Annotated in this window: 118 protein-coding genes, 1 tRNA gene and 1 riboswitch (1 of these 120 running past the window's edge); of the genes, 42 read left to right on the plus strand and 77 right to left on the minus strand. The window is 67.1% G+C overall.

The window, feature by feature from the left end; genetic code table 11:
- Positions 1–386 precede the first annotated feature (386 nt).
- Together rpsI and rplM are read right to left on the minus strand one after the other, a co-directional pair.
- A complete protein-coding gene (gene rpsI, locus QN245_RS19790; protein WP_010341421.1) occupies positions 387–779 on the minus strand; it encodes a 30S ribosomal protein S9 in 393 nt (130 codons plus the stop codon).
- Between the two features lie 2 nt (positions 780–781).
- Entirely contained in the window at positions 782–1210 is a 429-nt protein-coding gene (gene rplM, locus QN245_RS19795) for a 50S ribosomal protein L13 (protein ID WP_010341420.1), read from the minus strand.
- A 215-nt stretch (positions 1211–1425) separates the two neighbouring features.
- Here rplM and coq7 point away from each other — a divergent pair, with 215 nt between their 5' ends.
- Together coq7 and QN245_RS19805 are read left to right on the plus strand one after the other, a co-directional pair.
- Entirely contained in the window at positions 1426–2070 is a 645-nt protein-coding gene (gene coq7, locus QN245_RS19800) for a 2-polyprenyl-3-methyl-6-methoxy-1,4-benzoquinone monooxygenase (RefSeq protein WP_048489304.1), read from the plus strand.
- A gap of 184 nt (positions 2071–2254) precedes the next feature.
- The gene (locus QN245_RS19805) at positions 2255–2770 is read left to right on the plus strand and encodes a hypothetical protein (protein ID WP_317844005.1); all 516 of its coding nucleotides are present in this window, start codon (positions 2255–2257) and stop codon (positions 2768–2770) included.
- An 18-nt stretch (positions 2771–2788) separates the two neighbouring features.
- On the opposite strand, the gene sugE is transcribed toward QN245_RS19805, so the two are convergent.
- Together sugE and speD are read right to left on the minus strand one after the other, a co-directional pair.
- Positions 2789–3106 carry a quaternary ammonium compound efflux SMR transporter SugE gene (gene sugE, locus QN245_RS19810; protein ID WP_184644971.1) on the minus strand — a complete coding sequence of 106 codons (318 nt, stop codon included), beginning with the start codon at positions 3104–3106 and terminating at the stop codon, positions 2789–2791.
- A 117-nt stretch (positions 3107–3223) separates the two neighbouring features.
- Positions 3224–4018 carry an adenosylmethionine decarboxylase gene (gene speD / locus QN245_RS19815; RefSeq protein WP_017910332.1) on the minus strand — a complete coding sequence of 265 codons (795 nt, stop codon included), beginning with the start codon at positions 4016–4018 and terminating at the stop codon, positions 3224–3226.
- Positions 4019–4165: 147 nt separating this feature from the next.
- Here speD and crp point away from each other — a divergent pair, with 147 nt between their 5' ends.
- The 3 genes from crp (at position 4166) to QN245_RS19830 (ending at position 6851) form a co-directional block, all read left to right on the plus strand.
- Positions 4166–4855, plus strand: coding sequence for a cAMP-activated global transcriptional regulator CRP (gene crp / locus QN245_RS19820; protein ID WP_160966431.1), 690 nt, complete (start codon positions 4166–4168; stop codon positions 4853–4855).
- A 27-nt stretch (positions 4856–4882) separates the two neighbouring features.
- Entirely contained in the window at positions 4883–5641 is a 759-nt protein-coding gene (locus tag QN245_RS19825; RefSeq protein WP_317844006.1) for a sulfite exporter TauE/SafE family protein, read from the plus strand.
- A gap of 193 nt (positions 5642–5834) precedes the next feature.
- Entirely contained in the window at positions 5835–6851 is a 1017-nt protein-coding gene (locus tag QN245_RS19830; RefSeq protein WP_167088052.1) for a glycoside hydrolase family 5 protein, read from the plus strand.
- Positions 6852–6936: 85 nt separating this feature from the next.
- On the opposite strand, the gene QN245_RS19835 is transcribed toward QN245_RS19830, so the two are convergent.
- The 8 genes from QN245_RS19835 to trpE all read right to left on the minus strand — a co-directional run bounded on the left by QN245_RS19835 (position 6937) and on the right by trpE (position 14386).
- Positions 6937–7674, minus strand: coding sequence for a haloacid dehalogenase-like hydrolase (locus QN245_RS19835; RefSeq protein WP_160966425.1), 738 nt, complete (start codon positions 7672–7674; stop codon positions 6937–6939).
- Positions 7671–8468, minus strand: coding sequence for an indole-3-glycerol phosphate synthase TrpC (gene trpC, locus QN245_RS19840; protein ID WP_254459474.1), 798 nt, complete (start codon positions 8466–8468; stop codon positions 7671–7673). Before trpC ends, QN245_RS19835 begins: the two co-directional genes overlap by 4 nt.
- Before the next feature lie 185 nt (positions 8469–8653).
- Positions 8654–9712, minus strand: coding sequence for an anthranilate phosphoribosyltransferase (gene trpD / locus QN245_RS19845; RefSeq protein WP_160966421.1), 1059 nt, complete (start codon positions 9710–9712; stop codon positions 8654–8656).
- Between the two features lie 53 nt (positions 9713–9765).
- Positions 9766–10404, minus strand: a complete 639-nt coding sequence (locus tag QN245_RS19850) for a flavin reductase family protein (RefSeq protein WP_184449632.1) — start codon at positions 10402–10404, stop codon at positions 9766–9768.
- A 49-nt stretch (positions 10405–10453) separates the two neighbouring features.
- On the minus strand, positions 10454–11032 hold the full coding sequence (locus QN245_RS19855) for an anthranilate synthase component II (RefSeq protein WP_017910185.1): 579 nt from the start codon (positions 11030–11032) through the stop codon (positions 10454–10456).
- 10 nt (positions 11033–11042) lie between these two features.
- A complete protein-coding gene (locus QN245_RS19860) occupies positions 11043–11819 on the minus strand; it encodes an SIMPL domain-containing protein (protein ID WP_317844007.1) in 777 nt (258 codons plus the stop codon).
- Between the two features lie 21 nt (positions 11820–11840).
- Positions 11841–12914, minus strand: coding sequence for a threonine aldolase family protein (locus QN245_RS19865; RefSeq protein ID WP_317844008.1), 1074 nt, complete (start codon positions 12912–12914; stop codon positions 11841–11843).
- The gene (trpE, locus tag QN245_RS19870; protein WP_317844009.1) at positions 12911–14386 is read right to left on the minus strand and encodes an anthranilate synthase component I; all 1476 of its coding nucleotides are present in this window, start codon (positions 14384–14386) and stop codon (positions 12911–12913) included. Before trpE ends, QN245_RS19865 begins: the two co-directional genes overlap by 4 nt.
- Before the next feature lie 557 nt (positions 14387–14943).
- Between trpE and QN245_RS19875 the strand changes: the two genes are divergently transcribed.
- On the plus strand, positions 14944–15915 hold the full coding sequence (locus QN245_RS19875) for an IS110 family RNA-guided transposase (protein ID WP_317843970.1): 972 nt from the start codon (positions 14944–14946) through the stop codon (positions 15913–15915).
- A 64-nt stretch (positions 15916–15979) separates the two neighbouring features.
- Here the strand turns inward: QN245_RS19875 and yegS are convergent, their stop codons facing one another.
- The 4 genes from yegS to QN245_RS19895 all read right to left on the minus strand — a co-directional run bounded on the left by yegS (position 15980) and on the right by QN245_RS19895 (position 18630).
- The gene (gene yegS / locus QN245_RS19880; RefSeq protein WP_184449641.1) at positions 15980–16918 is read right to left on the minus strand and encodes a lipid kinase YegS; all 939 of its coding nucleotides are present in this window, start codon (positions 16916–16918) and stop codon (positions 15980–15982) included.
- 217 nt (positions 16919–17135) lie between these two features.
- Positions 17136–17618 (minus strand): GNAT family N-acetyltransferase, encoded by a 483-nt coding sequence (locus tag QN245_RS19885; protein ID WP_017910180.1) that lies wholly within the window; start codon positions 17616–17618, stop codon positions 17136–17138.
- Between the two features lies 1 nt (position 17619).
- Positions 17620–18288 carry a ribulose-phosphate 3-epimerase gene (gene rpe / locus QN245_RS19890; RefSeq protein ID WP_184449645.1) on the minus strand — a complete coding sequence of 223 codons (669 nt, stop codon included), beginning with the start codon at positions 18286–18288 and terminating at the stop codon, positions 17620–17622.
- Between the two features lie 9 nt (positions 18289–18297).
- Entirely contained in the window at positions 18298–18630 is a 333-nt protein-coding gene (locus QN245_RS19895; RefSeq protein WP_010341396.1) for a J domain-containing protein, read from the minus strand.
- Between the two features lie 141 nt (positions 18631–18771).
- On the opposite strand from QN245_RS19895, the gene QN245_RS19900 reads away from it, so the two are divergent.
- From QN245_RS19900 to QN245_RS19925, 6 genes are all read left to right on the plus strand, one after another.
- Entirely contained in the window at positions 18772–19698 is a 927-nt protein-coding gene (locus QN245_RS19900; RefSeq protein WP_184449647.1) for a phosphoribosylaminoimidazolesuccinocarboxamide synthase, read from the plus strand.
- 167 nt (positions 19699–19865) lie between these two features.
- Entirely contained in the window at positions 19866–20546 is a 681-nt protein-coding gene (locus QN245_RS19905) for a hypothetical protein (RefSeq protein ID WP_317844010.1), read from the plus strand.
- 170 nt (positions 20547–20716) lie between these two features.
- Entirely contained in the window at positions 20717–21199 is a 483-nt protein-coding gene (locus QN245_RS19910; RefSeq protein WP_184644985.1) for a hypothetical protein, read from the plus strand.
- Positions 21200–21575: 376 nt separating this feature from the next.
- Complete coding sequence (locus QN245_RS19915; protein WP_202394632.1) at positions 21576–22076, plus strand: hypothetical protein; 501 nt, start codon at positions 21576–21578, stop codon at positions 22074–22076.
- 70 nt (positions 22077–22146) lie between these two features.
- Positions 22147–23928, plus strand: coding sequence for a peptidoglycan-binding protein (locus QN245_RS19920; RefSeq protein WP_317844011.1), 1782 nt, complete (start codon positions 22147–22149; stop codon positions 23926–23928).
- Positions 23929–24388: 460 nt separating this feature from the next.
- Positions 24389–24871: an Mpo1 family 2-hydroxy fatty acid dioxygenase gene (locus QN245_RS19925; RefSeq protein ID WP_152236627.1), complete on the plus strand. Its 483-nt coding sequence runs from the start codon at positions 24389–24391 to the stop codon at positions 24869–24871.
- A gap of 128 nt (positions 24872–24999) precedes the next feature.
- Here QN245_RS19925 and QN245_RS19930 read toward each other — a convergent pair whose 3' ends face one another.
- Positions 25000–25935 (minus strand): NAD-dependent epimerase/dehydratase family protein, encoded by a 936-nt coding sequence (locus QN245_RS19930; RefSeq protein ID WP_317844012.1) that lies wholly within the window; start codon positions 25933–25935, stop codon positions 25000–25002.
- Positions 25936–26351: 416 nt separating this feature from the next.
- On the opposite strand from QN245_RS19930, the gene QN245_RS19935 reads away from it, so the two are divergent.
- From QN245_RS19935 to QN245_RS19960, 6 genes are read left to right on the plus strand one after another with little or no spacing between them, the layout of a single operon-like run.
- On the plus strand, positions 26352–29183 hold the full coding sequence (locus QN245_RS19935) for a monovalent cation/H+ antiporter subunit A (protein ID WP_317844013.1): 2832 nt from the start codon (positions 26352–26354) through the stop codon (positions 29181–29183).
- Positions 29183–29542, plus strand: a complete 360-nt coding sequence (locus QN245_RS19940; protein WP_184449660.1) for a Na+/H+ antiporter subunit C — start codon at positions 29183–29185, stop codon at positions 29540–29542. Before QN245_RS19935 ends, QN245_RS19940 begins: the two co-directional genes overlap by 1 nt.
- Positions 29539–31101: a monovalent cation/H+ antiporter subunit D gene (locus tag QN245_RS19945; RefSeq protein WP_184644996.1), complete on the plus strand. Its 1563-nt coding sequence runs from the start codon at positions 29539–29541 to the stop codon at positions 31099–31101. Before QN245_RS19940 ends, QN245_RS19945 begins: the two co-directional genes overlap by 4 nt.
- Position 31102: 1 nt before the next feature.
- On the plus strand, positions 31103–31606 hold the full coding sequence (locus tag QN245_RS19950; RefSeq protein ID WP_160966393.1) for a Na+/H+ antiporter subunit E: 504 nt from the start codon (positions 31103–31105) through the stop codon (positions 31604–31606).
- A complete protein-coding gene (locus QN245_RS19955) occupies positions 31603–31887 on the plus strand; it encodes a K+/H+ antiporter subunit F (protein WP_017908201.1) in 285 nt (94 codons plus the stop codon). The genes QN245_RS19950 and QN245_RS19955 overlap by 4 nt, the downstream gene beginning before the upstream one ends.
- Complete coding sequence (locus tag QN245_RS19960) at positions 31884–32255, plus strand: Na+/H+ antiporter subunit G (protein WP_184644998.1); 372 nt, start codon at positions 31884–31886, stop codon at positions 32253–32255. The genes QN245_RS19955 and QN245_RS19960 overlap by 4 nt, the downstream gene beginning before the upstream one ends.
- Positions 32256–32390: 135 nt before the next feature.
- On the opposite strand, the gene QN245_RS19965 is transcribed toward QN245_RS19960, so the two are convergent.
- Positions 32391–33341, minus strand: a complete 951-nt coding sequence (locus QN245_RS19965; protein WP_160966387.1) for a calcium/sodium antiporter — start codon at positions 33339–33341, stop codon at positions 32391–32393.
- Positions 33342–33555: 214 nt separating this feature from the next.
- Here QN245_RS19965 and QN245_RS19970 point away from each other — a divergent pair, with 214 nt between their 5' ends.
- The 3 genes from QN245_RS19970 to fhuE all read left to right on the plus strand — a co-directional run bounded on the left by QN245_RS19970 (position 33556) and on the right by fhuE (position 37775).
- Positions 33556–34650 (plus strand): catalase family peroxidase, encoded by a 1095-nt coding sequence (locus QN245_RS19970; RefSeq protein ID WP_317844014.1) that lies wholly within the window; start codon positions 33556–33558, stop codon positions 34648–34650.
- Positions 34647–35216, plus strand: coding sequence for a cytochrome b (locus tag QN245_RS19975; RefSeq protein ID WP_317844015.1), 570 nt, complete (start codon positions 34647–34649; stop codon positions 35214–35216). Before QN245_RS19970 ends, QN245_RS19975 begins: the two co-directional genes overlap by 4 nt.
- Positions 35217–35609: 393 nt before the next feature.
- Positions 35610–37775: a ferric-rhodotorulic acid/ferric-coprogen receptor FhuE gene (gene fhuE / locus QN245_RS19980; RefSeq protein WP_317844016.1), complete on the plus strand. Its 2166-nt coding sequence runs from the start codon at positions 35610–35612 to the stop codon at positions 37773–37775.
- Between the two features lie 10 nt (positions 37776–37785).
- On the opposite strand, the gene QN245_RS19985 is transcribed toward fhuE, so the two are convergent.
- The 5 genes from QN245_RS19985 to QN245_RS20005 form a co-directional block, all read right to left on the minus strand.
- Positions 37786–39477, minus strand: coding sequence for a sensor domain-containing diguanylate cyclase (locus QN245_RS19985; protein ID WP_317844017.1), 1692 nt, complete (start codon positions 39475–39477; stop codon positions 37786–37788).
- Positions 39478–39581: 104 nt separating this feature from the next.
- Entirely contained in the window at positions 39582–40184 is a 603-nt protein-coding gene (locus QN245_RS19990) for a response regulator (protein WP_160966361.1), read from the minus strand.
- Positions 40185–40236: 52 nt separating this feature from the next.
- The gene (locus QN245_RS19995) at positions 40237–41436 is read right to left on the minus strand and encodes a sensor histidine kinase (protein ID WP_317844018.1); all 1200 of its coding nucleotides are present in this window, start codon (positions 41434–41436) and stop codon (positions 40237–40239) included.
- 106 nt (positions 41437–41542) lie between these two features.
- Positions 41543–42328 (minus strand): ABC transporter permease, encoded by a 786-nt coding sequence (locus tag QN245_RS20000; protein WP_317844019.1) that lies wholly within the window; start codon positions 42326–42328, stop codon positions 41543–41545.
- On the minus strand, positions 42325–43227 hold the full coding sequence (locus QN245_RS20005; protein WP_317844020.1) for an ABC transporter ATP-binding protein: 903 nt from the start codon (positions 43225–43227) through the stop codon (positions 42325–42327). Before QN245_RS20005 ends, QN245_RS20000 begins: the two co-directional genes overlap by 4 nt.
- A 251-nt stretch (positions 43228–43478) precedes the next feature.
- On the opposite strand from QN245_RS20005, the gene QN245_RS20010 reads away from it, so the two are divergent.
- The 5 genes from QN245_RS20010 (at position 43479) to QN245_RS20030 (ending at position 50119) form a co-directional block, all read left to right on the plus strand.
- On the plus strand, positions 43479–44726 hold the full coding sequence (locus QN245_RS20010) for an efflux RND transporter periplasmic adaptor subunit (RefSeq protein ID WP_317844021.1): 1248 nt from the start codon (positions 43479–43481) through the stop codon (positions 44724–44726).
- Positions 44727–45590: 864 nt separating this feature from the next.
- A complete protein-coding gene (locus QN245_RS20015) occupies positions 45591–46280 on the plus strand; it encodes an ABC transporter ATP-binding protein (protein ID WP_184449684.1) in 690 nt (229 codons plus the stop codon).
- A gap of 13 nt (positions 46281–46293) precedes the next feature.
- Complete coding sequence (locus QN245_RS20020; RefSeq protein WP_160966349.1) at positions 46294–47451, plus strand: ABC transporter permease; 1158 nt, start codon at positions 46294–46296, stop codon at positions 47449–47451.
- A gap of 64 nt (positions 47452–47515) precedes the next feature.
- Positions 47516–48826 carry an ABC transporter permease gene (locus QN245_RS20025; RefSeq protein WP_317844022.1) on the plus strand — a complete coding sequence of 437 codons (1311 nt, stop codon included), beginning with the start codon at positions 47516–47518 and terminating at the stop codon, positions 48824–48826.
- A 150-nt stretch (positions 48827–48976) separates the two neighbouring features.
- Positions 48977–50119, plus strand: coding sequence for an alpha/beta hydrolase (locus QN245_RS20030; protein ID WP_317844023.1), 1143 nt, complete (start codon positions 48977–48979; stop codon positions 50117–50119).
- 89 nt (positions 50120–50208) lie between these two features.
- Here QN245_RS20030 and rarD read toward each other — a convergent pair whose 3' ends face one another.
- Both rarD and yedA read right to left on the minus strand, forming a co-directional pair.
- Entirely contained in the window at positions 50209–51132 is a 924-nt protein-coding gene (gene rarD, locus QN245_RS20035; RefSeq protein ID WP_317844024.1) for an EamA family transporter RarD, read from the minus strand.
- Positions 51129–52031 (minus strand): drug/metabolite exporter YedA, encoded by a 903-nt coding sequence (yedA, locus tag QN245_RS20040; RefSeq protein ID WP_317844025.1) that lies wholly within the window; start codon positions 52029–52031, stop codon positions 51129–51131. The genes rarD and yedA overlap by 4 nt, the downstream gene beginning before the upstream one ends.
- A 392-nt stretch (positions 52032–52423) precedes the next feature.
- On the opposite strand from yedA, the gene QN245_RS20045 reads away from it, so the two are divergent.
- Positions 52424–53032, plus strand: a complete 609-nt coding sequence (locus QN245_RS20045; protein ID WP_184645026.1) for a hypothetical protein — start codon at positions 52424–52426, stop codon at positions 53030–53032.
- Between the two features lie 127 nt (positions 53033–53159).
- On the opposite strand, the gene QN245_RS20050 is transcribed toward QN245_RS20045, so the two are convergent.
- The 3 genes from QN245_RS20050 to QN245_RS20060 all read right to left on the minus strand — a co-directional run bounded on the left by QN245_RS20050 (position 53160) and on the right by QN245_RS20060 (position 55960).
- Complete coding sequence (locus QN245_RS20050) at positions 53160–53327, minus strand: peptidase (protein ID WP_184449825.1); 168 nt, start codon at positions 53325–53327, stop codon at positions 53160–53162.
- 108 nt (positions 53328–53435) lie between these two features.
- Positions 53436–54368: an MBL fold metallo-hydrolase gene (locus QN245_RS20055; protein ID WP_317844026.1), complete on the minus strand. Its 933-nt coding sequence runs from the start codon at positions 54366–54368 to the stop codon at positions 53436–53438.
- A 299-nt stretch (positions 54369–54667) separates the two neighbouring features.
- On the minus strand, positions 54668–55960 hold the full coding sequence (locus QN245_RS20060) for a tryptophan--tRNA ligase (RefSeq protein WP_317844027.1): 1293 nt from the start codon (positions 55958–55960) through the stop codon (positions 54668–54670).
- Positions 55961–56069: 109 nt separating this feature from the next.
- On the opposite strand from QN245_RS20060, the gene QN245_RS20065 reads away from it, so the two are divergent.
- Positions 56070–57020: a hypothetical protein gene (locus tag QN245_RS20065; RefSeq protein ID WP_317844028.1), complete on the plus strand. Its 951-nt coding sequence runs from the start codon at positions 56070–56072 to the stop codon at positions 57018–57020.
- A gap of 69 nt (positions 57021–57089) precedes the next feature.
- On the opposite strand, the gene QN245_RS20070 is transcribed toward QN245_RS20065, so the two are convergent.
- The 4 genes from QN245_RS20070 to rocF form a co-directional block, all read right to left on the minus strand.
- Positions 57090–57305: a CsbD family protein gene (locus QN245_RS20070; protein WP_010341025.1), complete on the minus strand. Its 216-nt coding sequence runs from the start codon at positions 57303–57305 to the stop codon at positions 57090–57092.
- A 183-nt stretch (positions 57306–57488) separates the two neighbouring features.
- Complete coding sequence (locus tag QN245_RS20075; protein WP_160966335.1) at positions 57489–57623, minus strand: entericidin A/B family lipoprotein; 135 nt, start codon at positions 57621–57623, stop codon at positions 57489–57491.
- Between the two features lie 103 nt (positions 57624–57726).
- Positions 57727–57879 carry an entericidin A/B family lipoprotein gene (locus tag QN245_RS20080; RefSeq protein WP_160966333.1) on the minus strand — a complete coding sequence of 51 codons (153 nt, stop codon included), beginning with the start codon at positions 57877–57879 and terminating at the stop codon, positions 57727–57729.
- Between the two features lie 160 nt (positions 57880–58039).
- Complete coding sequence (gene rocF / locus QN245_RS20085) at positions 58040–58963, minus strand: arginase (RefSeq protein ID WP_317844029.1); 924 nt, start codon at positions 58961–58963, stop codon at positions 58040–58042.
- 164 nt (positions 58964–59127) lie between these two features.
- Here rocF and QN245_RS20090 point away from each other — a divergent pair, with 164 nt between their 5' ends.
- Together QN245_RS20090 and QN245_RS20095 are read left to right on the plus strand one after the other, a co-directional pair.
- Positions 59128–59481: a hypothetical protein gene (locus QN245_RS20090; RefSeq protein ID WP_317844030.1), complete on the plus strand. Its 354-nt coding sequence runs from the start codon at positions 59128–59130 to the stop codon at positions 59479–59481.
- Between the two features lie 426 nt (positions 59482–59907).
- Positions 59908–60114, plus strand: a complete 207-nt coding sequence (locus QN245_RS20095; RefSeq protein ID WP_317844031.1) for a DUF4224 domain-containing protein — start codon at positions 59908–59910, stop codon at positions 60112–60114.
- 62 nt (positions 60115–60176) lie between these two features.
- Here the strand turns inward: QN245_RS20095 and QN245_RS20100 are convergent, their stop codons facing one another.
- The 34 genes from QN245_RS20100 to QN245_RS20265 form a co-directional block, all read right to left on the minus strand.
- Positions 60177–61214, minus strand: coding sequence for a P63C domain-containing protein (locus QN245_RS20100; protein ID WP_317844032.1), 1038 nt, complete (start codon positions 61212–61214; stop codon positions 60177–60179).
- A 522-nt stretch (positions 61215–61736) separates the two neighbouring features.
- Positions 61737–62225 (minus strand): hypothetical protein, encoded by a 489-nt coding sequence (locus tag QN245_RS20105; RefSeq protein WP_317844033.1) that lies wholly within the window; start codon positions 62223–62225, stop codon positions 61737–61739.
- Positions 62226–62497: 272 nt separating this feature from the next.
- The gene (locus QN245_RS20110) at positions 62498–64561 is read right to left on the minus strand and encodes a right-handed parallel beta-helix repeat-containing protein (RefSeq protein ID WP_317844034.1); all 2064 of its coding nucleotides are present in this window, start codon (positions 64559–64561) and stop codon (positions 62498–62500) included.
- Positions 64558–65049: a hypothetical protein gene (locus tag QN245_RS20115; protein ID WP_317844035.1), complete on the minus strand. Its 492-nt coding sequence runs from the start codon at positions 65047–65049 to the stop codon at positions 64558–64560. Before QN245_RS20115 ends, QN245_RS20110 begins: the two co-directional genes overlap by 4 nt.
- On the minus strand, positions 65046–65339 hold the full coding sequence (locus tag QN245_RS20120; protein ID WP_317844036.1) for a hypothetical protein: 294 nt from the start codon (positions 65337–65339) through the stop codon (positions 65046–65048). Before QN245_RS20120 ends, QN245_RS20115 begins: the two co-directional genes overlap by 4 nt.
- 50 nt (positions 65340–65389) lie before the next feature.
- Positions 65390–65674, minus strand: coding sequence for a hypothetical protein (locus tag QN245_RS20125; RefSeq protein ID WP_317844037.1), 285 nt, complete (start codon positions 65672–65674; stop codon positions 65390–65392).
- Entirely contained in the window at positions 65671–66009 is a 339-nt protein-coding gene (locus QN245_RS20130; RefSeq protein ID WP_317844038.1) for a hypothetical protein, read from the minus strand. Before QN245_RS20130 ends, QN245_RS20125 begins: the two co-directional genes overlap by 4 nt.
- Positions 66006–66260 (minus strand): hypothetical protein, encoded by a 255-nt coding sequence (locus tag QN245_RS20135; RefSeq protein ID WP_317844039.1) that lies wholly within the window; start codon positions 66258–66260, stop codon positions 66006–66008. The genes QN245_RS20130 and QN245_RS20135 overlap by 4 nt, the downstream gene beginning before the upstream one ends.
- Positions 66260–66763 (minus strand): hypothetical protein, encoded by a 504-nt coding sequence (locus QN245_RS20140; protein WP_317844040.1) that lies wholly within the window; start codon positions 66761–66763, stop codon positions 66260–66262. The genes QN245_RS20135 and QN245_RS20140 overlap by 1 nt, the downstream gene beginning before the upstream one ends.
- Before the next feature lie 26 nt (positions 66764–66789).
- Positions 66790–68448 carry a phage terminase large subunit gene (terL, locus tag QN245_RS20145; RefSeq protein ID WP_317844041.1) on the minus strand — a complete coding sequence of 553 codons (1659 nt, stop codon included), beginning with the start codon at positions 68446–68448 and terminating at the stop codon, positions 66790–66792.
- Between the two features lie 2 nt (positions 68449–68450).
- On the minus strand, positions 68451–68741 hold the full coding sequence (locus tag QN245_RS20150) for a hypothetical protein (RefSeq protein ID WP_317844042.1): 291 nt from the start codon (positions 68739–68741) through the stop codon (positions 68451–68453).
- A gap of 337 nt (positions 68742–69078) precedes the next feature.
- The gene (locus QN245_RS20155) at positions 69079–71535 is read right to left on the minus strand and encodes a hypothetical protein (protein ID WP_317844043.1); all 2457 of its coding nucleotides are present in this window, start codon (positions 71533–71535) and stop codon (positions 69079–69081) included.
- Positions 71525–74500 carry a zeta toxin family protein gene (locus QN245_RS20160; RefSeq protein WP_317844044.1) on the minus strand — a complete coding sequence of 992 codons (2976 nt, stop codon included), beginning with the start codon at positions 74498–74500 and terminating at the stop codon, positions 71525–71527. Before QN245_RS20160 ends, QN245_RS20155 begins: the two co-directional genes overlap by 11 nt.
- On the minus strand, positions 74497–76587 hold the full coding sequence (locus tag QN245_RS20165) for a hypothetical protein (RefSeq protein ID WP_317844045.1): 2091 nt from the start codon (positions 76585–76587) through the stop codon (positions 74497–74499). The genes QN245_RS20160 and QN245_RS20165 overlap by 4 nt, the downstream gene beginning before the upstream one ends.
- Position 76588: 1 nt before the next feature.
- The gene (locus QN245_RS20170; RefSeq protein ID WP_317844046.1) at positions 76589–77089 is read right to left on the minus strand and encodes a hypothetical protein; all 501 of its coding nucleotides are present in this window, start codon (positions 77087–77089) and stop codon (positions 76589–76591) included.
- Positions 77090–77092: 3 nt separating this feature from the next.
- Positions 77093–77545, minus strand: coding sequence for a GNAT family N-acetyltransferase (locus QN245_RS20175; protein ID WP_317844047.1), 453 nt, complete (start codon positions 77543–77545; stop codon positions 77093–77095).
- A complete protein-coding gene (locus tag QN245_RS20180; protein ID WP_317844048.1) occupies positions 77545–77991 on the minus strand; it encodes a GNAT family N-acetyltransferase in 447 nt (148 codons plus the stop codon). The genes QN245_RS20175 and QN245_RS20180 overlap by 1 nt, the downstream gene beginning before the upstream one ends.
- Entirely contained in the window at positions 77988–79598 is a 1611-nt protein-coding gene (locus tag QN245_RS20185; protein WP_317844049.1) for a phage tail protein, read from the minus strand. Before QN245_RS20185 ends, QN245_RS20180 begins: the two co-directional genes overlap by 4 nt.
- The gene (locus QN245_RS20190) at positions 79595–80761 is read right to left on the minus strand and encodes a fibronectin type III domain-containing protein (RefSeq protein WP_317844050.1); all 1167 of its coding nucleotides are present in this window, start codon (positions 80759–80761) and stop codon (positions 79595–79597) included. Before QN245_RS20190 ends, QN245_RS20185 begins: the two co-directional genes overlap by 4 nt.
- On the minus strand, positions 80761–81366 hold the full coding sequence (locus QN245_RS20195) for a phage connector family protein (RefSeq protein ID WP_317844051.1): 606 nt from the start codon (positions 81364–81366) through the stop codon (positions 80761–80763). Before QN245_RS20195 ends, QN245_RS20190 begins: the two co-directional genes overlap by 1 nt.
- A 77-nt stretch (positions 81367–81443) precedes the next feature.
- Positions 81444–81905 (minus strand): hypothetical protein, encoded by a 462-nt coding sequence (locus QN245_RS20200; RefSeq protein ID WP_317844052.1) that lies wholly within the window; start codon positions 81903–81905, stop codon positions 81444–81446.
- 57 nt (positions 81906–81962) lie between these two features.
- Positions 81963–82853 carry a phage capsid protein gene (locus QN245_RS20205; protein ID WP_317844053.1) on the minus strand — a complete coding sequence of 297 codons (891 nt, stop codon included), beginning with the start codon at positions 82851–82853 and terminating at the stop codon, positions 81963–81965.
- A gap of 245 nt (positions 82854–83098) precedes the next feature.
- Complete coding sequence (locus QN245_RS20210) at positions 83099–83983, minus strand: hypothetical protein (protein WP_317844054.1); 885 nt, start codon at positions 83981–83983, stop codon at positions 83099–83101.
- Positions 83964–84197 carry a Bbp19 family protein gene (locus QN245_RS20215; protein ID WP_317844055.1) on the minus strand — a complete coding sequence of 78 codons (234 nt, stop codon included), beginning with the start codon at positions 84195–84197 and terminating at the stop codon, positions 83964–83966. Before QN245_RS20215 ends, QN245_RS20210 begins: the two co-directional genes overlap by 20 nt.
- Positions 84197–84487: a hypothetical protein gene (locus tag QN245_RS20220; protein WP_317844056.1), complete on the minus strand. Its 291-nt coding sequence runs from the start codon at positions 84485–84487 to the stop codon at positions 84197–84199. Before QN245_RS20220 ends, QN245_RS20215 begins: the two co-directional genes overlap by 1 nt.
- Positions 84488–84497: 10 nt before the next feature.
- Entirely contained in the window at positions 84498–84974 is a 477-nt protein-coding gene (locus QN245_RS20225) for a carbohydrate binding domain-containing protein (RefSeq protein ID WP_317844057.1), read from the minus strand.
- Position 84975: 1 nt separating this feature from the next.
- Positions 84976–85281: a hypothetical protein gene (locus QN245_RS20230; protein ID WP_317844058.1), complete on the minus strand. Its 306-nt coding sequence runs from the start codon at positions 85279–85281 to the stop codon at positions 84976–84978.
- A 17-nt stretch (positions 85282–85298) separates the two neighbouring features.
- Positions 85299–86900: a portal protein gene (locus tag QN245_RS20235; protein WP_317844059.1), complete on the minus strand. Its 1602-nt coding sequence runs from the start codon at positions 86898–86900 to the stop codon at positions 85299–85301.
- 3 nt (positions 86901–86903) lie between these two features.
- Complete coding sequence (locus tag QN245_RS20240; protein WP_317844060.1) at positions 86904–87134, minus strand: hypothetical protein; 231 nt, start codon at positions 87132–87134, stop codon at positions 86904–86906.
- Between the two features lie 3 nt (positions 87135–87137).
- Entirely contained in the window at positions 87138–87533 is a 396-nt protein-coding gene (locus QN245_RS20245; protein ID WP_317844061.1) for a hypothetical protein, read from the minus strand.
- A gap of 412 nt (positions 87534–87945) precedes the next feature.
- Positions 87946–88359 carry a hypothetical protein gene (locus QN245_RS20250; protein ID WP_317844062.1) on the minus strand — a complete coding sequence of 138 codons (414 nt, stop codon included), beginning with the start codon at positions 88357–88359 and terminating at the stop codon, positions 87946–87948.
- Complete coding sequence (locus QN245_RS20255) at positions 88356–89291, minus strand: toprim domain-containing protein (RefSeq protein WP_317844063.1); 936 nt, start codon at positions 89289–89291, stop codon at positions 88356–88358. The genes QN245_RS20250 and QN245_RS20255 overlap by 4 nt, the downstream gene beginning before the upstream one ends.
- A complete protein-coding gene (locus QN245_RS20260; RefSeq protein ID WP_317844064.1) occupies positions 89288–90811 on the minus strand; it encodes a DEAD/DEAH box helicase in 1524 nt (507 codons plus the stop codon). Before QN245_RS20260 ends, QN245_RS20255 begins: the two co-directional genes overlap by 4 nt.
- Positions 90808–91644 carry a hypothetical protein gene (locus QN245_RS20265; RefSeq protein WP_317844065.1) on the minus strand — a complete coding sequence of 279 codons (837 nt, stop codon included), beginning with the start codon at positions 91642–91644 and terminating at the stop codon, positions 90808–90810. Before QN245_RS20265 ends, QN245_RS20260 begins: the two co-directional genes overlap by 4 nt.
- Before the next feature lie 231 nt (positions 91645–91875).
- Between QN245_RS20265 and QN245_RS20270 the strand changes: the two genes are divergently transcribed.
- The 9 genes from QN245_RS20270 to QN245_RS20310 all read left to right on the plus strand — a co-directional run bounded on the left by QN245_RS20270 (position 91876) and on the right by QN245_RS20310 (position 95819).
- On the plus strand, positions 91876–92361 hold the full coding sequence (locus tag QN245_RS20270) for a hypothetical protein (protein WP_317844066.1): 486 nt from the start codon (positions 91876–91878) through the stop codon (positions 92359–92361).
- A 56-nt stretch (positions 92362–92417) separates the two neighbouring features.
- On the plus strand, positions 92418–93098 hold the full coding sequence (locus tag QN245_RS20275) for a S24 family peptidase (RefSeq protein ID WP_317844067.1): 681 nt from the start codon (positions 92418–92420) through the stop codon (positions 93096–93098).
- A 123-nt stretch (positions 93099–93221) separates the two neighbouring features.
- Complete coding sequence (locus QN245_RS20280) at positions 93222–93440, plus strand: hypothetical protein (RefSeq protein WP_317844068.1); 219 nt, start codon at positions 93222–93224, stop codon at positions 93438–93440.
- Between the two features lie 172 nt (positions 93441–93612).
- Positions 93613–93789 (plus strand): hypothetical protein, encoded by a 177-nt coding sequence (locus tag QN245_RS20285; RefSeq protein ID WP_317844069.1) that lies wholly within the window; start codon positions 93613–93615, stop codon positions 93787–93789.
- Between the two features lie 24 nt (positions 93790–93813).
- On the plus strand, positions 93814–94053 hold the full coding sequence (locus QN245_RS20290) for a hypothetical protein (RefSeq protein ID WP_317844070.1): 240 nt from the start codon (positions 93814–93816) through the stop codon (positions 94051–94053).
- Positions 94050–94733: a hypothetical protein gene (locus QN245_RS20295; RefSeq protein WP_317844071.1), complete on the plus strand. Its 684-nt coding sequence runs from the start codon at positions 94050–94052 to the stop codon at positions 94731–94733. Before QN245_RS20290 ends, QN245_RS20295 begins: the two co-directional genes overlap by 4 nt.
- Positions 94733–95140: a S24 family peptidase gene (locus QN245_RS20300; protein ID WP_317844072.1), complete on the plus strand. Its 408-nt coding sequence runs from the start codon at positions 94733–94735 to the stop codon at positions 95138–95140. Before QN245_RS20295 ends, QN245_RS20300 begins: the two co-directional genes overlap by 1 nt.
- Positions 95137–95562: a hypothetical protein gene (locus tag QN245_RS20305; RefSeq protein ID WP_317844073.1), complete on the plus strand. Its 426-nt coding sequence runs from the start codon at positions 95137–95139 to the stop codon at positions 95560–95562. The genes QN245_RS20300 and QN245_RS20305 overlap by 4 nt, the downstream gene beginning before the upstream one ends.
- Complete coding sequence (locus tag QN245_RS20310) at positions 95559–95819, plus strand: hypothetical protein (RefSeq protein WP_317844074.1); 261 nt, start codon at positions 95559–95561, stop codon at positions 95817–95819. Before QN245_RS20305 ends, QN245_RS20310 begins: the two co-directional genes overlap by 4 nt.
- On the opposite strand, the gene QN245_RS20315 is transcribed toward QN245_RS20310, so the two are convergent.
- The 5 genes from QN245_RS20315 to birA form a co-directional block, all read right to left on the minus strand.
- A complete protein-coding gene (locus QN245_RS20315; protein ID WP_317844075.1) occupies positions 95803–96780 on the minus strand; it encodes a tyrosine-type recombinase/integrase in 978 nt (325 codons plus the stop codon). The two genes, QN245_RS20310 and QN245_RS20315, sit on opposite strands and share 17 nt — an antisense overlap.
- A 153-nt stretch (positions 96781–96933) precedes the next feature.
- Positions 96934–97009, minus strand: a tRNA-Thr gene (locus QN245_RS20320).
- Between the two features lie 102 nt (positions 97010–97111).
- Positions 97112–97948 carry an SPOR domain-containing protein gene (locus QN245_RS20325; protein ID WP_317844076.1) on the minus strand — a complete coding sequence of 279 codons (837 nt, stop codon included), beginning with the start codon at positions 97946–97948 and terminating at the stop codon, positions 97112–97114.
- A gap of 112 nt (positions 97949–98060) precedes the next feature.
- Entirely contained in the window at positions 98061–98798 is a 738-nt protein-coding gene (locus QN245_RS20330; protein ID WP_317844077.1) for a type III pantothenate kinase, read from the minus strand.
- Complete coding sequence (gene birA / locus QN245_RS20335) at positions 98795–99772, minus strand: bifunctional biotin--[acetyl-CoA-carboxylase] ligase/biotin operon repressor BirA (protein ID WP_317844078.1); 978 nt, start codon at positions 99770–99772, stop codon at positions 98795–98797. The genes QN245_RS20330 and birA overlap by 4 nt, the downstream gene beginning before the upstream one ends.
- Positions 99773–99915: 143 nt before the next feature.
- On the opposite strand from birA, the gene QN245_RS20340 reads away from it, so the two are divergent.
- Complete coding sequence (locus tag QN245_RS20340; RefSeq protein ID WP_160968473.1) at positions 99916–100194, plus strand: hypothetical protein; 279 nt, start codon at positions 99916–99918, stop codon at positions 100192–100194.
- Positions 100161–100952 carry a M90 family metallopeptidase gene (locus QN245_RS20345; protein ID WP_317844079.1) on the plus strand — a complete coding sequence of 264 codons (792 nt, stop codon included), beginning with the start codon at positions 100161–100163 and terminating at the stop codon, positions 100950–100952. The genes QN245_RS20340 and QN245_RS20345 overlap by 34 nt, the downstream gene beginning before the upstream one ends.
- 242 nt (positions 100953–101194) lie before the next feature.
- Here the strand turns inward: QN245_RS20345 and QN245_RS20350 are convergent, their stop codons facing one another.
- The 6 genes from QN245_RS20350 to dusA all read right to left on the minus strand — a co-directional run bounded on the left by QN245_RS20350 (position 101195) and on the right by dusA (position 108244).
- Positions 101195–102385 (minus strand): DUF1501 domain-containing protein, encoded by a 1191-nt coding sequence (locus QN245_RS20350; RefSeq protein ID WP_317844080.1) that lies wholly within the window; start codon positions 102383–102385, stop codon positions 101195–101197.
- A gap of 29 nt (positions 102386–102414) precedes the next feature.
- Complete coding sequence (locus tag QN245_RS20355; RefSeq protein ID WP_317844081.1) at positions 102415–103998, minus strand: DUF1800 domain-containing protein; 1584 nt, start codon at positions 103996–103998, stop codon at positions 102415–102417.
- Positions 103999–104210: 212 nt separating this feature from the next.
- Positions 104211–105581 (minus strand): ATP-binding protein, encoded by a 1371-nt coding sequence (locus QN245_RS20360; protein ID WP_184449833.1) that lies wholly within the window; start codon positions 105579–105581, stop codon positions 104211–104213.
- A gap of 82 nt (positions 105582–105663) precedes the next feature.
- Complete coding sequence (locus tag QN245_RS20365; protein ID WP_003469280.1) at positions 105664–106347, minus strand: response regulator transcription factor; 684 nt, start codon at positions 106345–106347, stop codon at positions 105664–105666.
- A gap of 73 nt (positions 106348–106420) precedes the next feature.
- The gene (locus QN245_RS20370) at positions 106421–106804 is read right to left on the minus strand and encodes a hypothetical protein (protein ID WP_167088048.1); all 384 of its coding nucleotides are present in this window, start codon (positions 106802–106804) and stop codon (positions 106421–106423) included.
- A 420-nt stretch (positions 106805–107224) separates the two neighbouring features.
- The gene (gene dusA, locus QN245_RS20375) at positions 107225–108244 is read right to left on the minus strand and encodes a tRNA dihydrouridine(20/20a) synthase DusA (RefSeq protein WP_317844082.1); all 1020 of its coding nucleotides are present in this window, start codon (positions 108242–108244) and stop codon (positions 107225–107227) included.
- 143 nt (positions 108245–108387) lie between these two features.
- A riboswitch (cobalamin riboswitch) is annotated at positions 108388–108641 on the plus strand.
- Positions 108642–108852: 211 nt separating this feature from the next.
- On the opposite strand from dusA, the gene metE reads away from it, so the two are divergent.
- Positions 108853–110030: the 5' portion of a 5-methyltetrahydropteroyltriglutamate--homocysteine S-methyltransferase gene (metE, locus tag QN245_RS20380; RefSeq protein WP_160968461.1), read on the plus strand. 1114 nt of this gene lie beyond the right edge of the window; the window shows 1178 of its 2292 coding nt (coding positions 1–1178); it begins with the start codon at positions 108853–108855; its stop codon lies beyond the right edge, outside the window.

The raw sequence follows: 110030 nt of genomic DNA on the forward strand, positions 1-110030 counted from the left end.
CTACGCAAGGCGCGGGCCCCAGCCCTTCCGCCTCCACATCCCCGCGCCTGTCGGCGCGCCCCCTTGGACTCCAAGGGGGCTACTCCACCAGATGGAACCCGATACACCGAGGAAGACCCCGACGGAGAAAGAGCTGTCATTCGGCTTGCAGCGGCAGGGCGTACGCACCCTAGCTCTGCAGGCGCGAATCTTTTGAGGCGACACGGATCTTCAGACCAGCCGGCAGTCGCCCAAATACTTAAAGCAGATCTATCGCATCCAGTCCGTGGCGGCATGACCATGCTTCCAGCACAAACCGCGGCCCAGAACGACAAAAGCCCGGCCGAAGCCGGGCTTTTGCTTGGTCCCAGCGGGCTCCCGAAGGAGCCCACGCCAGGCGCGATGGATCAGCGCTTGGAGAACTGGGTGGCGCGACGGGCCTTGTGCAGACCGACCTTCTTACGCTCGACTTCGCGGGCGTCGCGGGTCATGAAGCCGGCCTTGCGCAGCTCGGTCTTCAGGGTTTCGTCGTACTCGACCAGCGCACGGGCGATGCCCAGACGGATCGCACCGGCCTGGCCGGTGGTGCCGCCGCCGGTGGCGGTGACCAGGATGTCGAAGCTCTCGGTGTTCTTGGTCAGCTCCAGCGGCTGGCGCACGATCATGCGCGCGGTCTCGCGGCCGAAGAACTCGTCCAGCGGACGGCCGTTGACGGAGATGTTGCCGGTGCCCTTGCGCAGGAACACGCGGGCAGTGGAGGACTTGCGGCGGCCAGTGCCGTAGTTTTGCGAAATCGCCATGATTAGATATCCAGAACCTGCGGCTGCTGAGCGGCGTGCGGATGCTCCGCACCGGAATAGACCTTGAGCTTGCGGTACATCGCGCGACCCAGCGGGCCCTTGGGCAGCATGCCCTTGACGGCGATTTCGATCACGCGCTCCGGGTGGCGCTCCAGCGCCTGCTCCAGGCTCTCGGTCTTCAGGTTGCCGATGTAGCCGGTGAAGCGGTGGTACTTCTTGTCCTTGAGCTTGTTGCCGGTGACGACGATCTTCTCGGCGTTGATCACCACCAGGTAATCGCCGGTATCGACGTGCGGGGTGTAGACCGGCTTGTGCTTGCCGCGCAGGCGGCGGGCCAATTCGGTGGAAAGCCGGCCCAGCGTTTTGCCGGCGGCGTCGACGAGATACCAGTCGCGCTGGACGGTCTCGGACTTAGCAGTGAAGGTGCTCATGATCAGACTCGGTTGGTCGGGCGGATTCCTGCAGCGAACGGCCGGAACTTTGCCACGCGTTGTGAATTGCAAAAACGCAAGAGGCGGAATTCTACGTGGCCCGGCCGCAGCGCGCAAGTCCGCCCTGACCGGAGTCGGCAGGACCGGCGGCGCGCTTGGCAGTGCGCCGGCCGGCGGCGAAAATCGGGGTCCCCACCGCTTCCGGGCTTTTCCCCATGACGGCCAGCCGCCAGCATTCCCCGCTCGATCGCGCCCTGGTCGAGGCCCAGCGCGCGCTGGAAACCGTGTTCGGCGACCCGCCGGCGCAGCGCCCCTACCCCGCCGCGGCCACCGCCGATGTGGTGCTGGCGCCGGACGAGCGGCGCCATGCCGCCGGCCTGATGCGCATCAACCACGTCGGCGAGGTCTGCGCGCAGGGCCTGTACTTCGGCCAGGCCGCGGTCGCGCGCGATCCGGCCACGCGTGCGCACCTGCTGGAGGCGGCGCAGGAAGAAACCGACCACCTGGCCTGGTGCGCGGCGCGGCTGCGCGAACTGGACAGCCGCCCCAGCCTGTTCAATCCCCTGTGGTACGCCGGCAGCTACGCGATCGGCACCCTGGCCGGGCTGCGCGGCGACGGCTGGAACCTGGGCTTCGTGGTCGAGACCGAGCGTCAGGTCGAGGCGCACCTGGACGAACACCTGCAGACCCTGCCGCCGGCGGACCTGCGCAGCCGCGACGTGCTGAAGGTGATGAAGGCCGACGAGGCCCGCCACGCCGAGCATGCCGAACAGGCCGGGGCGCGGCGCCTGCCGCCGCCGATCCCCACGGTCATGGCCGCCGCCTCGCGCCTGATGAAGGCGGTCGCCTATCGGCTGTAGCCGCCCGCCGGTCGGGCTGCGACCGGGCCGACTGGCATTGTCGGCCCAATCGGGTTAAAGTGAACGAACGCTGACTGATCCACGTCGACGCACGCCGCTTCCGCCGCAGCATCTCCCCCGTGCCGCAGTCATCCGATGTACCCCCGCCGAGTCACGCCCGCGTGCGCTCCGCCTGCCGATTGCCATGCCCGCCTCTTCGCTCCACCTCCATCTGCCTTCGCCCCGCACCCGCTGGTTGTCGCGCCTGTTGTTCGCGACCCTGTTCGCGCTCGGCGGCGGCGCCCTGCTGCATCACCTGCTCGGCGACTATCGCCAGGCCAGCGCGATCCTGCGCGACCATTCGGTCGCCACCGTGCCGGTGATCGCCGACGGCGCCTTCGGCGTACAGACCGAGCCGCTGGTGCGCTACCGCTTCCATTACGTGTTCGAGAGCAAGGGCCGCCTGCACAGCGGCGCCTTCGAAGCCAGCGGTGCCGAAGCCGCGCCGCTGCTGCTGGACGGTGCCACCGTCGAGATCGCCTACGCCAACGCCGATCCCTCGCGCTTCGGGCGCCTGGACCAGCTGCAGCACGCCGGCAACCTCGGCAGCGTGTTCACCCGCGCGATGATCGTGCTGTCGATCGTCGCCCTGCTGGCGGTGATCGCGCACCGGATGCTGATCGGCCGGGTACTGACCCGGCGCCGCACCGTCGTCGCCTGAGCCCAGCGCTGGCCGCGCTCAGTGGCCGACCAGCTTCAGGCCGATCACCCCGACCACGATCAGGCCGATGCAGGCCAGCCGCGCCGGCGAGGCGCTGTCGCCGAACAGGACGATGCCGAGCGTGGCCGTGCCCAATGCGCCGATCCCGGTCCAGATCGCATAGGCGGTGCCCAGCGGGATGTGCTTGAGCGCCTGGGTCAGCAACCACAGGCTCAGGCCAGCACCGGCCAGGGTGGCCACGGTCGGCCAGAGCCGGGTGAAGCCTTCGCTGTACTTCAGGCCGAGGGCGAAGCCGATCTCGAACAGACCGGCGAGCAACAGGTAGATCCAAGGCATTGTCTTTCTCCGTAGACAAATCCAAATGAAAACGGCCCGATGTCTGCACATCGGGCCGCCGTCGGCAGGGGTCGCAGCGCAGGCTGCGGGCGGGCCGTCCCGCCGTGACGAGGTCGCTTACTCGGACAGGTTGCGCCCGTGGAACAGCTCCTCGATCTCGCGCTTGAGCAGCGCCTCGATGCGCATGCGCTCCTTGAACGAGAGGTTCTTGGCCTTTTCCTCGAACAGGTACTGGTCCAGGTCGAAGTCCTTCAGGTGCATCTTGGTGTGGAAGATGTTCTCCTGGTAGACGTTGACGTCGAACATCTCGTAGCGCGACTTGACGTTCTTGGCCAGGAAGTTCTGGATCGAGTTGATCTTGTGGTCGATGTAGTGCTTCTTGCCCTTCACGTCGCGGGTGAAGCCGCGCACGCGGTAGTCCATGATCACGATGTCCGATTCCAGGCTCTCGATCAGGTAATTGAGGGCCTTCAGCGGCGAAATGACACCGCAGGTGGCGACGTCGATGTCGGCGCGGAACGTGGCGATACCGTGCTGCGGATGGGTTTCCGGGTAGGTATGGACGGTGATGTGGCTCTTGTCCATGTGCGCGACCACGGCATCGGAAATGATCTCCTTGCCGGCCGCCTTCTTGTCGATGACCGGCTCTTCGGAGATCAGGATCGTCACCGAGGCGCCCTGCGGATCGTAGTCCTGGCGCGCGATGTTGAGGATGTTGGCGCCGATGATCTCGGCCACATCGGTGAGGATCTGGGTCAGGCGATCGGCGTCGTACTGCTCGTCGATGTACTCGATGTAGCGCTGGCGCTCCTCTTCGGAGATCGCGTAGCAGACGTCGTAGATGTTGAAGCTCAACGCCTTGGTGAGGTTGTTGAAACCTTGCAGCCTCAGGCGAGGCAACGGCTTGACCACGGCGTGGATCCTCTGGAAGTTGGTCGGGGGGAAAGCCAATCAATTATGAGCCAAATGGCCGCGTCGCGAAACGTGGCGTCCGTCTCTTGTTTGCCGCCGCGAACGCGTCCCGTTAAGCTTCAGGAATTACGCCGTAGCGAAGCCGCCATGAGCCCCGGAAACACATCCACTGCAGCACCTGTGCGCATCGCTCCAAGTCCTTTGACGTTGGACACCGCCACCATCGACCGCTTCCTGGCCCACAGCCACCGTCGCCGCTATCCGGCGCGGACGGATGTGTTCAGGCCTGGCGATCCGGCCGGCACCCTGTACTACGTGGTCAGCGGCTCGGTCAGCATCATCGCCGAGGAAGATGACGACCGCGAGTTGGTGCTGGGCTATTTCGGCAGCGGCGAGTTCGTCGGCGAGATGGGGCTGTTCATCGAGTCCGACCAACGCGAGGTGATCCTGCGCACCCGCACGCCCTGCGAGCTGGCCGAGATCAGCTACGAGCGCCTGCATCAGCTGTTCCTGGGCTCGCTGTCGTCCGATGCGCCGCGGGTGCTGTTCGCGATCGGCGTGCAGTTGTCCAAGCGTCTGCTGGACACCTCGCGCAAGGCCAGCCGCCTGGCGTTCCTGGACGTCACCGACCGCATCGTGCGCACCCTGCACGACCTGGCGCAGGAGCCGGAGGCGATGAGCCATCCGCAGGGCATGCAGTTGCGCGTGTCGCGGCAGGAACTCGCGCGGCTGGTCGGCTGCTCGCGCGAGATGGCCGGGCGGGTGCTGAAGAAACTGCAGGTCGACGGCATCCTGCATGCCCGCGGCAAGACCGTGGTGCTGTACGGCGCACGCTGACCGCCTTGGGTCGGTAGGCCCGGCGCGATGGTGCTGAGCGAGACCTTCTATTGGTTCGTGCTGGTCGGCCTGGCCGCGCAGCTGGTGGACGGCGCGCTGGGCATGGCCTTCGGCCTGGTCTCCTCGTCGGTCCTGCTGAGCCTGGGCCTGCCGCCGGCAGTGGTCAGCGCCAGCGTGCACAGTGCCGAGGTGTTCACCACCGGTGCCTCCGGGCTGTCGCACCTGGCGCTGGGCAACGTCGACAAGCGGCTGTTCCTGCGCCTGGCACTGCCCGGCATGGTCGGCGGCGTCGCCGGCGCCTACGTGCTGACGCAGTTGCCGGGCGAGTTGATCCGCCCCTTCGTCTATCTGTACCTGCTCGCGCTGGCGGTGCTGATCCTGCTGCGCGCGGCCGGACGGGCGCTGCCGCGCCGCGAGGTGCGGCGGGTGCCGCTGCTGGGCTTCGTCGCCGGCCTGCTCGACGCCAGCGGCGGTGGCGGCTGGGGGCCGGTGGCGACCTCGACCCTGCTCGCCCACGGCGGCCAGGCCCGCACCACCATCGGCACGGTCAACGCCGCCGAGTTCCTGGTGACGCTGTCGATCTCGCTGACCTTCCTGCTGACCATGGGCGTGCAGCACCTGGACATCGTGCTCGGCCTGCTGGTGGGCGGCATGCTCGCCGCGCCGCTGGCGGCGCTGCTGGTCAAGCGCGTGCGCGAGCGCTGGGTGCTGGTGTCGGTGGGCCTGCTGGTGCTGGGCATCAGCCTGTATCAGGTGGGCGGGGCGCTGTATCGCTGGCTGGGGTGAGGCTGGGATTGGGGATTGGGGATTGGGGATTCGCAACGGCGGTCTCCGCGGCGCCTGAAGCAGTCGCTCTTGTGGCCTGATCTGCGGTCAGGCCGCGTTCGCTTTTCCCGGGGCGGGCCGCGCGATGATCGCGGCCGGGACGCTGCCGCCGATGGCCGCACGTCTCGCCCCGCCCCTGCCCCGCGAGACCGCCATGCGCCGTGCCGTTCCGCTTTTCCTGGCCTTGCTGTGCCTGGCGCTGCCTGCGCCGCGCGCGCAGGCCGACGACGCCTTCGCCCGGCTCGGGCGCGGGGTCAACATCCTCGGCTACGACCCGCTGTGGACCGACCCGGCGAAGGCGCGCTTCCGCCCGCCGCTGTACCGCACGATCCGCGACGGCGGCTTCCGCACGGTCCGGGTCAACCTGCAGGCCTTCGCGCACATGGACGCGGCCAACCAGCTCGACCCGACCTGGCTGAAAACGCTGGACACGGTGGTCGACCAGGCCACCGCGGCAGGCTTGAACGTGATCCTGGACGAACACGACTTCCACCCCTGCGCCGCCGATGCGGCGGTGTGCCGGACCAAGCTGCTGGCGTTCTGGAGCCAGATCGCCCCGCGCTACCGCCATGCGCCGCCGTCGGTGCTGTTTGAGATCCTCAACGAGCCCAATGGCCAGATGACCAGCGCGGTGTGGAACGACCTGCTGCGCGATGCGCTGCAGATCATCCGCCGCGACAACCCGACCCGTACGGTGGTGGTGGGCCCGGGCAACAGCAATTCCTTCACCGCGCTCGACAGCCTGCGCCTGCCCGACGACGACACGCGCCTGCTGGTCACCGTGCACTACTACAACCCGTTCCGCTTCACCCACCAGGGCGCGCCGTGGGCACCTGCGGACATCCGCGACCACACCGGCGTGGCCTGGGGCAGCGCGGCCGACCGCACCAAGCTGTACGGCGAGTTCGACCGCATCGCGGCCTGGGCGAAGGCGCACCATCGGCAGGTGCTGCTGGGCGAGTTCGGCGCCTACGAGCAGGCACCGCCAGCCGATCGACTGGCCTGGACCGTGGCCGTGGTCAATGCCGCGGAGAAGCGCCACTTCGCCTGGGCGTACTGGGAGTTCGAGGGCAGCTTCGGCGCCTACGACATCGACCGCGGCCAGTGGGTCGCGCCGCTGCACCACGCGCTGGTGGGCAGCGACAGCACGTACGCCAAGTCCGGCGGCTGATCGCCGCAGGCAGCACCCGTACGAACGGCGCTGACGAGGCGCGGTCGTAGACGCTGCGTCGCCGAATGCGACGCGGCGCAGTGACTCACTCGGAGCCGACGGCCTCGCCGGCGCGGTCGCGGCAGCCCCAGTTGAGGATCGGCGTGCCGGACGGCAGCACGCGGCGGAACACCGCTACTGCGCTGTGCTTGGGATTGACCACCACCGCCGCGGCCGCGGCCTGCAGCAGCGGCAGATCGGCGGTGCTGTCGGAATAGGCCATGGCGATCTCGCCGTAGCCCAGTTCGCGCAGCATGCGCATCTTTTCCTCGTTGTGGCAGTGGCGCGTGGCGGTGACCGCGCCCAGGCGCGGGCCGATCAGGCTGCCGACCACCGGCACGTCCTGGTGCGCGACGAAGCCGAGGATGGCGCGCGCCAGTTCCGGCGGCGCGCCGGTGGCGACCACCACGCGGTCGCCGGCGGCGCGGTGCCGGGCGAACACGTCCAGCGCCTGCGGCAGCAGCCGCTGGCGGATCTGCGCCTGGTGCTGCAGCACGTACTGGTCGATGATGCGGTTGAACTCGCGCGCGCGGCGCAGGCCGAAACTGGCGATCCAGACGTAGCCGGAGATGCCGGTGCGCCGGGTCGGCAGCATCGCCACCAGCGGCCCCAGCAACGGCGTGGCCAGCACCGCGGCGGCCAGGCGCAGCGGATTGCGCTTGATCAGCCAGGCGAACAGGTGGCTGCCGGAGTCGCCGTCGTACAGGGTGTGGTCGAAATCGAACACCACCAGCGGCGCATCGGCACGCGGCAGCGGATACGCGCTCGGATCCTGCGCGCTCATGCCGCGAAGAACAGCTGCCGCAGCGCCTCGCCCGGCTCCTCGGCGCGCATGAACGCCTCGCCGACCAGGAACGCATGCACGCCGGCGCCGCGCATCAGCGCCACGTCGTCCGGGCCGAGGATGCCGCTTTCGGTGACCAGCAGGCGGTCGCGCGGCACCGCGTCCTGCATCGACAGGGTGGTCTGCAGCGACACCTCGAAGGTGCGCAGGTTGCGGTTGTTGATGCCGATCAGCGGCGCCGGCACCTGCAGTGCGCGCTCCAGTTCGTCGATGTCGTGCACTTCCACCAGCACGTCCATACCCAGTTGCAGCGCCAGCGACGACAGCTCGGCCAGTTGCAGGTCGTCCAGCGCCGCCACGATCAGCAGGATGCAGTCGGCGCCGAGCGTGCGCGCCTCGTAGACCTGGTACGGATCGATGGTGAAGTCCTTGCGCAGCACCGGCAGCGTGCAGGCGTCGCGCGCCTGCTGCAGATAGCGGTCGTGGCCCTGGAAGAAATCCTCGTCGGTCAGTACCGACAGGCAGGCGGCGCCGCCGAATTCGTAGCTGACCGCGATGTCGGCCGGGTGGAAGTCGGGCCGGATCACACCCTTGGACGGGCTGGCCTTCTTGACCTCGGCGATCACCGCCGGATCGCCGTTGGCGATGGCGGCCTGCAGCGCGCGGGCGAAGCCGCGGGTGGGCGGCATGGCCTCCGCGCGGGCGGCCAGCTCGGCCAGCGGCACGCGCGCGCTGCGCGCGGCGATCTCGTCGGCCTTGCGCGCGAGGATGGTGCGGAGAATGTCGCTGCTCATGCGGTTGGGATCCTGGGGGATGGCCGGATTATCGGCGATGTGGGGTAAAGAAGGGATCGGGACCCGGGACCCGGGACCCGGGACCCGGGACCCGGGACCCGCAACAGCCTAGGCCGCCATGCACGTGTTGCAACTGACGACTGGATGGCCGGACGCGAATCGCCGCAGATCGGCGAACTGCGCTCTTACCGGGTCCCGGGTCCCGGGTCCCGGGCCCCGACCAGACCCTGCGTACATGCCACATACGCCTCCAGCTTGGCCCGCGCACGCCCATCGGCGATGGCCGCGCGCGCCAGGGCGATACCGGCGCCGATGTCCTCGGCCAGGCCGGCCACGTACAGCGCCGCGCCGGCGTTGAAGGCGACGATGTCCAGCGCCGGGCCCGGCGCGTTGTCGAGCACGGCGCGCAGCATCGCCATCGATTCGGCGGCGTCGGCGACCTTGAGGTTGCGGCTGGCCGACATGGCGATGCCGAAGTCCTCCGGGTGCACCTCGTACTCGCGGACCTGGCCGTCGCGCAGTTCGCCGACCAGGGTGCCGGCGCCGAGCGAGAGTTCGTCCATGTCGTCGCGGCCCCACACCACCAGCGCGCGCTCGGCGCCCAGTTCCTGCAGCACGCGCGCCTGGATGCCGACCAGGTCGGGGTGGAACACGCCCATCAGGATGTTCGGCGCGCCGGCCGGATTGGTCAGCGGGCCGAGGATGTTGAAGATGGTGCGCACGCCCATCTCGCGCCGCACCGGTGCCACCACCTTCATCGCCGGGTGGTGCACCGGCGCGTACATGAAGCCGATGCCGGTGGCGTCCAGCGCCTGCGCCACCTGCTCGGGCTGCAGCTCGATCGCCGCGCCCAGCGCCTCCAGCGCGTCGGCGCTGCCGGACTTGGAGGAGACGCTGCGGTTGCCGTGCTTGGCGACCTTGGCGCCGGCGGCCGCGGCGACGAACATCGCGCAGGTGGAGATGTTGAAGGTATGCGAGCCGTCGCCGCCGGTGCCGACGATGTCGACCATGTGGGTGCGATCGACGACCGGCACGGTGCGCGAGAACTCGCGCATCACCACCGCGGCGCCGGCGATCTCGCCGACCGTCTCCTTCTTGACCCGCAGCCCGGTGAGGATGGCCGCGGTCATCATCGGCGACACCTCCCCGCGCATGATCTGCCGCATCAGCCCGACCATCTCGTCGTGGAAGATCTCGCGATGCTCGATGGTGCGTTGCAGGGCTTGCTGGGGGGTGATGGTCATGGGGGAGGATCTGCTCGTAGGGCTGGAAGTGGGAGGCACCGCGCCGGATGCGCTCAGCGCGCCTGCGTCGGCCGCGGCATGCGCAGGCGCCCTTGCGCCAGCACCTCGAAGTAGTCGGCCGGGCCGCCGGCGCGCAGCAGGGTGGCGACCGCGGCCGGGTCGTAGATCCCGTCCTGCAGCGCGTGCTCGGCGATGTGCACGCCGATCACTTCGCCCAGCACCAACCAGGTCTGGATCGGCTCGCCGCGCGCGCTCTGCAGCGGCAGCAGCTGGCTGAGCCGGCATTCGAAGCTCACCGGGCTGGCGGCGACCCGCGGCGCCGCGATCAGGCGCGAAGGCGCGGCAACGAGGCCGGCCAGGGCGAACTCGTCGACCTCCGGCGCCACCGCGGCGGAACTGGCGTTCATCGCCTCGGCCAGCGGCCGCGTGGCCAGGTTCCAGGTGAACTCGCCCGTGGCCTCGATGTTGCGCACGCTGTCCTTCCAGCCGATGCTGGCGAAGCCGACGATCGGCGGGACGTAGTTGAAGGCGTTGAAGAAGCTGTAGGGCGCCAGGTTGGCGACGCCGTCGGCACCGCGCGAGCCGATCCAGCCGATCGGCCGCGGCCCGACGATGGCGTTGAACGGATCGTGCGGTAGCCCGTGGCCATTGGCCGGTTCGTAGAAATGGAAGGCGTCGGTGCGATCGTGCATCGGCAGGGTCCGGCAATGACGGAAGGCGGGCGGCGTCGGCGCAGCGCGCTCAGCGCTCCAGGAAGTTCTTGAGCAAGGCGTGGCCGTGCTCGGTGAGGATGGACTCGGGATGGAACTGCACGCCCTCGACCGGGAACTGGCGATGGCGCAGGCCCATGATCTCCTCCACCGTGCCGTCGTCGTGTTCGGTCCAGGCCGTCACCTCCAGACAGTCGGGCAGCGTGGTCTTCTCCACCACCAGCGAGTGGTAGCGGGTGGCCTCGTAGCGGTCCGGCAGGCCGGCGAACACGCCGCGGCCCTCGTGGCGGATGCGCGAGGTCTTGCCATGCATGATGGTGCCGGCACGCACCACCTGCCCGCCGTAGACCTGGCCGATGCTCTGGTGGCCCAGGCACACGCCCAGGATCGGGATGCGTTGGCCCAGTCGCTCGATCAGTTGCAGCGACACCCCCGCCTCGTTCGGCGTGCACGGCCCCGGCGAGATGACGATGCGCTCGGGCGCCAGGCGCTCGATCTCGTCCACGCTGAGCGCGTCGTTGCGCACCACCTTGACCTCGGCACCCAGCGCCTGCAGGTACTGCACGAGGTTGTAGGTAAAGCTGTCGTAGTTGTCCAGCATCAGCAGCATGGCGAAGGACTCATTGCGCGATCAGGAAGACCGCATAGACGTTTTCGGAAAGGGTGAGGGTGCCGGCTTCGAGGGATTCGGCCATGCCATCGGCCGCACGCGCTGTGGAGAGGTCAGCTGCCGGCGCCGGTGGCGCACTCACCAACTGCACCGCGACCGACTCGGACGGCCACTGCCCGGCCTGGATGCCATAGGCGAAGTTCGGCGCCACCTCGGAGATGGTGTACAGGCCGCCCAGGCGCACGCCGTAGGCCTTGGCCAGGGACTGTGCGGAGCTTCGCGTCTGCTCGGCCGCCTGGCGCTTGAGCTCGGCGCGCAGCGCGGCTTCGCCGCTGTAGCGTGGCGCGATTCCCGACACCTGCACGTCCTCGCTGGTAGCCAACGCGCCCAGCAAGGCGCGCACATCGTCCAACGCGGCGAACTCGGCCGACAGTGTGCGCTGCACGCGAGTGCCTTCGAACAGTTGCTTGTCTCCTTGGTAGCGACGCTCGGGCGCGATCGACAGCGTCGTGGCCTGCACGCTGCCGGCCAGCGCATGGCGCTGTGCGAACGCGGCCAGCACCTTCTCGGCATTGGCCTGCACGCGCTTACGCGCCGCACCCGGGTCGGCGTCCACGGCGCTGAGGGTGATGGTCACACCGAAGCGATCCGGCACCACTTCGCGCTTGGCTTCGCCCTTGACCAACAGGTGCGGCTGCGACGGCAGGCTGTTGACCTGTGCGCTAGCGCACGCAGGCAGCGCCAGCACGGCGGCAAGAAACCAGGGACCGATCTTGCTGAGTTTCATCGTCCTCTCCTTGGTGGAAAATCAGCCGGCCGCATGTTGCGTGCCGGATTGGATCAGCGCCGCGAAATTCGCGATCAACGCATCGACCGCCGCGTCCTGCGTGGCCCACGAGGTCACGAAGCGGATCACCCAGCGGCCGTCGTCCAGCAGCTGCCAGCGCTCGAAGTCGTAGCGCTGCGCCAGGGCCTCGACCGCGGCGGCGGGCAGGATCACGAACAACTGGTTGGTCGGCGAGTCCGAGGCGAACTGCGCACCGGCCGCGGCCAGCCCGGCGCGCAGGCGCGCGGCCATGCGGTTGGCGTGCGCAGCTAGCTGATAGAACAACCCGTCCTCGAACAACGCGGCGAACTGTGTGCCCAGCACCATGCCCTTGGCCAGCAGCGCGCCGCGCTGCTTGAGCAGGTAGCGGAAATCCGCTTTCAGGGCCGAATCGAGGATCACCAGCGCCTCGCCGAGCAAGGCGCCGTTCTTGGTGCCGCCGATGTAGAACGCATCGGTCAGCGCGGCAACGTCGGCCAGCGTCAGGTCGTTGCCCTCGGCGGTGAGCGCGCTGCCGATGCGCGCACCGTCCAGGAACAACAGCAGGCCGTGTGCGTCGCAGAACGCGCGCAGTGCCTGCAGTTCGTGCCTGCGGTACAGCGTGCCGACTTCGGTGGTGTTGGATACGTAGACCAGCCGCGGCTGCACCATGTGCTCGTTGCCGTGCTCGGCGAGCAGCGGCGCGATCCGCTCCGGCGTGAGCCGGCCGTCGGCCGCGTCCACGGTGAGCACCTTGTGCCCGGTGGCTTCGATCGCACCGGTCTCGTGGGTGGCGATGTGGCCGCAGACCGCGGCGATCACCGCCTGGTGCGGGCGCAGGAACGCGGCGATGGCGGTGAGGTTGGTCTGGGTGCCGCCGACCAGCAGGTGCACGTCGGCATCGGCGCAGCCGATCTCGGCGCGGATCAGCTGCGCGGCGCGCGCGCTGTGCCGGTCCAGGCCATAGCCGGCGTTTTGCTCGGCACTGGCCGCGGCCAGGGCGGCGAGCAGGCGTGGATGCGCGCCTTCGCTGTAGTCGTTGCGGAAGCCGATCCGCGGCGATGCGGCGCCGCTCACAGCCCCTTCGCCGCTTCGGCGACCGCACGGAACAGCGCGCGGCCCTTGTTCATCGTCTCGTCCCATTCGGCCTGCGGGTCGGAGTCGTAGACGATGCCGGCGCCGGCCTGCACGTGCAGGCGGCCATGCTTGATCACCGCGGTACGGATGGCGATGGCGGTGTCGGCGTCGCCGTGCCAGCCCAGGTAGCCGATGCTGCCGGCATAGACGTTGCGCTTGATCGGCTCCAGCTCGCGGATCACTTCCAGCGCGCGGATCTTCGGCGCGCCGCTGACGGTACCGGCCGGGAAGGTGGCGCGCAGCACGTCGGCGTAGCTGAGGCCGGGCAGCAAGGTGCCGGTGACTTCGCTGACGATGTGCATGACGTGGCTATAGCGTTCGATCACGAAGCGCTCGCCGACCGCGACGCTACCGGCCTGCGAGACGCGGCCGGCGTCGTTGCGGCCCAGGTCGATCAGCATCAGGTGCTCGGCGCGCTCCTTCGGATCAGCCAGCAGCTCCGCTTCCAGCGCCTGGTCCTGTTCCGGCGTCTTGCCGCGCGGGCGGGTGCCGGCGATCGGGCGCACGGTGACCTGGCCGTTCTCCAGCCGCACCAGGATCTCCGGCGAGGAGCCGACCACCTGGGTGTCGCCGACGTCGAGGAAATACATGTACGGCGACGGATTCAGCGCGCGCAGCGCGCGATACACGTCCACCGGGCGCGCGGTGAACGGCACGCTCAGGCGCTGGCTCAGCACCACCTGGAAGATGTCGCCGGCGCGGATGTAGTCCTTGGATTTCTCCACCGCGGCGATGAAACCCTCGCGGGTGAAGCCGGAGACGAAGTCGCTTTCGTCCAGCACGTCGCGCGCCAGCGGCGCGGGGTAGCCGGCACCGGGCTGGCGCAGCGTGGTGGTGAGCGCATCCAGGCGCGCCTGCGCGCGTTCCCAGGCATCGACCTCGGTCGGGTCGGCATGCACGATCAGGTACAGGCGGCCCTTGAGGTTGTCGAAGACCGCCACGTCCTCGGACAGCATCAGCAGGATGTCCGGGGTGTCCAGCTCGTCGCGTGCGACGGCGCCGGCCAGGCGCGGCTCGATGTAGCCGATGCATTCGAAGCCGAACCAGCCGACCAGGCCGCCGGTGAAGCCGGGCACGCCAGCCAGCTTGGGCACCATATGCTGCGCACGCAGCGCCTCGACCTCGGCGAAGGGATCGGCGACCTCGCGGCGCTCGATCAGTTCGCCATGGTCGCGCACCTCGAGCGTGTGCCCGCGGAAGGTGTACACGCGGCGCACCGGCAGGCCGATGATCGAGTAGCGCCCGAAGCGTTCGCCGCCTTCGACCGATTCGAACAGGTAGGTGTGCGGGGCGTCGGCGAGCTTGAGATAGACCGACAGCGGCGTGTCCAGGTCGGACAGCACTTCGCGGACGACGGGGATGCGGGTGTGACCTTCAGCGGCGTAGCGCTGGAACTGCTCGCGGGTAATCAAGACGGCTTTCCTTCCGGGACTCGGTGACAGGGCGGACGACGGCTGCAGGCCACCATCGCCACGCACGGCGAGCGGAAGTGAAGGAAAGCGGGGTCGTCAGGCTGGACACGGCGGCTACTTTACCGCAACTGCGGCGACTGGCAACGGTTGCAGACGCCACCAATCGAGGGCGATGCGCAGGCGCTCGGCGAGGATGTCGCGTCGGGACTGAAGTCCCTCCCACAGGGGGTTGATTGCCTGGGTACATCTCCGTAGGAGCGGCTTCAGCCGCGACGGGCGTTACCGGGAATGCCCGTCGCGACTGAAGCCGCTCCTTGTATCTGGACCTGGCGCCCTTAAACAGGCGTCATGTCTTCCGACTGATCATCGGAGGAGGTGTGGGAAGTCCAGTCGCTCCTGAAGCTTAGAGCTTGCATCGTAGATCGGCTCCCCCTCCACATGCTGGCCCTTGGGTGTCCGAACGGTATCCAGAGTCCGCCCCCGGCGTGAACTCGCATCGACAAGGCAGGACCGGGCACAGCGCCGATCATGACCCTGACACGATGGAGGAATCGCGTATGTCTCCCGTCATCGGCATCGACGTCGCCAAACGCAGTTTCGATGTGGCCATCGAGCTGACCAATGGCAAGCACCGTACCAAGGCCAAGTTGTCCAACGATGCCAAGGGCTTCCAGGCCCTGCAGGCATGGCTGCAGACGCATGCGCAGCCCGAGAGCTGGATCGCCATGGAGGCCACTGGCACCTACCACCAGGCACTGGCCGAGTTCCTCCACGCACGAGGCTATCGGGTGTGCGTGCTCAACCCGGCGCAGACGGCCGCGTACGCACGCAGCCAGCTCAGCCGGGTCAAGACCGATCGCAGCGATGCCAAGCTGATCGCCAGCTATGCCCTGCGTCACCGCGAGCAGTTACGCCGTTGGCACCCTGATCCGCCGGCGCTCAAGCAGCTCAAGGCACTGGTGCGCCGGCGCCAGGACTTGCAACAGATGCTGCAGATGGAGCGCAACCGGCTGGACGTCGCTCCGGCCCAGGTGAAGGACTCGATCCAGGTCCATCTGGCCGATCTGCAACATCACATCGCCCAGATCGAGCAGGCCATCGATGACCATATCGACCAGGATCCGACCTTGCGGGGGCAGCGCGAGTTACTGGTGAGCATCCAGGGCATCGCCGACACCAGCGCGGCCTTGATGCTGGCCGAGCTTGGCGATGTGAGGCGCTTTGCCGATGCCTCGGCGGTGACCGCCTTCGCCGGCCTGAATCCGTGCCTGCAGGAGTCGGGCGACCGCAAAGGCCATGTCTGCATCTCGCGCACCGGCTCGCCCCGCCTGCGCGCGGGCCTGTTCATGCCGGCCCTGGTGGCCATGACCCACAACCCGGTCATCCGGGCGCTGAAACAGCGGCTAAGCGAACGCGGCAAAGCCGGCAAGCAGATCGTGTGCGCCGCTATGCGCAAGCTCCTGCACCTCGCCTATGGCGTCCTCAAATCGGGCACCGCGTTCGACCCGAAAAGGGGCCTTGCCTGCTAGGGGGTAAGACGGTATCTACGAGAGCAATACGCTGGCAGCACGCGAGCAGACGAATGCGTGGCCGCTAACGCCTGCGCGGCTGCAGCAACGGCGACTCCGGCGGCAGGTGCATGCGCAGGCGCCCGGGCACGCAATCGATGCGGAAGTGGCGCGAGGTTTCCGGCTCGCCGTCCAGGTTCAGGGTCAGCGGCTGCGCCGCCTCGATCTGCAGCCACGGCAGGCGCGCGCGCACCGCCACCCGCTCCAGCGCCGCCTGCTTGCCTGAGGTGACCAGGGTGCCCAGGGTCGCGGCGACCTCGCCGGTCAGTTCCGGCACCAGGGTCAGATCGAGCAGGCCGTCGTCGAGCAATGCGTCCGGGCACAGGACCTGGCCGCCGCCGGCCTGGCGGCCGTTGCCCAGGCCGAGCGCGATGAAATCGCCTTCCCAGGAAAAGTCCGGCCCCGCGAAGCGTGCCCGGATCGGATCGATCCGGCCCAGCCGGCTCATGCCGGTGACCAGGTAGGCCAGCCCGCCCAGCATCTTCTTCAGGCCTTCGTCGGTCTCCACCGTGACCTGGGTGCCGAAGCCGCCGCTGGCGACGTTGGCGCACCAGTGCGGGCCGTGCTCGGCCTCGATGCGCAGCAGGTCGATCGGCAACGCCGGGGTACGTGCGATCAGTTCCAGCGCCTCCAGCGGCGGCAGCGGAATGCCGGTCGCGGTGGCGAAATCGTTGGCCGTGCCCAGTGCGACCAGGCCCAAGGCCGGCAGCTCGGCGGCCGATTCCTGGCGATGCGCTAACGTCGTGGCGACCTCGCTCAGAGTGCCGTCGCCGCCGGCGGCGACGATGCAGGCCGCGCCATCGGCCACCGCCTCAGCCACGTAACGTTCGGCATCGCCCTGCTCCCAGGTGACCCGCACCTGCAGCGCCACGCCGCGGGTACGCATGGCCATGACCGCCTCGCGCAACGCCTCGTCGCCGGCCGACTTGCCGTTGAGGATCAGACGCCAGTGCGCTGCAGCCATGCGGACCTTCCCGGGGTGAGGCGCCCACGCTAACGGGCACGGCATGCGCGATGCGTGAATCCAGGCGCGCGCGTTGTCATACGCACGTCACCGAGCGTCCGGAACATGGAAGGCCATAGCAAGGAAGACGGATGGAGGCAGGATCAGCCTCCGATTTCTCTCCCAGGGGCCGCACCGGCGACGGTGCGGTTCTTTTCTTTTGGCCGCCCCGCGCCGCTCAGCCGGCGGCGAACCTGGCCAGCGCCTCGCCCTGCAGCCGGTACACGGTCCACTCGTCCTGCGCGCGGGCGCCGACCGCTTCGTAGAAGTCGATCGCCGGCTGGTTCCAGTCCAGCACCGACCATTCGAAGCGGCCGCAGCCCTCGGCCACCGCCTGCCGCGCCAGATGCTGCAGCAGCGCCTTGCCGGCGCCCACGCCGCGGTGCGCCGGGTCCACGTACAGGTCTTCCAGGTACAGGCCGTTGCGGCCGAGCCAGGTGGAGTAGTTGTAGAAGTACACCGCGTAGCCGATCGGCTGGCCGTCGGCCTCGCAGATCAGCGCCTGCGCGCGGGCGTCGGCGCCGAACAGGCTGGCGCGCAGGCCGGCCTCGTCGGTCTGCACCGCGTCCTCGGCGCGCTCGTAGCGCGCCAGGTCGCGGATCAGGCGCAGGATCAGCGCCGCGTCGTCGGCCACCGCCGGGCGGATGTGCAGGGCCGCCACCTCAGCGCGCCGCCACCGCGGCGCGCATCTGCGCGATCACCGCGGCGTAGTCGGGCGCATTGAAGATGGCCGAGCCGGCGACGAAGGTGTCGGCGCCGGCGGCGGCGATCGCGGCGATATTGTCCGGCTTGACCCCGCCGTCGATCTCCAGCCGGATCGGCTTGCCGCTGGCGTCGATGCGGGCGCGGATCGCGCGCAGCTTGTCCAGCGCCGAGGGAATGAAGGCCTGGCCGCCGAAACCCGGGTTGACCGACATCACCAGCACCAGGTCCAGGTCGTCCAGCACCCAGTCCAGGATGTCCACCGGCGTGGCCGGGTTGAGCACCAGGCCGGCCTTGCAGCCGTGCGACTTGATCAGCTGGATGCTGCGGTGCACGTGGCGGCTGGCCTCGGGGTGGAAGCTGATGATGCTGGCGCCGGCCTCGGCGAAATCCGGGATCAGCCGGTCCACCGGCTCGACCATCAGGTGCACGTCGATCGGCGCGGTGACGCCGTGCTTGCGCAGCGCCTGGCAGACCATCGGGCCGATGGTCAGGTTCGGCACGTAATGGTTGTCCATCACGTCGAAGTGGATCCAGTCGGCGCCGGCGCGCAGCACGGCATCCACTTCCTCGCCGAGGCGGGCGAAATCGGCGGACAGGATGGACGGGGAGATGATGCAGTCGGACATGGCGGGGTCTCAGCGCTTGCGCAGGGTGCGGATACGGTCGTAGGCGGTGTTGAGCTGGCTGGCCTTCTTCTCGGCGCGGGCGCGCAGCTCGGGGCTGGCGCTGGCGACCTTGTCGGGGTGGTACTGGGACATCAGCCGGCGATAGGCCAGTTCGATCTCGGCGTCGGTGGCGTCGCGGGTCAGGCCCAGTTCCCGATAGGGATCCTCGCGCTGGGACAGCTTGAACCAGTCGGCGTCGAAGGCATGCCCGATCAGCAGCCCGATCAGCGCGCCCAGCACCGGCGTGGGCCGCAGCAGCAGGGCCCCGGCGATGGCGCCGAGCAGTTTTCCGTACCAGGGCATGGGCGAGGGCGGGCGCGGCGTCAGGGCCGGCCATTTTACGGCACAGCGGGGCATTCCGGCCGTACACTACGCGGCCCGCCGTCCGCCGCGGGCCCGCCGGGTCCCGGGACGGTCGCCATTGCGAAGTCCGTAGGAGTGCCTGTGTCCACCACGCTGTTGCAATCCGATCTGCCCGGCCTGCCCTTGCGCCACCGCGGCAAAGTCCGCGACGTGTTCGATATTCCCCGCGAGCGCCTGCCGGCCGACGCGCCGCCCGGCGACTACCTGCTGATGGTCGCCACCGACCGCCTGTCCGCCTTCGACGTGGTGCTGCCCGACCCGATCCCCGGCAAGGGCGAGATGCTGTGCCAGGTCTCCAACTTCTGGTTCAAGAAGACCGACCACCTGATGCCCAACCACCTCACCGGCATCGACGTGGCCGCGGTGCTGCCCGAGGGCGTGGACAAGGCCCTGTACGCCAAGCGCGCGGTGGTGACCCGCAAGCTCAAGCCGGTGCCGGTGGAAGCCATCGCCCGCGGCTACCTGATCGGCAGCGGCTGGAAGGACTACCAGCGCACCGGCAAGGTCAGCGGCATCGAACTGCCCGACGGCCTGCGCCAGGCCGAGAAGCTGGCCGAACCGATCTTCACCCCCTCGACCAAGGCGGCGGTCGGCGACCACGACGAGAACATCGACTTCGACGCCATGGTCAAGACCGTGGGCGCCGAACTGGCCGAGCGCGTGCGCGACGCCACCCTGCGCATCTACCGCTTCGCCGCCGACTTCGCCGCCGAGCGCGGCATCCTGCTGGCCGACACCAAGTTCGAGTTCGGCACCGACGCCGACGGCCGGCTGTACATCATGGACGAGATGCTGACCCCGGATTCCTCGCGCTACTGGCCGGCCGACGAGTACGAAGTCGGGACCAGCCCGCCGAGCTACGACAAGCAGTTCGTGCGCGACTACCTGGAGACGCTGGACTGGGGCAAGACTGCGCCCGGCCCGCGCCTGCCGCAGGACGTGATCGACCGCACCCGCGCCAAGTACGCCGAGGCGCTGCAGCGGCTGGCGGGGATTTCGGTCGACTGAGCGCGGTGCTGCCATGCGCCGGTGTGCCGGCGCATGAGGGTGGTCGCGGAAGGCGGCCACCTTGCGGTCACGCGCCGCTCTGCCTGTTGCTTCACCAGCTGATAATCCTGGCCAACTAGACTCGGGCAACCGCGCGCTCGTGCGTCCGACCTGATCAGGAGGATCCGTTGGCCAGTTCGCCCCCGCTTTTTGCCGCCCTTGCGCTTTTCATGGCACTGGCAGCCTGCAACTCTAGGCAGGCCGACGCCTCAACGACTGCGAGCCCCGTCGCTGACGCAGCCGCTCGCACTGCATCTTCGGACAAGGCCACTTCCGGTCGCGCGCCCAGCACATCGCAGGCTGCACGCCAGGATGACGGCGTTGCAGCGCTGGCCGAGTCCTTGCACCTTCGCTGTGAAAATGCGGCCAAGGGCAGCGACTGCGTGGCGGGCAATATGGACGCCGGGGATTTCTACGATGTCGATGTGTCTCCAGGCTGTGGCGCAGACGGAAACTTCGCAGGCGTGGCCGAACGCGACGCGACACTTCTGGATGCCTTGCCAGTGACCGGCAGCAAGGTGCAGGTCGCCGCCAGGCTGTCGGACGGGCAATTCGTCTGCATCCTGGCCACCGCGCACGCGGGTCAACGGGCGGCCTACTACTACGTGGTCGCCATTCCCCCTGCCAGCGTAGGCGCGTGCAAGGGAAAGCCCATTTGCACTCAGTATGGCGAGCGTCCGATTGACTTCGTGACACAGCGCAAGCAGGGAAAGCGCTGCGCCGTTGCAGGCAAGGCGCGCCCTGAGGGCGACTGTGCGCAGGGGTGGATCGAACCGCAGAAGCTGGACGTATTTTCGGAAGGCCTGTGATCCGCCGTGAGGCGAAGGCGCTCGACAGGGGTTGATCACCGCGCTGGCGTTAGGCGCTGGTAGATTCCGCCGCAATGCCCCGCCGCGGCTTCACGACGTGATGATCCTGCTCGACTAAACTCAGCCGCCCGCAGGGCGATTGCCCCGCCCGACCCGATCAGGAGGATCCGTTGGCTATCGCACGCCCCATTCTGACGTCCCTCGCCTTGGCAGCGGCCCTGGTCGCGTGCAAGGCGCAACCGGCCGGCTCCACGGTGGCTGCGGCCACGGCCGCGCCCTCGCAGACCACAGGTGCCGCAGCCGCGCCGCGCTGCCAGGACGCCGATTTCGATGCCTTCCTCAAGCGCTTCAGCGCCGACATCGCGGTCCAGGAAAAGGCCACCGCCGACCCGTTGACGATGATCCATATCGATCCGGACGCGCAGCCGGAGCCGGCGCCAGTCACCCGCAACGTGCCGCTCGCCGAAGTCGAATGGCCGGTGATCCCGAACCTGGACGCGGCCCGCAAGGGTGGGCGCGAGGTCGTGGTGACGCAGAACGCCGAGGGCCGGCAGGTCTTGGTGCGTACCCCTGATACCGGCGACCAGCAGGTCTACCAGTTCGCGCAGAAACCGTGCTGGACGCTGGTGAAGGTCGACGACCAGGCGTTGTAGCGGCGCCCCCAAGGAGACACCGCATGGATGCTTTTCGCCAGCGCAACGCCATCTGCCACATCGCGCGACAAACGCTCATCTTCTACCCGACCCTCGCCCAGTAACGGCCAGGCAGCATGTATCTGCCCGCATCGCAGGGTGGCAATTGAAACTAGCAGAGGAAATTCACGTGCATTTCCTGAAACTCTCTTCTTCTTCGCTTCTCGCTCTGGCATTGGCAGCCTGTGGAGGCACAACCGCGGACGGAAAACCCGCCGACGCGCAACAGCCGTCCCCCGTTCCCAGTCAGCAAAACCAGGGGCAGCACGCTCCCACTACGCCCACTCAGCAAGGGAATGCCACCGTGCAAAACGTCGCTTCTTTCGTCCCTTCGGGCATGGAAACCGTGGACACGCTTCGGGGCGACCTCACCGGCATTGGTCGGTCAGATGCATTACTGGTCGTTTCCCCTCCATCGTCGGCTGGCGAGAAGTTGGGTCAGGGCGCACCAAGAACGGTGATCCTGCTGACCCAGGATGAAAGCGGAGAGCTGCACAAGGCCGCGGAGAATGCGCATATCGTCCCATGCGCGAACTGCGGCGGCATGGCCGGCGATCCATATGCGTTTTCGCGGATCGAGAAAGGGCAGTTCACCATCTCCATCTCGGGCGGCTCGCGCGAGCGCTGGGCTGATGACTTCACCTTCCGCTATGCGCCCGCCACTAAAAGCTGGCTGCTGGAGAAGGTGGTGCGCGAGCTCACCGATACGCAAACCGATCAGCACAAACAATTGGAGTTGACGGCCAAGGATTTTGGACAGGTGGCATTCGCGGATTTCGATCCTGCCAAGCTGCCCAAGGTCGCCCCACTGGAAGAGGGCGAGTCGAGCACGAATTAAAGGGAAGTAATGGTTTCCGCGGACATGGATGGTCCGTCCATCACGTTGCTGAGAAATGAGGAGCTACACCATGGCAACAGACAGAGAGAACCAGATGCTCCGCGCCGCATACGCGGCCGGCATCACACAGCCCAGGGAACTGGCGAATTTTATGGCGCAGGTGGGCCATGAATCCGGCGGCCTTTCCAGGCTTGAGGAAAGCTTCAATTACACCAAGGGAATCGGACAAATCACTGCCAACGTGCGTTCTGCTTTGCGCGAAGGTCCGGAGGCACTGGAAAGCGCGCGCATCGAGGCACTCAGGGGCCGGCCCGAACGGCTCGGCGAACTCATGTACGGCAATCGCCGGGATCTCGGCAATGATCAGCCGGGGGACGGCTATCTCTATCACGGCCGTGGCTACATGCAATTGACCGGCAAGGCACAGTACAGCGCGGCTGGCGAGGCGTTGGGTCTGGACCTGGTCAATCGACCAGAGTTGGCATCTCAGCCTGAGAACGCCTCGCGCATCGCCACCTGGTACTGGCAGCAGAAAGTACCCGAGGAGCAGCGCAACAGCGCCCGAGACGCGGGTGCCGCCATCAACGGAGCCAACCCGCCGAACGGGTTGGCAGACCGCGAGAGGCGCTTCGAGCACTGGCAACGAACGCTGACACCCGAATTGATGCAGAACCTGGCCACGGGACGGCTGGGTGAAGCCGTCGCTGCACCCACGCAGGGCCATCGGCCGGCTACCGCTAACGCCGGGGGGTCTCACAGCAACTTCCAGCAGACGATGGAGCGCATGCTGCCGAGCCAGGGCAAGGTCGATCCGCACATCACCGGGCACTATGGCGAACACCGCGCCCGCGGTCCGCACGGCGGCACCGACTTCAACTACGAAGGCGGCCAAACCGGCATCAACCGGCAGCATCCGACGGTGCACGCGCCGATCTCCGGCACGGTGACCTTCTCCGGCGGCCAGTACGGCACGGTGAAAATCCGCGACGCGCAGGGCAATTCGCACGAAATCCTGCACCTGGATTCGCGCTCGGTGAAAGAAGGCGATACCGTGCGCGCCGGCGATGCGATCGGCACCATGGGCGGACGTGGCCCGAACGGGGCGAACCAGTACGCGCAGCACGTGCATTACCAGATGCACGATGCGAACGGGAAGGCGGTCAGTCCGGAGACGTGGTGGAACCGCGGCCAGCAGGTCGACGCGCATGGCCGCGATCAGGCGCAGCATGGCAATGGCACGCTGCGCCAAGGCGACCACGGCCAGGAGGTGCGCGAGTTGCAGCAGCATCTCAACCGCCTCGGCATCCGCGACGCGCAAGGCCGTCCGCTGGCCGAGGACGGCCGCTTCGGGGACAACACCCACGAGGCGGTAACGGCTTTGCAGAAACAGCGCGGCCTCACCCAGGACGGCATCGTCGGCCGCGATACCCGGGCCGGGCTGGCGGCCGCCGAGCAGGCGCAGGCCAAGCCGGCGAAGGGTCCGCAGCTCGGCGAGCCGGGGCATCCGGATACGCCGCTGTACGACAAGATGCGCACGGAAGCCGATCGCGGTGCGGAGAAGGCCAATCCGCCGCACGCCAAGCTGTCGAACGAGGCAGTAGCCAACCTCACCCTGCAGGCCAAGCAGGCCGGGATCGATAGCCCCGACAAGCTGAAGGAGGTCAATGTCGCCAACGACAAGGCCTTCGTCGCCGGGACCACGCCGGGCTTCCGTGCGGTGGTGGACCTGCAGCAGCCGGCACCACCGCTGGAGCAGACCAGCGCGCAGTTGGCGCACCAGTCCGCACAGCAGCAGGAGTCGGGGCAGCGCGAGCAGCAGCAGGAGACGAACAGGAGCATGGCGCGCGCCTGAGCCGCCAGGCCGTGGCGGGGCGGTCGTGCCGACAGCGCGATCGCCCCTGCTCGGCGACTCCACCGCTTGCCTGCGACGACCGCTCAGGCGGCCGACGCATCGCAGACACCGTTCGTCGAAACGAAAAAAGCACCTCTCATCCCCTGCATCCGGCACGATCGAACCAGATGCAAGCTGCCTTATGTAAGCGACGGGGCGTCCCCGGTAAAGCCCGTCGCGGCTGACGCCGCTCACACAGGACATTGCCCGACGTTTTTGGAGGCCCCCGAAGGTCGCTCCGCTGGGACGGCTGCATGCGTGCTGTGCTGGGCGAGGACATGGACGGCATCGGGCGCGACCAGCAAACGGGCAAGGCGTCCGTGCTGCTGGCAACGGCTGCCGGCGTCGCCGGATGCGCGGCCCGGTGTCTCCGCATCGCACCGACGATGGCGCTATGCTGGGCCGGTTCCTGGGAGGGAAGATGGATACCACCGCCTACGCGCGCCCGATCGACCGCTATTTCGCCAGTTATTCCGACGATCACCGCAATGCCGCCAACCAGCGCATCCACGTGGTCGCCGTGCCGGCGATCCTGTGGTCTGTGGTGGCGCTGCTGTGGTGCATCCCGGTCGGCGGCACCTGGTTCCAGAGCGGGCTGTGGGCGGCGCTGGGCATGTTCGCGGCGTGGATGTACTACAACCGCCTGTCGCGTCCGCTGGGCTACGGCATGCTGGCGGCGTTCTTCTTCTGCGGCTGCCTGTGCCGGCTGCTGGAGGCGCACCTGGGCCTGCAGGGGCTGCTGTGGCTGGCGATCGGCGTGTTCGTGGTGGCCTGGATCGCGCAGTTCATCGGGCACGCACTGGAAGGCCACCGGCCCAGCTTCCTCACCGACCTGACCTATCTGCTGATCGGCCCGGCCTGGGTGCTGGCCAAGCTGTACCGGCGCATGCACTGGCGCTACTGAGCGCGGCCGCCCCACACCGCAGCACAGCCGCCGGGTACGCGCGGACGCTGCCCGGACCTTCCTCCCCTCGTTCGCCGCGGCGCCTGCGCGCCGTCCGCACCCAGCTGACGCGTGCGCGCGACGCGGCGTCAGCCCTGCTTCGCCGTGTCCCCAAGGTCCAGGCCCAACATCCCCGCATCCGGCGCGAAGGCGCACGGCGCGTAGCCGAAATCCCGCCGCGCCGGTTGCAGATCGAACGTCAGGTCCTCGCGCATGCGCTGCAGCGCGGCGCGGTTCATGCCCTGCAGGCGGCCGCAGGCGTGGGCCAGCGCCAGCGCCGACGCGAACAGCGCATGCGGCAGCGTCAGCAACCGCGCTGGCGGACGCAGTACGGCCAAGACCCGCCGCACCATCTCGCAATAGGTGAGCGTCTCGCCGCCACCGAGGGCGTAGCTGCGCCCGTGCGTGGCCGGATGCGCCAGCACCGCCAGCGCCGCGTCGGCCAGGTCCTGCACGTGCACCGGCTGGCGCAGGCCGCTGGCGCTGCGCGGCAGCACGAACCAGCCGGTGCGCCGCGCCAGTGCCGCGATCGCGCTGAGGGTGCGGTCGCGGCCGGCGCCGTAGACCAGGGTCGGCCGCAGCACCGTCGCCGCCGCGCCGCGCTCGGCCGCGACCGCGAACACGATGGCCTCGGCCTCGCGCAGGCGCCGGGCGACGTCGCGCTCGGCCGAATCCAGCGAGTCGCGCTTGACTTCCAGGCTGGTGGAGCCGAACGCGACCACGCGCGCCGCGGCGACCGGCGCGCGCCGGTACCAGTCGGCGAAGGCGTCCAGCGGCCCGCAACTGAACACCACGTCGGCCGCCACCGGCGGCGCCTGCAGCGCGCTGAGTTCACCGGCATGCCAGTGCAGGCCGGATTGCGGCGCGCGCGTCTGACGGGAGTAGGCATGCACCTCCCACCCGTCGGCCAGCAAGCGGTGCAGCAGGCGCTCGCCGATCTGGCCGCTGCCGCCGAACACCAGCGCGACGCGCGGGGAGGCGACGGACGGAGGGGAAGCGGACGCAGCGGCAGGCGAATCTGTCATCGACACAGAATAGTGCGTGCACGGCCGTTTGCGGCCGGGAGCATGCGGGATCGGGCCGCTGCACAGCACGCCACGGCGGATGGAGGCGCGCGATTACGCGGCGCTGGCATACGCAATCACCCACGATCGCCACGCTCACGGCGCCCTCGCCCTACGCCGCACGCGCCCGCATCGAGAGCGACAGGCACCTCCGCTGCAGAACATGCCCACCCACGGCAACGCTCGTGCCACACGCATGGCGCACGCCCTGCACAGTCGGCAGTCGACAGCCCCATGCAACGCGTACTCGCAGGCACATCACCTGCCTGCGGCTATGCTGTGCGCATGACCGTGCACGCCTTTCGTTTCCGCGCCGGCCAACGCCGTGACGCGCCTGTTACACTCGGGCTCCTGCTCGCGAATCTCGTATTCCCTGCATGATCCCAGCCCTCGACCTCCTGCTGGCCTTGCCGTTTCTGATGGCAGTGGCCGTGGTTGCCCTGCGCCACCGCTCGCGTGCCACCCTGGCCTGGGCCGCGGCGCTGGCGCCGTTGGCGGGCTTGGCAATACTGGGCGCGCTGACGCCGACCGTGCTCGAGGGCGGCATCGTCCGCGCCGACCACGCCTGGCTGCCGCAGATCGGCCTGCAGTTCTCGTTGCGCCTGGACGGCCTGGCCTGGATGTTCGCCGGTCTGGTGCTGGCGATCGGCGCGCTGGTGGTGATGTACGCGCACTACTACCTGAGCGCGCGCGAGAACGCGGCGCGCTTCTACGCCTATCTGCTGCTGTTCATGGGCGCGATGCTGGGCATGGTGATCGCCGGCAATCTGTTGCTGCTGATGGTGTTCTGGGAACTGACCAGCATCAGTTCGTTCCTGCTGATCGGTTTCTGGTCGCACCGCCAGGACGCGCGCGACGGCGCGCGCATGGCCCTGGTGATCACCGGCGGCGGCGGCCTGGCGCTGCTCGGCGGCGTGCTGCTGCTGGGGCGCATCGTCGGCAGCTACCAGCTCGACGCGGTGCTCGCCGCCGGCGACGTGATCCGCGCCAGCCCGCTGTATCCGTGGGCGCTGGGGCTGGTTTTGCTCGGCATCTTCACCAAGAGCGCGCAGTTCCCGTTCCATTTCTGGCTGCCGCATGCGATGGCCGCGCCCACCCCGGTGTCGGCCTACCTGCACTCGGCGACGATGGTGAAGGCCGGCGTGTTCCTGCTGGCGCGGCTGCATCCGGCGCTGGCCGGCAGCGACCTGTTCTTCTACACGGTCAGCGGCATCGGCGCGGTCACCCTGCTCACCGGCGCCTGGTTCGCGATCTTCCAGCACGACCTCAAGGGCCTGCTGGCGTATTCCACGATCTCGCACCTGGGCCTGATCACCATGCTGTTCGGGCTGTCCACGCCGATGGCGGTGGTGGCCGGCGTGTTCCACATCCTCAACCACGCGGTGTTCAAGGCCTCGTTGTTCATGGCCGCCGGCATCATCGACCACGAGACCCACACCCGCGACATGCGCCGGCTCGGCAACCTGCGCCGCTGGATGCCGATCACCAGCGCGCTGGCGATCACCGCCTCGCTGTCGATGGCCGGCATCCCGCTGCTCAACGGCTTCCTGTCCAAGGAGATGTTCTTCGCCGAGGCGCTGGGCGCCGACGGCCCGGCGGCGATGCGCCTGTTCACCGCGACCTCGGCACTGCTGGCCGGCGTGTTCGGCGTGGCCTACAGCCTGCGCTTCGTCTACGAGACGTTCTTCGGCAAGGGTCCGCGCGATCTTGAGACGATGCCGCACGAGCCGCCGCGCTGGATGAAGATCCCGGTGGAGATCCTGGTGCTGGTGTGCGTGGCGGTCGGCATCGTGCCGGCGCTGACCGTGGCGCCGGTGCTGCGCAGCGCCGCCGGCGCGATCCTCGGCAATGCACTGCCCGATTACAGCCTGGCCGTCTGGCACGGCTGGAACGCGCCGCTGGCGATGAGCATCGCCGGCGTGGTCGGCGGCGTGGCGCTGTATTTCGGCCTGCGCCGGTTGACCGCGCTGTACACCGAGGTGCGCCACTCGCTGGGCAAGCGCGTGTTCCACTGGCACGTGCAGACCCTGTTCGGCGTGGCCGCGCGCTTCACCCGCGTGCTCGCCAACGGCAGCCTGCAACGCAGCCTGCGCTGGCTGGTGCTGGCCGCGGTGGTGGTGGTGGCCGCGCCGCTGTTGAACGCGCCACCGTTGTGGCAGCAGTGGCCGGCGCCGCAGGGCATGCCGCTGCTGGGCTGGGGCCTGTGGCTGCTGATCCTCAGTTGCGCGCTGTCCACGCTGTTCCTGTACCACCAGCGCCTGCTGGCGGTGCTGGTGCTGGGCGGCAGCGGGCTGGGCGTGAGCCTGGTGTTCGTGTTCCTGTCGGCACCGGACCTGGCGCTGACCCAGTTGCTGGTGGAGATGGTGACCCTGGTGCTGATGCTGCTGGGCATGAACTACCTGCCCAAGGCCTCGCCGCCGGAACCGCGGCGCTGGCGCCGCTGGCGCGATGCGGCCTTGGCGATCGTCGCCGGCGGCGGCATGGCGCTGCTGGCGTACTCGGTGATGACCCGGCCGGCAACGACCATGGCCGGCGAGCTGCTGCAGCGCGCGCTGCCGGAAGCCTACGGCCGCAACGTGGTCAACGTGATCCTGGTGGACTTCCGCGGCTTCGATACCTTCGGCGAGATCACCGTGTTCGGCATCGCCGCGCTGGTGGTGCACGCGCTGCTGCGGCGCGCGCGGATGGCGCCGGAGAAGGTGATGCCCGGGCCGCCGATCAAGCTGCCGGTGCCGGCCGACCTGGCGCAGCTGATGTTCCCGCTGACCCTGACGGTGTCGATCTTCCTGTTCCTGCGCGGCCACAACGCGCCCGGCGGCGGCTTCATCGCCGGGCTGGTGCTGGCGGTGCCGCTGCTGATGCAGTACGTGATCCAGGGCGCGGCCTCGGTGGAGTCGCGCTTCGGCTTCGACTACATCCGCTGCATCGGCCTGGGCCTGCTGCTGGCCACGCTGGGCGGCATGGCCTCGATGCTGTTCGGGGTGCCGTTCCTGACCAGCGGCCATCTCGACCTGGCGCTGCCGCTGATCGGCAGCGTGCCGTTGGCCAGTGCGCTGATCTTCGATACCGGCGTGTATCTGGTGGTGTTCGGCGGGACCATGCTGTCGCTGTCGATGATGGGCACCATCAAGCCCTCGCGCACCCGCGACTCGCAGCGCGGGCAGATCGACCCGGCGCAGCGTTCGCCCATCACCGGAGAGATGCACTGATGGAACTGGCACTGGCGAGCGCGATCGGGGTGCTGACCGCGGTGGGCGTGTACCTGCTGCTGCGGGCGCGCAGCTTCGACGTGATCCTGGGCATGACCGTGCTGTCCTACGCCACCAACCTGCTGATCTTCGCCGGCGGCCGGCTGGTGCAGGGCAAGGCGCCGGTGCTGCGCGACGGCGTCGCCCCGACCCTGGCCGAGCACGCCGATCCGCTGCCGCAGGCGCTGGTACTGACCGCGATCGTGATCGCCTTCGCGATGACCGCGGTGAGCATCGTGCTGGCGATGCGCAGCCGCGGCGACAACCACAGCGACCACGTCGATGCGCACCAGGATCCGACCGAGGGCCAGGCGCCATGACCCATCTGCTGATCCTGCCGATCCTGATCCCGTTGCTCGGCGCGGCGCTGTCGCTGTTCGTGGAGCACCGCCGCTATGGCCGCAAGGTGCGCCGCGTGGTGGCCTGGACCGCGATGACGGCGCTGGCCGCGACGGTGCTGGCGCTGTGCGTGCAGGTAAGCGACGGCCAGGTCCACGCCTATCTGCTCGGCGACTGGCCCTCGCGGCTGGGCATCGTGCTGATGGCCGACCGCCTGTCGGCGTGGATGCTGGCGACCACCACCCTGCTCGCCGGCGCCTGCCTGCTGCACGCCTGCGCCGGCTGGGACCGGCGCGCGCCGCATTTCCACGCGCTGTTCCAATTCCAGCTGGTCGGCCTCAACGGCGCGTTCCTGACCGGCGACGTGTTCAACCTGTTCGTGTTCTTCGAGGTGATGCTGATCGCCTCCTACGGCCTGCTGCTCAGCGGCGGGCGCGGCCTGCGCCTGCGCGTTGGTTTCCACTACGTGGTGTTCAACGTCACCTCCTCCACCGTGTTCCTGATCGCGCTGGGCCTGCTGTACGCGCTACTCGGCTCGCTGAACATGGCCGAGCTGTCGCAGCGCGTGGCGCAGGCGCCGCCGCAGAACGTGGCGCTGATCAAGGCCGCGTTCGGCCTGTTGCTGCTGGTGTTCTGCGCCAAGGCCGCGCTGCTGCCGCTGTACCTGTGGCTGCCGGAAACCTATGCACGCGCGCCGGCGGCGGTGGCGGCGCTGTTCGTGATCATGACCAAGGTCGGCCTGTACGCGGTGCTGCGGGTGAGCACGCTGATCCTCGGCAACCAGGCGCAGGCGCTGGACGGCTATGGCCGCGACTGGCTGCTGTGGCTGGGCCTGGCGACGCTGCTGCTGGCCGCGCTGGGCGTGCTGGCGGCGGTGCGCCTGCGGGTGCTGATCGGCTACCTGGTGATCGTGTCGGCGGCAACGCTGTTCGTGGCCTTCGCCCTGGATGCGCCCGGCACGCTCGGCGCCGGCTTGTACTACCTGGCGCACAGCAGCTTCGTCGCCGCGGCGCTGTTCCTGATCGCCGACCTGATCCGGCGCCGCCGCGGCGGCGCCAGCGACCGCAAGGAGATCATCGCGCCGCTGCCCGGCAAGACCGTGCCCGGCGTGCTGTTCCTGATCGCGGCGATCTCGGTGGCCGGGCTGCCGCCGCTGTCCGGCTTCCTGGCCAAGGTGGCGATCCTCAGCGCGACGCCGGGCGGGCTGACCGGGCCGGTGTGGGCCGCGGTGCTGCTCAGCAGCCTGATGGTGATCATGGGCCTGACCCGCGGCGGCGTGCGCCTGTTCTGGCGCGTGCCCGGCGACCAGGAGACGGCCGAGGACGATACCGTGGAGCTGCCGCGCCCGGCCCCGCGCAAGGCGCCGGCGCGGCCGCTGGAAACCGCCGCCACCGTGCTGCTGCTCGGCTACGGCGTGGCGATGACCGTGGCCGCCGGGCCGCTGCTGCGCTACGGCGAGGCCGCCGCCGCGCAACTGCTGCGCCCGGCCGACTACACCACCCAGCTGCGCGGCACCGCGCCGATCCTGCGGGAGCCCTGACATGTCCGCCCGTCCCTGGTCGCGCCGCCTGTTCCCGTCCTGGCCGTTGAGCCTGACCGTCACCGCGTTCTGGCTGCTGATGAGCGACAGCTTCAGTCTCGGCCAGCTGCTGCTGGGCGCGATGCTGGGCGTGGCGGTGCCGCTGTTCGCCGCGCGCCTGGACCGCGAGTTCGCGCGCATCGGCTCGCTGCGCTCGGTGCCCAAGATGCTGTGCGTGGCCGCCTGGGACATCGTGCGCTCCAACGTGGTGGTGGCGCTGCAGGTGCTCGGCCCGGAGAAACGGATCCACCCCGGTTTCATCTGGGTGCCGCTCGACATCGCCAACATCCACGGCATCGCCGCGCTGACCAGCATGATCACCCTGACTCCGGGTACGGTGTCGGCGGCGCTGTCGGACGACCGCAAGTACCTGCTGGTGCACGTGCTGCACCTGGACGATGCCGAGACCGTGATCCGGCAGATCAAGACGCGCTACGAGGCGCCGTTGATGGAGATCTTCCCATGACCAGCCACATGTTCATCGAGACCACGATCGTCGTATGCATGCACGTGGTGGCGCTGGCGATGCTGCTGGCGCTGTGGCGGCTGCTGCGCGGGCCGACCGTGCCCGACCGCATCCTGGCGCTGGACACGCTGTCGGTGACCGCCATCGCCGAGCTGATGCTGTTCGGCATGTACCTGGATTCGCCGGTCTACTTCGAGGCGGCGCTGATCATCGCCATGCTCGGCTTCGGCAGCACCGTGGTGCTGAGCAAGTTCGTGCTGCGCCGGGACATCGTCGAATGATCGCCGCACTGCAGGTCGGGCTGTCGCTGCTGCTGATCGTCGGCTGCTTCTTCATCCTGGTCGGCGCGCTGGGGCTGGTGAAGCTGTCGGACTTCTTCAAGCGCCTGCACGCGCCGACCAAGGCCAGCACCCTGGGCGTGGGCTGCGTGCTGCTGGCCTCGGTCGGCTACCACCTGTTCCTGGGCCAGGACCCGCAGCCGCGCGAACTGTTGATCACCGCGTTCCTGTTCATCACCGCGCCGATCAGCGCGCACATGATGGCCAAGGCGGCGCTGTCGTTGATGCTGGAACAGCGCCCGCAGGTGCCGGGCAGCGACCACGCCGATCAGGAAGGGCTGCCGCCGCCGGAGCAGCCGGAGGAGCGCTGAGCGCGCAGGTCTGCGTAGGAGCGGCTTTAGCCGCGACAGGCTTTACCGGGAACGCCCGTCGCGGCTAAAGCCGCTCCTCCGACTGAAGCCAGCCGCTTTTTCCAATCCCCACTCCCGAATCCCCACTCTCGGCACTCAAGCCACCAACGCCAACTCCAGGCCCACCCAGGCCAGGAACGCCACCAGTAGCACCGCACCTTCGCCGCGGCTCAAGCGCATGTCGCCGCGCAGCATCGGGTACAGCACCACGGCCAGCGCGATCGCCGCCGGCAGCTCCAGCCGCACGAAGGAGGCCGGCAACGGCAGCGGCCGCAGCGCCGCCATGCCGCCGATCACCACCAGCAGGTTGAACAGGCTCGAACCCAGCACGTGGCCGACCACCATGTCGCCCTGGCCACGGCGTGCCGCGGCCACCGCGGCGGCCGCTTCCGGCAGCGCGGTGCCGATCGCCACCGGCAGCAGGCCGACCAGCAGCGGCGACAGGCCCCAGGCCGCACCCAGCTGCGGCGCATGCGTCACCACCAGGTTGGCGCCGGCGTTCAACAGCACGATGGCGATCAGCAAGCGCAGCAGGTTGAGCACCAGTCCGGTGCGGGTCACTGCGTAGCCGGACACGCCGAGCTGGCGCGCGGCCGGCTCGTGGCGCGCGCGCAGCAGCAGGAACGCGACCACGCCGACGAAGGCCAGCAGCAGCGCCACGCCTTCCACGCGCGAGATCGCCCCATCCAGGCCGAAGCCGATCAGCGCCAGCGTCGCCAGGGTCAGCAATACCAGCAGCGGTGGCAGCAGGCGGGTACGCAGCAGCAGCGGCGCCGCCAGCGCGGCCAGGCCCAGGGTCAGGCCGAGATTGGCCAGGTTGCTGCCGACCGCGTTGCCCAGCGCCAGATCCTGCGCGCCGGCCGCGTAGGCGCGCACATTGACCGCCAGTTCCGGCAGCGAAGTGCCGAAGGCCACCAGCAGCAACCCGGCCACGAACGGCGAGGCGCCGCAGCGCTGGGCCAGGCCGGAGGCCGCTTTCACGATCGAGTCCCCGCCCAGCGCCAGGAACGCCAGCCCCACCAGCACCCACCCGATCGCACCGGCCATCGCCGACTCCTGCCCGCAAGATGCGGCGATTCTATGCGCAGCGTCGATGATGCCGCCGTGGTCGTGCCACCCCGCCGCTCATGGCACGCTACGGCGGCCGACCGCGCGCAGCCGCCCGCCACGACTGCACCGCGTTCATGCCCGACCGTGTCTGCTAGCGCCTGCCACGCACCCGACCGCGTCCCTCCCTCGCCATCGCCACAGGAGCCGCCCCATGTCCCGTCCCGATCCCACACCACCGCGGCGGCCCTGGCTGGCGCTGGCGGGCATCGCCGCGATCGCCGCCGTGCTCGCCGCCGCCTTCGCCTGGAGCGCCGGCTGGCTGGGCGGTCCGCAACGGCTGACCGCGCAACGCATGACCGACGCCATCGAAGCCGGCGGCCCGCCGCATCCGGGCTTCCGCCGCGCGCACAGCAAGGGCGTGTGCGTCAGCGGCCATTTCGAGGGCAACGGCCAGGGCAGCGCGCTGTCCTCGGCGCGGGTGTTCGCGCAATCGTCGGTGCCGGTGCTGGGCCGCCTGTCGATCGGCGGCGGCGACCCGCACGGCGCAGACGGTGCGGCGCGCGTGCGCAGCATGGCCCTGCAGTTGCGCAGCGACGACGGCCAGGAATGGCGCACGGCGATGAACAGCTTCCCGTTCTTCGTGGTCGCCAGTCCCGAGGGTTTCATGGCGCAGACCCTGGCCGCACAACCCGACCCGGCCACCGGCAAGCCGGACCCGGCGAAGATGGCGGCGTTCGTGCAGCGCTACCCGGAGGCGAAGAAGTTCCAGGAATGGGCCAAGACCGCGCCGTGGTCGAACAGCTGGGCCAACACCCAGTACAACGGCGTCAACGCGTTCCGCTTCACCGCCGCCGACGGCAGCACGCATGCGGTGCGCTGGTCGATGCGCCCGCAGACCCCGTTCGCGCCGTTGTCGGCCGAGCAACGCGCCAAGGCCGACGCCGACTTCCTCAGCGAGGACCTGCAGGCGCGGCTGGCACGCGGGCCGCTGCGCTGGGACCTGGTGCTGACCGTGGCCGCGCCCGGCGACCCGGTCGACGACCCGTCGCAGCCGTGGCCGCAGGACCGCCAGCAGGTGGTCGCCGGCACCCTGGTGCTGGACCATGCCGAGCCGCAGGCCACCGGGCCGTGCCGCGACCTCAACTACGATCCGCTGATCCTGCCGCGCGGCATCGCCGGCTCGGACGATCCGATCCTGGCCGCGCGCTCGGCGGTGTACTCGCAGTCCTTCAACCGCCGCGAGCGCGAGATCGCCCACGGCCAGGCCCCCGATGCCACCGGCGCGCCGCACGGAGGTGCGCAATGAACCGCGACGACCGCTCCGCGCATTTCAACCTGCCCGCGCGGGTGCTGCACTGGCTGATGGCGGCGATGATCCTGACCATGCTGTTCGTCGGCGTGGGCATGGTCGCCTCGGTGTCGCAGCGGCCCTGGCTGCTGGACCTGCATCGCCCACTGGGCATCGCCATCCTGCTGCTGGCGCTGGTGCGCCTGGGCAACCGCCTGCGGCACCGGCCGCCGCCGCTGCCGTCCGACCTGCCGCGCTGGCAGCAGGCCGCCGCGCATGCCTCGCACTGGCTGCTGTACGCGCTGATGCTGGCGATGCCGCTGCTGGGCTGGTCGATGCTCTCGGCCGGCGGCTACCCGATCGTGCTGTGGCCGGGCATGCAGTTGCCGCCGATCACCCCGCACAGCCCGGCGCTGTACGCCTGGCTGCGTAGCGCGCACGGCTGGCTGGCCTACCTGCTGTTCGCGACGGTGCTGGCGCACCTGTGCGCGGCGCTGTTCCATGCCTGGGTGCGCCGCGACGGCGTGTTTTCGAGCATGGCGCGCGGCCCGGCGACGCCAGTCGCGCCGCACGACCAGACGTAGTCCCCCGGACACGCAGGCGGGGCCGCGCGAGCGCCGCCTGCCGCGCACGCAGGCACCGCCGCCGCGCCGCACTGGCCCCGCTCGCGCGCAGCGGCCGCCGCGGGGTCGCCCTGCAGGGCCGCGCCAGGCATTTGTGTCGGCAACGACATGGTCCCGGCGTCGGGCCGCCGTTACACTTGCCGGCGGACGGGCACGCTCGTCCGCCCCCAGTTCTTCCCGCGCGCCGGTCGCCCCCATGGGAATCCGGCGCCGCGACCGCGCCAGCCAGCGCCGATGGTCCGCAGCCGCCACGCCGGCCTGCGGGCGCCCGCGCCAAGCCAGCTCACCATCCGATCGTCGTCCGGCGCTGCGTCCGCGCCGGCGATGGCCATGCCTGCTGCCTTGGAGTCCACGATGTCCCGTGTTGCCCCCGCCTGCCGTTTCCCGCACCGTTCGGCCCTTGCCGTCGCCTGCCTGCTGGCCGCCGTGCCGACGTTCGCCGCGACACCGAACGCGGCCGCTGCAGACGGCGCCGAGGACACCGAACGCGACGTCACCACCCTGGACAAGATCAGCGTCAAGGGCGAGCGCGCCGAGGGCTACAGCGTGCGCAAGACCAGTGCCGGTACGCGCTTCGAACTGGCGCCGCGGGAGATCCCGCAGTCGGTGAGCATCATCAGCCACCAGCGCATCGAGGATCAGGGCCTGGACGACATCATCGACGTGCTGGAGAACACCACCGGCGTGTCCAGCACGCGCTCGGACAGCGAGCGCTTCGAGTTCTACGCGCGCGGCTTCTACATCGACAACTACCAGTTCGACGGCATCCCGACCACGATGGTGCAGAACTGGAGCTACGGCGATTCGGCGCTGGACCTTGCGCTGTACGACCGCGTGGAAGTGGTGCGCGGCGCCACCGGCCTGCTCACCGGTGCCGGCAACCCCTCGGCCTCGGTCAACCTGATCCGCAAGCACGCCGACAGCGCCGAACTGACCGGCAGCGTCACCGTCAGCGCCGGCAGTTGGGGCCGCACGCGCTCCACGGTCGACGTGACCACGCCGCTCAACGCCAGCGGCACGGTGCGCGCACGGGTGATCGGCAGCTACCTGGATACCGATTCGTACGTGCAGCGCTACAGCCAGCGCAAGTCGCTGGGCTATGCGGTGATCGATGCCGACCTGACCCCGGACACGCAGCTGAGCGTGGGCTACGACTACCAGAACAAGCAGTCCGACGGCGTCACCTGGGGCGGCTTCCCGCTGTGGTACGCCGACGGCAGCCGCACCGACTATCCGCGCTGGTTCAACCCGGCCGCGGACTGGACGTTCTGGGACACCACCAGCAAGCGCGCCTTCGCCACCCTGCAGCACGCCTTCGGCAACGGCTGGCAGCTCAAGCTCAACGCCACCCACGACCAGACCGACGTCACCGACAAGCTGTTCTACCCGTACTACACGATCTACGGTTTCGACCGGCAGACCGGCGCCGGCGTGGTGCCGTATTCGGGCGACTACATCATCGGGCGCAAGGTCGACGGCCTGGATGCCTACGCCGAAGGCCCGTTCCAACTGGGCGGGCGCGAACACGAACTGATGGCCGGGCTCAGCTACAACCGCCGCCGCTACGTGAACACCGGCGCGTTCGACTTCCCCGGGCCGCTGCCCAGCTACCTGGGCTGGACCGGTGCGTATCCGGAACCGGCCTGGTCGCCGATCAGCGAGTTCAGCCGCGGCACCGTCACCCAGAAGGCCGGCTATGCGGCGGCGCGATTGTCGCTGGCCGATCCGCTGAAGCTGATCGTGGGCGCGCGCTACACCGACTGGAAGGTGGACGGCGCCGAGAGCGGGGTGGGCTATGTGCTGCACCAGGAGAAGACCACGCCCTATGCCGGCCTGGTGTACACGCTCGACGACGTCTGGTCGGTCTACGCTAGTTACACCGACATCTTCCAGCCGCAGACCGCGCGCACCGCCACCGGTGCCTACCTGGACCCGGTGATCGGCAAGAGCTACGAGGCCGGGATCAAGGGCGCCTGGTTCGACGACCGCCTCAACGCCGCGCTGTCGGTGTTCCGCATTGACCAGGACAACGTCGCCCAGGCCACTGCCGGATTCGTGCAAGGCACCACCGAGACCGCCTACGTCGCCGCGCAGGGCACGGTCAGCCGCGGTTTCGAACTCGAGCTCAACGGTGAGCTGGCGCCGGGCTGGAACGCGACCTTCGGCGCCTCGCGCTACGTCGCCAAGGACGTTGCCGGCGCGGACATCAACAGCCAGCTGCCGCAGACCACGCTCAAGCTCTACAGCAGCTACACGCCACGCAGCCTGAGCGAACTGACCTTCGGCGGCGGCGTCAATTGGCAGAACCGCATCTACTACGTCGACCCCACCTATGGCCGCTTCGAGCAGAGCGGCTACGCGCTGGTCAGCGCCTTTGCGCGTTACCGCCTGTCGCCGGCGTTCTCGGTGCAGCTCAACCTCAACAACCTGCTCGACAAGCGCTACTACGCGCAGATCTACGGCTACGGCGCCTGGGGCGAACCGCGCAGCGGCGCGCTGAGCTTCAGTTGGTCGTTCTGAGCCAGCGCGGTCAGGCCTCGACGACGCACAGCGGCACATCGCCGGCGGCGGCGACGCGGTTGCGGCCGCTGCGCTTGCCGCGGTACAGCGCCGCATCCGCGCAGCGCAGCAGTTCCTCGGTGCTGCCGCCATGGTCCGGATAGGCGGCCACGCCGATCGACACGGTCACCGGCGGCAGCGCCTGGCCCTGGTGCTGCACCTGCAGCGCCGCCACCGCGGCGCGGATCTGCTCGGCGCGACGCTGCGCGGCGGCGGCGCTGGCGCCGGGCAGGATCACCGTGAACTCTTCGCCACCGTAGCGGCAGGCGATGTCCTCCGGCCGCACCAGCCCGGTCAGCAACTGGCCGAACGCGGCCAGCAAGGCGTCGCCGCCGGCATGGCCGAGGCGGTCGTTGAGCGCCTTGAAGTGGTCCAGGTCCAGCATCATCAGCGCCAGCGGCTGGTCGCGCCGCTCGCAGCGGGCCAGCTCGCGCACCAGCGATTCTTCCAGATAGCGGCGGTTGTACAGCCCGGTCAACGGATCGCGGATCGACTGCATCTGCAGGCGCTGGCGCAGTTGCAAGTTGTGCAGCGCCATCGCCAGTTGCTCCGCCACCACCTCCACCAGGTGCAGCCGTTCGAGCAAGCCCGGATCGCGGCTGGACAGGTGGATCAGCCCCAGCGGCTCGCCCTGCACCATCATCGGCACGCAGGTGCCATGCCGCGTGGCGCCGGCGGCGTGCGCGCAGGCCGGCGCTGCGCCCGGCCGCTGGATCTGGGTGGCGCGGCGGCGCAGGCCTTCGCAGCCGCTCAGCGTCAGCGCCGGTGCGCACACCGCATCCTCGCCCCAGTGGGCCACGCAGACGGCCTGCTCGCCCGTCGCGTCGGTGCAGTACACGCTGCAGCCGGCGTCGCCGAGCAGGCGTTCCAGCGCCTGCCGTGCGACCTCCACCGCCTCGTCCTGCTGCACGCAGCTCTGCAGCCCACGGCTGCACCGATTGAGTGTGCGCAGATCCTGTTCGGTGCGCTGCATCTGCTGCACGGTGCCCACCAGTAGCGCATTGGCATGGTGGCCGCGCTGCTCGGCCTGGCTGCGGCGGCCGATCTCGCGGCGCAGCAGCAGGTACAGGCCCAGGGTCAGCGCGCACACCGCCGGGATGCCGACCACCGCCAGCCGGCGCAGCAGGTCGGCGTTGGCGGCGGTGGAGCGGGCGCTGCTGGCCAGCGCCGCGCGTTCGCTGCGCACCATGCTGTCGGTGTTGCGACGGATCGCCTGCGACAGCGCGCGGCCGTGCCGCGCGCGTTCGGGGTCGGGTTTGAGCAGGCCCGCGTCCTTGCCCTGGAAGCGGGCCACGGCGCGCGCGCTGTCGCGCATGCGCGCCTGGATCTGGGCCCGGACCTCCTGCAGCCGCTGCTGCTGGGCCGGCTTGCCCTGCAGCAGCGTGGCCAGCTGCTGCAGCCGCGGCGGCAGCGCGCGCTGGCACTGCTGGAAGTCGACCAGGTGTTCGCGGGTTTCCAGCAGCAGGAAGCCCCGCAGCGAGGCATCGCAGTCGGCGAGGTTGAGCTGCAGGCCATTGATCTCGGCGATGACATGGTGGCTGCGCTGCACCGCGGCGGCATCGTCGAGGAAGCGCTCGCTGCCCACCAGCACCCCGCCACTGATGCCCAACAGCAGCAGCAAGGCCAGCGGCACGCCATAGCGGTTGATCGTGGTGGAAGGCATGGCGTCGGCCAGTGGGAAGGAGGGAAGGCCGCGCGCACCCCGCACGGCGCTGCGCAGTCAAGCGCAGGGAGCCATGCAAATTCCGGGCCGAACCGAGTGTGGCGTCACAGCCAGCCCTTCTGCCGGGCCAGCCGCGCCGCCTCGATGCGGTTGCCGACCCCGAGCTTGCCGATCGCCTCGGACAGGTAATTGCGCACCGTGCCCGCCGACAGTCCCAGCTGCGTGGCGATATCGCCGGCCGAGGCGCCCTCGCCGGCCAGGCGCAGCACCTGGCGCTCGCGGTCGTTGAGCGGGTCGGCCTCGGACCAGGCTTCCAGCGCCAGTTCCGGATCGATCGCGCGGCCGCCGCGGTGCACCTGGCGGATCGCCTCGATCAGCCGCTGCGGCGGCGCATCCTTGAGCAGATAGCCGCCGACCCCTGCGTCCAGCGCGCGGCGCAGGAAGCCGGGGCGGGCGAAGGTGGTGACGATGATGACGCGCACCGGCAGTTGCTGGCGCTGGATCCGCTGGGCCAGTTCCAGGCCGCTGAGGCCGGGCATCTCGATGTCGGTGACCAGCAGATCCGGCGCATGCGCCTGCAGCGCGCGCCAGGCGGCCTCGCCATCGGCCGCACTGGCGACCAGATCCAGATCCGCTTCCAGGCCCAGCAGTGCGCCCAGCGCACCGCGCACCATCGCCTGGTCCTCCGCCAGCACTAAACGAATCACGGCACCCCCCGGTCCTTGTCGGCCCATTGTAGTGCCCGGCCCGGGCCGGCGCTCAGCCGAGCGCAGCGTCCTGGTCCGCCGGGGCCTGCGTCCGCGGCGCCAGTGTGGCCTCCGGCACGGCCACCTCGGCCCGCGGCAACGGCGCGGCGGCGACCAGACAGGTGCCCAGGCCGCGCTCGGAGGCGATGCGCAGGCTGCCACCCACCGCCTCCAGCCGCTCGCGCATGCTGCTCAGCCCGGTGCCCGGCTGCAGCGCGCCGCCGCGGCCGTCGTCGCGCAGTTCCAGCAAGGCCTGGCCACGCTCGCACCACAGCCGCAGCTGCGCGTTGCGGGCAGAGGCATGCCGCTGGATATTGGTGGCGGCCTCGCGCAGCACCAGCGCGAACACCGTCTCCAGCTGAGGGCACGGCGGCAACGCCTCGACCTGGTAGCGGAAGGTCACCCCCGACGATTCCAGCAGCAGCTTGGCCGAGGCGATCTCCGCCGCCAGCTGCGCCGCACGGATGCCACTGACCGCGCGTCGCACCTGGCCCAGCGCCTCGCGTGCGACCTGGCCCACCTCCTCCATCTCGCGCTGCGCTGCGGCGGCGTCGTGGGCGAGCAGGCGCGTGGCCAGGTCCGATTTCAGCGCCACCAGCGACAGGGTGTGGCCGAGCAGGTCGTGCAGGTCGCGGCCGATGCGCTCGCGCTCGGCCACCGCCGCCAGGCGCCGCACTTCCTCGTGGCTCAGGCGCAGTCGCGCCTCGCCGCGCGCACGCCGCTCGAAGCTGATGTTCATCAGCCCCACCGACAGGCCCACCACCACCGCGCTGACCATGTACAGCGGCGACCAGCCACGCAGCGTCCACGCCAGCGCGAACACCGCCAGTACCAGCAGCATCACCACCACCGCACGCACCGGCTCCAGGCAGAACGCCAGGAACGCACAGGCATAGATGATGTAGCACTGCGCACCAGGGTTGTACGGCAATAGCACCAATGCCAGCGCCGTCATGCCCGCCACGCACCAGGGCAGGTAGCGCCGGTGGCGGTAATAGGCCACGTAGTACAAGGCGAGGAACACCGCATAGCTGGCCAGGGTCGGCACGACCCAGTTGCGGAAGTAGTGCGGTTCGTACAACGGGGTGACGAACAGCCAGATCGACCACACCAGCGACAGCCACACGAACCAGTGGGTGCTGGACTTGGCCGAGCTCCAGCCGATGCGGCGGGCGATCAACGAGTCGGGCGAGGCGTGCAGCAAGGCGATCACGTCGGGCTCCCAGGGCGGCACGGCTGCCGCGGCGCATAGCTTAGCGAAGGCGCCGGCGCCGGCGCGCAGAGCCGCGCGGCGGCGCCGGGATCGGCAGGGCGCACCATCAGCCGCGGCGCAGGCGCCGCTGCGCCAGTGCGTAGAACACTACCGTCACCGCCAGCAGTGCGGCGACATGGCCGGCACTGCCATGGCCGTCGCCCTGCCCGACCACGCGCAGCGCCAGCTGGCCCAGGTGATAGGACGGCCACAGCGGCGCCAGCGTGGTCAGCCACGCGGGCAGCAGCTGCAGCGGGATCCACAACCCCGACAGGAACGCCATGGGCAGGTAGATCAGGTTGACCAGCGCCGGCGCGCCGCTGCCGCCGGCGTAGGCACCCAGCGCCAGCCCGATCGCGCAGAACGGCAGCGTGCCCAGCACGTCCACCAGCAGCAGCCCGATCCGCTGCGTCGGCGTCAGCATGACCCCGCCAAGCAGTGCGGCCAGCGCCTGCAGCAGCACCCCGATCGCCAGCGCGAACGCCATCGCCAGCGCGGTGCGCGCCAGCAGCAGCGCCAGCGGCGGCACCGGCATCGCCCGCTTCAGCGCCAACAGCCCGCGCTCGCGGTCCAGCGCCAGGCCGACGCCGAAGCCGAACAAGGCCGGCGCCATCACCCCGAACACGCTGTAGCTGGCCATCAGGTACACCGCCGCATCGTGGCGCCCATGATTGAGCAGCACGCCGAACAGCAGGTAGAACAGTGGCGGGAACAGCAGCGTCGGCAAGGCGAAGGATGGCGTGCGCAGCCAGCGCACCACCTCGTAGCGGATTTCGCGCAGCAGCAGCGCGAACTGGTCACGCAACGACCAGGCGGCCGCCGGCGGGGCAACGGAAAGATCGATCGGGTTCATGCAGCCTCCGCACGGGTGATGGCGAGAAAGGCGTCGGCGAGGCCGGCACGGCGGACTTCCAGTGCCTGCAGCGCTGGATCGCTGGCGAGCAGCCGCGCCACCACCGGCTCGGCCGGCTCGGCGACCACCTCCAGCACGCCATCGCGGGTGTCGGCGCGGCGCACTTGCGGCCACTGCGCCACCTGCGCGGCCGGCAGCGCGCTACGGCAGCGGATGGTGCATTGCTCGAAGCGCGCGCGCAGCTCGGCGACGCTGCCCTCGGCGATCAGCGTGCCGCGTTGCAGCACCGCCACCCGATCGGCGAGCGCCTCGGCCTCTTCCAGATAGTGCGTGGTCAGCAGCACCGCGCAGCCATCGGCGACCAGTTCGCGGATCGCCCGCCACAGGCCCTGCCGCGCCTCGATGTCCAAGCCGGTGCTGGGCTCGTCCAGGAACAGCACCTGCGGCCGCCCGCAGATCGCCATCGCGAACTGCACACGCCGCTGCTGGCCGCCGGACAACTGGCCGTAGCGGCGCGCCATCAGCCCGTCCAGCCCGGCCAGCGCCACGCAGTCGGAGACGCTGCGCGGCGTTGGGTAATAGCCGCGCGCCTGCAGCAGCAGTTCGCCCACGCGCAGCGTCTCCGGCAGCCCGGCGGTCTGCAGCATCGCCCCGGCCTGGCGGCGCGCCGCCAACGACCGCGGATCCTGCCCGCACAGGCGCACGCTGCCGGCGTCGGGCGTCTGCAGCCCGAGCAGCAGGCTCACCGCGGTGCTCTTGCCGGCACCGTTGGCGCCGAGCAGCGCCAGCAACTGGCCGCGGCGCAACTGCAGGTCGACGCCGTCGAGCGCAACCAGCGCGCCGTAGCGCTTGTGGACGCCGCTGAGCTGCGCCAGCGGCAACGCATCGTGATCGGACATGGGACGCTCCCGGAATGGCAAGGAGCGTCTAGGCTGCGCCGCGACGGGGCCGCCGCCCAGTGTGGCGCGTCAACTGCAGCGGATGACATCTGTCACTGGCAGCCCCGGCACGATTGCCGCATGCTGCGATCCACGCCGAGGGGCGGCGTTCTCCCGCGACATCGCACCGCAGAAAGTGACTTCCGGCCATGCCCACGGCGACCGGACGCTCGCACACTGCAGCGCGCCGACCGTTTTCGATCAAGGACACGATGAGTACTTCCTCCGACCTGCTCAGGGAACTCCGTATCGACCGCAAGGCGCCGCCGAGCGAACCGCCGTCGCGGCGCGGGCTGTGGATCGCCGTGGTCCTGCTGGTGGTGCTGCTCGCCCTCGGCGCCGGCGCCTGGCTGCTGTTCGGCCGCAGCAAGCCGCTGGAAGTGCGCACCGCCGCGGTGGTGGCGATCGCGCCCGGCAGCAGCAGCGCCTCGGTGCTGGACGCCAGCGGCTACGTGGTGGCGCGGCGCATGGCCACGGTCTCGGCCAAGATCACCGGCAAAGTCCGCGAGGTGCGCATCGAGGAAGGCATGCGCGTGGAGGAAGGCCAGGTGATGGCGACGCTGGACCCGATCGACGCCAACGCGCAACGCGTACTGTCGGCCTCGCAACTGGATGCGGCGCGCAGCCTGGTGGCCAACATGCAGGCGCAGGTGCGCCAGGCCGAGGCCGACGCGCAACGGCTGCAGACCCTGGCCGGCCAGCAGCTGGTCTCGCGCTCACAATACGAGCAGGCGGTGGCGCAGCGCGACGCCCTGCGCGCGCAGTTGCAGAACGCGCAGCGCAACGTCGCGGTGGCCGGCAACCAGCTGTCGATCTCCGATCTCAACGTCGACAACACCATCGTGCGCGCACCGTTCTCCGGTGTGGTCACCGCCAAGGCGGCGCAGCCGGGCGAGATCGTCTCGCCGCTGTCGGCCGGCGGCGGCTTCACCCGCACCGGCATCGGCACCATCGTCGACATGGAGTCGCTGGAGATCGAGGTCGAGGTGGGCGAGTCCTACATCGGCCGGGTCAAGCCGGGCATGCCGGTGGAAGCGGTGCTCAACGCCTACCCGGACTGGAAGATCCCGGCCGAGGTGATCGCAATCATTCCCTCCGCGGACCGCGGCAAGGCCACGGTGAAGGTGCGCGTGGCACTGAAGCAGAAGGACGCGCGGATCGTGCCGGAGATGGGCGTGCGGGTCAGCTTCCTGGAGGCGCCGCAGCCGCAGGCGCAGGACAAACCGCAGGGCGTGCGGGTACCGGGCGCGGCGATCGTCAAGCGCGAGGGCCAGGACGTGGCGTTCGCGGTCAAGGAGGACAACACGGTCGAGCAGCGCGCGCTGAAGACCGGCATCGCCCTGGGCGACGATCGCCAGGTGCTGTCCGGCCTGGCCGCAGGCGACACGGTGGTACTGGATCCGCCGGAGGTTTTGCATGCCGGCATGCAGGTGAAGACGGCGGAGGCGGCTGCGCAGTAGCGCGCCGCCGTCTTCGCCTGACGTATTCGATGTCCCCGGTGCGGCAGACCGCAGCCGCACGACTCTGGCTTTAGCTGTTGCTTTAGCTGTTGCTGTGGCTTTGGCTGTTGCTCTTGCTTTTGATTTACCGGGTTCCCTTCCGCAGCGGCGGATGGACTGGGGAAAAACCCGAAGGGCGGCGTACATGGATGTACGCCGTTCGCGGCAGGGGCAGGATGCCCCTTCCGCGAATCCCCGGTGCATCCGCGGACCCGGAGCGCGCAGCGCGGAGGGCGCAAGGCAGGGCGCGCTTTCTTTTGGTTACTTTTCTTTGCGCGAGCAAAGAAAAGTAACTCGCCCGAAAGGGCGAAAGCCTTTGCTGTTGCTTCAATCCTGAGTGTCTGACAAGAAGAACTGTAGGAGCGGCTTCAGCCGCGACCGCAACCTCCACGGTAAAGCCCGCTCGCGGCTGAAGCCGCTCCTACAGAAAAGCGTTGAAGCAGAAGCAAATGCTTTCGCCTGACGGCGAGTTACTTTTCTTTGCTTGTGCAAAGAAAAGTAACCAAAAGAAAGCACACCCTGCCTACGCGCCCTCCGCGCTAACGCGCTCCGGGTCCGCGTCCAGCACGGGGATCCGCGGAAGGGGCATCCTGCCCCTGCCGCGGACGGCGTACATCCATGTACGCCGCCCTTCGGGTTTTTCCCCGCGCTGGCCGCCGCTTCGGAAGGGAACCCGGCAAGTCAAAAGCAAGAACAACAGCAACGGCAGAAACAACAGCAAAAGCAACAGCAACAACTGCATTTGCAACCGCAACCGCAACGGTAATCCCATCGCTCATCGGCGACCGCATCGCCTCCACCTCGTCCACCGCCAGGAACACCACCATGTCCACCCTCGTCACCCTGCGCAACGTCACCAAGACCTACCAGCGCGGCCCCGAGAAAGTCCAGGTCCTGCACGGCATCGACCTGGACATCGCCCGCGGCGACTTCGTCGCCCTGATGGGACCGTCCGGCTCCGGCAAGACCACCCTGCTCAATCTGATCGGCGGGCTGGACTCGCCCAGCGGCGGCGAGATCGAGATCGAAGGCCAGCGCATCGACCGCATGAGCGGCGGCCAGCTCGCCACCTGGCGCAGCCACCACGTCGGCTTCGTGTTCCAGTTCTACAACCTGATGCCGATGCTCACTGCGCAGAAGAACGTCGAACTGCCGCTGCTGCTGACCTCGCTCAGCGCCGCCCAGCGCAAACGCAATGCCGAGATCGCGCTGACCCTGGTCGGCCTGGAAGACCGCCGCAACCACAAGCCCAGCGAACTGTCCGGCGGCCAGCAGCAGCGCGTGGCCATCGCCCGCGCCATCGTCTCCGACCCCACCTTCCTGATCTGCGACGAACCCACCGGCGACCTGGACCGGCGCTCGGCCGAGGACGTGCTGGGCCTGCTGCAGGAACTCAACCGCAGCCACGGCAAGACCATCGTCATGGTCACCCACGACCCCAAGGCCGCCGAGTACGCCACCCATACCGTGCACCTGGACAAGGGCGAGCTGGCCGACGCGCCGGCCGCGCACTGAGCGAGGCGATGCCATGAAGTATTTCTCGTTGATCTGGGCACAACTGTTCCGCAGCAAGACGCGGACATTGCTGACCCTGTTCTCGGTGATCGTCGCGTTCCTGCTGTTCGGCCTGCTCGACTCGGTCCGCGTCGCGTTCACCGCCGGCGGCTCGGTGGAAGGGGTCAACCGTCTGGTCGTGGCCTCGCGCCTGTCGATCACCCAATCCCTGCCGGTGCGCCTGGAGTCGCAGATCCGTAGCGTGCCCGGCGTGCGCGACGTGACCTATGCGATGTGGTTCGGCGGCATCTACAAGGACCCAAAGGACTTCTTCCCCAACTTCTCGGTCGCGCCGAACTTCTTCGACGTCTACAGCGAGTACGAGATGCCGCCGGAGCAGCTCAAGGCCTTCCGCGACACCCGCACCGGGGCGGCGGTGGGCGAGGCGCTGGCGAAGAAGTACGGCTGGAAGGTCGGCGACGTGATCCCGCTGCAGGCCACCATCTTCCCCCGCGGCGGCAGCAACGACTGGCCGCTGGAGCTGAAGGCGATCTTCCGCGCCAAGGACCGCGCCAACGTGCAGGCGGAAAACCAGTTGATGATGAACTGGAAGTACTTCGACGAGAGCAACGACTACATCAAGGGCAAGGTCAGCTGGTACACGGTGCGGCTGGACAACCCCGAGCACGCCTCGCGGGTGGCGCAGGCGATCGATGCGCTGTCGGCCAATTCCGATCACGAGACCAAGTCGCAGACCGAGTCGGCGTTCCAGCAGGCCTTCGTGAAGCAGTTCGCCGACATCGGCCTGATCGTCACCTCGATCATGGGCGCGGTGTTCTTCACCCTGGTGCTGCTGACCGGCAACACCATGGCGCAGGCAGTGCGCGAACGCATCCCGGAACTGGCCACGCTCAAGACCCTGGGCTTCCAGGACCGCACCGTGCTGACCCTGGTGATCGTGGAGTCGGTGCTGCTGATCGTGCTCGGCGGCCTGCTCGGCATGGCGCTGGCGGCGGCGGCGATCCCGGTGCTGGCCAGCGCCAGCCGCGGCGCGCTGCCGGTGCACGCGGTGCCGGCGCAGACCTGGCTGATCGGCGCGGCGCTGATGCTGGTCATCGGCGTGGTGGTCGGCCTGCTGCCAGCGCTGCGCGCGCAACGGCTGAAGATCGTCGACGCCCTGGCCGGGCGCTGAGCCCGCACCTTCTCTCCAGCACATCGATGCCACGGACGGCAAAGCAGACCCGAGGAACAACGCAATGAAGATGCAATGGTTATGGAATGTCCTGGCGATCGCGGCGCTGGCGATCGGCCTGGGAATCTGGATCGCCCTGCCCTGGTTCCTGGTGCTGGCGCTGGTGGCGGTGCTGGCCGTGTTGCTGCTGGCCACCCGCAGCGGCCGGCTGTCGCTGGCCGCCGCGCGCATCGGCATCGCCAGCCTGCCGCAGCGCTGGGGCGCCAGTTCGGTGATCGTGGTCGGCATTGCCGGCGTGGTCGGCGTGCTGGTGGCGATGCTGGCGATGGGCCAGGGTTTCCAGGCGACCCTGGACAGCACCGGCGACGACACCACCGCCATCGTGCTGCGCGGCGGCTCCCAGGCCGAGACCAACTCGGTCATCCTCCGCGACCAGGTGCCGCTGATCGCCGGCCTGGCCGGGGTGGCGCGCGGGGCCGACAACCGCCCGCTGGTCTCGCCGGAGCTGTCGCAGGTGGTGAACCTGCAGTCCAAGTCCGACGGCACCGACGTCAACGCGCAGTTCCGCGGCGTCGGCGAGCAGGGCTGGGCGGTGCACGACAAGGTCAGGATCGTGCAGGGCCGTCGCTTCACCCCCGGCCTGCGCGAGATCGTGGTCGGCAAGGGCGCGCAGTCGCAGTTCCGCGGCCTGCAGCTCGGCCAGACCCTGACCCTGGGCAACCAGGCCTGGACCGTGGTCGGCGTGTTCGCCAGCGGCGACGCGCACGACTCGGAACTGTGGACCGACACCCAGACCCTGGCCACCACCTACAACCGCAGCGCCTACCAGTCGATCAGCGTGCGCACCCAGGGCCAGGACGGCTTCCGCCAGTTCAAGGCGGCGATGGACGCCGACCCGCGGCTGAAGCTGGACGTGTTCACCACCCGCGAGTACTACCGCAAGCAGGGCGGCAACCTCAGCAAGGTGCTGGAGGTCCTGGGCACCTTCATCGGCACCATCATGGCGATCGGCGCGGTGTTCGGCGCGCTCAACACCATGTACGCCGCAGTCGCCACCCGCGCCCGCGAGATCGCCACCATGCGCGCGCTGGGCTTCCGCGGGCTGCCGGTGGTGGTGGCGGTGATGCTGGAGACCATGCTGCTGGCACTGCTCGGCGGGGTGCTGGGCGGGCTGATCGCCTGGGCGATCTTCAACGGCTACAGCGTGTCCACGCTGGGCAGCAACTTCAGCCAGGTGGTGTTCCAGTTCAAGGTGTCCCCGCCGCTGCTGTGGACCGGGCTGAAGTGGGCGCTGGGCATCGGCCTGGTCGGCGGCCTGTTCCCGGCGCTGCGCGCGGCGCGGCTGCCGATCACCACCGCCCTGCGCGCGCTGTAGCGCCACGGCTGAACGCGCTGGGTCGGGACCCCTGTCCCGGCCCGGCCCAATGGCGGATGACGCGTCATCGTTTCGTCATCGAAACGCGGTAGAACGGCCGCCGCCGAGGCGCTAGCCTGCGCGGCCATTTGGTTCCACGCCGCCACCCCCATGTCCTCGCGCCTGCGCCTGTTGCTCGTCCTCTGCGCCAGCCTGTGGCTGAGCGCCTGCTCTTCCACCTCGATCAGCGACCGCCTGGTCGCGCCGGGCGGCGTGTCGCCGCTGATGGACGAGGAACGCATCCAGAGCCTGCTGGCGACCCTGCCCAACCGCAGCGGCCACGTGGTGGTGCCGGGCGGCATCCCGATCTTCTGGCGCGCCATCGACCCGGGCGACTACCACATGCGCTACCGCTACGAGCACGCCGGCCGCGACGCCAGCGGCCACGAGCACGCCGACTTCGCCATGGACGTGGCGACCCCGGCGCCGGCCACGCAGGTCGCCCCGCGCGGCACCGTGGTGCTGCTGCACGGCTGGATGATGGACGGCGACTCGCTGCTGCCATGGTCGCTGGACCTGGCCCAGGCCGGCTACCGCAGCATCAGCATCGACCTGCGCAACCACGGCCGCTCCGGCGGCGGCCCGGCCGGCTACGGCACCCGCGAGTCGGACGACGTGGTCGCGGTGATCCGCGCGCTGCGTGCCAGCGGCGAGGTGCAGGGCCCGCTGTACCTGTTCGGCGTGTCCTATGGCGCGGCCACCGCGCTGTTCGCCGCGCAGAAGCTCGGCGACCAGGTCGATGGCGTAGTCGCGATGGAATCCTTCGCCAACGCCGGCCGCGGCATCCGCGACATGATCCCGCACATGCTCGCCAGCCGCCCGCGCGGCTGGATGGCCAGCGCGGCGATGGACCTGGCGCGCTGGCGCTACGGCGGGCAGAACCTGGACGCGGTGATCGCCAACGCCAACCAGCGCCTGGCACTGAACCTGGACCAGGTCGACGTCACCGCCGCCGCGCGCGCCGCACCGGCCTGCGTGCTGCTGCTGCACGGCAGCGCCGACCAGCACATCCCGGTGGCGCATGGCCGCCTGCTGGCGCTGGACGCACCGCGCGCGCACTACCTGGAGATGCCCGGCGAGAACCACCTGAGCCTGCCGATGCGGCTGGACCTGCTGGCACCGACCGTGGAGGACTGGTTCGCCGAGCTGCCGGCACAGCGTCACGACGGCCGCTGCCCGCAGCCGCTGCCGCCGCGTGCGGACCCCGAGCTGCAGCTGACCGGTGGGCCGGCCGCGAGCGGTAGCCGCGGCTGAGCCGGGAGTGGGGAGTCGGGATTGGGGATTCGTAGGAGCGGCTGCGCTGGCGACCTAGGCGGGCGCCGGCTCTTGCCAATCCCGAATCCCTAATCCCTAACCCTAATCCCCGCTCGCCGCCACACACCTGACCGCCATAGACTCTCGCCGGCGAACAGCAGCAACCCGATCCAGATCGCGGCGAAGCCGATGGCCTTGCCGGTGTCGAACGGCTCGCGGAAGAACCACACGCCCAGCAGCAACTGCAGGCTCGGCGCGATGTACTGCAGCAGCCCGACCAGCGACAGCGGGATGCGCCGCACGCCGTAGGCGAAGCCGATCAGCGGCACCGCGGTGACCACGCCGCCGAACACCAGCAGCAGGTCGTTGCGCCAGCCCCACTCGCCGGCGAAGCCGCCGCCGTGACCGGCCTCGCCCCACAGCACGAAGCCCAGCGCCGGCAGGAACAGGTACAGGCTCTCCACGCCCAGCCCGGCCACCGCATCCACCTGCACCAGCTTGCGCAGCAGGCCGTACAGCCCGAACGAGCCGGCCAGGCCCAGCGCGATCCACGGCAGCGTGCCGGCGTCGACGGTGAGCCAGGCCACGCCCAGCGCGGCGCAGGCCACCGCCAGCCACTGCAGCGGGCGCAGCCGCTCATGCAGCACCAGCACCCCGAGCAGCACGTTGACCAGCGGATTGATGAAATAACCCAGGCTGGTCTCGATCACATGGCCGGCATTGACCGCCCAGATATAGAGGCCCCAGTTGAAGGCGATCGCCAGGCTGCTCAGCACCAGCGTGGCCAGCGCGCGCGGCTGCGCGGCGATGCGCCGCCACCACTGCAGGCGCGCGCTGTACACCAGCCACGCCACCACCAGCAGCGTGCTCCAGACGATGCGGTGGGCGATGATGTGCGGCGACGGCACCGCCTGCAGCAGGTGCCAGTACACCGGCACCACGCCCCACAGTGCGAAGGTCGCCGCGGTGATCCACAGGCCGCGCCGGGCCTCCTGCTCGGCGACCGCGGTCATCGACGGGTCCTCGCCACGGTGATCACCACCACGCCGGCCAGGATCACCGCCATTGCGCCGAAGTCGCTGGCGCTGAAGCGCTCCTGGCCGAGCCAGCTGCCCAGCGCCACCGCGATCACCGGATTGACGTAGGCATAGCTGCCGGCCAGCGCCGGGCGCACGTTCTGCAGCAGCCACACGTAGGCGGTGAACGCGACGATCGAGCCGAACACGCACAGGTAGGCCACCGCCAGCATCCCCTGCGCGCTCGGCAAGGTGTGCAGGCGTTCGCCGCTGAGCAGGCCGATCGCCACCAGCATGACGCCGCCGCACAGCATCTGCCCGGCGGCCGCCATGAACGGCATCGGCAACTCCAGCCCACGCGACCACACCGAGCCGAACGCCCAGCCCACCGGCGCGATCAACAGCAGCACCAGGCCCAGCGGGCTGGCATTGAGGCTGCTGCCGGCATTGAGCCACACCACCCCGGCGAAGCCGACCACGATCCCCAGCCATTCGCCGCGGCTGGCATGGTGGCCGCGCAGCGTGCCGAACAGCGCCATCCACAGTGGCACCGAAGCCACCGCCACCGCTGCCAGCCCCGAGGACACCTGGCGCTCGGCCAGCACCACCAGGCCATTGCCGCAGACCAGCATGAGCGCACCGAGCATGGCCAGCGGCCGCCACTGCGCGCGCGTGGGCGCGGCCACCCCGCGCCAGCGCAGCACCGCGTACAGCACGCTGCCGGCGATCACGAAGCGGGTTCCGGACACCACACTCAGCGGCGGCGCGCCGCCTTCCAGGGCGAAGCGGATCGCCAGATAGGTCGAGCCCCAGACGACGTAGACCAGGAACAGGGCGAGAACGACGAAGCCACCGCGCGCAGGTGCGGCGGCGGCCGTGGAAGAAGGGGAAGACATGCGTGCACGCGGAACGGGTATGGCGCAATTCTAGGCCAGCGGCCACCGGCGGCGACAGCCGCGCACCAGCGCCAATGGCGGCACGCTGTTTTGCGCAATTCCGATGCGGGACGGGTGCCTGTGCTTCGTCCCGCCTTGGCGACAGGCGCGCGCGTATCGGCAGGTCGCCCCATCGCCTCGCCATGCTCGGGCGGGGAAATGGAATCGACGTCGCGTCCATCGCGTGCGGCGTAATGCAGTTCGGGTGCGCTCGCCTCCCCTGCGCCGGGACGTCCATGGCAGCGCGGCCGCCGCCTGTTCCGGCGCGTCGCGGCGCCCAGAAAGACCTAAGAGTCCGTTCAGCCGCATGGGCGTATCAGTGCGCCAATCCCTACTGCTCGCTGGGCACCACCATGGCCATCGATACCGCACTGTCGCCACTGGGCACCGTCTCGCCTTACGGGGCGTCGCCCTATGGCTTTCCGGCAACGGGCGCCTCCAGCGATTCGACCCAGGCCGGCAACCCGATCGTGGCCAGCAACGACCCGGCGGCGGTGCAGCAGGCGGTGGAATTGTCCGGCGACGCCTCGGTGATCTTCAGCCTCGGCGGCCTCGCGGGAAGCACCCCGGCCGACACGGGCCTGACCTACAACGCGGCCGGGCTGTTCAACAGCATCGTCAGCGCCGGCCCGACCGATGCGGCCTCGACCTCGTCTGCCGGCAGCTCTACCTCGACCACCGGCGCATCGACCTCGTCCACAGGCACGTCGACCTCGACCGGCACCGCGCCGTATCCCACCCTAGACCAGGCCACCCAGACCTACGACCAGGGACTGCTCGGTACGATTACTACGCCGCCGTCGACCCCGGGCCTGTACAACGCCTCCGGCGTCTTCAGCAGCCAGGGCCTGACCCCGCAGCTGTCGTCCCTGCTGCAGTCCAATCCCAGCCTGAGCGGGACGGTGACCGGCGATCTGCTCAACCAGGGTATCATCGGCGGGTTGATCGATACCACTGCCTGAGCAGTGCTGCGTGGCCGCCTCGGCGGATTGCGCGTTGTTCTTCGGCTTCGCCAAGCGCGTGCAGGATGACATCGCGGCGCTCACATGCGCCTGGCCTGCGTAAAAAAAGCCCCTCCCCGCCGATCGCTCAGCCCGGCATCGCCGGACCACAGGCCTCGGAGGAATCGCAGGGCGCAGGCAACGCATGCCGCTCCAGCGCATCGGCATCGCCGCCCGCGTCGCCGGCCAGCGCATCGTTGGCCGCCTGTGCCGCACCTCCCATGAACAGGGAAGCGGACAGCAGCAACATGCGCATCGGGTTCACGGTCACGACCTGGCAACAAGCGGGCCGCACAGTGTAGAGAATGGCGTCGTGCCGAGACAGCACGGCGACGCATTCGCGTGCGTGCGACCGAAGCGCCGTTCAGCGCGCGGGACGATCCAGCCAGCAGGCCAGGCCCTGCGCGTTGAGCTCGATGTCCATGTGCAGCACGCGCTCCACGCCGGCATCGTCCAGCGGACAGCCATGCAGCCGCGCCCGCTCCAGATACAGCGCGGTCAGCGCCGCGACCAGGCAGCGATGGCGATCGGAGCGCCCATCGCAGCCGCGCGCGATCGCCACCATCGCCTCGAGTTGTTCCAGCAGTTCCGCCGCCAGCGTGTCGGCGCCCTCCACCGGACCGTAGTGGGTGAGATACAGCGTCTGCGGCGCGTACCCGAGCATGCGCTGGATCGAGGCCTGCATCGCGTCCGGCTCGAACTGCACCGGCGACGAGGTCGGGATCGCGAACGCGCCGCGCGCGCTGTCCAGTTCGCGGTAGGACAGGCCGAAGGTGTCGCCGCTGAACCAACTGCGGCTGCGTGCGTCCCACACGCACAGGTGATGGCGAGCATGGCCAGGGGTGTCGATGCACAGCAACTCGCGCCCGGCCAGCGACACGCGATGGCCGTTCTCGGCCACGACCACGCGTTCTGCCGGCACCGGCACGATGCTGCCGTAGCTGCGTGCCATCTCCGCCTCGCCGTACACCGCGGTGGCGCCGGCGATCAGCCGCGCCGGATCGATCATGTGCGCCGCGCCGCGCGGATGCACCAGCAGGCGCGCGTTCGGCAAGTGCTGCAGCAGCGCACCGGCGCCGCCGGCGTGATCCAGGTGCACGTGGGTGAGGATCAGCCAGTCCACCTCGCCCGGCGCCAGGCCGGCGCGCGCCAGCGCATCCAGCAACAGCGGCACGGCATGGCTGGTGCCGCAGTCGACGAAGGCGCCGCGCCCGTTCTCCACGATCAGGTAGGCGGCATCGAACTGCGCGCGCTGGAAGCCGGTATCGACGAGATGGATGCTGGGATCGCGTGGCATGGCGCAGAGCGTGGCTGGGCGAGCCACCATTCTAGGCGGTATGGAGGGCGCTGCCAGTGCTGCGCGGCAGCGGCCGGATGAGGACGAAGGACGGAACCGACCCGACGACCGCGAGGGTTCACCGTGGGAGGGACTTCAGTCCCGACTGCATGCGACCGGCAACCACACGCGCTCGGGGTGTCGCACCAGGACGCGTCGTATGCCTTGTAGGATCTTGTAGGAGCGGCTTCAGCCGCGACGCTTTGCCGTTGAGGCGTCGCGGCTGAAGCCGTTCCTACGACGGACCGCCGTGCGAGCGCTCAGCCCGCCTCACGCAGCCGCGCCAGCACCGCCAGCACCGTCTCGGCCGGTGCCTCCAGGGTCACCGGCGCGGCCTGCAGCGCGTCGGCCTGCACGGCCTGCTTGAGCGCGGCGATGGTCTGCCCGGCGTCGCGCGGCGAGGCGAAGCCGCCGCTCTGCAACAGCAGCACGCCCTCGCCATCGAGCAGCTTGAAGTAGAACTGACCGTCGGCCTCGCGGTACTGCTTGAAGCTCGGCAGCGCCTGCTTGGCCGTCGACGCTTCGGCGGCGCCGCCGGCCTGCGCCGACAGGTCGCGCAGGCCCACCGCGTGCCGCAGCTCGGCCAGGAACGGGATCGCATAGCGCTCGCGCAGGCGCTGCGCGTTGTCGCGCAGGATCGCCTCGATGTCCTGCGGGCGCGCCATCAGCGCCTCGTAGCGCACCCGCATCGGCGCGATCTCGGCATCGATGCGTTCGAACAGCTGCTGCTTGGCCTCGCCCCAGCCGATACCTGCGGCGAACGCCTGCGCGAACGCGGCCGTCTCCTCGGCGCTGGCGAAGGCCTGGTACAGCTGGAACAGCGCCGAGCCTTCGGTGTCCTTCGGCTCGCCCGGCGCGCGCGAATCGGTGACGATGGCGAACACCCGCTTCTTCAGCTCCTCGCGCGGGGCGAACAGCGGAATGGTGTTGTCGTAGCTCTTGCTCATCTTGCGCCCATCCAGCCCGGGCAGCGTCGCCACCTGCTCGTCGATCAGCGCGTCGGGCAGCACGAAGTGCTCACGGCCATAGACGTGGTTGAAGCGCTGCGCGAAATCGCGCGCCATCTCGATGTGCTGGATCTGGTCGCGGCCCACCGGGACCTGCTGCGCCTTGAACAGCAGGATGTCGGCGGCCATCAGCACCGGATACATGAACAGGCCGGCGGTGACCCCGGCATCGTCGTCCTCGCCGTCGGCACGGTTCTTGTCCACCGCCGCCTTGTAGGCATGCGCGCGGTTGAGGATGCCCTTGCCGGCGACGCAGGTCAGGAACCAGGTCAGCTCGTTGGTCTCCGGCACGTCCGACTGGCGGTAGAACCACACCTGCGCCGGATCCAGGCCCGCCGCCAGCCAGGTCGCCGCGATCTCCAGGGTCGAGCGCTGAGTGCGCGCAGGATCCTGCGCCTTTATCAGGCTGTGCAGGTCGGCCAGGAAGAAGAAACTCTCGATGCCGGGACGGCGGCTGGCCTGCAGCGCGGGACGAATGGCGCCGACATAGTTGCCCAGGTGCGGCGTGCCGGAGGTGGTGATGCCGGTGAGAACGCGGGTGGTCATGCGAAATGGACGGTCCGGGGGGAAACCCGACGAGTTTACCCGCTGCGCGACAACCCCGTTCCGGCGCATGGCGCGTTCAATCCGGCGTCCCCGTTCTGGAGTCGCCATGATGCATCCTCTTCCTCCGCTCCTGTCCCGCCGTTCCCGTTCCCTCGCCGTCCTGGCCTTCGCCCTGGTGTGCATCGGCGGGCTGTGCGGCTTCCGTCCATGGCCGTCGCCGCCGACGTCGGCGCCGGCGGTGCAGTTGCAGGTGATCGATCGCGATGCCGGCGAGGCGCCGCTGCCGGCGCATGCCTGGCGCGGCGAGCGTTGGATCGCCGCCACCCCCGGCCACCGCTATGCACTGCGCCTGACCAACCTGACCGGTGCGCGGGTGCTGGTGGTGCTGTCGGTGGACGGCGTCAACGCGGTCAGCGGCCAGACCGCGGCCAGCGACCAACGCGGCTATGTGCTGGCGCCGTGGCAACGCACCGAGATCGCCGGTTGGCGCAAATCTTCCGAGGACGTGGCGCAGTTCGTGTTCACCGATCTTGAAGACAGTTATGCGGCACGCACCGGCCGTCCGCGCAACGTGGGCGTGATCGGCATGGCGGTGTTCGACGAAGCGCGGGCGTGGCCCGATACCGTCCTGGGGGACGCAGGCGTCGACGCCGAGAGAGCTGCCAACGCAACAGCGCGCGCGGCAACGCCCGTCGTCCCGGCGCCGGACGCGATGCCTGCACCGGCGCTGGCCGCCGACATGCCGCAACGCAGTGCGGCTGCGCCCCTCGCGGCGGCGCCGTCCGCGGACGCGCGGGCGTATGCGCGCGAAGGCACCTCCGCTGCCCGCGTGCAGCAGCGCCTGGGCACCGGCCACGGCGCGCGCGAGTGGTCGCCATCGCGGGTCACCGAATTCGAGCGCGCCAGCGACGTGCCGATGCAACGGACCGAGTTGCGCTACGACAGCCGCGCACGGCTGATCGCACGCGGTGTGCTGCCGCGTGACCTGCTTCCGCGGCGCGTGGCGGTTGCGCCAAGCGCGTTTCCCGGCGACTACGTGCCCGATCCGCCGGAGCGCTGAGCCCCCCGGCGCAAAAAAAAGCACGGGCCGCAATGCGGCCCGTGTCGTGACGATGGGACGGTGTGCGTCTCAGTCGTGGTATTCCTTGCCCAGGCTGTCGCGGAACGCGTGCACTTCCTTCTCGGCGCGATCGCGTGCCCAGCCGTAGCGCTCCTGCAGCTTGCCGGCCAGGTACTGGGTGTTGCCCTCGGCGACGTCGAAGTCGTCGTCGGTCAGGTCGCCCCACTGCGCCTTGATCTTGCCCTTGAGCTGGGTCCACTTGCCGGCAATGATGTCTTTGTTCATGGAATCTCTCGTGATGTGTAAGCGGCGCTGCACGCCGCTCGCGCAGCATCGCGCGGCCTGCGTCGCGAACCGATCAACATAGCGTCAGCGATGCATGAGCATCGCGAACCGTTATGCATCGCCGACGATCGCGCAAAAAAAACGGGTCGGCAAGCCGACCCGTTTTGGTGACCGAGCCGAGGCTCAGTTCTTGGCGGCGTCTTCGACCTTCTCGCCCGCCTTCTGCACGTCCTTGCCGGCACCGGCAACGGTGTTGCAACCGGCCAGCAGGCCCACCGAGAACATCGCCAGCAGCATCCACGCAAACGTACGCTTCATAGGTTCACTCCTTCATGGTCATGGAACGCGGCCACTACGGCCGCACGAAACTCGTGGATCGGTCGTCCGCGGGGCGTGTCGCCGCCGCGATCGACCGGGGCGCTCAGCACTTGCCCGCGCTGCAATCGTCCGCCTTGTTTTCCACCTTCTCGCCCGCCTTCTGCATGTCCTTGCCGGCGCCGGCAACGGTGTTGCAGCCGGTCAGAACGCCAGCGCAAAACAGGGTCAGCATCAACAGGGTGGTCAGTCGCTTCATCGTGGTCGTCCTCGGCAATCGCAGGTGGTCGGGTGGGCGGCGATAGGCGTCGCCGCGCTACCGTCTGGCGGTGAATCTGCCGTCACGACTGTGGATTTCACGTGAATGAACCGGCGACCCATTCAGGCAGCGGCGGCGCCACCCAGCCAGGCCGGGCCTCTCAGTCCCGCATCAGCGTCGACTTGCCGAACAGGCTTTCCACCAGGTCCACCGCCAGTTCCGCGGTCAGGTTGCGGTGGTCCAGCACCGGATTCAGCTCCACGATGTCCAGCGAGGCCATACGCCCGCTATCGGCGATCATCTCCATCACCAACTGCGCCTCGCGGTAGTTGGGACCGCCGGGAACGGTGGTGCCCACGCCCGGGGCGATGCTGGGGTCGAGGAAGTCCACGTCGAAGCTGACATGCAGGTGGGTATCGGCATCGAGCCCCTCCAACGCCGCCTCCATGGTCCGCTTCATGCCCATCTCGTCGATGTAGCGCATGTCGTACACGTCGACGCGGTGCTGCTTGATCAGCCGCTTCTCGTCCGGGTCGACCGAGCGGATGCCGATCTGCCGCACCTGCTCCGGCCGCAGCGCCGGCGCGCTGCCGCCGAGTTCGGTCAGCGCCTGCGGCCCCAGCCCGCACAGGCAGGCCACCGGCATGCCGTGCACGTTGCCCGACGGCGTGACCTCGCTGGTGTTGAAGTCCGAGTGCGCATCCAGCCACAGCACGCGCAGCTTGCGGCCCTGCTCGCGGCAGTGCCGCGCCACCGCGGTGATCGAGCCGATGCCCAGGCAGTGGTCGCCGCCGAGCACGATCGGCATGCGCCCGGCACGCAGTTCGGCATAGCTGGTCTCCATCAGCGCGCGGTTCCAGGCCACCACCTCGTCGAGGTGGCGGTAGCCGTCGACCGGCGCCTGCCAGGGATTACGCGGGCCATCGATGTTGCCGACGTCGCGCACCTCCACGCCACGATTGGCCAGCGCCTCGTGCAAGCCGGCGATGCGCAGCGCCTCCGGCCCCATGCGCGCACCGCGATGGCCAGCACCGATGTCGGTAGGAACGCCGATCAGGGACACCGGCAGAAAAGACGACTTCATGCGCATACGCTCCAACCAAAAAAGTGGCCCAGTCTAGCGGGACCGGCATGACACGACTCGCCGCGTCGCAGCAGGCGGCATGTACATTGCGGCTGCCAAAGGCGTGCGGTTGGACGCCCACGGCGCTGGCTGGCTAAGCTGCTCCGCCGTTTCTGGAGATCGCCTTGGAAAAGCCCTTGGTCGTGACCCTGGAGGCCGCGTTCGCCGGGCTCACGTTCCTTCCCTGGTTCGCGTGGGCGCACAACAGCCTCAACCCCACGCTGATCCTGCACGCGGACCACGTGGAGTACCGCGTCCTGCGCACGCGCACCCGCCCGTACCGTGAGATCGCCAGGGTCGACTATCGCAAAGCGTGGGGAACCGAGAACGTCGTGCTGGAGTTCCTGGGGGCGAAGACCACCTTCATCGCGAACACCGGACTGGTCCGGCGCACCAGAGAGGCCATCGCCTTGTTGCAGCGACAGGGTTGCCCGCTTTCCGCGCGTGCGCAGTCCTTGCTGTTACCGCGAAGCCCGTAGCGCAGCTTCCGACAGCGCACGGCGATCCAAGCGCGCTTCGGTTGATCGGCTGTTGCTTCGCACCTGCGCTGCGGCGTGCCTGCCACCTGCCGCGCCATCCACCCGGCTCGCGTAACGCGCAGTTGTTCCCGGCTCGAATGGATGTTCGTGAGCACGCGCAACAGAAAGCAAAAACCCGCTGTTTTTCAGCGGGCTGATGGCGCAACGCGGACATCCACAGATGCCGACGTAGCGGAAGATGGTGCCGCTTATCGGACACGAATCTCCTTGCGCCCCAAGGGCTGGCGGGGTGCCGTGTGCCTTTCGTGAGCCTGGCTATGCCTGATGGGACAGTCCCGGGGCCTGCCAAGGGGCACCGATCAGGAAGCGCAAGATCGGCTGACTGAGTGGCAATCTTGGCACTCCGGACACGCGCAAGGAGTAACGATGTCTCAGCTTTGCCTATCTCGCGACGAAATAGCCGAGCTTTGCCGCTCGCCCCAGCGTGCCCGGCAGGCTAGGTTCCTTCAGCAGAATGGGATACGGCACTACCTAGACGCGCATGGTTGGCCAGTGGTTTTGCGCTCTGCGGTTGAGCCGACAGAGAAGCAGAAGCCCTCCCCCCCAGCGTGGAAGTCCAACAAGGTTCCATAGCACTCGGCACCCTAGAGCAAACCCCACCGAAGCGCGGGTTTTAGTCTTAGGTTGGGTTATCGCTAAGGTTCGGTAGTATCGCTAAGTGGCAGATCCAAGTTATCCCCCTTCTTCTTCATGACTTGATCTACCATCCCCATAAACTTGTTCCAGCCCCATCCGTTTGCTAGGGCTAGGCGTTGCAACGTCAAAATTGACTGCAAGTGGCTGGCCAACATCGGGTCACCGACATCGCCCGTTAACCATTGGTGCAACTTGTTATCTCGATTGCCCTTCTCATCCTTTGGGCTTTTTTCTTCGAGTTCTTTCAACAATCCCGGAGCCATCCGCTCATATATCAGGTCGCGCGTATAGTGAGCCACTACGCTAAAGCGGTTCTTGCCCATGCCGGGCCAGGTCCACCCGCGCAGCTTGTAGATGTTCTCATAAAATTCATCTGGGAATTTTTTAGCCCAGACCGCCAGCTCCTTACGAACCAGCATCTCCAAGTACATTTGGAGAGCGTCTTTCGGCCTAACATCCTGGAAGCCTGTCGCTTCATCTACCAGCGCAACTATACCGACCTGCGCAAGCGCTCTGACCAATATTTCTGCTTGCTCTGCAACATGCTCTTGACGTTTATCCAGCGCATCGGCATCACGCGCCTGCAGATACACCTCGCAAACCCGGGGCAGCAACTCAGCGTCATAGCCAAACGCCCTGCCGCCCTTAGAGCGCAGGAACTCAACCTGGCTCGACGTCACAGCTAAGTCATTGGGTATGAAGGGTTTTAGGTTCTTTGCAGTGAGAAACGCGGGGAGATTGACGTCAGCATCATAGTGCCCTCGCCCCTTGGCTTGACGTGCCCGTCCCAAAGCCTTCATGACGCCGCTCTGAGTCAGTAAACGACGCCCATCTTCCAAGACGGCACAAGGGATTTCGATATCCCCAAGACGGATCATCCCTTCATGAGTGGCTTTAGGAAGGCCCTTGTTCTCATGCCTCACCGCCGCTGCTTTTTTTGCGATCTCGCGACGCCGCTCCGGAGTCAGTGATTCCGCTCTAGCTTTCCCTCCGGCTGATTGGGGCTTTTGGTCTTCGCCTTCTTCATCATTTGCCATAGCAAGCATCCCATTTGATCGTGCTTGCTTTTTTACTACCGCAAGCACGAACAGTCAACATGCTTGCATGGCCAGTCTTCACATGGAGGCAGGATGGCTTGGGCGGGAGCCGGGCAGTTCTAGCCTCGCAACACCCTTTCCAACCTCTTTTCCTCGCGCGTGGGCTGCATCACCTCGGCAGGGTGGAGACCGGCCTGAAGCTCGTGCCGTAGCCGTGAGGCGTGGGCGCAGGCCCAGCGCTCTACCGAACGCATTGCGGCCTCTCGGCTGCGGAAATAGGCGTGCGAATGCTTGGTCATTCGCTCATAGTGCCCGTTGACGTTCGCGATCCAGCGACCGTCTGGAAAGACGGTCTTGGACACCCCAGCGACAATCTTCCTACCGCACAGAAGCCAATCCTGCCCCCATCGGTTAGTAGGTTCCCACTCGAAGTCAGGAGGCAGTTCGTAGCGCATGCCAGCGATGCTACCGATGGCGGTCGCATCGCCAGAGACAGTGACTGAAAGATTCAGCCAGAGCGGGTCACGTGTTCGGCCTTGGGATGCTCGGCGTGCGCTTGTCGATGACGACGGTCTGAATGTACTCGCCGTTCGCGCCGTAGATCACCACGATACGAGTAGTGGCGTCGTCGTAGATGACCTGAGAACTGCAGGGGCAGGTGGCCGCGGCTGTCACCATCCCCATGGGCTGCTGCTTGTCGTCGCTGACAACCGCCATGGTCGTCTCGGCGGCGCGCCCAATCGGCAACGTGGACTGCACTCCCGGCGTCACGATGGTGACAGAAAGCACCTCATCCTTCAGCGAATTGACCTGCACATAGTCAAGGCCGTCTTTACTGAACTTGTACGCCTTAAACTTTGGCGACAGGCTGATGTTCTTGACACCGGCCGGCACGCTCTCGCCCAAGCCGGGGATCAGGTCTGCGGGGTTCGTCCTCTTGTTCGCGGCGTCGGCTGCGCTTGCATTGACAGCCAGCAGAATGGCGGGGAGAAGCAGGTTTAACTTGCGCACGGCAACTCTCCATGTTGGTGGGAATCCAAACGCTAAACCTGAGATGGTTGCCGTACAAGATCAACCCAGAACAGGTTGCTTGATGTCTACAAAATCAACCATGGCAGTTGGCGATCAGTCAGGATGCCGGGGTTGACGCTGCTCAGGCGTCGCGCGGGTTGAGCTGCCTGCGGCCCCGCGCCCAGCAAGGACATGCTGCCACCTATATGGGAATCCCAACATCGGCGAACAACGCGGTGCAATGTCGGGGATCTCCTACCCCTCGGCCGGCATTAGGGAACCCGCCACATGGCAGACCAATCGACGCCGATGCCGCCGGTGCCGGTGGGCTGATAGGAAACAAGGATGTCGCCTGACGAATGCTCGTTGCAGATGCCAGCGATAAAGTTGGAACCGGTATAGGCCGCTGCGGTGCCAGCCGCCTTGTTGCCACCAGTGATGGCCAGGCCGGGCGGTGGGGACACGCGCACCTGTGTCAACGTATTTGCCGCGGTAGCGCTGGCGCCGAAATTCCCGGAGGCGTATACCGTCTTGCCCACCTGCTCGAAGCAGGCGAATGAGTTGGTGATGCTGGTTGCGTTGGCGACATTGATGTAACTCGGCACCCAGGTGCCGTGGTCGGTGTCAACGCCCGCTACGCCCTTATTCTGCGTGTACTTGGACGCCGTGGATTTCAGCAGCGGGGCCATGGTGTACGTGTTCCCGACGAACCGAACCGCGCTGGTGTTGTCCATCTCCGCGCTGCCGGTCGTGCTGTTGAACTGGTTGAACGCGATGTCTGATTCGATCAGGCCGCGGATCCTGTAGTCGCCCGCCTGGTTCGAGTAGAACCGGTTGTGCGACACGTCGAATGCGTTGGGCGGCCCGGCCGAGTTGTCGATGTCCAGGCCGTACCCCTGGGCGCCAGTGATCGTATTTGCGATCAGCTGGATCTGCTTCACTGGACCGCGCGTCACAACACCACAGGAACCGGTGACGCCTGCGTCGCAGCCAATCCAAGAGTTGACCAGCTTGATTGCCTCCACGGTGTAGACGTTCGGCAAGTAGATGCCGTAACGGTCCACGTTGTCGATGATGCACTGCGCGATCTCGATCTCTAGGCCACCAGTGATCACGATGCCATGGCCAGAGTTCGGGTCGCTGGTGATCGACGGCGCCAGGAAGGAGTTGACGATGCGCAGGCCCTCGTTCTGGATCGAAACCTTGTCGATCCAGATGCACGTTCCGCCCTGGATGTGCGCCTGATCGATGACCGAGTTTCGGCCGTCGTTGATGTTGAAGATGCCGAAGTCGGACCCGATGATCACCGGGTGCACGATGCGCAGCGCCTGCGCACCATCGATCTGGATGCCGCGCTTCAGGTTGGCGAAGTAGCAATCGTAGGTACGGCAGAAGTCGGCGCCCAGGGTCAGGCCGGCGGTGGCCAAGCCACCCGAGTTGAGGAACTGAAGGGAGCGCACCTGCGCGTTGCTGCCGTTGGTGCGCACCATGGCGTTGACCGTGGCCACCGGCTTCAGGATCGACTTGATGCCACCGCCCGAGAAAGTGACGTCACCCGGGATGTTGAGCTGGGTTCCGATCGTCAGCGTGCCGTGGTCATGCATGAGGTGGCCGCGGCCCTTGCTCCCCATCTCCGACAGCAAGGCTTGGATGGCCGGGGCGTGATCGACCGTCGTGCTGCCATCGAGGATGGCGGCGTGCTTGGTAGGATCGATACCGCGCAGCACCGAGACGGGCGCGCCTTGGGCCATCGCGCTGGTGACCTGCAGGTACGCGGCCGATAGGCCATCGCGATACGCGACCAGGTCGGCACCCTTCCCCGGCGCATCCTGGGCAAGGTTCGGGCGTAGCAGCATGTCGCCGGTAAGCTGGGTGCTACCCGATTCGATGCTCTGACCATCAGAAGTCACCACAAGCGGCGCCAGCGGGATCAGTTCGCCGATGTTGCCGTTACCGGTGGCAGATGGCGGCAGCTTCAACGAACGGTCTACGTCGTCCGCGATCTGCTGCAGCATCATGATCGGGGCATCTTGATCGTTGTTCAGCGTGAAGCTGCGCAAGTCGCCCAGGTACTGAAAATCATTCGATCGAGCGAAAGGCATCAGGCGCCGACGCATAACGGTTTCGCCGCCGGCCATCGCAGCAGTGAACACGACTTGACCACCACCCTCATTGCCTACGCCGCTAACCGCATAGTGGACGCCAAGCGTCTTGGTCACCCCGTTTACCTGCACCTGCATGTCGGTGTCGGCAAGGATCTTGAAATCGTATGGGAACACCGTTGCGCCCGGGGCGGCGGTGCTTACGTTTCGCGGCGACTGCTGGGGGATCGTCATTGGATCACCTGTGGCTGCTGGATGGCTTGGTATCGGTCGATGGTTTCGTCTCGCTCGGACTGGGCGAGCTCGACGGCTCGTAAAGCTCGTGCTGCACTTGCCTGGCGTAGTCGGTCTTCTTCAGCAGCCTCTGCGGCAACGGCGGCACTACCGGACAGGCGGTTGGTTTCACAGCCTGCCCACTGCTTGCGCAGGCGGCCAAGCTCGGAATCGCGGCCAGCAAGAGCAGCCGCAATGCGCGCGTCGTAGTCATCATTGATCTTGTCCTGTCGGGTATCGGCGATATCGGCTGCACTTTGCGTCGCCGCCGCTTGCTTGTGTTCGGTCTCGCGGGCCTGCTGTTCAACCTGTAAGGCTTGCTTACCAGTTGCAGCCTCATTCCTGGCATCGGCCAGGTCGCACGTCTTGTCATTCCACTTCCAGCCGGCGAAGGCTGCGAGGGCCGTCCACACGACGAAAGCCGCGATGATTGCGAGGGTACGATTCACTGCCTTTTGCTCTCGTCTTGGATGTGGTCGCGGAGATCCTGGCGAAGCTGGATTACCTGCTGCGCCCGACTCTCATCGAGCCGCATCATTTCGGCCTGGCTCTCGTTTCGACGGTTCGCCGAGTTAACGTCAATCTCCCGGATCTTCTCGCCTAGACGCCCTTCGGATGCAGCAATCTCGGCCTTGAGTTCGCCCTTGACCGTGTCAACTTTGCTATTCGCCTGATTGGCGATGTAGCCGGTGACGGCAATGCTGCAAATCGCCGGCACAAGCGCAATGGCGATTGTCACCCACACGGCTGGCGTGAATCCCTGCGGTTGGCGTCGTGCCGGCCCCATCCTCAGTGCTCTAGGCGCTGCTTGATCCAACTACAGAACAGACCAAACGCTCCCACGCCCCAAAGGAGCTTGGAGAACCGATCCGGCACAACTCCCATGCCAAGCACCTGGGAGTAGAAGTCAGGCAGTGCGATGACAAGACCCCATGCCGCGGTGCTGTACTTCTTCAGCATGACGCGCCAGGACTCGACTCCCTGCGGAACGAGTGAGACCTTGGCCTTCGTGGTCGGCTGCGGCTGTGGTTCTCTCTTCGGCGGCTTTGTGATGATGGGGGTCGGGCTGCTCATTTGTCCTGTGCCTCTTGGTCAATTTTCTTGTCGCGCTGCAGTTCCTTGTCGATCGCCTCCGCGAACCGTGGCGCCAGCATGTAAACCGCTTTCGCATAGGCTTCGGACTGCTGGCTTCTCACGTTCATTTCAGCCAGCTTGCTGACGTTCCACCCGGTCGCGACGATCACGGCGCCCAGCGCGATACCGATTGCAATGCCGTTCCACATGCTGCCCATGCCCTGCACGCGCACGGTGTTGACGTTGTTTGACCCCGACTGCTTGTTCACGGCATCGCGCAATGATGCGACCTGGCTACTCAGTCGGTCTGCGACCTCTTCAAGTCGATGCGTCATCGCTGGCCTGCCTTGAACTCGCCCTTCATTTCGGCGAGCGTCTTCATCAGGTCGTTGCAGGTCGCGTTGATGGATTGCATGAGCTGCTTGACCTCGACAAGCTCAGGCTTGCGGACAAACTCGTCGGAGATCAGCACGCGCAGGTCACTCACCCGCTTAGATAGGCTCACGATGTAGCCCAGGGCAAAGACCACAAGCGGCATCAGCACACCGACCGCCACATTGATGATGATCTGCCAGTTGACTTCCATCACCCACCCCGCACGGTCTTGAGGGCAAGCGGGTAATTCTTCGCCCACCTGTCCCGATGAGGCTTTCCAGGCCGCCATGCATCGATGTACTGATCCCACGCCTCTTGCTCGTCGCCCAGCGCCGGCAAGGCCGTCGGAAGCGTCCACAGCAGCAGCCGGGCAAAGCCAGCCGCTAGCAGGTCGTCATGCTCAAGGGCTGCGAACACTGCGGCGATGGTCGGCGCTACGCCTCGACGCTCGCACAGTGCCCGCGCGCGCCGCTGGCTCGCCGAGTTGGTCAGCACGCCTTTGACGCCGCCGCCCTGCTCGAACTGCCATAGGCCATGCGCAGGGCCACCGACTTGGTGCCGATACTTCAGGCCGGATTCCTGCATCGACATGCAGAGCATCTGGACGCGAGCCGGCGGCGAGTCCATGCCATCGCCCAGGTCTTTGAGTGCCGGAACAATGATCTTGTTGAGCGCGTCGCTCGGCGATATTGGCAGTGGCAGCAACTGAGCCATTCGGCGCTCCGGCGTGGGAGCGGGCCTTATCGCTCGAATGTAGCCTCAAACGTCTGGCCCGCAGACTGGCGCCAATCCTGGGCGCCCACACCGGACGGAATCCCGCCATTCGCCCTTATGCGCTCCGGAGTCTCGGCGATTGCGCCTGCTGAGGAGTCCAGATAGTCGTCTGGCTGCACCGTTACGTCGGGTTTCCAATCCCGCATCTGCGGCCTGAACGGCCCGCGCAGCACGTCGATATGCGCCCACACCTGGCCGCGGGAAAGCAGCAGAGGTTCCCATGTCTCTAGGATGCGCTTGTTCTTATTCGCGGTGCTGTTGACCTCGACCACACCGCAGGCCGCAATCCGCTGCTGCTTCATCGCCGCCCGCAGCACTGCCGGCGCAAAGCCGCCAATCCCGTTGGTTTCCACGCTCACCCGGGGAAGGCTCAGGCGTTTGACCACCTCGCAGATGCGGTGCACCTGGCCGCCAATGATCGTCTTGCCGTCGGCTGCGAACTCGGCCACCTCGCCGGTCACGCCCTCTGCGTGGTGCAAGTAACGGCGCCCCGCATCGTCCTGAAATACCACGGTGAAGGCTGAGGCGTCCGAATGGATCTTGCCGCCGGAGGGGTCCCAGCGTGCGGCCGCGCCGACGATCTGGACATTGCCCAGGAACATGGCTACCGAGCCGTTGGCGTGGATCAGTCGCGGCTGCACGTCATAGGCGGTGATGCGATCAGGGTCTAGACGGACCTGCGTCACCGGCTTGGAGTGCAGTTGATACTGAGAATCCCATTCATTGATCGTGCGCGTTTCCCGCCTGCGCTTCACCATTTCGGCATGGTCGAAGCGCTCGGGCCATGCGGCGTCTGCATAGCAGTCGATCAGGTCGCCACCAGGGCTGGCCAGAATGATGTCCGTTCCAGCCACTTTGTAGTCATGCCCAGGGACCAGCATGCGTGCACCTTTGCCGATGCCAGAGAACACGATGTCCGGGACAAACCCGACTTGATAGACCTTCTTATCCGCTTTCTCGATCCGGTATTCCCGCCCAAACATTTTCACAATCAGCGCCTTGGCGCCAAGCGCCTTGATTTCCTCATAGATCGAATCATGCGTGTGCGGTGTCCCGACATAGAGCTTGGGCGCTCCTGGCACCGCGATGTGCACCTGCTCGCCAAGGCGATAGCGCAGCTTCTCGCGTGCCTCTGGCGTGGCGATGTTCTTTGGCACCTCGATGTCGTCATTCTGGACGAAGTCCGCACGCGAACTGGTTGTGTTCGACAGGATGCCTTTTGCATACATGCTGGCATTGCGGGGGTCGATTTCCGCGGCCCCGTTGACCCACCACTGTTCTACCGTACCCTGCCCAGCCGGCAGCATGCCGCGTGTCAGTGGGTGATGCCGCAGGACATTCTGTGTGCCGCGGCTGGTCTTGAGTGCGGTTCCGTCGGATTCGGACTGGTGCAAGATGCGGATAACGCGCCAGTTGTAATAGAGCCAGGCATTGAAAACTTCTAGGATCGTAGACTTGGCATGACCGCGAGGAAGCATCAGCAGGAACAATTCCCAGCCGCTACACCACGCTTCCTCAAGCCACGCGCAGGCCCGCACATGCAGAGGCGGGACATCCCAACCCATGCGCTCAGCCCACAGCATAAAGAACGCCAAGAACGAAATTTTAGGGGCGGAGCGCTCCATGCTCAGCCTTTGGCCATAACCCGCGCCAGCGCAGCGGCCGCGGCCTTCTCAGCGCGGTCGATCTCGTTCTGCGGATCGGGGTCGCCATCGCCAGGGGTCGCGGTCTTGTCGTCGCGCAGCAACTGCTCGACGCGTACCAGCAGGGCCACAGATTGCACCGCTGTTTTGCGGCACCACGCCGCATCGCCGCGCTCGTCCTTTGACATGTCCATCAGCGTTTTGCCGGCGCCGGCCCAGTTGTCCGGGTCGGCATCCAGTAGCACCGCCTCGGCTAGGCGCTCGCTCACTTCCATCAGTCGGATGCGTTGATCTTGGCGCATTAGTGACGCCTCCTTTTACTCTTGTAATAGCCAAAGAATCGATACCTACTGTTGACCATTAAGAACGGAGGAACAAGCAAGATGGGAAGGAAAACAAAAACAGTGAACGCGGCACATAGAACGCAACCGCGTTGCCACTGAATTGATGCACCCCATACGGAAAGGAACACCGCCAACGCAGCCCATGAGCCGGCAGCCAAAATGAAAAGGGCGCTTTTGAGTTTTGGCCGTGAATCTACAAACCTATAAGCCACTACTGACAAGATGAATAAAAGCGCCAACCCTGCAGACGGGTAGACCGGTTGATCCATTACTTCTCTCCAATGGCCTTTTCAAGATTTGGCGCGCGATTCGGCAGTGCGTCCTCGGGATCCCACCAGTATTCCTGCTCCCAGTCCTTGCGCGCCCGCTTCTTCATCTTGCGAAGGTAGCCGGGGCTTACCTGCTCCTGCAAATCGTGCATCACCAGGTGGTCGATTGCCGCACGGGCGTACCACAGATTGATGAAGGGGGTGTTCCCACGAACGAGCCGCAGAGCGTCCGCAGCCGCCTTGTCAGCGACCTTGTCGCGCTTGCTGGATGTGCCGGCCGCCGCGTAGCGCCCAAGATTGCCCACGGTGGCATTCGCTAGGTCTACGCCAGTGCCGACGATTGGCCCCAGCAGGTTCTGCCAGTTCGGCTGCCCGTTCCGTGACTCGCCGCCAAAGCCGGTGTAAAGCACGTCACCCAGGATGCCAAGCCCGCCACCCTGTGCAAACGCAGCCCCCCAAAACTTCCCGGTAGTCGCGTCGCGCGGGTCTTTGCCCTGCACAAGATCCTTGAGTTGCATCGACACCGCGCCGAACAACGGGAGCGCGGTCATCATGGCCACCGAGTAGGCGACGCGGCTGCCGTTGTTCGGTAGCTCCTGCAGGCGGCGCAGATGCTGGACCAGCATGCCAACCGGGAAGCTCTTGAACAGCATCACCGATCGCAACACCTCGCCACCAACCGTACCCGGGCGCGTACCCTGCTGGACCAGGGCGCGGGTCTGAATGTCGGGAGCGAACACAGCCATGCGCGCCTCCTGATCCAGATAGCCCAGCAAGCGGGCCGTTGCCCGGTTCTTGTCGGCCTCGCTAACCCCCTGAACCCCACGGATGCCGTCCTTCGTCAGCAGCGAAGAGCTACCCACTTGGGTTGGCTGTGCCTGCTGCCAGATGCGCCAGTCATCTGCGGTGACGCCGGCAGACTCAAACCGGTTGCGGTCGCCCTGCTTCAGCGCGTCCCAGTCGGTTGCGCGCAGCCGGTCAAGCGTGCCGGATAGCGTCAGCGCGAATCCTCGGCGCAGCGCATTCGTCCAGCCCTCCACGAGCGTGAGCCGCATCGTGGTGTTGGCCAGCTTCGCCGTCCAACCCTGGGCTAGATGGTCTTGGTGCCACCGTGCCATTTCGCCGGCAATCTCGTCCATGCCCAGCGCCAGGTCATGGGCGATTTCGCGCTTGTTCTTGCCCCAGCCCACGAATAGCGACTTGAGCGCTTCGCCCATTGGGATACCCGCCGACTTGGCGACCAGCACCTGCAGCGGTGCGTCCGTCAGCGCGGACAGCATCACCCCCTGCAGTTTGGTCGCCGTCGTGAAGTTGCGGATTCCCTGGCCGATGGCGGCAAGGTTGGCGCTAACCGGCTGACCGGTAACACCGTTGAGCGTGTCCCAAAGCATGTCCGCAGAGGTAAGGCGGACGAGACGGCCGCTCGCGTTGTCCCCCTGCTCCGCTAGATCCTTCAGCAGCCGATAGGTGCTGTTCGGGTTGGCCCCGAACTCTTCCATCAGGCCGATGGTCTTGGCCATCATGCCGACGTGGCCATGGATGGACTGCATCATGGAGCCGCGGCCGTATTGGCCCAGGTAGTCTAGGTAACTCTTGGCATCCGCGAAGTGGATCACGCGGTGCGCCTCATCGAACCGAGACGCGCGCGAGCCTCCGCGGCTCTGCCCGGGGATCATCTTGTTACGCCCCTCGGTGGACAGCGTGTCGTACACGCCGCCGAGCATGTCGGCCAGCTCGGCGTCATCCATCACCGAGCCATCAGCCTTGGTGTACCGATCACGGGCCAGCTTGCCAATGATGTCCTCTACCCACTTCTCCTTCCCCGCGCGGGAAATACGCCCCACGTCGTGCGGCTGCGGCAGGTAGCCATAGTCAAGCTTGCCGATGTCGGCGCCGGCCGCGTTCGCGCGCACGCGCATGTCTTCCAGCGTGTCGGTGTACGCCTTGGCCGCCTTGACCATTTCCGGCGAGTGGTTGCCGCCAGGCTCCATGACTGCACGGGCGAATGCCGCAATCGACTTGGGGTCATCCATCAGGCCGAAGAATCGCGGTTCCACCGCCTCGATCGCATCCACCAGCCCGGACATGGCCTCATTGCGCACACCTGACACGTAATCGTCCGCTTGGCGCAGGCGTTCAAACAGTGCCTCATGGAAGGGGGATTTCCCGCCCTTGGCCTGGGCGCGCGCCTGCAGCCTTGCCGCCTCCCGCGATTGGGCCAGCAGGTTGGATGCCCGGCGCTGGGCTGATACTTCAGCGGCTTGCAAAGCCTGCTCATGCGCCATCGCTGCCGCGGCCTGCAACCGCTGTTCGCCCGTCATCTGGCGCCATCGCGGTTCCGTGCGCGCGATCTCCCGCATGGCGCGCAGGATGTTGCCCTCGATCTCTTCAATCTCGCGCGCGGTCGGGGTGCGGCCGATGGCGGCAGCAACTTCAAGGACACAGTCAGGGTGCATCGGGGCCTCGGCGGATTGCGCAGTTGGCCGCCGCAGTCACGCCGCCAGCATCGCGCGCAGCGGCTTGGCGCTCGGCCTCGATGTCGGCCAGCGCTTCAGCGAGCGGGCGATAGATGGGATTGCCGTCGGCGTCGAAACCGTCGATTACGGTGGCGCCAGGGTTCTCGGAAACAAGCCGCGTGGCGGCCGCAAGCGGGGTCTCAGCGGCTGCCGCTACTTCTGAGACACGTTCCGATTGAGGTTGTCCACCAGCGCCTGTGCCCACTTCGGGGCTGGCTGGCCGCTCGGCTGCTTGGCCGGCGAATCCCCGGTACGTCCGCTCGTCAAGGCCGGCTGCGCGGGCTTCTTCAAGGGCTTGGTTGAGGCGTTCATGGAGTCCATTTTGATCCACCCTGGGGAGATCAGCAAGTGAAGAAGCGATGGCCGCCTTACCCTTGCCGCGGCTATTGTCGATGGGGACGATTTCGACGCGCTTGTCCCCGGCGTAGCGCTCGGCCAGCGCCTCCATTACACCACGCACGCCAGCATGGGTGCGGGCATGTTCCTGCAGCGGGACGGTGCGACCTGTCCCAAATTCGCGGGCCTGCCGCTGGGCGCGCGGAATGGCGCCAGCGGTCAGCGCCTCGACCGGGTCGCGGTACACATAGGCAATCCGCACGTCACGGCCAGCCTGTAGCGCCTGCTCGACCTTCTGCACCGCAGACGCCAGCGTGTTCATGTTGGTGTCGTAGATGATTTCCGGGCGCCCCATGGCGTTTCCGATCGCCTGCAGGCCGGTGGTCTTGCCTGCGCCAGTGCCGCCAGCGGTGAACATCACGACGGGATCAATCCCGGCCGGGGTCGGTTCGGCCAGCTTGCGCTCATAGAGCATCTTCACCGTGTCGCTTGCCGCCTCGTGCACGTCGGCGCTGCGCGTGCGGTCGGCCAGGTACTCGGGGGAAAGCTCCCGCGCGGTGTCGGTATTGAGAACCACGCCGCCCTGCGACTCCTTCAGCGCCGCATAGTCTTGCGCCAGTTGGTCAGGCTCCCTGACGAGCCGTTCCCGCAGCGCCTGGCCGGCTGGGTTGGTATCGACCAACTCGCCATCTGCCTTGACACCGCCGCGGCGTGCGCGGGAATCCCACGTATCCACTACCTGGGCCTTGGTCTTCCCCTTCAGGTAGGGGTTGGCCTCGATCTGCTCAGGCGTCAGGATGCGATCCACAGGCGTGTCGGCAGCAGCCGCGGCAAAACGCACGCCGACCTGCTGTCCGAAATGGTGTGCGGCGTACAGGTTTTGAATCGTGGCGTCCTGGCCAGCGCGCGCCAGGGCTGCGGCGTTCTCGCGGTCCAGAGCCGTGGCCATCTCACCTGACTTTGCCGGATCTGAGCGCGCGGCCAGGATCTGCTCCTGCGTCATGCCCTCAGCCCAAGCCGGTTGCTCGGCGGACACCATGCGCAGCCAGGTTCCATCCGTGAACTGGTCGATGCCCATAGCCGAACTGGTCGGCGATTGAGCATCTGGCCGGCCGCCGGATTCAAGGATTCGGCGATATGCCGCATACCCCTGGGGTTGCGCGGCTGCCAGAGAACGGGGGCGAGTCCCGCCCATCTGGACGGCCAGGTCAATGAGCGCAGCGTCGCTGTCCATCTTGCCCAACTTGTCCTGCAGCTTCTTTAGCTCGGTGGCATAGGCGGTCGAATTGCGCGCGCCATCAAGCTTGGTCTTAATCGCGATCTGCTCTTGCGCAAGGGCCGCAATGTCCGGCGCTGCCGCAGGGTCAGACCTCAAGACCCCGTCGCGCTTGAGCGCATTTTCGCGACGCAGAATGTCCCGGATCTCTTGATCGCGTGCCTGCAGTGACTGCAATTCCTCCTTGGGAAGCCTGCCGGCTTGAGACAGGTCGGTAAGCTGCTGCAACCGCGAATCGATCACGCGCCCAGCGTCCGCGCCCCCGATGGCCTGGGCCAGCTCGGGCCGCAGCAGGTAGTCGCCCGGGTTGATCTGCGCCGCAACATCGACCTTCTGCCCCGACAGCACTTGCTGCATGGCCGCGGTCAGGGCGCTTTGGTGCTGAATGTCGGCCGCGGGAGTCAGTGGCTCGCCCGGCATGGTCCCCCGCTCGATGTGGTCCGCATTGCGCGCCACCAGCACAGCGTCACGCTGCGCGGGTGGCACCTTGGCTGCACCGACGTGGGCGGCGCCACCGAACGCCAAGCCCATCATCACGTCAAGCGCGCGCGAATAGGGGTCTTTCGGGTTGTAGCTTTCTGCCTGGGCCTCGTATCCACCTGCGCGCAGGGCGGCCCCACTGGCAGCGTCTGCGCCGATGCCAAGCGCGAGGTTGGAACCGGCGCCCGTGGCCAGCCGAGTGGTCAGCGTCGAACCGAAAGCCGCGGGCAATCGCATGCCGGCAGCGTTCACCGCAAGGTTGACGCCACCCACCGCCATGGCCGTTTTCGCGTCCACGCCCTGGCGCACCAACTCGGTGGACGGGTCCAGGCCAGAAGACGCCAGGAACACCCCTGGCGTGCCGACCATCTGCGGCACCGAGCCGGCCACGTTGCCAATCAGGTTGATGGCCTTGGCCGTTCCGCTCAGGGTGACAGGGTCCGGCGTCCAGTAGTCCACGGCGCTATTGCCGACACCCTCGACCACGTCGCGGAAGTAGGCATCCTGCGTCGCGGTCGGGTTGGCTTGCGGCTTCTGCTGGATGCCTTGGCCTTCCAAGAACGCGCGAGTCTCGGGTGTGGCGAATGACGACAGGTAGGAGTCCCGCGCGCCTGCTGCTGGGGCGCCCGCCATCAGCAGGGAGCGCCCCGCGGCAGCCGAAGGCCGCATGAAACCCTTAAGGGCTTCCAGCGTTCCGTCCAGACCCTCCGGGGTGTTGTAGTCGTAGGGCTTGGCGCCCAGCTCGTCCAGCATGCGCGTTGCCGCGCCCAGGTCTTCCAAGTCCTGCTGAGTGTCGATCTGCGGCCCGGTCACTGGTCACCCCGCATGCGGATCAGCAACGGCTGCCCGCGCTTGTCCACCAGCGGCTGCATGCCACGGGTCAGGATGTAGACGCCATCGCGGCCGGGAACGTTGAGCAAGCCGACATTCCCAGGGTTCTCGATGCCGGCGGCTTTGAACCGCGCGTCAATGTACGTTTCCGCGTGATCCTCAAAGCGATCTGACGACATCCCCCAAGGCGGGATAACATCGCGGCCGCCAACCCTGGCCGGCTCGCCGACCACCGCCGCGATGGACTCGCGCAGCCGCTTGCTATTCAGTTCGCCAGACATGTCGCCCGCATCCACCGACTTGGCGGCGTACACCGCGCGCACGGCCTGATTGGCAGTTCGGTAATCGGTGGAGCGGCCGGCATAGGCGGCCCCAACCGCGTCGGCGATCTCTGCATCTAGGTCATTGTTGGAAGGCATCTTGATCCGGGCACCCTTGCCGTCTTCCTTCGCCTCTGCCTTGCCCGGGTTCAATAGCGCCTCGCCGCGTACCATCAGCATGGCGACATTCCCGGCATCGGCGCCGGGCGTCCCCTTGGTAACACCGCCGCTGTTCGTGTCCTGCTTGGCGTAGATGCGGCCGGCCAGCGCGCGCACTGGAGAATCCGGCGCGATCTGCTGAATGGCCGCCTCGTAGGCGTCCGGGTCGTTGATTGCGTGGCTCAGTCCACCGAACAACTGCAATGCCCCCTTGGGCGGCATCATGTTGATAGCCGCTGCCATCATGCTTGCCTCGCCAGGCAGCAGCGGCGAGTTCCCGACCTCCGAACCATACTGCTTGCGCATGGCACGGATGGTCACCATGCGATCGGCAAACTGGGTTTGCGCCTTTGACACGTCGCCGGCAGACAGCGCATTTACGTCCAGCGGCTCGGCCGGCTCGCCCGTCCGGTTGGCGTTGAACAGGAGCGGTGCATCGCGCAACTGCTTTAGGTTCGACTCAATGCCGTTTTGCAGCCGGCGCAAGTTCGCCTGTTCCTGCACCGTCGCACCGTCGCGCTGCTGCTTGGCCTGCAGCTCGGCAACGTAGGCGCGCTGCTCAACTGGCGGCTTTTGCATGACCTGGCGAATCTCGATTTCGTCTTTCACCCGCTGGCGAAACTCAGGCTCATAGTCGGTTCCTTTGACAGCGTCCGCCACGCTCTGCAAGTAGTCCACGGGAGCCGGAACACCGCTGGATACCTGCCGGTCATAGCCGTCCATCGCGCGTTTGGCGGTAGCGTCCTTCTTCGCTTCTTCGTGCTGGGCCTTCGCTTCCAGCCGGGACTTGGCCGTAATGACCTGAGACAGCACGGCGTTGCGCTTGTCGGTGTCCAGCTTGTTGGCGTAGTAGCCGCCATCATCCGTCAGGTCGCGCTGCAGGTTGTCCAGCCCCTCCACGTTGTCCACGTTCGACAGGAGGCGGGACTTGGCCTGGTTCGACCAATTCGTGTCCTTGAACTGCTGCACCCGCGCGGTGATGGTCGCCTCATCCAAGTTCGCCTGACGGGCAAGCGGCACGAACGCTTCAGCCTGCTGATTGATCTTGTCGATGTCGGCATTCGGGTCGCCGGCCAGCTTGCCCAGCTTGTCCAGCGTCAAATAAAACTGTGACTTGAACTCGACACGCTGAGCGCCCTTGGCCAAGTTCTGCACGGCAAGGCTGCCCGTCTGCACCGAGCGCTTGAGGCCAGAGCCAAACCGCTCGGCGTCGTCAGGCTGAAGCCCCGGGATGTCGGGGCGCTGTAGCTTGCTGACCTCGGTTTGGTAAGCGTCGCCGGCCTTGCGCCAATCCAACGTCCCATCGTTGATCTGGTTGGCGATGTTCTCGGTGATCGACTTGGTGGCAATCTCTTGGTCAAGGATTGCGTTGGCCGCCTTTGCACGCGCCAACGAGTCGGATTCCTCGCGTTCCTTAGCCGCCATCTGGCCGGCAGCGCTAAGCAGCCGACCGCCGGCCTGCATGCCCGTCTCGCCCAGGCCCTGCAGTGCGCGGGCTTCTGCCAGCGCGCCGGAGTTGTCCGCGGCACCAGTTCGCACCGGAGCCTGCACGCTCGGCAGGACAAAGTTGCCCTGTGGGATGGTGGCCATGTTAGGAGTCTCCCGCTCGCTTCCAATTCTTGCCGTAGTAGCTCGTTGCGTTGCTGGCGCCCGAAAGGAGGGTGCTTACCTGGGACACGCGGCCAGCCGAGCGCGCAGAGGATGCACCGATGCGGCTTGCGTCAGCCTGCTGATTGAGCCTCGATGCCGCATCAGTGCCACCCACTAGCGTTAGGTAGGCATCCTCTCCCGCGACTTGGTCTATGTTCTCGTTGATCTTCAAAGCAGACGAAGAGTTCACGTCTACGCCAGATGCGGCCGCTGCCGCGATGGCCGCTGCCTTCTGCTTCTTCGCCGCACGCCTGATTCGGTCTGCCTCGACCTGGGCAGCGCCTTGTGCCGCCTTTGCATCGGCCGCCGCCTGATCTGCCGCGAACTTCTCGTTGGCAGATTGCTGCTTAGCTGCCGTGTCCTGGGCATAGAGGGCGGCGCCAGTGGATGCGGCAGTGACAGCTAGGCCGATCAGCGCGACGGTAGTAGTTGCAAGTGCCATGGCTTAGACCTCCGCCATGTAGGTGGATTCGATGTGCCGGAAGCCGCTACGCACCAGCAGGTCACCGACCTGGCCGGGGGTACTCGATAGCGTGCTCATGGTTTGGATGCAGGCCCCGCGTTCGCTAGCCTCTGACTTGGCGCGGCGCATCAGCAGAAGACCGGCGCCGGTACTTCGCGCATCGTCGTCCACCCACCACATAACCTCTGTGGCTGTCTTGAATTTCAGGTTGAGGGCGAACGGCGCCACAATGAAGCCGAGCATCCCCACCGCCTCGCCGCCGGCTTCAGCGATCAGGAGAAACCCGTTGTCGATGACGTGGGCAGCCATGAGGGCTGCAGAATCGGGGCAGTAGTCGATGAGAACGGCATGCTGGGAACGCGGGTAGAACCGCTCACCCATGGCGACGATCACAGGAATGTCGGCGCGAGTTGCCAGGCGGACAGAGGCGCGCATCAGTGCTTTTCCTCAAACAAATGGCCGACGTGCTGGAAGCCCAGCCGCTCAAATAGCCGGGTGCTGGTCGCGAGATCCACGCCAGTGGTGATGCCAAGCAGCACCGAATCGGCGCCTCGTTCGTGCGCCCAATTGCGATACTTGTTCAGCAGGCGCGCAGCCGTCAGGCCGCCGCGATGCTCGGGCGTGACGTACAACGCTAGGTCGCAGGATTCGCGCGAGTCGGTGCACCAGTGATCCTGCACCATCCCCATGAATCCGCCGATGATTCGACCGTCGTCCTCGGCCACCAGCGCGATTCCGTCCGGGTCATCGATCAGCCACGCAAGCAGTTTGCGCACCTTCTCGGTGTTCCATGGCCGGCTTCGGAAGCGGCTCTCTTCGTGCATGGCTTCGCCAAGCACCAACATGGCCGGGATGTCGGAGTGGAGAGCGAACCGGATCATCCTTGGTTCACCGTGTAGCTAGTGACCACCGCCAGCAGGTGAAACGGATAGGGCCGTCGCTGCTCGATCAAGGTGATTCCATCGGACTTGCCTACTACGCTGATCGGCTTATCGCCGGTGTATGCCTGCGGGCGGCTGTCCAGCACCTCAGCGCCTAGCCCGACAAATGCGACTGCCTGGTTGTCGATCGTGCAACCGATCGTGTCGCGCAGCCGAACGATGATCTTGTGAATGGTCATGGACGATGCTTGAGAACTGCCTGCACCGCCGGAGATTTCCGGCTTTAGCGTCCTGACGCGGGTGACGTAGTTCAGGCCGATTTCGATTTTCTTGGCCGGTCGCTCGATGGTGATCTGTCCACCTGTGACAACGCGCTTTTCAAGCACGATCCCATCGCCAACAACATCAACCTGCCGCCCCTCTATATGGCTCAGGCCACCCCACACCGTGGCACCAACTTCGCTCTGCCCCGTCACGGCGCAGTCGGTCAACAGGGCCGGGTCGAACATTTCCACGTAGCTGATCGACTGCCCGTTGATGACTCGCCGCACGACAGCAAAGAGCCGCCAGCCGTCGCTCACAGGGATGGCGGCAACCGACTGCACCTCTCCTTGCGTGATCTGCCGCGCGAAGGCGAAAACGTCTTGGTCTCGATCGGCCGTCAGAGTGGCAAGGACGCCATCATTGCGGCAAATCCAGACGGTGGAGTCCGGCTCTGCCAGGTAGGCCATGCCGGCCACACCGCTCTCGGTGATGTGTTCGGCAAGCACCGAAATGTCGGGCGCGCTGTAGGCGTCCGTGTCGTACTTGTCCGGTGACAGGGCGCGGATCTTCCGGCCCGCCCGCTGCACCATGTAGACCTCACTACCGATGCGAAGCGGGGGAACCTGTGTGCAGCCGTAGGCCGACTGATCCCGAATGTCGATGTTGGTAGGCGTGATCGGCTTTTCCTGCCCGCCGCGCACGCTGTATTCGGCGCCAGTGGTCAGCGCGATGAGGCCGCGGGTCTGTGCCAGATGAAGGATGGCATTGGGCTGATCCGATGCGATCTCATACGAAACCGCGTCCGTGTCATCAGGCCCTAACAGGAAGTCGAAAGATTCCCCGATAACGGAACCCCACAGGGTCTGCGGGAAGCCGGGCGAGCCACCCAGCCAGAGCCGCTGGCTGTTGAACGTGCCGCACCGCGGATACCCGTAAATGCCACCCCACATGGAACCCTTCAACGTCCATGCGAGCGGCGGCGCCGCGACAGCGCTACTAAGGGCGCGCTCAATTACGGCAGATGCGGCCGTTGCACTCGACTTGCCAGTGATGCGACACAGGCCACCATTGATTTCGACATACTTGCCGATGTCCTCATCACGCCACCCGGCAACGGACAGGGTAAGCGTGATCGTGACGCCAACGGTTCCCTGCGTACTCGGGGTGCACGTTGCCATGGGCGATCCAAGAATCGTCCATGTAAAGGCATCATTGGTCACGGATGGGAACGCCTGATCGATGCGAACGGTAACGTTGTTGGCGTTGGTGTAGCCAGTGATCTCTCCGCGGCCGCCTCCGCATTCGATAAATCGACCGACATCCGCCGGCATGAAGGGAATCATGGCGGCGTCCCGTGCGAGGTGTAAATGTTCACGTCAACGGTGCCGGTGGCTCCCGATGCGTCAGTGGCGGTGCAGCGGAAGGACCGGAAGTTCTCAGTGTTGGTCCCAGTCGATCGGTAGATCATTTGCGCTTGGTTTGCCACGTCAAGCGATATGCGCGTGGTGCCAGCGATTGGCGCCCACAAGTAGCTGTAAGGCGCAATGCCGCCGCTTGCCGTGGCAGTCGGCCCCGGGACGCCCGTCCGAGTTCCGTTCGGGAATGAATTAAAGTCGTCCAGCGGCGCAGCGGTAACGCTGATCTGAGACCCGGGTAGCGACGCATTAGGCGTTACAGCCCCCGTAGGGGCAGACGCGGGGCTGGTGCCAAACGCATTCGACGCAGTAACCGTGAAGGTGTAAGAGACACCATTGGTCAGGCCGCCGACACGCACGGGTGAGGCACTGCCGGTCCCGGTGATGCCTCCGGGATTTGACGTGGCCGTGTAGCTGGAAACCGGGGCGCCGCCCGACGACCCAGGCGGGGAAAAGGAGACGTTCGCGGCTGCGTTGAGTGGGGTTGCGCTGCCGATCGTCGGGGCACCTGGCGGAGTGCCCGCGCCGGCCGCAAACGACCTGCCAGCGCCCGGAGAAACATCGGAAATGGTGAGCGTAGAGTCAGGCAGATGGCCATTCTCCGCGAATGGCTCAGACACCCACGGCACGGGACCGATTGACCACTGCGTCGCATTGAGACGCCGCAGGCGCTGGGTCGGCACATTGGGGTGAAACAGAAGCATCGTGTCGGCCTTCTGCGTGTACGTGATTTCAGCCAGTTGGTCGCGGCTGTACGGGCTAACCAGCTCAAGCGGCGTCAGGCCCGCATTGAGGATCACCGCGCCAGTGTTGGTGTAGAACCGCACGTATTGGTGGCCAAACTCCAACATGAAAGACTGATCGACGTTGAAGATATAGCCGATCAGGATTGTGCCTTTGTCCTCGTTCAACTTTGCAGGCGCGCAATAGCGCGAGCCGGCGCGGCGGTCCACGCCACCGTGCACAACGGGGATGCCGTTTTCGATGATGTCGGCGCCGTTCTGATAGCGCGCGATGTCCTGCCGACCCTTCAGCCGCGGCGAGATTTCCCCCGCGGTAAAGTTGGTCTGCATGATGTCGATTTTGGCCATCAGCGCGTCCCGCCCCAGTAGCCGAAGCGCGACGCAAGCAGCACCGAGCCACCCAACGTTTCGCTAGGATCGTCCTGCGCGTCGGCGGTCCTGGCCTGCTGGATGAGTCGAAGGAACTCAGCTTCTAGGTCTTGCTTCATAGATGCCGACTTCGTGAGCGGATAGCACATGGCCTCCGCCATAGCGACCTCTGCAGCCTCGACCAGCGCCGCGTCCCAGGTAGGAACGTTGGTGTTGTCGTAGATATAGACCAGCGGTAGTGCGCTCTCGTCGCACACGACGTATCGGCCTTCAGTCCGCCACCGGAAGGTGCACTCTTCCTCAGTGCCAAGTTGCAGGGTCTTGAGCCAGTCGGCCGGCAGCAGGTAACGATAGGCGAACCCGAAAGCGGGCGCGGTCGCATCCGGGGACAGCAGCACGCGCGAGGTGGCGCAGTTCCAACTGTGTTTGCGCAGCACGGTTTGCCGGACGGTCGGCCACAGGTTGCGGGCCAACCGGGTCGCATCCAAGTTGGAGCCGTCTACGTCTGCCTCGTCAAAGCTGCTGATCGTCGGACCACCCAGACGAAGGCTGGCGTTGGAACAGATGCTGATTTCGGTTGCCATGTCCCTTACCTACGGAAAAGGGCCGCCAACCCGTGAAGGTGGCGGCCCGTCGTGTCACCCAGCGAACAGCACCCCGGTCAGTCCATGACGTAGGGCAGGCGAAGGGTGATGACCTGGCCAGCCGCCAGAGCCGCGCCCGCCACGGTGGAGATCAGCGTGCTGTTGTTGGTGGAGTTCACCGACTGGTCCGAGACCACGAAGCCGGCGACACCGTTGGCGGTCGCGGCCTGCGGAACTGCGGTGCCGGCAGCCGCCACCGACGTTGCAGCCAGGTGGCGAGCGGCTGACGCGGCATCACCCAGGTTGATCGTGGAACTGGCGGTTCCGGCTGCGAAGTTCAGTTGCCCCAGGTGACCGATGATGCGAGCACCGACCGGGATGGAACCCCAGGTGATGGTGTCCGCGACAGCCAGGCCGGCAGCCGGCACGGTGAAAGTGGACTCGAAATAGCGGATGCGTCCATGCAGGACGTTGGTCTGCGCGCGCTGCGGCGGAGTGTTTGCCGTGAGCGCCTGCAGGGTTGCGTTGTAATTGGCCATGCCGATGACTCCTAGTGCGAATGGGGTATGCGGAAGCGGGCCGAAGCCCGCGCCCGGTTACTCGAAGCAGCCGATCTCGACCACGCCCTCATCCTCAACGCGCACGGCGCCGATGGACTCACGGGAATAGACCTGCACGCTGTAGTTCTTGGACGGCAGCGGGTCGATGCTGGTAACGATGTCCTTGCCCCAGCCATAGGCGACGCAGCCGCGCGACCATGCAACGCAGAAGCGAGTGGTCCCGACCTTCGGCACAAGCTCGGTACGAACGAACTTGAAGCCCAGGAAGGTGTCCACCTGGCCCTGTGCCAGTGCCTTGACGTTGTTGTAGTCCACCGACTTGATTTCAGTGGTTCCCAGCAGGTTCGTGAGCTGGCGGGTCGAAACCACGATCACGCGCTGCGCGGCCATGTTCGGGTTCTGCCCGTCCATGTCCAGTTCGGCGTCCACCTCGGCAGCGTCCAGAATTTCCTTGGCGGTCAGCAGCTTTGCCAGGGTCAGGCCGGTGCCGCCTTCCACGATCTTCTGACTGGTCGGCAGCGCGATGGTGCCGCCGGTATTGCCGACACGCGCGACGCCGCGAGCCGCATTGATGATGACCTTGTCCTTTTCACGGTTCAGCGCGGCAACGCCGAGACCAACGTAAGGCGAAGTCGGATCAGCCAGAAGCTTGATCTTGTCCAACTCATCGACCAAGTCGGCCCAACCCTTGTCCTGCAGGTCCAGCCAGCGGCGGGAATGCGGGGTGTCCACATACTTGGTGTCTGCGTGGCGGCTGGTGATGTCGTAGGCGTCAGTCTTGCCCAGGCGCTCGACGGACTTGGAGGTGCCGACGATGTCGCCCTCCATCTGGCAGAAGGTAGCCAGGCGGGACTTCTTCTGCTGGCCCAGGATTCGGTAGTTGTTGCCGAACTGCTGAACCATCGATTCGGTGACGGTATTGCTCATGGTGAACTCCTGATAGGTGATTGAGTTCGCCTGTCAGGGTGTCCACCGCATTTAGTGGGCCTGGGAATACGTGCGCCGATCCGGCTACCGATCTACGCTGCGGGCTTGCGCGGGTATCCGGATGCCAACCGGGCCGCTTGGTACGCGGGCAAGGTTGCGGCGATTAGCAGGACGGAATCCCGCCATTCATGCGGGCAAAAAAAAGCCCCGCGGCAAGGCGGGGCGAGAGAGGCGCGGCGGGTGAATTAGGTTCGCGCGGTTCCGTACTGTCGCGCGTAGAAGTCGGCCACCTTGGCTTTCACGCGCATATGGTCCGGATGCTCCGGCTTCCAATACGCTTCCGACTTCTGCAGCGATTCCACGTCCTCGGCACTGGGCAGCCCCTGCGGCGCAACCTGCTTGTCCTCCTGCATTTCACCGCCGATCGCTGCCGCAAAGGCGATGAAGTCCGGATCAGTGCCGTACTTGGCATGTAGGCGCTGGACGCTGCCGGGCAGCGCTTCGTTCTTGGTGCCGTAGCCGTTGATAGCGCGCTGGGCTGCGGCAAAGTTGGTCTGCTGCGTTGCCTCATCGGCCCACAGCTTCGCCACTTCGGCGCGCGCCTCATCGACGCTCAGTGCTGCGTTGGCCTCGATCAGCTTGGGGGCGAACTCCAAGTAGCCATTGAGGACGAGATTGGCAACGTCGTTGCTGGCTCCGGCCGCGTGCAGCTTCGCGAGAAAGCCCTGGGTCATCGGGTCTTTGACGAAGGCGCCCATCTCTTCCTCAGACATCCCCAGGCCCTCGCCCGCCTTGATCGCGTAGTCTTCCGGCTTCGCGGGCGCGGTAGAGGTGGCAGCGCTGCCAAGCTTGCTCTCAAGCGACTTGTGCGCGGCTGCCAGCTTGGTGGTGGATGCCTCCAAGTCCAACACGCCGTCCTTCATCACCCGGTACTTTTCGGGGATCTGATCTGCCAGCGGCACCGCAGCCAGTGGAGCGCCATCGACTGGCTGGGCGATCAGCGATTCGGTTTGTCCTGCCGGGGCGGCATTCGCGGTCTCCACGGTTGCGGCAGCTTGCGTTGCGGCGGCAGTAGCGGCGTCCGCTGCACCCGGGGCCTGGGCGGTGTCTTCACTCGTTTGGTTCTGCACTGTCTGCGATCTCCTGACGGCCTGCATTGACCTTGGAAAGGATGAGTTCCACAACTTCGCGCGCGCCCGCGCCGTGGTAGGTCTTCAAAATGGCGTCGATCCCGCCATCGGTCTTGGCCCTAGCGGCGTAGCGCCTAACCAAGTCCTCAAGGATGATTTCGCCATCGCCCTGGCCGAAAACGCGCCGATACATTTGGTCATCTGCTTTAGCCATTACTGATCCGCCACGACGGTAATGTTGGTGCCGTAAGCAGTGATGTTCGGGCGATCCACGCGGAAGACGCCGGGCACGCCGACTGGAACGACCGGGTTGATGTAGTTCAGCGATGCGACTGCGGTGTCCGTGCCGTCAATCACCATGATGACAGGCAGGCTAATGTTCTTCGGGATCGGCTGGCCGGCGGGGGCGTGGATCGACAGCGACGCGACGCCGCCGGACGCCACGGTGATGGTGGACGACGATGCCGCGCTCTGTCCGGCGGCGAGGATGACAGTCTGTGCCATGGGTTGCTCCTTAGAGGACAGCGCGGGCGGATACGTTGGCGACCTGCACAGTCACGCCGGCCAGGACGTTGCCGGTTGTCTGAATCGCCAGGGTGGTGGAAGCAGCAGAGGCGGTGAAGTCCAGCGTAAGCAGTTGGTCCCCGCCAAGCAGCGCCGATTGAACGCTGACGCCGCCTGCGCTCATCTGCACCAGCGGCAAGATCCCATCGGGCTTCGCGACGGTAGCGGCAACGCGGTAGGTCGTGCCTGGCGTGGTCACTAGCGACTGACTCATGCCAGCGACCACTAGGCCGGCAGCAGATACCACCAAGCGGCCGCCGCTATTGGAGAGGGCGCCGCCAATGGCAGTCCACCCATTCGTGCCGTCGCTGCCGTCTCCGTTGGTCACGATGTTTGGACCCATCGGGGCCGGCGGGATGCCATCCATCTGCGGCTGAAGGCCGCGCACCACCTGAGCGACTATCGACGGCTGGCGCCCAAGCTCCACGTTAGCTCTCCGCGCTCAAGCTGTATTCAACCTGCTTCAGCGGCTGCACAGCGAAAGCCCGCACGCGCCACTGCTCGCCGTCCGCCGCGGTGATCGCGAGATTGTTCTGCGCGGACGTGTAGGTCTGGACGTTCGTCCAGCTTCCAGCGCCGGGGGTCAACTTCTCGGTGCGCAGGTTGGTAGTGGCGTCCAACCCCGTGGCGGTCAGCCGCAGCGTGGTTACGCCGGTTGGCACCATGAGGACATCGCCATGCACGTTGGTAAGTACGCTCTGACCAGCGGCAAACGTGCCTTTCAAGTTCTGCATTTCGTGTTCCTCGGTTGTTACGCGGCAACTGCCGCAGTCTTGGCGGCGGCTATCTGCCCTTCCTGCTGCGCGACCTGCATGCCCTGTTGCTGCTGGGCTTGCTGCTGCGCCTGCGCCTTCTGCGCCTGGTACTCCTTCACCTCATCCTCGGAACGCAGGATGTCGCCCGGCGCGCCCCGCGCCTCTCGGATGCGACGCAGAGCCGCCTCGGGGTTGAGGTAGTCCAGCACAGAGGGATCGAACTGTGCGAATGCCGCGGCGCTTTGGTAGGTGGCCTCAATTGATGCCACTTCGTCCAGCTTCTGCGCGCGCGCCATCGGGTTGACGAACTTCACTGAGTAGTTGCGGTTTGCCAGGGTCTCCGGCATCGGGGCAAAGATCCCCGCGCGCATGGCAACACCAAAGCAGCGCTCAACCAGCGGCTTGAGGTATTCGGCTTGCAGGCGCCCATACATGGGGCCTAGCAGCTTGCGGATGGCCTCAACACGCACGCTGTACTCATAGGCGGTCTTTGCCGGCCCATCGGCGGGCGGCAACTGGTCAGCCATGAGCGCTTTGCGGATGGCCGCCTGCAACTGCGCCGTCATCTGCTCTGCGAGAGCAAAGTTAGCCCCGGTCTGTAGCGCCTTCATGTTGTCCGTGTCCGCGGCAACAATGATCTTCTTGGGGCCAAGCCGGATTGTCCGGGGGTTGAGCACGCCGTCGTCTGTGGCCAGCCACATGCCGGAGACGGCAATATCCGCCGAGTCCAACTCAAGCTGTTTCAGCTTGTTTAGCTGGCGAATGGTCGGCAGCGCCGGGTAGACCGGCCCGACCGCGTACACACTGCAGGGGACCTTGAGCCAGCGCGGCACCACCACCGGCATTTCGTGGTAGCCAGACACGCGCACCTCTAGCTGCGTGTCCATCTCGATGTGAACGGACGCGATGGGCAGATTCTTGGCCAGGCGCGCATTCACCACGCTGGTTTCGCGCGGGTAGATCGCATGCACGAATTTGAACTTGTCGTCGCAGTTGTCCTGCTTGGCCTTCCGGATGCGCTCCGATACTTCCTTTTCGCCGAACTCAGAAATAGCCTGGTCGGCGGTCAACTCGTATTCCCGGTGCACGACGTTGATCCGCCCATCGGGCTTGGTCGATCCGCAATAGAGCGAGGCGAGCGGCCACTGGGTGAAGCTGAAGCCACCCTGCTCCCGGTCCTCATCCACGAACAGGGCGAACATGCCGGCACACACCATGTCCAGGCAACACTCGTATCCCTCGGCATCGAAGTTCGCCATGTGGATGTTCTCCCACAGCAGCGTCGCGGCAGCATCGAACCATCGCCGCTCTTCGTCGGTCTCGTTGCCTGCGTCCAGGGCGAACCACAGCGAGTTAGACGGCGTGACGCCATCCATGATGTTCGCCGCCAGGATGCCGGCCGAGTCGGCCGCGGTGTTGTCCAGGGATCGGGCCTGCGCAGCCGTGCCAGCTTGGGCGGTCAAGATGGCCTGATTGAGGCCAGACCCACGAAGGGGGAGCGTGAAGTCGAAGCACTCCCGCCACACGCTTTCCACCTGCGTGGAACGCTGGGTCTTGAAACTCTCGTGCCGCTTCAGGATCTGCTGCGCGCTTGCCATCGGTCAGCCCCCGCCACCCAGCAGGGTAGGCTTCGCCTGGGCCTGGGCGGTCGGCATGAACGATCCGCTTGCGGTCTCGCCGGCCCCAGTGATGAGGCTGGAACGATTGCGGCGCTTCTTCAGCGCGGCGGCCTCGGTGTTGGAGTCGTTGGCCGCCTTGGTCGCTGCCGCGGCCTGCTCTGCGACAGGATCGCGCTCGACCACTTTGGGAGTCTTGGGCGTCTTGCCGCACATGACTCAGCCCTCGGCCTTGGCCGCCGGATTCGGCATCACCCAGCCATCGCGGGACAGGACCGGCTGCGTCAGCTTGCTGGCGTCGATCTGGCGGGCTGTCAGGTGGCGATACGACGTGGCGGCGTCCGGGCCATAGGCGCTCTGCTCGGCATCGTCGGTGCTTGCCTGGGCTTCGTCAGCTTCGCGGGCGCGGCGTTTCTGCTCCATGGCGATGGCATCGGTGACGCCCTTGCGGCCGGCGCCGGCCATTTCCAGAGCCTGCAGAGTGGCCAGGTCATCATCGGACAGGTCATCCAGGCCGGCGGCGATGTCCGGAATGGTCGCCTTCAGCATCGATTCCAGGGCGGTCGGGTCGGTCGGGCCGGAATCACCCGGGGTACGAATTTGGGGGTCGCTCATGGCGTACTCCTGTCTGCGGTGCCAGGAGTGTCGGTGCGCCAGTCGGGCGGAATCCCGCCATTAGGACTTTTTGGAGCGCTATGGAGGGTTTATGGACTCGCTGGCGCCAAAAGGGTCGGTGACTGGGATTAGCTGCCTGCCGGTGATGTCCTGATACAGCAGCAGCAGCCGCGACCCGTCGTAGTGCGACGGCTCATGCCCGCTCTTCCAGCCCCGCAGCGTGGAGCGCGCAACCTCTAGGCGTGTGGCCACGTCAACCTCGGTCCAGCCCACGGATCGAAGATCGGCAAGCACACGGAACCAGTCCGTGCGCGGCAGCGTGGCAAGGCGACGGGCGCTCAAGCTTGGCCATCCCCTGGGCAAAACGCGCGCGCGCGCGAGGCAATGCGGGATCGCAGTAATACCTCTTCCATCACCCCTCCCCCTCCTGCGCCGCGGCGCGTAGGTGCGGCCAAGCCGCTGCAATGGCGTTGCGGACCACTTCGCCCTGTCGGTGATCGAACTCGCCCGGCACGGGATAGCGCCCGTACAGTGTCCGGAACCACTCCATCCGGGCTGATTCAATGGCACGCTCCAAGTGCGGCCCCTGCGGGAGCGTCGGAAGCCCCCGCATTGCCGCGGCCAATCCCCTACGCTCGACCGCATAGGCGGCTTGCCTGGCCATGGATGCCGTCTGCAGCATCGTTTCGACCGTGGTTGATCGGGTGTGGTCAAGTCCGCGCAGCACACGGCGGTAGGCGGCGGCTTCGCCTTCCAACTGCTGGGCGAAGGCGTACAGGGCGGCGGCCTGCTCTCGCTGGATCAGTTCGGCAGGTAAATCGTTCATGCCTTCCCCTGCTGCATCAGCAGTACGTCGTTCCAGTCGCATTTGCCCGGCTGGGTCGGTAGGTAGACATCGCACGCAATGCCGTCCCGCTCTAGGTCGTTGGCCAAGCTGTAGGCGGCGGCTTGTCCGGCATAATTGTCGTCCTTGTCCCCGAACACGGACACGCGCGTGACCCCCGGCGGCGGGCGGAACTTGCGCATATTCCCCTCGTTGACCAGCGCCCAGGTCGGCAGGTCGAACAACTCGGCGGCGGCTAGGGCTGTTTCGATTCCCTCAGCCACACCAAGATGCTCGGCGACGGGGAACAGACGAATTGCACTGCCTGGCTCATAGCCGCTCGACACCAGTTTTCGAGGGGCGGAAACGGGGGCTTTCTTGCCTCCCTCAAGGTAGGTGACGTGCAATGTCTGCGTCTTGCCGTCCTTGCCGCGCATGGACGCCACCATGGCCGTGTATGTACCTTTCGGCCCCCGCTCGCCCCTCTCGAAGTAGTCCAGCGTTGCCTTTGCGATGCCTTGTGGTGGCAGCTTGAGGCCGCGCCCCGCCAGATACTGGGCAACGGCATCGCCTGCCTCGATCGGCCTAGCCTTTGCTGCGTACTTGGCAACTCGCTGGCGCCCATCGACCGGGACGGACGGGGGCGTTGCGACCGCTGCGCCCGCCACCTTCTCGATCTCGCGGCAGGCTTCGGCATACCCGATTCCCTTGCAGCACATGACCAAGGCAATACCGCCCTTGTCCCCGCGGCTGCAGTTACAGAAGAAGCTGCCCGACCCGTTGCGATCGGCAAAGCGAAAACGGTCCTCCCCCTCTCCGTTGGCAGGGCAGCGGTGATGCTTCTTGTCCAAGTAGTTGGCCGGCACGCCCAACATCGGCAGGATAGACGGCCATTTCCCGGCCGCCAGGTCTTTCGCTCGTTCCCGGTCGCTCATGGGACGAACTCCGGCGCGCCACTGCGTTCGCGAGACTTGGCATAGCGGATGGCCCTAGACTTCAGCCAGCGCTTGAGTTCCGGCGAATATTCCATCGGCGGGACATCCTTCACCCGCGGGTCGTTCGGCCACACCCCGAAACGGTCCTTGTACTTGTGTGCGACCCAGCCGGCGGCATAGCCATGTGCGGCGGCGTAGGCACGAAGCCCGCCGATGAACGTGCGCTTTTCCTCCCAGGTGGTCGATTTGTTGAGGTTCGTCCCCTCCACCTCGACCATCTGCCCCGGCGCCATGTCGATCAATGTGCGGGTTCGGCGCTCCGCTCCACATGCCGGGCATGCCTTCTGCCCAGGTTGCAGGATCAGGCCGCACTTACAGCGCACCTGCTCGCGCTCCTTCTGGCTCGGCTCCTTACGCGCCTGCGACTCGCGCTTACCGTCATCCAGCGTGTGCACACCCTCGCTGAAAACCTGCTCTGTGTCCTTGTAGAACCGCAGGTAATTGCCGCTGTGATCCAGCCATAGGCCGAACTCCTTGCCCGGAGCGGTCCGCATCAGCCGGCCTAGTTGCTGCATGTGGCTCGACAGGCTCTTACGGTAAGGGCGCGCGGAGATCCCGCACAGCACGTCCGGCACGTCGAATCCCTTGGTAAGCACCTCGCAGGACACCAGTCCGTGGATCGTGGAATCAGGGCGCTTGAACTCTTCCACCAGCCTGCGCCGCGTATCGGCGTCACCGTCCTTGTAGCTGATCTGCTGGAAGTTGAAGCCAGCCGCGGCGAACTGGCGGCACAATTCCTCGCCGTGCTTCACGGTCGCAGAGAACACAATCGTCTTGACTGGGCCGCCGAAATGTAGCTCTGTCTTCTGCTGCCACTCGGCGACGATGTCGCCAATGATGGACATGCCGCGCTTCTCGATTTCCTTCTCCGACCACTCGCCGGCCACAACCTTCATGCCCTTGGTGTTGATCGCCGTCGCGGCGTAGACCTTGAGCGGCGCCAGGTACTCGCGCGCGATCAGTTCATTGGTCGTCGTGACGTTGACCATACCGCTGTAGACCTTCGCCATGCCCTTCGTGAAAGGCGTGGCCGTCAGGCCGACCACGATGGCATCGGTCTTTTCCAAGAACTCGGTGACCTTCTTGCGCATGCAATGCGCTTCGTCCACGAACACCACCTGCACGTCGTCAGGGATGCCGCGGCGCTCCAGGGTCTGCGCGCTGCAGACCTGCAGGCGCTCCCAGCCGCGGAAGCGCCAGTGTCCGGCCTGCACCACGCCGTGCGGGATGCCGTATTGGTCAAGGCGCTGGCTCGTCTGATCGACCAAAACGACGCGATCCACAATGACCATGGCGCGGGACAGCTTCCGGGCCGCCTCCTGCAGCATGTAACAGGCGATTTCGGTCTTGCCCGACCCGGTCGGCGACACCAGCACCTGCTTACGCTTGCCCGCCGCAATCCCGGCGCGTAGCTGCGCGACGCTCTCGGTCTGATAGTCGCGAAGTTCGACGGCGCTCACTTGGCACCTTCCAGCTTGGCCAGCTTGCGCTGCAGGGATGTCACTTCCTTGCGCAACTCGCCGCAGGTGGTCATCCACTGATTGCGCGTCGCCTCGACGGTGCGAATCTGCGCCTTCAGCCGGGCCATTTCCTTGGCTATCGATGCCTCGCCCTCGCTTACGGTGTCGTAGCTTTCCAGCATTTCCGCCAGTTCGGCCGCGTTGTCGCGCACGGCTGCAAGCTCTGCCTCAAGCGCAGCGATGCGAGATTCCGGTTCCTGTGGGGCCTGCGCGCTGCCCTGCACGCGCTTCGCCGGGGCGGGCGGCTGCGGCTCCTTGCCCTCAACCTTCGCCACCGCCTTGGGTAGCGAGACCTCGCCATGCGCCACCTGCTTTGCCAGGGCCGGGTCTGCCTTGGCGACCTTGTCGGCCATGCGCTGGGTGCGCTCGCTGGCGCCGGATTGCGCGGCGCGGTCGGCGACCCGATCAAGCGGCAACGTTGCCGGTTGATCGCTCTTACGGTCGCCACCGTGGCTCTGAGCCTTCGCCCAGTCCTGCGCCGTGGCGACGATCGCCGCCTGCTGACCTGCCGACATGTGCCGGCGATGCAGGTTCGCCGACAGCACGAAGGAAACGATGTTTCCGCCCTTGAACTCGGAAAAGTGCGGCTCTACGCCGGCTTCCAGGCATGCGCGGTAACGGTTGCCGCCGTCCAGAATTTGTCCGTCCAGCAGCACGATAGGCTGGCTCAGGCCGTTGGCTGCGATGTCGTCGCGCAGGGAGTCGAACTCAGCGCCAGACAGGCGCGGAAACAGGGTGCAAAGGGGGTGCAGTTCGTATTGCGGATGTGGCATGATGGGCCTCGTAACTTGAAGCCCCGGTTCTGTTCGCGAGACGGCCGGGGCTTCGTCGTTTCTGACGAATGGGCCGCCGTAGCGACCCGCTTAGCGCCAGACACCTGCAAGCCCCATTTCCGCCTGCAGGGTGGTCGCCGTCCTTGCCCCATCGCGCCCGATCCTTCGGGCGAATTCGCGTCACGCCTCGCGTATCTCAGTTATCTAACTACCCTAGAGATACTTCTTCCCATGCTGCTGGACTACTTCCTGACAGATGCCAGTGGCCTGTCTGGAGACAGCCGAGAGCATCCAAGCGCGGGGGCTGGACGTTCTCGGCCGGTAACCCTTGAGTGGGTCAGTCTTGCCGGTAAGCATCTTGTCCGGGACGTGCGCTATGCCTACTACGGCGCACCCTGCTGTTTCAGTCCCTATCCCACGGTTGCAGGCTTCTACGATGTGGCCCCGTCGTTACCCGACGACCGCACCGGCCGATGTCGCCATCAGGTATTCGGCAGATCCTTGCTTAGCGCCGTTGGCATCAGGGCGCCACTCTCATCGAAGCTCTCAGGCTTCAATAAAAATCTGATCTTCAACTCATGGACCTTCGGGATGCCTCGATCTTTTGGCCACATCGAAATGGCAGCGTGGCTCTTCAGCCCAAGCGCTTCCTGCAGCGCCTTTGCTGAACCGAAAAGTGCGATGGCCTGGGGCTTTGTAAGCATGCCAGTAGACTGACAGGCTGACACCCGCGTGTCAATACACTGACAGACGGCTTTGGTAAGCTCACTGACATGACTACTCAAACCCCCCTCCCCTGGTATCGCTTCAAGGAAGCGAGGCTCAATGCGGGACTCTCGATGCAAGAGGCGGCCAAGAAGATTGGCTGCTCACGACCGCTGATCATTTCTTGGGAAGCTGGCATAGCGAAATCGATTGGTGGCGCCTACCTGCTCGCTGCGGCCGAAGCGTATGACGTAAGTCCTGCGTGGCTTCTTGGCAAAACCGATGAAGACGGTCCTAGTAACTACATCAGGCCCAAAAAGTGGCTTGAAGGCATGTATCGGGTTGAACACATACGCTTTAGCGACCCGTTGTGGGCGTTCATCCAAGGCCGTGATGCCGAGCCGATAAGTTCGATCGATGTAAGCGAGACGTACTTGAGATCTTTGCTGGGCCATGTCCCGCAGCCTGGTCGTCTGAAGCTCGTGACCGCGAGCGGCGACTCAATGGCTCCGAAGGTTGACCCTGGCACGATGGTGCTCGTGGATACAGGCATCAATGCCTTTGAGGGTGATGGTATCTACCTGATCGACCTTGGATCTGGCAGGCAACTAAAAGCGCTTCAAGATCGCGGCGACTCGGTCTATGTCGTGAGCGCAAACGCTGCACTGTATCCGGCCTTTCCAGCAAATGAAGGTATGAAAGTGATCGGCAAGGCTCACTTGATCACGAAGCTGGAGCGCCTGGGATAAGATGAATTTTTGCTTAATGGAGTAAGCATACTGACATCCGCGACTGTCAGAGTGTTGACTTGTTCTGTTAGTAGACTGACACTCTCCCCATAGCGCCGGATCGCCCGGCTGCTGGGAGAGGCAATGAGCGGCACCAGCACTATCACCATCGATCACGCCTCAGCGCTGATCGAGCGATACAGAGAATCCGACTGGATCACCCAGGAGATCGCCGAGCGCGCGCAGCGCGCGATCCGGGAGCGTCTCTACTACGGGAACCCAATGACCACTGCCCACCGCGCCAGGATGCTGGCGTTGCGCTTTGGCATCGTGGATGCCCCTTTTGAGGCCCTGGGAAATTGAATTGGCGCACGGCACCATCCCTTCCCTCGCGCCCGCTCGCCGATAACGACGACTCTCCCCACTTTTGCATTTTCACATTACACAACGTCCCGAGGAAACCGGATTTATGAGTAGGGAAATTCCTACGCGCACGCGCAAGCCGGTCGTGATGTCAGCGACAGCGGGAACCACCGTGTCCATCGGCAACGACATCACGGTGGAGATTCACTATGCCTACCGCGGCCGCGCGGTGCTGCATGTGCGAGCCCCCAGCAGCATGGCAATCGACCGCGAACGCAATTTCGCAGCACCCCAAAACGATGACGGCCCGAGCGTTGGCGCGCCCGAGCCGTCTGCCAAATCCCCGTAATCGACCAAGACTCAGGAGAACCACATGGCGAACGATAGCGTACAGGAAAAGCCGGTCTACGGCATGACCGTGGCCCAATGGGACGAACTGCAAGAGAGAATGAGGTTGATGCACGCAGTCTGCGATGCCTTCACCACCCGCGCAGCTAATGACATGCTGGAACAAAGCATCTCCACCTTGGCAAGGCTCGGCTTTGATGCCGGCTGCGATGCAGAAAAGCTGCTGGCGGCAATCAGCGAACAGCGTGTGGGAGAAGCTGCATGAGCGCTATCGACCCGATCGACAAGTTGGCGGCCTCCGGCATCAGCATTCGCACGCTGGTTTCCTTCCAACTCGACCATCTCGAATGGCTGGCGCAGCACCAAGGCGATACGTTCCGGCTCTGCTACCACGACGAAGCCGGAGCACTGGTGGTGGAGACGATCAAGGGAGATCCGGCCGCGCTTTTGCAACGCGCGCAGGAGCTTGGTTGGCAAGCCTGTAAAGATGAACCGGCAGAGACCGGGGCGCCCTGGATTTTCCAAGAAGCCTACTACCACCAGTTGCGCGGTGCACATTGGTTTTCGACGGCGACAGAAGATTTCATAGACGAAGTAGTGCCGCTTGGCTTCCCGTCCAAGATGCTCGACGCCGCACGGCGCCGCCGCGAGCGCAAATACAGCCCCGAAGCCATCGCCAAGCGGGCCACCGCTATGGCACGTGTGATCGCACGCGACAAACTGGCGAGGGAGAAGGCGGCGGAATCGGAGTATCGCGGCCAACACTCGGCGGCGGCCAGGCTGCTTGCCAAGAACTATAGGGACGCCGCCGACATCATCGAAAAGCCGATCACCCAGCGAACCGCATTGAACAAGGCTAAGCAGTTCTTGAAAGACTGCAACGACGGTGATTACAACATGTGGCTAGCGCGCGCTGCCCGGACCAACAACGGGGGTGCCAAGTGATGGCTCTTTCCAAGCACGAACTGAAAGCGCTCGCGATAGAGTTGGTCGCCGTGATGCCGCCGAGCGCTGATCCGATGGGCGACTGCGGGCTGACGGCGCACCCTTCCGCGCTTTTCCCGCTGCCCGAGGGGAATTACGCCCATGTGCTGGTGCAGGACACCGCGAACGCCCCGCGCTACATGCCCGGGGACGTGCTGCTGGTGAACCTAGCCGTCACCAGCTTCGTCGCCGACGGCCTCTATGCGGTCGAACTCAACGGGCGGCAGTTGGTCCGCTACCTTCGCGACGGGCCGGATGGGATGGTGATGTTCAGCGGATCGGCACCGCAACACGACTTCAAGCCGCCCCAGGACTTCCGCATTCTCGGCATGGCCGAGTCCGCTGCTCAGATTCGGAGAATCGCATGACCACGGAACTCATCAACGAATTGCGTTCGGCCGCGGCGACCCTGCGCAAGCCATTGTTCCCCAGGGGTGAAGCGCTGTCCACCGACCTGACTGCTGCCGACCTGCTGGAACGTGCGGCCGACTCGCTGGAAGCGCTGCGTGCGATCAGTTCGACGGTTGAACGAACTACCGGACAACTGGCCCGCCCGTCGTGGCTAGAAGGTGGCGAGGAAGCAGTGGCCATAGCGATTGAAGACGGCCTAGTCCCGGGCTACGACGCGGCCTCCGAACGCGCCCTTGGCGTACTGGATGTCATCGCCGAAAACCTGTTCGATCGCGTGCGGAGGGGCGTACTGACGCCTGCGCAAGCTGCGGCAAAGGTGCGTCGCCACACCGCGGAACTGCGAGACATGCTGACGGGAGCTAGTGAGGCGCAGCCATGAGCAACGAAACTTCGATTGACGTTGGCACCATCGCTGCGATGGCCCGGGATGCGGAGTGGCTAAACGCCGACGCATGCGCGTTCATCCTGGGGCTTACCACCCGCAAAGGCACAGTGAACCGGCGCGCTTTTCTTGAGCGTGTCGCTGTGCGCCCCAGCTTCCCCAAGCCCATGAGCATCGGTGCGAAAAAGCTGTGGAAGCGATCGGACGTAGTGCTGTGGGCTGAAGACGAGTCCAGGATCAGGCGAGCTTCTTAGCAAGCTCTGCCGCGGTGGCGCGATAGTAGATCAGGAGGCTGGACAGGTTGCGATGTCCGATCACTCGGGCTAGTTCTAGGATATCCAGCTTCTTCGATAGCCGCCAAATTGCCTCTGCACGCGTGTCGTGGAAATGCAGATTCTTGATGCTGGCAATACTGTCGCGGACCTTGCGGAACAAGCCATCACGCTTCGCGGCATCCAGCCCAAACGCTGGCCCGAAGCTCAACGGAAGCGCACGTAGGATCTGCACTGCTCGCATCGTCAGCGGGACATCGCGGCTGTCGCCGTTCTTGCTATCCCTAACGGTGACGTAGCGCTCTTCCAGATGCACATCCGGCCATCGCAGCGCGCAGATTTCCCCCGAGCGCATCGCGGTTTCTAGGGCGAACAGGAAAGCGAGGCCGATGCGGTGGCGCTTGGTCTCGGCCTTTAGCGAGTCCCACACGTCGAACGCTCTTGCAAGCGCCTCCACTTCTTCAGCCGAGATCCGGCGCGCGCGCCCTTTCGGCTTCTTGGGCTGGCGCACGTCGCGCATCGGGCTTTCTTTTAGCCAGCCCCATTCCCGCCGGGCCACCTCCAGCACCGCGGCAATCAAGTTCATCTCGCGGGCTACTGTGCTTGGCTTGACCTGCTTCAACCGCGCATCGCGCCACGCTGCCAGGTCGTTTGCAGACAGGCCCAATAGCCGGCGCTTTGCGATTTTGTCCTCGCGCTTGAATCGGTCAATGCGGATGCGATCCCAGCGGCCACCCCGCTTGCTGGGGGTCACCTCGTCGGCGTACTTCGTAAACGCCTCTTCTAGTGTCTTGTCGGGCAGTTCCTTGCCGCTGAGCAACCCCTCCTGCTCCTGCGCCCAGGCGAGCGCTGCGCGCTTCGTGTCGAAAACCTTAGTTGCGCGGCGGCCGTCAACTTTGACGAACGCGCGGTATCGATTGCCCTGGGGTCGGATGGATGCCATGACCCCATTTTGTGCCTTTCCGTGTGCCCGTGTGCCTTTCAGCACGGGGCAAGGCGGGCCGCCACAGGAAACGCCAGAACTCGTAAGCCGCTGATTTGGTGCGACTTTGTGACAATACGGGGGGGGGCTAGGGAGTCGCCGAAAAGGCGGGGATGGTGCCGCTTATCCGAATCGAACGGATGACCTACTGTTTACAAGACAGTTGCTCTACCGACTGAGCTAAAGCGGCAAGGTGCACGACACCCGCGGGCGGGCCCGAGGCAGTCTACCTGCTGGCGCGAGCCTCGACACGTCTTGCGGCGAGGCGCTGAACACCGGCAGGCGCGGCATTCTAACGCAGCGTGGCGCAGTCCACGGTGCGCTGGCGCGCCGCGCCGAGCTGGCGGCGCAGGGCGGCGGCCTGCGCCGCGGAGCCGGCGCGCAGGTCCAGCCACCAACGCGACTGGCCGTCGCCGCCGCTGGGGATCAGGTCGGCGTTGAAGCCGGCACGGGCCAGCTCCGCGCGGCGGCGCTCGGCCCCCTCGCGGCTGCGGTACTGGCCCAGGGCGATGGCATTGCCGGCATCGCCCTGGCGCAACGGGTAATAGTCGCGGATGCCGGCGGCGACGATGCGCTCGGTGGCCTGCCTGAGGCCATCCTCGCCGCCGATGGTCGGCAGCAGCACGCGGAAGCTGGTGGCACCGCTGTCGGCGTCCTCGCGCAGGCGCGGACGCGGCGCTCCCGAAGCCAAGGTTGCGATGGCCGCCTGGGCGGCATCGCGGTCAGGGTACGGCCCCACGCTCAGGCACACCGCCGCGTCGGCGGCGGGCTTGGCCGCAGGATCGGCCTGGGCCTGGGTGGGGGCGGGCGCAGGGGCGGCAGCGGGTGGCGTTGGCGCGGCGGCCGGGGTGGCCGCCTGGGTACTGGCCGGTGCAGGGGCAGATTCGGTCGCATCGGCAGCGACGGCGGTGTCGTCCTGCGCATCGGCTGGCACGGCGACAGGCGCGGCCGCCGGCAGGGGCGGCGCCGCGGCCGGTGCCGGCGCCTCGTTGACCAGTTGCAGCGTCGCCACCCCGGCCGGCACGGCCGGCATCGGCACCGCCGGCGGGGTGGGCGGCTGCATCGCCCACCACACCGCGACGCCGAGGTTGAGGATGGTCAGGACGACGAGCAGGGCGCGAACGAGCATGGCCGGATTCTAGAGCGTGCGATGCACATTGGGAGAGACAGCGGCGTTCGTGTGGGACGTGACCGCCTGGACGCAGCGCCTGCGCTGCACGCCACCGCCAGCGCCGCGCCGCTCAGCGGTAGCCGGCCACGGCGTGCGCCTGCGCCCACAACGCCAGTCCGTCCAGGACCAAGGCCGGGCGCTGCTCGGCCACCGGCAGTGCGTGCAACAGCGGCGGCACGCCGCCGCCATGCAGCAGCAGCCGCGGCCGTCGTCCAAGCAAGGCCTCGCCCTGCTGCAGACTGCGTTCGATCAGCGCCACTGCGGCGCCATCGCAGCCGGAGGCCAGCGCGTCGGCGGTGTCGGCGGCGAACTCTTGGTAATCGCCGCCTTCGGCCGGCAGTTGCGCTGCCTTCTGCTGCAAGGCCTGGCGCATGACGGTCGGCGACGGCGCGATGCGGCCGCCGCGATGCAGGCCATCGCGGTCGAGCAGGTCCACGGTCAGCGCCGTTCCCACGCCGACCACCAGCACGTCGCCGCCGCCATGCGCGGCAAGCAGGGCCAGGAACCGGTCCACGCCGAACGCCTGCGGTCGCGCATAGGCGATCCGCACCCCGGCGCACGCAGCCTCGGTGCGCACCACCTGCACCTGCGCGAAGCGGCTGCGCAGCGCCTCCAGTACGGTCGCGGTCAGGGCCGGCGCGGCGACGCTGGCCACGTAGGCGGTACCACCCTGCGGCAGCGCCGCGACCGCCGCCGCGTCCATGGCTTCGGCGCCATGCGGCCAGGCCTGCACCGCGCCCACCTGCCCGTGTTCCAGCGCGGCGAACTTGAAGCGGGAATTGCCCAGGTCGAACAGCCAGTCGCTCATGCCGCCCTCACGCTGACATCGCCCGCATGCACCGGCTGCTCGCCGTCGGCGAAGGCCACCCGCAGCGCGCCGTCCTCGGCCAACCCGAGGGCCGTGCCTTCGCGCACCTGGCCGCCGTCGTCGATGCGCACGACACGCCCGGCAAGCAGATCCAGCGCGGCGTAGCGCGGCAGGAACGGCGCCAGCCCTTCGGCGTCGAACAGCGCCAGCGCCGGCAGCAGGTGCGACAGCACCACCGCGGCGACCGTGTTGCGCGACACAGGGCCACCGGCCAACCGCGTCAGGTCGGTCCACGGCTGGTCGATGTCTGCGGCACTGGCCGCCGGCATCGCCACGTTCAGGCCCAGGCCGATCACCGCCCGCGCCGGCCCGGCGAACTCGCCACCACCTTCCACCAGCAGGCCGCCCAGCTTGCGCCCGTCGGCCAGCAGGTCGTTCGGCCACTTCAGCCCGACCGTGGCGAAGCCGGCCGCGCGCAGGGCTTCGGCCACGGCCACGCCGGCGGCCAGGCTCAGGCCGCCCAGCCGGCCCAGCCCACCCTGGAAGCTGCGCGCCACCGACAGGTACAGATGCGCCGCCAGCGGCGAGGCCCAGACCCGGCCACGGCGGCCACGCCCGCCGGTCTGGCGCTCGGCCAGCAGGACCTCGCTGCCCTGCGCCGGCGCCGGCCGCTGCAGCAGCGTGGTGTTGCTGGAGACCAGGCTCCAGGCGATCTCCAGCCCGGCCAACTCGGCGCGCGCCGGCCCGCTGAGTCCGTCGCGGATCGCCGCGGCGTCGAGCAACTCCAGCGGCCGCGCCAGTCCATAGCCCTCGCCGGCCCGGCCCTCGATCTCCACCCCAGCCGCGCGCAGCGCCTGAATGCGCTTCCACACCGCCGCCCGGGTCAACCCGCAGGCGCGCGCCAGGGCGTCGCCGGACAGGGGTCCCTTGCTGAGCCTGGCCAACAGTTCGCGCTCGTCCAACGCCGGTTCCATCGCCTCGTTTCGCCCCCGGGCGCGCCGCGGCGCACCCTCGTAAACCGAAAAGTATGCGGCAACGCTCCCCGGGCGCCCAGGGCCGGGGTCCTGCAGCCGGTGAAAACCGCGTTAGAATCGGGATTCACCGCCGCTCGCCCTGGATGCCGACGATGCGCCGTTCCCTGCCCTGCCTGCTCCTGTTGCTGCTGCCACTCGCCGCCGCCCACGCGTCCAATGTGCTGGCGGAGAAGCCGCATACCGACTGCGCCTACGGCGACACACCCGATGCCGACAGCGCGCCGACGCGTGCGCCGGCGACGCATGCGCCCTCCTCCACCAAGCCGGCCTCGACCACCACGGGTGGCGGCAGCGACAGCGACCTGGTGCCGCGCATGCGCATGCCGAAGTGGCACAGCTTCCTGCCGGGGATGTTCCGCTGATTCCACGCTGGCTGCGCGGGCTGTGGTCGACGCCCGCCGCCGCCATCGATGACGCCACCTGGCAGGCCGTGCGCCGCGACTGCGCCTGGGTCGCGGCCCTGGATGCGCCGCGCGAGCAGCGCCTGCGTGCGCTGGCCAGCGAATTCCTGCACCGCAAGACCATCTCGCCGTTGGGCGGCCTGCAGCTGGATGCCCGGCAGTGCGGCCTGCTCGCCGCGCTGTGCTGCCTGCCGCTGCTGGAGTACGGCGTCGGCGGCATGAGCGGCTGGTCGCAACTGCTGGTCTACCCGGACGCGTTCCGCGTGCAACGCAGCCATGTCGATGCGGCCGGCGTTCTGCACGAGTGGGAAGACGAACTGATCGGCGAGTCCTGGGACAGCGGCCCGTTGATCCTGTCGTGGGCCGATGTGCAGGCCGACCTGGACGATCCGCGCGCCGGCTACTGCGTGGCCGTGCACGAAATGGCGCACAAGCTCGACGTGCTCGACGGCGCCCTGGACGGCACGCCGCTGCTGCCGCGCGCGTGGCAGCGGCAATGGGCCGACGATTTCCAGCGCAGTTACGACGCCTTCTGCGCGCGCGTGGATCGCGGCGGCGCCAGCGAGATCGACGCCTACGCTGCCGAAGCGCCGGAAGAGTTCTTCGCCGTGGTCAGCGAATATCACTTCTCCGCGCCGGAGCGACTGCAGCGCGCGATGCCGGAGGTAGCTGCACACTTGGCGCGGTTCTACGGTCGCTCTCCGTTTGCCGCGGACTGAGTGGCGATCGCGTCTTGATGCATTGCTTCAAGACTTTGCCGCGATGAACGCGACAAAGCATGCGTTATGAGGAGTCGAGCGCGTAACGCGTCGGGACTGAAGTCCCTCGCACGGTGCACCCGTAGGGCGCCAGGTCCAGATACAAGGAGCGGCTTCAGCCGCGACGGGGCGTTCCGGTACCTGTCGCGGCTGAAGCCGCTCCTACGGGACATTTCCCGCATCCCTTCATCGCGGAAAAGGCATCACACCAACTTCAAATCCCGCGCATGCGCCTGCGGGAATACCTTCTGCAGCTGCGTCGGCGACAGGCCCCACATGCGGCCGAGCAGGCCGGCGAACATGTCGCGGTAGTTGGTCAGCACCGGGTAGTCTCGGTCCTGGAACAGCTTGTCCTTGCTCACCGCGACTTGCTCGCCAGCGATGCGGCCGCCGTTGACCCCGCCACCCAGCACCCAGTACGTGGTGCCGTGGCCGTGGTCGGTGCCCTTGTCGCCGTTCTCGCGGAAGGTGCGGCCGAACTCGGACAGCACCACCACCACGGTGTTGCGCCACTCCGGTCCCAGCGCCTCGGCATAGGCCGACAGCCCCTCGGACAGGTTGGCCAGGTTGTTGGCCAGCGCGCCGTCGGTGCTGCCCTGGTTGACGTGCGTGTCCCAACCGCCGACGTCGACGAACCCGAGCCGGTAGCGCTCGCGCATCAGCGTGGCGATGCGGCGGGTCTCGTCGGCGAAGGTGCGCGCACTGGCGGCGCCGCGGTTGGCCTGCTGCATCTCGTCCTGCAGCGCGCGCGAGACCTGCTGGCGCAGCGCCAGGCCGTCATGCGCGGCGCTGGCCAACTGGGTGCCGTGGTACATGCGGGCGAGGATGTCGGCCTGGCGCTGGTCGAAGGCCGGGGTCGGATTGCGCTTGAGCGAGAGATTGGGAATGTCGCCGCCGCCCTGGAAGCTCAGCGGCAGCGAATCGGTGAAGGCGATCGACGGCGTGCCGGTGGCCACCTGCGACAGCCGCGCCAGGAAGCCGGTGCGGTAGTCGCTGCGCTGCCCGGCCGGCTGCCCGGCCTCGATGCTGTCCTGGGTCTCGAAGTGGCTGCGCGACAGGTCGTCGGTACCGGCGAACGGGACGAACGCCAGCTGCTTGTCGTTCCATAGCGGCATCAGCGTGTCGCGCAGCCGCGGATTCAGGCCCCACTGGGTGTCCAGCGCAATGGCGCTGTTGGGATTGGCCGGATCCGGCTTGGCGATCGCCAGGCTCGGCCGCGAGGCGTAGTAGAAATCGCTCGCGTACGGGACCAGCAGGTTGTTGCAGTCGTAGCCGCCGCGCAGGAACACCACCAACAGGCGCGGCGACGGCGCAGGCGCGGCGAACAGGCGCCCGGCGAACGGCAGGCTGGCCGCGGCGGCGGCGGACGCGAGCAGGAAGCGGCGACGGTGCATGGCGGATCTCCGTGCGGCGAAGGCCGCGGTCAGCGGTAATTGAAGTCGGGCGAGGCCAGCAGGTAGCCGTTCCATTCCTGCTGCGAGCGCGCCTGCGCCAGCGCCTGGCGCGTGGTGTCGCTCAGTTGCGGCTCGATCGCGTGGTAGTACAGCGGCGTGCTCAGTTGCGGGAAACCGCCGCGCTGCTGCCCGTCGACGGTGAACAGCTGGGTGTTGCCGTTGCCGATCGCACGCGCGATCTCGAAGCGCTGTGCCATCTGCCCCGAACTGTTCCAGGCACTGGACTGCAGCGACCAGCCATCGGGCGTGATCCGTCCGAAGCTCGGCTCGCCCATCTGATTCAACCAGCCCAGCAACGGTTGCGGATTGACGATGGTCTGCCCGTCGTAGGCCAGGCGCAGCGCCGAGACCAGGAAGCGGTACGGATCCTTGAACTTGTGCGGCGCGCCGGCCGCCATCTCCGGTGCGGTGAACATCACCTGCAGCACCGCGGCGATGTCGCCATCGCTGCGCTGGAACGTGCGCGCCATCTTCTCCACCAGCGCCGGCGGCGGATCGTCGGCGACGAAGTATTCGGCCAGCTGCCGCGAGATGAAGTGCGCGCACGCCGGCTGGCGCACGATCAGTTGCACCGCGCGCTCGACCTCGTCGAAGCCGCCGCCGGCGATGCGCTGGCCGAGCAGGGTCTTGTCGCCGGGCTGGTGCCGTGCCGGATTGAACTCGAACGCGCCGCGGCGCACATACTGGGCCTGCAGCGCCGGCGGCAGTTTCGGCGGCCCGTCGCGGTCGACCGGCGCGATGCCGACGCCGGTGAGGATCAGCGCCAGTTGCTGCACGTCCTTCTGCGTGTAGCCGGCGTTGACGCCGAGGGTATGCAGCTCCATCAGTTCGCGCGCGTAGTTCTCGTTGACCTTGCCCTTGGCGTTCTGCGCGTTGTCCAGGTACTCCAGCATCGCCGGGCTCTGCAGCGTCGCCATCACCAGGTCGGAGAACTTGCCCAGCGCATGCGGGCGGATCGCGTTGTCGGCGTAGTCGGCCACGGTCCAGTGCAGGCGGCCCTTGTCGGCGAACACGCTGAAATGGTTGAGCCAGAACCACACCATCTGCTCGCGCAATTGGTCCGGCGCGTAGATCGCACGCAGCAGCTGCGCCTGCCGTGCCTGGTTCAGCAGCAGATCGCCGCGCTGTTGCGCGGCCTTCTTCGCCGCGACCTTGGCATCGCCGTCCGGCATCGCCTTGATCGCCTGCTGTGCGGCAGCCTGCTGCTTGAGCAATTCCTGCACCGGCGTGTGCAGCGCCTCATAGCCATCCAGTTGCGCGCGCACCGGTGCCGGCAGCGCGGCATCGCCCGTATCGGCCTGCAGTTGCTCGCGCAGGAAACGCTTGCGGCCGTCGTGCTCGAACTGCGCCACGCTGGCGCTGTCCAGGCCGAGGGTCATCGACTGCAGCCAGCGCGCGTCGTCGCGCTTGATCACCTTGTCGCTAGCGGCGATGGCGCCGACGGTGAACAGCACCAGCAGCAACGACAACAACAGTCGCTGGGTGTTGCGCAATACACGCCGGCCGCGCACGCGCAGACGCGTTGCTGCAGGACGATGCCGGGATGCGGACATGCGAGGCTCCTGGACGAAAAGCGGCGTGAAGACCGGCGCAGTATCGCCAGCTGTGCGCCGGTCGCGTTAAGCCACTGTCGGAAACCTCCCGGTCATTTGCACGGGATTCACCTGCTGCTGCGGCGCAGCAGCGTCATGTGCGGTCTGTCAGTGCTCATGGCCGCTGCGCGGCGGGATGTCGGTCCCAAGCCAGCGCGGGGACGCCGCTGGACTCAAAATCCCGGCGGCAGGGTGACCAGGAAGCGCGCCCCGCCCAGTTCCTCGGAGCGGCTGACCTGCAGTTCGCCGCGATAGCCCTTGACCAGGTCCTGCACGATCGCCAGGCCGATGCCATGGCCGTGCACGCGCTCGTCGCCGCGCACGCCGCGCTGCAGGATGTGCGCGACCTCGTCCGGGGCGATGCCGGGGCCGTCGTCCTCCACCGAGATGATCAGGCCGGCGCGGCGGCTGCCGGCGGCCGGTTCCGGGCGCACGCTCAGCAGCACCCGCCGGCGCGCCCACTTGAACGCATTCTCCAGCAGGTTGCCGAGCAGTTCCTGCAGGTCGCCAGGCTCGCCATGGAAGCGCGCGCTCGGCTCGATGTCGAACTCGCACAGCACGCCCTTGGCCGCGTAGACCTTCTCCAGGCCGCGCACGATCTCCTCGGCATTGGGCTCGATCGGCAACGGCGCGGCGAACAGCTTGTGGCCGCTGGAGGCGGCGCGCGCCAACTGATACGACACCAGGTTGTTCATGCGCCGCAGCTGCACGTCCAGCTCTTCGCGCAGCTCCGGCCCCTGCGCGCCGCTGTCGAGCTGGGTGCGCAGCACCGCCAGCGGCGTCTTCAGGCTGTGCGCCAGGTCGGCCAGGGTGTTGCGCTGACGGTCCAGGTTCTCGCGCTCGCTCTCGATGAAGGCGTTGATGCTGTCGGTCAGCGGTTCCAGCTCGCGCGGATGGCGATCGCCCATGCGCATGGCTTCGCCGCGCTGCACCTTGGTCAGTTCGTTGATCACACGGCGCAGCGGGCGCAGGCTCCATTGCAGGATGAAGGCCTGCAGCACCAACAGGATCAGGCCGGCGCCACCGAGGTTGAACCACACCCGGCCGCGGAACACGCGCAGCTGCGCGCCCAGCGCGCGGGTGTCCTCCATGATGTAGATGGTGACCGGGGTTTCCTTGTCGCGGCGCACGTAGGCCAGGCCGATGCCGTAGCGGTAGACCTCGCCCTCGCTGCCGTCGATCTGGGTCATCGGCCAGGGCCCGTCGAAGGTTTCCTGGCGCGGCTCGAGCATGCCGCCGCGCGGTGGCAGCGGGCCCTCGCTGGACATCGAGATCCAGCCTTCGGTGGGCAACACGATCTGCGCGTACAGGCCGCTGCCGGGCCGGTCGAAATGCGGGTCCGGCGGCGGCTTGTCGTTGTTGATGTACAGCGATCCGTCGCGGGCGACGTCGATGTTGTTGGCGTACGCGGTGGCGTAGCTCTTCAGGCGCTCGCGCAGGTTGCTCAACGCGGTGTCGGCGAACGCCTGGTCCAGCGCGTAACCGGCCGCGGCCAGGAACGCCAGCAGGCTGAGGCTGGCGGCGAGCAGCTGGCGCGCCTGCAAGGAACGCGGGCGCCAGCGTTTGTACCACCTGGGTCGTGCCGCCACGCGGTCGCTTCCTCGGTGTGCTCGCCGGCGCCTGCGATCAGCCTTCGGTGCGCGGAATCGCGAACCGGTAGCCGCGGCCGCGCACGGTCTCGATCGGCTTCAACTCGCCGTCCGGGTCCAGCTTCTTGCGCAGGCGGCCGATGAACACTTCGAGCACGTTGGAATCGCGGTCGAAATCCTGCTGATAGATGTGCTCGGTCAGGTCCGCCTTGGAGACCAGTTCGCCGGCATGCATCATCAAATACTCAAGTACCTTGTACTCGTAGCTGGTCAGGTCGACGTTGCTGCCGCTGACGCTGACGGTCTGCGCCGCCAGGTCCAGCGCGACCGGACCGCATTCCAGGGTCGGCTTGCTCCAGCCGGCGGCGCGGCGCAGCAGCGCATTGACGCGCGCCAGCAGCTCTTCGACATGGAACGGCTTGACCAGATAATCGTCGGCGCCCTGCTTGAGGCCTTCGACCTTGTCCTGCCAGCTGGAACGTGCGGTGAGGATCAGCACCGGAAACTTCTTGCCTTCGTCGCGCAGCGCCTTGATCAGTTCCATGCCCGACATCTTCGGCAGGCCGAGATCGATGATGCCCACGTCGAAGGGCACTTCGCGGCCCATGTACAGGCCTTCCTCGCCGTCCTGCGCCGCATCCACCGCAAAGCCTTCGCGCTTCAGGCGAGCGGCCAGGGTCTCTCGCAGCGGAGCTTCGTCTTCGACCAGAAGGATACGCATGAACTCTCCCTAGTAACTTACAGGTGGCCGGTGGCCGGGGCGGTGTGTGGAACCTGAACCGAACTATCCGGACTCACGGGTGATCGTCGCGTGGTGGCTCGGGAGGCTCGCCCGACCGCGGCGCCCGCGGCGGTGCCGCACGGCCAGGCTGCGGATCGTCCATGTAGCGTACCCGCCCACGGCCGTCCATGTACTTGACGCGGTTGATGTCGCGTCCGTCGAACGGCACGCGCTCGGCGCCGAGGATCTGACCGCCGGTGGACCGCTGCACCCGGCGCACCGCATCGGACAGGGAACTGCCGGCATAGTCACGGCTGCGTCCCGCGTCGCGCTCCGGCGGCGCCATCGCGCCCGGCATGGGCGGCTGCTGCGCACGGCCATGCCCAGCCGCGACCGACGCCAGCGCGAGCGCGAAGACGGCGGCAAAGCGGTAGTGGCGGGAAGCAGGAGAAGTCACGACGGGCATCCTAACGGACTGATCGGAAACGTTCAAAACTTGTGAAGCGCGACACCTCGTGGAAACGAAGACGACCTCGAGAAATCGAGGCAAATTCTTGATTTTTCGGGGTGAATCCGGTCTGAACTTTTCCGGCCGCCACGGGCGACATTCAGTCAAATGAACCTATGAAGAGTCGATGCAAGGGCCGCGCCAGGGGTCTGGAGAGGCCCTGCGGCAGGTGCTTCGCAGCGTCTCCGGGAACGCAGAGACTAGCCGGCCATACCTGAACGGAATCCCTGAACGAAAGGAGGAAAGTGGGATGCGGACCCGTCGCCGACCGATTCGCGACGTTGTCCTACACTCTAGAGAAGAGACGAGGTCGACCAGCGACGAGCAAGGCAATGGCGCCTCCACTGCGTTCCGATTGGCTCCCGCCGATCAGGCCGCCGCGCGTGTCGCTTCATCGGTGACCGCCAACGCCCGCTCCAGCAGCGCCCAGTCCGCGCCCGGCCGGTGCGCGCCTTCGCTGAGCACCTGGCGGAAGGCGCGGCCGCCGGGCTGCCCGTGGAACAGGCCGAGCAGGTGCCGGGTGATGTGCTTGAGCGCCAGGCCCTCGGCCAGGCGTGCCTCGACGTAGGGACGCAGCGCACGCAGCAACTCCGCGCGCGGGCGCGGCGCGGCGCCGGTCAGGGCCGCGTCCAGCCGATGCAGGACGTAGGGGTCGTGATAGGCCGCGCGGCCCAGCATCACCCCGTCCACCGCCTGCAACTGCGCCTGCGCCGTCTCCACCGCGGCCAGGCCGCCATTGAGCACCACCTGCAACTGCGGCCGCTCGCGCTTGAGCCGATGCGCCCAGTCGTAGCGTAGCGGCGGCACTTCGCGGTTCTCCTTCGGCGACAGGCCCTGCAGCCAGGCATTGCGCGCATGCACCACGAACAGTCCGCAACCAGCCGCGGCGACCTGGTCGACGAAGGCCAGGAACACCGCATAGTCGTCGTCCTGGTCCACGCCCAGCCGGCATTTCACCGTCACCGGGATGTCCACCGCCGCGACCATCGCCGCCACACACTCGGCGACCAGCGTCGGCTCGCGCATCAGGCAGGCACCGAAGCGCCCGGCCTGCACCCGGTCGGACGGGCAACCGCAATTGAGGTTGATCTCGTCGTAGCCCCAGTCCTGGCCGATCCGCGCCGCCTGCGCCAGCAGCGCCGGCTCGCTGCCGCCGAGCTGCAGCGCCAGCGGATGCTCGGACGCATCGAAATCCAGCAACCGCGCACGATCGCCCAGCACCACCGCATTGGCGTGCACCATCTCGGTGTACAGCCGCGCCGACGGCGCGAGCAACCGGTGGAACACCCGGCAGTGGCGGTCGGTCCAGTCCATCATCGGGGCCACGGACAGGCGCAGCGAGGCGGCGTAACGCGCGGGGAGATCGGCGGTGGGGAGCGGAAGCGTCATCGGCACGACGGGCGGGCGCCGCCGGCTATCCGCCGCAGCGCCAGTCATTGACTTAGGGATCAATAGCTTACACGTTCGCCATGAACGTTGCCGGGACCTACCGACAAAAACGCACTGGCGCTTGACCCGCCACCGCATCCGGCCTATCGTGCGCTCGCCGAAGGTATTCATCTCTTCATTCGGATGAAGGGATGGATTTAAACGGGAATCCGGTGACGGCCGGCGCCGCAAGCGCCTGCCCATTCCGGAGCTGCCCCGCAGCGGTGAATGGAAACGACCTCCGTCAATGGCACTGGGCCAGCGCATGCCGGCCTGGGAAGCGACGGACAGTAGGTGCGCAGCCGGCACGGTGCGCGTGTCCATCAGCCCGAATACCGGCCCCGGCCGGAGGACCGTGCGTCCTCCGATTCGACCTGGCGCCTCCGCGGGGAGGCGGCCGGACCGCGACCCGGCCTTGCGCCGCGCCGCGTCGTCCGCCTGCCCGCGCGGTACCGGTTCGCCCGCGGGGGCGAAGGTCGCTGGCGTGGCGGGCGGTCCGTGCGAACGGGACGCGCGGCGCGCGGTTCCTTCGTTCCTCAATGCCCTTGAACGCAATGAGGAAACGCAACATGACGATCGTGACCAACCTAGGCTTCCCGCGCATCGGTGCGCGGCGCGAGCTCAAGCAGGCGCTGGAACGCTACTGGCGCCGCGACATCGATAGCGCGCAACTGCAGGACACCGCACGCGACCTGCGCCTGCGCCACTGGCAGCTGCAACGCGAGGCCGGGGTGGACGTGCCACCCAGCAACGACTTCAGCCTGTACGACGCGATGCTCGACACCGCGTTCCTGTTCGATGCGATCCCGCAGCGCTACCGCGCGCTGGCCGATGCCGATCCGCTGGCCGGCTACTTCGCGATGGCGCGCGGCACCCAAGAAAACGGCCTGGACCTGCACGCGCTGGAAATGACCAAGTGGTTCGACACCAACTACCACTACCTGGTGCCGGAGCTGGCGCGGCGCCAGCACTTCCGCCTGCGCGGCGACAAGCCGGTGGTGGAGTTCCTGGAAGCCAAGGCGCAGGGCATCCAGACCCGGCCGGTGCTGATCGGGCCGGTGACCTTCCTGGCGCTGTCCAAGACGGTGGACGGCAGCGACCGCTGGGCACTGCTGGACAGTCTGCTGCCGGTGTACGCCGACCTGCTGCAGCGCCTGCATGCGGCCGGTGCCGGCTGGGTGCAGCTCGACGAGCCGGCGCTGGTGCTGGACCTGGACGACGCCGCGCGCGCCGCCTATCGCCGCGCCTACGACGTCCTGGCGCAGGCGCCGCGGCCGAAGCTGCTGCTGACCAGCTATTTCGGCGAGCTGGGCGACAACCTGGAGCTGGCGATGGCGCTGCCGGTGGACGGCGTGCACGTGGATCTGGTGCGCGGCGTGGCGCAACTGGACGCGGTGCTGCAAGCCTTGCCAGCCGGTCGCGTACTCTCGGCCGGCCTGGTCAACGGCCGCAACGTGTGGCGCACGCCGCTGGACAACGCGCTCACCCTGGCCCGTTACGCGGCCGGCCATGTCGGCCGCGAGCGGTTGTGGCTGGCGCCGTCGTGCTCGCTGCTGCATGTGCCGGTGGATCTGCAGCAGGAGACCAAGCTGGACCGTGAACTGGTCGGCTGGCTGGCCTTCGCCAGGCAGAAGCTGCAGGAACTGCGCACCCTGGCCGATGCGCTGGACGATCAGCCGCAGGCGCAGGCGGGACTGGATGCAGCGCGCGATGCGTTGGCCAGCCGCCGTGCCTCCGCCCGCGTGCA

Source organism: Xanthomonas rydalmerensis, from assembly GCF_033170385.1.
GTDB lineage: Bacteria > Pseudomonadota > Gammaproteobacteria > Xanthomonadales > Xanthomonadaceae > Xanthomonas_A > Xanthomonas_A rydalmerensis.

Excerpts from the sequence above, each read along its gene's own strand:
- rplM (WP_010341420.1), bottom strand. The coding sequence starts at position 1,210 with ATGAGCACCTTCACTGCTAAGTCCGAGACCGTCCAGCGCGACTGGTAT.
- QN245_RS20305 (WP_317844073.1), top strand. The coding sequence starts at position 95,137 with ATGACCACGGAACTCATCAACGAATTGCGTTCGGCCGCGGCGACCCTG.
- QN245_RS19925 (WP_152236627.1), top strand. The coding sequence starts at position 24,389 with ATGGATACCACCGCCTACGCGCGCCCGATCGACCGCTATTTCGCCAGT.
- QN245_RS19960 (WP_184644998.1), top strand. The coding sequence starts at position 31,884 with ATGATCGCCGCACTGCAGGTCGGGCTGTCGCTGCTGCTGATCGTCGGC.
- QN245_RS20235 (WP_317844059.1), bottom strand. The coding sequence starts at position 86,900 with ATGGCAAGCGCGCAGCAGATCCTGAAGCGGCACGAGAGTTTCAAGACC.
- sugE (WP_184644971.1), bottom strand. The coding sequence starts at position 3,106 with ATGCCTTGGATCTACCTGTTGCTCGCCGGTCTGTTCGAGATCGGCTTC.
- QN245_RS19975 (WP_317844015.1), top strand. The coding sequence starts at position 34,647 with ATGAACCGCGACGACCGCTCCGCGCATTTCAACCTGCCCGCGCGGGTG.
- QN245_RS20240 (WP_317844060.1), bottom strand. The coding sequence starts at position 87,134 with ATGTGCGGCAAGACGCCCAAGACTCCCAAAGTGGTCGAGCGCGATCCT.
- yegS (WP_184449641.1), bottom strand. The coding sequence starts at position 16,918 with ATGGCTGCAGCGCACTGGCGTCTGATCCTCAACGGCAAGTCGGCCGGC.
- rpsI (WP_010341421.1), bottom strand. The coding sequence starts at position 779 with ATGGCGATTTCGCAAAACTACGGCACTGGCCGCCGCAAGTCCTCCACT.
- QN245_RS19950 (WP_160966393.1), top strand. The coding sequence starts at position 31,103 with ATGTCCGCCCGTCCCTGGTCGCGCCGCCTGTTCCCGTCCTGGCCGTTG.
- QN245_RS20175 (WP_317844047.1), bottom strand. The coding sequence starts at position 77,545 with ATGCGCGCCTCTGTCCGCCTGGCAACTCGCGCCGACATTCCTGTGATC.
- QN245_RS20110 (WP_317844034.1), bottom strand. The coding sequence starts at position 64,561 with ATGACGATCCCCCAGCAGTCGCCGCGAAACGTAAGCACCGCCGCCCCG.
- QN245_RS20275 (WP_317844067.1), top strand. The coding sequence starts at position 92,418 with ATGACTACTCAAACCCCCCTCCCCTGGTATCGCTTCAAGGAAGCGAGG.
- crp (WP_160966431.1), top strand. The coding sequence starts at position 4,166 with ATGAGCCCCGGAAACACATCCACTGCAGCACCTGTGCGCATCGCTCCA.
- QN245_RS20290 (WP_317844070.1), top strand. The coding sequence starts at position 93,814 with ATGGCGAACGATAGCGTACAGGAAAAGCCGGTCTACGGCATGACCGTG.
- QN245_RS20130 (WP_317844038.1), bottom strand. The coding sequence starts at position 66,009 with ATGACGCATCGACTTGAAGAGGTCGCAGACCGACTGAGTAGCCAGGTC.
- QN245_RS19920 (WP_317844011.1), top strand. The coding sequence starts at position 22,147 with ATGGCAACAGACAGAGAGAACCAGATGCTCCGCGCCGCATACGCGGCC.
- QN245_RS19825 (WP_317844006.1), top strand. The coding sequence starts at position 4,883 with ATGGTGCTGAGCGAGACCTTCTATTGGTTCGTGCTGGTCGGCCTGGCC.
- QN245_RS20075 (WP_160966335.1), bottom strand. The coding sequence starts at position 57,623 with ATGAAGCGTACGTTTGCGTGGATGCTGCTGGCGATGTTCTCGGTGGGC.
- QN245_RS20015 (WP_184449684.1), top strand. The coding sequence starts at position 45,591 with ATGTCCACCCTCGTCACCCTGCGCAACGTCACCAAGACCTACCAGCGC.
- QN245_RS19860 (WP_317844007.1), bottom strand. The coding sequence starts at position 11,819 with ATGAAACTCAGCAAGATCGGTCCCTGGTTTCTTGCCGCCGTGCTGGCG.
- QN245_RS19850 (WP_184449632.1), bottom strand. The coding sequence starts at position 10,404 with ATGCACGATCGCACCGACGCCTTCCATTTCTACGAACCGGCCAATGGC.
- QN245_RS20155 (WP_317844043.1), bottom strand. The coding sequence starts at position 71,535 with ATGCACCCTGACTGTGTCCTTGAAGTTGCTGCCGCCATCGGCCGCACC.
- QN245_RS20080 (WP_160966333.1), bottom strand. The coding sequence starts at position 57,879 with ATGAAGCGACTGACCACCCTGTTGATGCTGACCCTGTTTTGCGCTGGC.
- birA (WP_317844078.1), bottom strand. The coding sequence starts at position 99,772 with ATGGAACCGGCGTTGGACGAGCGCGAACTGTTGGCCAGGCTCAGCAAG.
- QN245_RS19985 (WP_317844017.1), bottom strand. The coding sequence starts at position 39,477 with ATGCCTTCCACCACGATCAACCGCTATGGCGTGCCGCTGGCCTTGCTG.
- QN245_RS20025 (WP_317844022.1), top strand. The coding sequence starts at position 47,516 with ATGAAGATGCAATGGTTATGGAATGTCCTGGCGATCGCGGCGCTGGCG.
- QN245_RS20300 (WP_317844072.1), top strand. The coding sequence starts at position 94,733 with ATGGCTCTTTCCAAGCACGAACTGAAAGCGCTCGCGATAGAGTTGGTC.
- QN245_RS20005 (WP_317844020.1), bottom strand. The coding sequence starts at position 43,227 with ATGTCCGATCACGATGCGTTGCCGCTGGCGCAGCTCAGCGGCGTCCAC.
- QN245_RS19915 (WP_202394632.1), top strand. The coding sequence starts at position 21,576 with ATGGAAACCGTGGACACGCTTCGGGGCGACCTCACCGGCATTGGTCGG.
- QN245_RS20220 (WP_317844056.1), bottom strand. The coding sequence starts at position 84,487 with ATGGCACAGACTGTCATCCTCGCCGCCGGACAGAGCGCGGCATCGTCG.
- QN245_RS20200 (WP_317844052.1), bottom strand. The coding sequence starts at position 81,905 with ATGGCCAATTACAACGCAACCCTGCAGGCGCTCACGGCAAACACTCCG.
- QN245_RS20245 (WP_317844061.1), bottom strand. The coding sequence starts at position 87,533 with ATGAGCGACCCCCAAATTCGTACCCCGGGTGATTCCGGCCCGACCGAC.
- QN245_RS19970 (WP_317844014.1), top strand. The coding sequence starts at position 33,556 with ATGTCCCGTCCCGATCCCACACCACCGCGGCGGCCCTGGCTGGCGCTG.
- QN245_RS20180 (WP_317844048.1), bottom strand. The coding sequence starts at position 77,991 with ATGATCCGGTTCGCTCTCCACTCCGACATCCCGGCCATGTTGGTGCTT.
- QN245_RS20365 (WP_003469280.1), bottom strand. The coding sequence starts at position 106,347 with ATGCGTATCCTTCTGGTCGAAGACGAAGCTCCGCTGCGAGAGACCCTG.
- QN245_RS20020 (WP_160966349.1), top strand. The coding sequence starts at position 46,294 with ATGAAGTATTTCTCGTTGATCTGGGCACAACTGTTCCGCAGCAAGACG.
- dusA (WP_317844082.1), bottom strand. The coding sequence starts at position 108,244 with ATGACGCTTCCGCTCCCCACCGCCGATCTCCCCGCGCGTTACGCCGCC.
- QN245_RS20060 (WP_317844027.1), bottom strand. The coding sequence starts at position 55,960 with ATGACCACCCGCGTTCTCACCGGCATCACCACCTCCGGCACGCCGCAC.
- QN245_RS19835 (WP_160966425.1), bottom strand. The coding sequence starts at position 7,674 with ATGAGCGCGCAGGATCCGAGCGCGTATCCGCTGCCGCGTGCCGATGCG.
- QN245_RS19935 (WP_317844013.1), top strand. The coding sequence starts at position 26,352 with ATGATCCCAGCCCTCGACCTCCTGCTGGCCTTGCCGTTTCTGATGGCA.
- QN245_RS19945 (WP_184644996.1), top strand. The coding sequence starts at position 29,539 with ATGACCCATCTGCTGATCCTGCCGATCCTGATCCCGTTGCTCGGCGCG.
- QN245_RS20250 (WP_317844062.1), bottom strand. The coding sequence starts at position 88,359 with ATGAACGATTTACCTGCCGAACTGATCCAGCGAGAGCAGGCCGCCGCC.
- QN245_RS20350 (WP_317844080.1), bottom strand. The coding sequence starts at position 102,385 with ATGCACCGTCGCCGCTTCCTGCTCGCGTCCGCCGCCGCCGCGGCCAGC.
- QN245_RS20355 (WP_317844081.1), bottom strand. The coding sequence starts at position 103,998 with ATGTCCGCATCCCGGCATCGTCCTGCAGCAACGCGTCTGCGCGTGCGC.
- QN245_RS20125 (WP_317844037.1), bottom strand. The coding sequence starts at position 65,674 with ATGAGCAGCCCGACCCCCATCATCACAAAGCCGCCGAAGAGAGAACCA.
- terL (WP_317844041.1), bottom strand. The coding sequence starts at position 68,448 with ATGGAGCGCTCCGCCCCTAAAATTTCGTTCTTGGCGTTCTTTATGCTG.
- QN245_RS19955 (WP_017908201.1), top strand. The coding sequence starts at position 31,603 with ATGACCAGCCACATGTTCATCGAGACCACGATCGTCGTATGCATGCAC.
- QN245_RS20055 (WP_317844026.1), bottom strand. The coding sequence starts at position 54,368 with ATGCCACGCGATCCCAGCATCCATCTCGTCGATACCGGCTTCCAGCGC.
- trpC (WP_254459474.1), bottom strand. The coding sequence starts at position 8,468 with ATGAGCAGCGACATTCTCCGCACCATCCTCGCGCGCAAGGCCGACGAG.
- fhuE (WP_317844016.1), top strand. The coding sequence starts at position 35,610 with ATGTCCCGTGTTGCCCCCGCCTGCCGTTTCCCGCACCGTTCGGCCCTT.
- QN245_RS19855 (WP_017910185.1), bottom strand. The coding sequence starts at position 11,032 with ATGCTGCTGATGCTGGACAACTACGACAGCTTTACCTACAACCTCGTG.
- QN245_RS20190 (WP_317844050.1), bottom strand. The coding sequence starts at position 80,761 with ATGGCCAAAATCGACATCATGCAGACCAACTTTACCGCGGGGGAAATC.
- QN245_RS20295 (WP_317844071.1), top strand. The coding sequence starts at position 94,050 with ATGAGCGCTATCGACCCGATCGACAAGTTGGCGGCCTCCGGCATCAGC.
- QN245_RS20140 (WP_317844040.1), bottom strand. The coding sequence starts at position 66,763 with ATGGCTCAGTTGCTGCCACTGCCAATATCGCCGAGCGACGCGCTCAAC.
- QN245_RS20330 (WP_317844077.1), bottom strand. The coding sequence starts at position 98,798 with ATGAGCGACTGGCTGTTCGACCTGGGCAATTCCCGCTTCAAGTTCGCC.
- QN245_RS20340 (WP_160968473.1), top strand. The coding sequence starts at position 99,916 with ATGCCGACGATGCGCCGTTCCCTGCCCTGCCTGCTCCTGTTGCTGCTG.
- QN245_RS19940 (WP_184449660.1), top strand. The coding sequence starts at position 29,183 with ATGGAACTGGCACTGGCGAGCGCGATCGGGGTGCTGACCGCGGTGGGC.
- QN245_RS20050 (WP_184449825.1), bottom strand. The coding sequence starts at position 53,327 with ATGCGCATGTTGCTGCTGTCCGCTTCCCTGTTCATGGGAGGTGCGGCA.
- QN245_RS20165 (WP_317844045.1), bottom strand. The coding sequence starts at position 76,587 with ATGGCCACCATCCCACAGGGCAACTTTGTCCTGCCGAGCGTGCAGGCT.
- trpD (WP_160966421.1), bottom strand. The coding sequence starts at position 9,712 with ATGACCATCACCCCCCAGCAAGCCCTGCAACGCACCATCGAGCATCGC.
- QN245_RS20280 (WP_317844068.1), top strand. The coding sequence starts at position 93,222 with ATGAGCGGCACCAGCACTATCACCATCGATCACGCCTCAGCGCTGATC.
- QN245_RS20185 (WP_317844049.1), bottom strand. The coding sequence starts at position 79,598 with ATGATTCCCTTCATGCCGGCGGATGTCGGTCGATTTATCGAATGCGGA.
- QN245_RS20100 (WP_317844032.1), bottom strand. The coding sequence starts at position 61,214 with ATGGCAAATGATGAAGAAGGCGAAGACCAAAAGCCCCAATCAGCCGGA.
- QN245_RS20135 (WP_317844039.1), bottom strand. The coding sequence starts at position 66,260 with ATGGAAGTCAACTGGCAGATCATCATCAATGTGGCGGTCGGTGTGCTG.
- QN245_RS20230 (WP_317844058.1), bottom strand. The coding sequence starts at position 85,281 with ATGCAGAACTTGAAAGGCACGTTTGCCGCTGGTCAGAGCGTACTTACC.
- QN245_RS20310 (WP_317844074.1), top strand. The coding sequence starts at position 95,559 with ATGAGCAACGAAACTTCGATTGACGTTGGCACCATCGCTGCGATGGCC.
- QN245_RS20170 (WP_317844046.1), bottom strand. The coding sequence starts at position 77,089 with ATGGCACTTGCAACTACTACCGTCGCGCTGATCGGCCTAGCTGTCACT.
- rocF (WP_317844029.1), bottom strand. The coding sequence starts at position 58,963 with ATGAAGTCGTCTTTTCTGCCGGTGTCCCTGATCGGCGTTCCTACCGAC.
- QN245_RS20255 (WP_317844063.1), bottom strand. The coding sequence starts at position 89,291 with ATGAGCGACCGGGAACGAGCGAAAGACCTGGCGGCCGGGAAATGGCCG.
- QN245_RS19875 (WP_317843970.1), top strand. The coding sequence starts at position 14,944 with ATGTCTCCCGTCATCGGCATCGACGTCGCCAAACGCAGTTTCGATGTG.
- QN245_RS20325 (WP_317844076.1), bottom strand. The coding sequence starts at position 97,948 with ATGCTCGTTCGCGCCCTGCTCGTCGTCCTGACCATCCTCAACCTCGGC.
- QN245_RS20095 (WP_317844031.1), top strand. The coding sequence starts at position 59,908 with ATGTCTCAGCTTTGCCTATCTCGCGACGAAATAGCCGAGCTTTGCCGC.
- QN245_RS19965 (WP_160966387.1), bottom strand. The coding sequence starts at position 33,341 with ATGGCCGGTGCGATCGGGTGGGTGCTGGTGGGGCTGGCGTTCCTGGCG.
- QN245_RS19930 (WP_317844012.1), bottom strand. The coding sequence starts at position 25,935 with ATGACAGATTCGCCTGCCGCTGCGTCCGCTTCCCCTCCGTCCGTCGCC.
- QN245_RS20205 (WP_317844053.1), bottom strand. The coding sequence starts at position 82,853 with ATGAGCAATACCGTCACCGAATCGATGGTTCAGCAGTTCGGCAACAAC.
- QN245_RS20195 (WP_317844051.1), bottom strand. The coding sequence starts at position 81,366 with ATGGCAACCGAAATCAGCATCTGTTCCAACGCCAGCCTTCGTCTGGGT.
- QN245_RS20270 (WP_317844066.1), top strand. The coding sequence starts at position 91,876 with ATGCTGCTGGACTACTTCCTGACAGATGCCAGTGGCCTGTCTGGAGAC.
- QN245_RS20045 (WP_184645026.1), top strand. The coding sequence starts at position 52,424 with ATGGCCATCGATACCGCACTGTCGCCACTGGGCACCGTCTCGCCTTAC.
- QN245_RS19805 (WP_317844005.1), top strand. The coding sequence starts at position 2,255 with ATGCCCGCCTCTTCGCTCCACCTCCATCTGCCTTCGCCCCGCACCCGC.
- QN245_RS20065 (WP_317844028.1), top strand. The coding sequence starts at position 56,070 with ATGCATCCTCTTCCTCCGCTCCTGTCCCGCCGTTCCCGTTCCCTCGCC.
- QN245_RS20150 (WP_317844042.1), bottom strand. The coding sequence starts at position 68,741 with ATGGAAGTGAGCGAGCGCCTAGCCGAGGCGGTGCTACTGGATGCCGAC.
- QN245_RS20315 (WP_317844075.1), bottom strand. The coding sequence starts at position 96,780 with ATGGCATCCATCCGACCCCAGGGCAATCGATACCGCGCGTTCGTCAAA.
- QN245_RS19895 (WP_010341396.1), bottom strand. The coding sequence starts at position 18,630 with ATGCCCTGGTACGGAAAACTGCTCGGCGCCATCGCCGGGGCCCTGCTG.
- coq7 (WP_048489304.1), top strand. The coding sequence starts at position 1,426 with ATGACGGCCAGCCGCCAGCATTCCCCGCTCGATCGCGCCCTGGTCGAG.
- QN245_RS19830 (WP_167088052.1), top strand. The coding sequence starts at position 5,835 with ATGCGCCGTGCCGTTCCGCTTTTCCTGGCCTTGCTGTGCCTGGCGCTG.
- rarD (WP_317844024.1), bottom strand. The coding sequence starts at position 51,132 with ATGACCGCGGTCGCCGAGCAGGAGGCCCGGCGCGGCCTGTGGATCACC.
- QN245_RS20030 (WP_317844023.1), top strand. The coding sequence starts at position 48,977 with ATGTCCTCGCGCCTGCGCCTGTTGCTCGTCCTCTGCGCCAGCCTGTGG.
- yedA (WP_317844025.1), bottom strand. The coding sequence starts at position 52,031 with ATGTCTTCCCCTTCTTCCACGGCCGCCGCCGCACCTGCGCGCGGTGGC.
- QN245_RS20010 (WP_317844021.1), top strand. The coding sequence starts at position 43,479 with ATGAGTACTTCCTCCGACCTGCTCAGGGAACTCCGTATCGACCGCAAG.
- QN245_RS20265 (WP_317844065.1), bottom strand. The coding sequence starts at position 91,644 with ATGCCACATCCGCAATACGAACTGCACCCCCTTTGCACCCTGTTTCCG.
- QN245_RS20215 (WP_317844055.1), bottom strand. The coding sequence starts at position 84,197 with ATGGCTAAAGCAGATGACCAAATGTATCGGCGCGTTTTCGGCCAGGGC.
- QN245_RS20000 (WP_317844019.1), bottom strand. The coding sequence starts at position 42,328 with ATGAACCCGATCGATCTTTCCGTTGCCCCGCCGGCGGCCGCCTGGTCG.
- QN245_RS20070 (WP_010341025.1), bottom strand. The coding sequence starts at position 57,305 with ATGAACAAAGACATCATTGCCGGCAAGTGGACCCAGCTCAAGGGCAAG.
- rpe (WP_184449645.1), bottom strand. The coding sequence starts at position 18,288 with ATGTCCGACTGCATCATCTCCCCGTCCATCCTGTCCGCCGATTTCGCC.